Below are 115,343 nucleotides of genomic sequence, written 5' to 3' on the forward strand. Positions count from 1 at the left end.
ATGTTGAACAGCGCCTTTCCGCCAGTCCCCCAAACTCCGCTCTGATAATGAAAGACTGCGGATGCTTCCCGGAAGTGTCCCACAGCTTCGACGTCCTCCATCTCCCCGCCGGCGATCGCTTCGAAGTGAATCTCCACTCCGACGAATGCGGTCAGCAAGCCGGTTTCGATGTCCCGGGCAAAACTGACATCCGGCTTCCAGTCGCACCGGACCCAGGTCAGACCACGCGGAACCCCGCGCAGCACCGCCAGGTCAAAGAACTTCGCCTCCAGCGCCTCCCGACGCAGTTTGAACAGCCGCAGGGCCCGCTGGCTTTCAGTCGTTCTGCCCCCTCGAAAGATCAACCAGAGCAATATGGCTGTGGGGATCACAATCAATCCGGCGATGCAGAGCCACTGAAGCATGGAGAGTTCAATTCGTGCTGCTGTTGGCTTCAATCAGGCGATCGGACGCCTGTTTGGTATAGGGCTCAAACTCGGCGTTGTCTCTGTAGAGATTGACGATGGCCTGCCATTTTTCGCGAGCTGCGAGTTTCTTGCCATCAGCAAACAGCTCGTCCGCCTGCTTGAGCTGTTCCTCGATAAACGCGGTCCGGTCGGTTTCTCCATGCACCTGAGCCCGGATCTTTTCCGCCTGACGTCTGGCGAGATTCAGATACGGCCGGTTCGCAGGCTCTTCACGGGTGAGTACCTTGGGCATGGCGTCGTACTTTTCCAGAGCGGTAAAGCGGTCGCCAAACTTTTCGTACTGTAACGCAGCCAGATACAGCCGTTCCGGTTCGGACTGAGCATCCTTGCCGAGCTTGAGATTGGTTTCGATCCGGCTTTCGGTGCGAAACATTTCGATCTGATCGAGCCATTGCTGGCCCTGTTCCGCATGTTTTCCTTTGGGATAGCGGGCCAGCATCGTTTTGAGTCCCTGCTCTGCATTCACCCACGTGGCGGGTGTGGAGGCGGACATATACTTTTCAGCCCGGGCATACAGCGTCGCTTCACTGCGGCTCTGCATGACATAATAGGTCACCCCCAGCAGCATGACTCCCAGCACAGTCCCCAGGAACCAGCTCCGTTCGTAAATCGGAACGACGGCCCCTTCCTCCTGCTGCTTCTTCTTTTTCTTCTTGACCTGGGATGTCTTTTGATCGACTCCGGCTGTCATGACAGCACCGCCGGCAGCGGTCACCGCTTTCTGTTTTTCCTTTTGTTTCTCAGCCTTCTTGACGATTTCCTCCAGCCGCACCTGCACTGCCAGGGCATCGTACGGGCGATCGTCCGGCTCCTTGGCGAGAAGCTCATCAATCAGTTTCGTCAAACCGACAGGCACGGACTGATTGAACTCCCGCACAGACGGGGGAGTTTCATCCAGATGCTTGAAGAGCAACTCTGCCTGCGTTTCGGATTGAAATGGAACGCGACCAGTCAGAAGTTCGAAGAGCACGCATCCCAATGCGTACAGATCGGTGCGTCGGTTGACCGGATACTTGCCGCTGATCTGCTCGGGAGCCATGTAGTTCATGGTTCCCAGCGTCTTCCCCGCCTGGGTCAGTGCGGTCGCTTCGGTATCACGGGCGATGCCGAAGTCGGTCAACTTCAGCACCCCTTCTTTCGTCAGCAGAAGGTTGGCCGGTTTGAGATCCCGATGCACGATCCCGGCATTGTGGGCATGTTCCAGAGCCCGGGCGATCTGCAGTCCGTAGTCGACCGTCGTCTCCCAGGACAACCGGCCTTCCCGGCGAATGACCTGATCCAGAGCACCGCCGTCGATGATTTCCATCGCATAGAACCGCTGCGTGCGATTCGATCCCGCCCCGAAGTACCGAATGATATTGGGGTGCTGGAGCTTCTTGAGAATTTCCGTTTCGCGGATGAACCGCTGATTGACCGCTTCGTTCCCGCTCATGTCGGGAGCCAGAACTTTGACGGCACACTTGGTGCCATTCTTCTCATAGACCGCTGCGTAAACGATCCCCATTCCTCCCACGCCCAGTTCTTTTTCCAGAAGGAAGGGACCGATGCGGCGAAGCTTTTCGGAGTCGGAGCTCATGGATGAGGGTCAGCCGTTGAGGGGTTGCGGATGAGAAATCAGTTTCGCCGATTCAAGAAGCACTCGCAATCAAGATTTCCCTCAAGCTCAGCCTGAAGCTGAATCTCGCACTCGGAGAGTGCGAGGTACTGTCCTCCGCACTCTCCGGGTGCGGTTGATTGCTGTACGCCGCACTCGCCGAGTGCAGCAATTCGGCCCCGCTTCAGACTCATCAATCAAAATTCCCTTCAGCTGGATTGCCCTGAAACCTCGGCCCAGGCGGGAGTGGGGGCCTGGTAAGTCACTTCCTCGCCCGTCAACGGATGAACGATCTTCAGGCTGGCTGCGTGTAGACACATCGTTCCTCCCGTGGCATGAGTCTGCGTCTGGCCCATCTGCTGTTCAGGCAGATACAGCGGGTCCCCCACGACAGGAAATCCGAGATGCCACAGATGGACCCGAATCTGATTCGTTCGTCCCGTGATCGGCTGTGCCCGGACGAGCGTTGTTCCATCCTCGAACTGGTGGAGACGCTCGAAGACGGTGTGAGATGGGAGTCCGTTCTCGCAGATCGAGCGGCCGCCGCATTCGGTCGGCTCGGCGGAGATGGGGGCCTCACAGCGACAATTCTCCCAGGGAACAAGCCCCTGCACCCGGGCGAGATAGAACTTCTCGACGGTTCCTGCCTCAAACTGGGCGTGAACTTTTTGAGTCATCGTCCGGGTCTTACACAGAACCACCACTCCGGTGGTATTCGCATCCAGCCGATGCGGCGGGCGGAGTTTGAGCGGAGAATAGACTTCATTCAAGATCCACTGCAGCGTGTTGCGGTTGAAACGGCCGCTCGGGTGGCATGGCAACGGAGCCGGCTTGTTGACGACGACGAGTGCATCATCTTCATGCAGGATCTCAATCGCCCCATTTACATCCGGTTCAATGGAAGCCGGCGAGAGGTGGGCAAACTGTTCCCCCGGACGGACGATTCGATCTGCAGAAACAGGCTGACCGTGCTGATGGATCCTCCCTGACCGACAGACCTCTTCCCAGTACTCCGCCCCGAGATGAGGATGATTCTGTTTGACGAACTCCAGCAGGGTGAGACCCGCAAACCGCTCCCGGACATTCAGCGGACGTGGGTTGTCATAGGGTGTGCTCCCGGGTAAGGGTGTCACCGCCTTCTGAATCGCTGCGTGACGTTTTGCCAGCAGACGTTCGCGCTTCTGTTCTTCAGTCTGGAAGCAGTGCGGACAGGTGTGCGGCGGATCGTAGTGCGGCGACTGCTGATCTTCGACGCTCAAAGGCTGCAGGCAGGCGTAACATTGCTGCGTGGCGGTCGGCTTCAGTTCCGGGTCGAGAGCCACTCGCTTATCGAAGACAAAGCATTCCCCGTGATAGTGGTCACCCCCCACTTCCTCGAAGTACTTCAGAATTCCACCGTTGAGCTGAAAGATGTTGCGGAATCCCGCACGCTCCATCAGCGGTCCAGCCTTCTCGCAGCGGATCCCTCCGGTACAGAACATGACGACCGGACGTTCCCGCAAGTCTTCCGGGAGCTGCTCGATCGCTTCGGGGAAGTCACGGAAGTGATCGACGTTCACCGGCAAAGCGTCGTCGAACGTGCCGACGCGCACTTCAAAGTTGTTCCGAACATCCAAAAGCACCAGGTCGCGCCCCGATTCGATCCAGTCTTTCAGCTCCGGAGCCGAGATCTTCCGCGACGTCTTTCGGGCGGGATTAATGCCGTCAATTCCGAAGGCAATGATTTCCGGTTTGATCTTCACCAGCATCCGCTCGAACGGCTGATCGTCACTGAAACTCTCTTTCACTTCCAGATTCGAAAGAGCAGGATCACTCCGCAGGTGCTCCAGAAGCAAGTCCACCGCCGACCGTGATCCAGCAATGAACAGGTTGATCCCCTCGGGACTCAGCAGGATCGTCCCTTTCAAAGAGAGCTCTCTGCACAGCTTCCGCAGCGTGGTCTTGCGTTCCTGAAGATTGTCGAGGGGAACGAAGAGATAGGCAGCCACATTCACAAAGCTGCCGGGAGTTGATGCACTGGAGTCAGAAACAATCTTGGATGCTGCCGGGGCCATTTTTCTGAAAAAATTTCGGATTGAGGGTGAAAATTCAAAATCACACTATACTGAAGATTGTGTCGATCTGGCAGCTAGAACGCAGTTGAAATACAGGAGACCTCGCATGGGAAGTTTGCCGAATCCTCTGGAGCATCGTCAGCCGGACCACAACATCCTGGACCTGTTTCTGAAGCGATGGTCACCGCGTGCTCTCACCGGCGAAGCGATTCCTCAATCGACGCTGAATGAACTCTTCGAAGCCGCCCGCTGGGCACCGTCGACGTACAACGAGCAGGAATGGCGGTTTCTCTACGCGCATCGCGATACGGAGCACTGGCCCACATTTTTCGGCATTCTGATGGAAGCCAATCAGACATGGTGCAAAAACGCCGGCGTCCTGATTCTCGCTCTCTCCAAAAAGACATTTACCATGAACGGCAAGCCGAACCCCGTTCACTCCGTCGATACCGGGATGGCGGTGCAGAATCTTCTTTTGCAGGCAGCTTCCATGCACGATGTTGTCGCTCACGGCATGGCAGGGTTCGATCGCAGCAAGGCCCGCACAGCCCTCAAAATTCCGGAGGATTTCGAAATCGAGTGCATGATCGCTGTCGGGCGTCCCGGCGATCCCGAGGAACTCCCGCAAGCACTTCGCGAACGCGAAGTGGTCACCGGGCGAAAGAAGATTGAAGAATTTGCCCAGCCGGGCTCCTTCAACTTTTAAACGTTTCGCCAACTCATACGGGGATATCCAGCCTCTGCCTTCGGCACTCAGAACTCGACCTGATACTTTTCGGTCATCTCCCGTCGAACTCGGGCGGTGGCATCCTGCATGTCGTTCCAGGAGCTGTATCGAACAGCCTTGGCCTGTGCCTTTTCCTGAGTCGATATCTGGTTCACCTGCTGTGCATAGGAAGCAGACGTGTAGTTCCCGGTGTTGTAGTCGTAGTTGTTGTAGGAGAAATAGTCCCCGTACACGGCGGACTTGCGCACTCCGCTACGGATCCCCGAACTGCGCTCAGCGAGCGCCATGGTTCGCATGGTTTCCGCCACCATCGCGCCCCAGTCCAGCAACGCTGGATCCACCCCCAGCAACGGGAGCTGATCGATCTTCTTCGCATAGCGTTCCATCCAGACAGCATGATTGTCGCGGTTCTCTCCCAGCGTGGATTTCAGATCGTCGATCAAAGTCGCGACCGACTTGTAGTACTGCTGGGAGCTCTTGGCCGCCTGCTCGGCAGAAGAGGGCTGGTTTTCGTCTGAAGAACTCCCCTGACTGAATCGCGATGTGGGAACTTCCAGCAGGCTGAAGATCCGCCGCAGCGCGACGTCGTTCAAGTTCCCGCTCATGACAATCTGATGGTCTTCCAGATGAACGCTCCATTTCTCCAATCCCGGAAGATGGGCATCAAATCGATCCAGCGACTCCAGAATCAACGGTTTTGCGAAGTTCTTCAGTGGGGTGACATCGCCATGAAAATCGATCTCAAGACTTCCTTGAGCTTCTTTGTTCAAAGCGACCTTCAGCTTGATCCCCTTCAATCCCGAAATGATGGGAAGCAGGCGCGCGACCTGATCCTGGTGTTCCTTCAGGACCTCGGATTGCTGAAGCGTTAACTTCAGACGATGCGGCTGGATCGCATTCTCAAGATCCAGTGCCAGCACGATCGGGCGAGCTGCGGAAAGTTCCACCACTGCGTTATGCAGATACTCAGGAAAATCGGCAGCATGTTGAGTCTTCTGAGCTGCCGACCACTTCGCGACGAATTGACGGTCATCCGGGGCGGTCATTGCCAACAGCTTCGGACCGAGATCGAGGAAATACGCACCCGCGGGGGACCACGCGACAGAGACGTCGTCCACGGTGTCCAGCTGGCCTCCTTCTGCTTTGGCAATCGCTGAAAGCGGAAGATGCTCGGTCAACTCCAGAAGCGCCATCTCCCATGTCTGTTGCAGTTGATTGCGGATGTCCAGCTGCGCTGCGATCACCACCAGAGCGGTTTCGGGAGGCACCACCAGAGGACGCTACGTGTAAGCAGCCGCATGCACCTGCGCCCAACCCCGATCTCTCGCGATCTCCGATTCGTTGACGGCTTCCACATCGACAGCCATGACGGCGTTGGCCCCCGACGGGACGCGCTTGAGCAGCAGCTCGAATCGGTCATCCGCGAAAACCGGGACACCGAATCCGATACTGCACAGCGTGAATAACAAGTTGAAGGGCAAACACCACTTGGTGCACGACATCGTATTCCCCTTTGAACGCACGGTTTCAGACAGCGAACGAAAGCCAGATGCAGGCACTAGGGCAGGGAACAGGGAAAAGAAACCAACGACCCGTTTTGTCTGCCCAGAATGCGGCGAAATGAGAAAATCCAGAGGATTATCCACAATTCTGCCTGCAAATCCACTCCTGAAATTTCACCATTCAAGAGGTGCCGCAGAGAGCCAACAAAACAGTGCAAACCGCTCTGCAGATTTCGACCGGGTGAGATGTCACGCCAGAAAACAAAAAGAGCTTCCCATCAACGACGGGAAGCTCTTAGGGTGTCAATGTAATCGAACTGTTACGTTAGACTTCTTTGACGTCGATCCAGCTCATCATGCTGCGGAGTTCGCGGCCGACTTTTTCCAGCTGGTGCTCGCGTTCGCGACGGCGGGTTGCCTTGAAACTCGCCTGATTGACTTTGTTTTCCAGCAGCCAGTCGCGGGCGAATTTGCCGGACTGGATCTCGCTGAGGATTTCTTTCATCACCTTCTTGGTCTCTTCGGTGACGACGCGAGGACCGCGGGTGTAATCGCCGTACTCAGCGGTGTTCGACACGCTGTAACGCATGTAATTCAGACCGCCCTGGTAGAACAGGTCGACGATCAGCTTGAGTTCGTGCATACACTCGAAGTAGGCCATTTCGGGCTGATAACCCGCTTCGACCAGTGTTTCGAAACCGGCTTTGACCAGAGCGCTCACGCCCCCGCACAGCACAGCCTGTTCACCGAACAGGTCGGTTTCCGTTTCTTCAGCGATGGTCGTTTCGATCACGCCGCCACGGGTTCCGCCGATCCCCTTGGCATAGGCCAGGCACAGCTTCTTGGCAGTTTCCGAAGCACCCGGGTACATGGCGATCAGGCTGGGGACACCGCCCCCTTTGACGTATTCGCTGCGGACCAGGTGACCGGGACCTTTCGGAGCGACCAGACCGGCATCGACACCTTCAGGCGGAACGACCTGCCCGAAGTGAATGTTGAATCCGTGCGAGCAGAGCAGCACGTTACCGGGCTTCAGGTGAGGTTTGACGTCTGCCTTGTAGACGTCTCCCTGCACTTCGTCCGGGAGAAGAATGTTGACCAGATCGCCAGCTTCAGCAGCTTCGGCAGCGGAGACCGGCTTGAAGCCATGGCTGACAGCCAGATCGTAGTTGGGGCTTCCCTTGCGCTGGCCGATGATCACATTGCAGCCGCTGTCCCGCAGATTCTGAGCCTGGGCATGCCCCTGGCTGCCGTAGCCGAGAATCGCGATGGTCTTGTCCTTCAGCAGGGAGAGGTCGGCATCATCGTCGTAGTAAATTGTGACGGGCATCGGTTCGCTTTCGAAAGTACTGTAATGGGTTTTCTGACGTTGAATCTATTGCGTCACACACTTCAAGCGTGTGCAGGAGACGTTCTGACAAGAACGGTTTTTTGAGAACGGATGACTTACCGGGACTGCTCGGCCAGTTCCTCATGATGAGTCGGATCGCCAACTTCCACATCGGCGGACATCGTCACCTTGCGGGCCAGGGCAATCCGGCCGGTCCGGGCCATTTCCAGAATGCCGAACGGGCGGACAGCGTCAATGAACGCCTCAACTTTGCGTTCCTGTCCCGAGATTTCGATCATCACGTGTTCTGCGGAGACATCCACGATCCGGCCACGGAAAATGTCCGTCAGTTCCTTGATCTGGCTGCGCGTGGATGGGCTGACGGTTTTCACCTTGATCAGCATCAGATCACGCTCAACATGCTCTTCGTCGAGATAGTCGACCACTTTGACAATAGTGACGATCTTTTCGAGCTGCTTGCGGACCTGATCCAGTTCACGACCGCTCCCCGTGACAACGAATGTCATCCGGGAAAACTGCGGATTTTCCGTCGGCCCGACAGCCAGACTGTCAATGTTGTAGGCGCGGGAGGCCAACATACCGGAAACATGGGCCAGCACGCCTGGCTGGTTCATGACAAGTGCGGAAAGGATGTGTCTCATAGTTTTTTTCCGGAACACCGAGCTACGACGTCCCTATTCGGCAGGATCACTGACAGCGACAGGCTGTCAGTCATTGTAAGGAGTCCTGAAGACCCCACCTGCCAAGAGAAACAGTTTTGGAGGAAATACCGCCGCGTGACACTCTTCAGGCGTCCGATGTTCGCATCCAATTCAGGGCAAACCTGACGAATCAGGGAGTTTACTGGACCCCTGCAGCGCTCTCAACTGTGCAACAGGCAGAAACCGCCGACCCGCCAGTGGGGAAGTTCGATTAGGACGGTCCGGCAAATCCTGAGCGGGAATTTCGAGAAGCTGCGGTAACGCCACAATGCAGAGACGCCGACCAGATCAATCGCCTCAGATCAATTCGCCTACGACAGCGACTCCGTAATTCCGTGAGACTGCTGACATTTACCACAACCATGGGACGCCACTACCCATTTTCTATCGAATTTCGGCCTTTATATACCGGCCCAATTCGTCCTTTTTTCTCTTCTCCAGCGAATTGTTCGCATATAGTCTTATTTCGATCAATTGTCCTGCCGTCGTCGCGGCGTTCACGCCGAACTCGAATCATCGGAACTCAGCGCCAGTGTCTTCGAGGCCCTCAGGGCGAACGGCTCAACTTTTCCCCATTATTTTCAGAAGCAGAAATCATGACTCCACAGACTCATTTTGAACCCCGCAAAGTGAACCCTCAGGGCCCACCGAAGCGATCCGCATTTACGCTGATCGAACTGCTGGTCGTCATCGCCATCATTGCAGTGCTCATTGCCCTGCTGCTGCCGGCGGTTCAGCAGGCACGTGAGGCGGCCCGACGCAGCCAGTGCAAGAACAATCTCAAGCAGATTGGACTGGCCATGCACAACTACCACGACGTCTTTTCCACATTTCCCCCCGGCTCGGTCAACGATTGGTCACACTACACCACCCCCTGGGCTTCGATTCTGCCACAGGCTGATCAGGCTGCAGCGTTTAACAAAATGGTCTTCACCAGCGGATGGTCTTATCTCCCCGGGAATCCGGTGAATGCCGACATCCTCAACACTCTTCGTCCCCCTTACATGCAGTGCCCCAGCACGGTCCTCCGGCCGACAGAGACTGTTTACGTTGGCAGCACTCCCTATACCGTCACCACGACCAGCTACGCTCTCATCGGTGGTGCAGACACTGCAGCGACTGCTCAGGACGCCCTCACTTTCGGCAAAGTTTCAACCAGCGGAATTTTCTTCCGGAATTCCAAAATCGGCTTCCGGGATATCACCGACGGAGCTTCCAACACCATGATGATTGGAGAACAGTCGGACTACATGAAAGATGCAACCGGACAGAACGTGGACCCTCGCCCGCAGGGGCCAAGCGGAGCATTCATCGGCAGCCCCGGAGTCGAGAACTGGACCGGAGACTGCCGTTGCTACTCCAACACGGAGCCTGCGATACAACCTGTCATCCCGCGACGCTACGCTCCCCAACGCTGCTGGAGAAATGCATTGCAATACCCAGCTGCTCTCTCCGCACACGGGCGGTCTCCACATCCTGCTGTGTGACGGATCCGTCCGGTTCCTGAGCACAAACGCCAACCTCGATACCGCCAAGCAACTTGCTATGCGAGCCGACGGCCAGGTTCTCGGCGAATTCTAAAAGCACTTGCAGACCTCCCCTCTCCGGGGAGACCTGAAGTCGCCTGTTCGTTGAGTTTCACAACATTTTTGCTGCGTCTCTCCTGGCTTCATCATTGAGAGAGACGCAGCATCTTTCCATCAAGGTTGTCGCAAAATGTCCTCAATCACCCTATTTCTGAATCGACTGAAGGAGAAACAACTACAACGTCCCCTTTTGAGCACTTTCTGCCTCTTGCTGCTGACGGCATTCTGCGTGAGCGGCTGTGGCTCCGCCCATGTCGCCCCGAAAGGAAAGAAAGTCACCGGAGTGGTCACCTACAAGGGAAATCCTGTCCCAAAAGGAACGGTCACGTTCTACGACAAGGCCCAGGGGATGGGAGGAACTGCCGTCATCAATCCAGATGGAACCTTCGAGACTGTGCAACCGCTTGCCGATGGCAACTACGCAGTCACGCTGGTCCCGCCGCTGGTTGAAAAAGTCACGCCCGCAGGCACGACAGCCAAAGTCCCGGAAGAAATGGCCGAAATCCCTGCAAAATACAGAAGCCCCTCCACCAGCGGGTTCACCGCGAAGGTAACAGAGACCACAACTTCGTTCGATTTTGACATGAAGTAAGTGGATTAGAAGTCAATGAAAAGAGTCGAGGGATCTCCGCACTTGTGGAGGTCCCTTTTTCTTTTTCAACCGCCCTGCGGATTCATCTCATCACGACACGGCTGACTTCAATTCGACGCGCAGACCGGCAACGGTTTCTTCCCGGGCAGGTTCTGCATTGAAACATCCGGCCCCCCTGCTATAGTGTGTTCTAATGTTCACTAGACGCTGACTCAATGAGTCTGCGAAAAAGACCAGCCACGCACAGCTTCCGGGCAGATTTGATTTTGGGATGTGCCATGACAGACGTCACTTGCAGCCAAGCCGTCCGCCAAACGCACTCAAAGCCAGGTTTTGACGGATCGCCCCGGATCTGTCTGCGTTTGCCCTTAATTCTGAAACAGGAACATCCGTAATGGCCAAAGCCAAGCCTTCCAAAAAAGCAAATTCTTCAGAAGAACGATCCAGCGGCATTTTGCAAAATGCTCTAGGTCAGATCGAGAAGAGCTTCGGGGAAGGTGCGATCATGCGCCTGTCCGATCAGCCGGCCGGTGCTGTGGACGGAATTTCGACAGGAGCGCTCTCGCTGGACCTGGCACTTGGGGGCTCAGGCTTTCCTCGCGGCCGCATCATTGAACTTTTCGGCCCAGAATCGAGCGGTAAAACGACCCTCGCGCTGCACGCCGTCGCTGACGCCCAGCGGTCAGGCGGAATCGCCGCCTTCATCGACGCTGAACACGCTCTGGACCCAGCGTGGGCCAAGAAGCTGGGAGTCAACCTGGAAGACTTGCTGGTGAGCCAGCCGAGCTACGGTGAAGAAGGTCTGCAGATTGCAGAAATGCTGATCAAGTCCAACGCTGTGGACATCATCATTGTGGACTCGGTGGCAGCTCTGGTTCCGAAGGCGGAACTGGATGGGGAAATTGGTGACAAGCACGTCGGACTACAGGCCCGCATGATGAGCCAGGCGATGCGTAAGCTGACCGGGGTGATCGCCAAAGCCAAGACGACCGTCATCTTCATCAACCAGATCCGTGAGAAGATCGGGGTCATGTTCGGCAGCCCGGAAACGACTCCCGGTGGCCGCGCCCTGAAGTTCTACAGCTCGTGCCGCGTCGATGTTCGCAGAATCGCCACATTGAAAGATGGCGAAGAGACAATTGGCATTCGCATGAAGGCCAAAGTGGTGAAGAACAAGGTCGCACCTCCATTCCGCGTGGCTGAGTTCGACATGCTCGGGGCACGGGGGATCAGCCTGGAAGGGGACGTTCTCGACATGGCCGTCGCGACCCACATCGTCCAGAAGAGCGGCGCATGGTTCAACTACGGTGAGATGCGGCTGGGACAGGGGCGTGAGAAGGCCCGGCAGCACCTGGAAGAGAATCCGGAATTGCTGAAGGAAATCAAGGACAAACTGCTGGCAGCCAAAGACCTGATCAAAGGAGCTAGCGGAGGAGCGGACGACTAGTCAGAATAAGTACCGTGAGACATCTGTCGGCAGGGCGGCGCCAGCCCTGCCCGGCAGAGAAACGGTGATCGGTCAACTGCCATCTCACATTCGCCTTGAAAGTCATGCGTCATCCCTCAATGATCCAGGACGTCCGGCAAATGGTGACTGACAACATTGATCCACAAAAAGACTCGGGACACTGACATGACTCCGCGGGAAGTGCTGGCGCTCTGCCGTCAAAATGAAATCCAGGCGATTGACCTTCGGTTCATGGATTTTCCGGGGACGCAGAAACATTTCACGATCCCTTCGGCTGTTTTGACGGAAAAAAGCTTCGAAGAAGGACTGACGTTCGACGGCTCTTCGATTCGTGGCTGGCAGGCGATCAACGAGAGCGACATGCTCGTCGTTCCGCAGTCGGACACTGCCATGGTCGACCCCTTCATGAAGTCGACCCTCTCGATGACCTGCAATGTGCAGGACCCAATTACCCGTAAAGACTACGCCCGCGATCCACGGAACGTCGCCCGCAAGGCGGAAGCCTACATGCGTTCCACCGGCATTGCCGAAGTTGCCAACTTCGGTCTGGAGCCGGAGTTCTTCGTCTTCGATGACGTCCGGTTCGACCAGAACGAACACGAAGGCTACTACCACATCGACAGCATGGAAGGGGAATGGAATCGCGGATCGAGCCAGCAGGCCCCCAACCGCGGCGTCCGGATCCGTCGCCGCGAAGGCTATTTTTCCATGCCCCCGGGGGACACGCTGCAGGATCTTCGTACCGAAATCATGCTGACCTGTCAGGCGTGCGGCGTCGACATTGAAGGCCAGCATCACGAAGTCGCCACCGCCGGACAATGTGAAGTCGATCTCAAGTTCGCCTCTCTGCTCACCGCTGCCGATCGCCTGCTGCGGTTCAAGTACATCGCCCGCAACGTGGCAGCCCGGTATGGCAAAACAGCCACATTCATGGCAAAACCGCTCTGGAACGAGAACGGTTCCGGGCTGCACATGCATTTTTCGCTGTGGAAGCAGGGTCAGACGTTATTCGCAGGCTCCGGGTACGGTGGCCTGAGTGAACTGGCGATGCACGCTCTGGGGGGGATCCTCAAGCACACTCCCGCCCTCTCCGCGTTCTGCTGCCCTACGACCAACAGCTACAAGCGAACCGTGCCCGGCTTCGATGCCCCCGTCAACCTGACCTACAGTTTCAGAAACCGGTCGGCCGCTGTCCGCATTCCGGTCCACGCCTCCTCCGCCGATACGAAGCGGTTTGAATACCGCTTCCCGGACCCGACCTGCAATCCATATCTCGCCATGTCGGCGGTTCTCATGGCAGCGATCGACGGTATCCAGAATCGCATCGACCCCGGTCCTCCGCTGGACAAAGACATTTACGACCTGACCCCGGAAGAACTCGCGGACTACCCGAAAGTTCCCGAATCGCTGGGAGATGCCCTGCAGGCACTGCGGGACGACAACGAATTCCTGCTCCGCGGGGACGTCTTCACCGAAGACGTGATCGACACCTGGATCTGGTACAAGCAGACCCACGAAGTCAACGCCCTACGAGAACGCCCGCACCCCTGGGAATTCGCGATGTACTACGACTCGTGATGTGAGCGGCGCGTTCAATTCGAGACGCTGTTCGCAAAAGAGTCGCGACCACGCGATCGTGCATCTCCGAACCGATCTTCCCGCGGTTGTAGCACCGACTCGACCTCAGGAGTTGTGACTTCGTGAGGTTCAATCAGCTGGCGGATGCTTCCCGTACAACAGCCGCGGTGAAGCCGACGAGGTTGCCTTGTTCGCGGCGGACTTTCTTCAGGACATCCAGGCGGCCGGCGTCTGTGCAGAGTTCATCAAACGAGACGCTCACCTCTTCGCCCAGATTGTTCAGGTGGACTTCCGCCACCTTCACCGCTTCTTCCAGCTGCCCGCACCGGACCAGCAGGTCGACCAGAACGTAGGCGTAGATCGGTTTGTCCTGGGCATCGGGTTCCGCTTCCAGCTGACTGCGGAAGTACTTCAGCCCGGCATCACGCTGACGGTTCAAAAGCACATGAAAGAAATGGACGTGTGCAGGGTAAACATCGCCGAAGGGGGGATCGCCTGCATACTGCAGCGACTTGTCCAGCTTCGTCCCGTACTGAGCCAGTTGCAGTGCCATTTCCAGCTCTTCCGCAGGACTTTCGATCGAGCGGGCAAATCGGATAATCGAAGCCAGATGCGAGACGTCTGCGTGGTAGCTGCCGTTTTCAAACAGCCAGTCCCGGCCGGCAATCAGTTTTTCGAGTGACTGATTCGGCGGAAGCATCGGGATGCGTTGTTCAACGTGCCGCTGCACCGACTCACGCAGCTCGTTGTACAACTCGCGAACCATGATCTTCGCACACTCAACCCGCTGTGGCTGAGTCAACTCAGGGAGCGTTTGATCCAGTGCGGTAATGGTGCTGCAGAGTCCATGTCCGTTGATCATCCACCGGACCCCTTTGGCGGGGTTCACCCCTTGGTGCAGGGCAATCTGAACCATTCGGTCCAGCTGCTGGTAGTCGGAGATTTCGTCAGGAAGCTCGTTCAGGGCCTGCGCGACCTTTTCAGGCTCGCGGACCACTTTGAAGTACATCCAGGCGTTCAGAATGTCGCCATCGGCCAGAAAACCTTCCCCCGCTTCCCGGGCAGCCAGCAGGTAGGTCTCCTCAATACTCTTTCGATGGACTTCCGGCACATCCTGCAGGCTCGTGGGGCGACTCAGCGGCAGCCCGAGGGCATGCTTCTTCTGCAACATTCTGGCATCAAACAAGTTGTGCCATTCTTTCTGCTCACGAAGTGTGGCCACCAGTTGCTCGAGTGCCGCAGCTGCTCCTTGTTCGTTCCGGATTTTTTCAATCTGTTCGAAGGGATTCATGAGGAAAAATGGGCTGAAGGAGCGATGCCGGGGGATTTGGTGGCGGCTGGGTGTATCGAATTTGCCGATACTATCGTAGCGTCTGAGTCGCTCAAAGTATCTGCAGACGCGAGTTTGTCTCCTTGATCTCTTCTCTCTTTTTCGCAGCAAAGCGGCTGGTATCAGTCGTCCAGAATGTGATAAAGTGCGGGATTCCCCTTTCCGGAGCGATTTTGCGTAAAGATCGTAAAACGTTTCAGAACAGGGCAGGGGGATCGGTATTCTGCGACCGGCAGTTGGATTCGATTTCGGATCCAGGCTGCTGAACTTCGTGATGGAAGTGATGGAAACTGATCACTCAAACAAAAATGGTCCGGCGTCTTCAGAGTGCATCGTGTGATGCGCTTGCGCGGGAACATTCAACACTGACTTCTTGGATGGCGACTGTTCTGCGTTGGAATGGCTCGCGGCGAGATGTCGCCAATTCGGCAAAACAAGGTTTCTAATGGTCAATCGTAACCTGCTTCGGGAATTTCAAGTTGATGACGCTGAGCTCGACGCTGCAATGGGCGGGGAGATCGCGGACTGGATTTCGAGTGAAGACGACAAGATGGATCGCGTTTACGAACGCACCAGCAGTCCATTCGACTCCAATCAGCTTGTGCACGGTAAAGTTCTCAGCATTGAAGGTGATGAAGTCCTCGTCGACATCGGCTACAAGAGCGAGGGAATGGTCTCGCTGAATGAGTGGGCCGAAGACGAAGAGAAGCCCAAAGTCGGGGATACGATTGAAGTCCTGCTCGAAGAAATCGAAGACGATTTCGGGCTGGTGCTCCTCTCCAAGCGCAAGGCCGACCGCCAGAAGGACTGGGACTGGGTCGTGGGCCGCTACGGCGAAGGAGATACCATCAAGGGGATGGTCGTTCGCAAGATCAAGGGTGGTCTGCTGGTCAACATCGGCGAATCGGTCTCGACGTCCGGCCAGCGCGGCGTGAACGTGTTCCTGCCTGCCAGCCAGGTGGACGTGCGTCGTCCTGCCGACATCGGCGAATTCGTCGGCAATGCCATTGAGTGCATGATTCTGAAGATCGACGACACCCGCAAGAACATCGTCGTTTCACGCCGTCGCCTGATCGAAGAACAGCGCGCCGAAATGAAGCGCAAGCTGATGTCCGAGATCACCGAAAACCAGGTCCGCAAAGGGATCGTCAAGAACATCGCCGACTTCGGTGCGTTCGTCGACCTGGGGGGCATCGACGGTCTGCTCCACATTACCGACATGAGCTGGGGCCGTATCAATCATCCGTCCGAGATGGTCAAGATCGACGACGAAATCGAAGTCATGATCCTGAATGTGGATCGCGACAAAGAAAAGATCGCTCTGGGTCTCAAGCAGAAGTTCGCCAGCCCGTGGGACAACGTCGCCGAGAAGTATCCGGTCGGCTCCCGCGTCAAGGGCGAAGTGGTCAATGTCATGACCTATGGTGCCTTCGTCAAACTCGAAGACGGCATCGAAGGTCTGGTCCACATCAGCGAAATGTCCTGGACCCGCCGCCTGAATCACCCCAGCGAAATGGTGGCGATCGGCGACGAAGTCGAAGTGGTGGTGCTGGGCATCAACACCGACAAGCAGGAAATCTCGCTGGGCATGAAGCAGACTCAGCCCAACCCATGGGACAACGTCACCGACAAGTACCCCGTCGGCAAGCACGTCAAGGGAACCGTCCGCAACCTCACCAACTACGGTGCCTTCATCGAACTCGAAGAAGGTGTGGATGGTCTGCTGCACGTCAGCGACATGTCCTGGACTCGCAAAATTTCGCACGCCAGCGAAATGCTCAAGAAGGGTGATGAAATCGAATGCGTCGTCGTCTCTGTCGACGAAGAACGCAAGCGGATCGCCCTGGGACTCAAGCAGCTTGACGACGATCCGTGGGAAACCACAATCCCCGCCCGCTTCCAGCCAGGTTCCATTGTCAAAGGCAAGGTCACGAAGATCACCAACTTCGGCGTCTTCGTCGAACTCGACAAGGAACTGGAAGGACTGCTGCACGTTTCGGAACTGACCGGCGGCGACAACACCAAGACCGCTGAAGGAATCGTGAACGTCGGCGACGAGATCGACGTCAAGATTCTGCGAGTCGATACCGCTGATCGCAAGATCGGTCTGTCGATGAAGCTGGATGCGGAAATTCCGCAGGATCAGGACTCCGGCTCAGGCAGCTCCGGTGGCGAAAGCGCTCCGCGCGAACTCAAGGGGGGAACCGCTGGAGCTTCGGGTCCGCTGTTCTCACTGGGTGGGGATAACAACGAGTAATTCCGCAGAATTCCTTTCACGCCTCGCGTGAAAGGGCCTGTAGATGAAGATCTGAACGGGACCGCGTGAACAACGCGGTCCCGTTTCTTTTTGATGATGCACCGCCCGTGCTCGTTGATCCCGAATGAACGGCGGATCCCAACCGTTCATCAGACGGCGCCGGTATTCAGCTGGCCGTTGAAACGCGGCCGCCGGGGGCGAGTTCTGGTCGGAAGATCTGTTCGACGAGTCCATTGCGGGCGATGATTCCCAGCGTCTCGCCCCGTTGCTGGACCACGCCATAGCTGGCGTCGCTGACCTGCAGGCGATGCAGCACTTCCAGCTTGCTCGTCTGGTGGCCAAAGACAGGCATCGGATGGATGAGTGGGAGCGCCCTTTCTGTCGTCAGCAGCTCCGCGACGAAAGCGTATCCGTACCAGCTCGACTCATCCTGTCCGCGATAGACAGCCACCGCTGAAACCCCGAACTTCCTTGCGAAGTCGAGCATCTCATTGCGGGTCGAGCGATCGGACACTCCGAGCACTCGATTGGAGGGAATCATCGAGGACATGAGAGACTGCGGCGCGAGCTGCAACAGTCCATTGGCAAGCCGACTCTGCAGATCCGTCAGTACACCTTCGCGACGACCATGCTGCATCAGCTGCAGAAGGCGGTTTCGTCCCATCTGGATATCCGGAACGGGATCGGAGTGCCCCTGCAGACGCTCGAAGAGTCGAATCAGCTGCATGATCGGCCAGCTGACGGGCAGAAAGAGCAGATAGCAGATGTGGAACCAGCGGATTTCCCGCTTCAGAGACGAATACGGAATCTGGTAATAGACGCTCTTGGGAAGCAGTTCACCGAACTGAAAGATGAACGGAGCGAGTACCAGGGTGGCGGCCACTTCTAGCGCTTCGGTCGTCTGACCAAAGAGCAGCACCATGGAACTGCTGACCGCCCCCGAACAAAGGTAGTTGGCAACGTTGTTGCCGATCAGGCATGTGCCGACGAAGTAGGCGGGGCGACTGGTGAACCAGAGAAGTCGTGCTGCCTTTCGATCGCCAGCACGGCTGTCGATGTTCAGGCGGGGGAGGCTGAGCCGGTAGAAGCCGGTTTCGGATCCGCTGAAGAATGCGCTCATGCGGATTCCCCCCAGCAACATCACGATCGCCAAAACACCTTGCAGCCAGTCCGGCATGATGTGGAACAATCAGGCACGATGATGCGAAATCAACGTGCCTGATTGAATCGTTCTCCTTGATGAAGGTCAATCGGTCAGGCTTTGAAGGCCCGCTGGAGTTCTTCCAGCGACGTGTTTCCTTCGACGACCGCGCGCAGGCCATCGGACTGATACGATTGCATTTTCTCTGCCCGGGCCGCGGAGCGAATCGCTTTGGCGTCCCCTTGAGCCAGGACCACTTTCCGCACCCCTTCGGTCATCTCGATGACTTCCAGCAGGGACATTTTCCCGAAGTACCCCAGTCCGTTGCAGGTCTCGCAGAAAGCAGCGGTATCACTGTTTTCCTCGTCTTCCTTCGCCTGAGTCCCTTCGACTGCCGGACGATAAAGAACGCGAGTTTCAGGGGGGAGCCCGATCTTCTTCAGCAACGTCGGATTCGGCCGATAGGCCCGACGGCACTTCTTGCACAGCTGCCGGATGAACATCTGACTGACCACCAGCTTGAGCTGCTCGGCCACCAGCTGGGGCTTCTTCGTCATCTGCACCAGCCGAAAGATGGCGTCGGCGGAATCCCGTGCATGCATGTCGGAGATGATCGCAGCCTTACTGGAAAACTCCAGTGCGGCCAGGGCTTTCGCGGGATCGTCGATCGGTTCAATTGTCAGAACGTCGGCGTCTTCACGCAGAGCCCGCTGCATGGTCTTGGTGAGGTCGTCACCGGGAAGAGCTTCGAACATTTTCACATAGGAAAGTTCGCGTCCTCCGAACATGTCCAGGCAGTAGATCGAGTACTGATAGGCGTCGGTACACCGCATCAGACCGATCTTCAGAGTCGTGAGTCCGGAAAACGGGGGGCCTGCAGCCAGGACGAGACCCGATTTCTCGGCCCCCAGCGCCCGCACCTTCTCGATCAGCGAGTCCGAGAAGCCCAGCTCTTTAGGTTTCTCAATGAGTGCCTTGGGATCATAGGCCCGAAGAATCAGGCGTTCGGCTCCCCCTTCAACAGGCTGCGAATTGATCCGCAGCTCGTACACCTTTCCTTTGTACTCCGCTTTAATTGCCCCCGCCTGCGGCTTGCCTCGAACTTTAATATCGAGACCAGCCAGCAGCTTCAGCATCTGGCTGATGGCCAGGCCCTGCTGCGCTGGCAGCCGGGTGGGGGCCATCGGGGCACTGTCGACGTAGACGGTCGAAGCAACCACCTGCCCTTTGGGATCGAGCTTGATCATATCGGCCCGGGTGGCCAGCGCATCGCTGACCATCTGTTTGGTAGGAACCAGTCCCGCCTGAACGAGCCGAGGATTCGCGGAGAGATCGGGGTTATTCCCATTCATCGCCCCCTGGAAAAGGACGAGTTCTTCCTCTTCATCCTCTTCCTTCTCGACCTTGGGCTTTCCTTTTGACGCACCACGTCCGAATCCGAAGATCACAGTTGAATCCTGAAAAGATACCCGCAGAGATATAATTTGCCCGGAATCGGCATTTTGACAAAGCCGGTCGGAAAATGACAGTCATTGCAGGCGAAGAACAACGAGTTAGCCACACACTTCAGGTGTGTGACAAAACGCGTCGATCACGATTTGAACCGATGTCTGATCGGGAGCCGTTCAGCCGGCGGCTGCGGATTCCAGAGAGAGGCGATTGGTCAGCTTCACCTTGAGATTGCGCTCACCACGGGCGTTGTAAAAATGCACCACGTTCTGGTCGGCGGCCCAGATCGCTCCCAGACGAATGGAACGCAGCCCCTGCAGCGAGAATTCAATGCCGCAGAGTTTGTCTTTGACAAACAATGCTTTTCGCTGCGTGTGAAACTGCTCGGCCAGAAGGTTCTCGGACTCACACAACTCGGCATGTACGAAAGCGTGCAGCTCTTCGAGAGTTTCAACTGAGGATTCGCGTTCAATCATGGAGCGGATTCAAATCTCATCGTGAGGCGGTGTCGGCCCCACATGCAGGAGCGTTGCAGACAGAGAGTGTGACAATCACGGAGTATTCGGGATCGTCACAGCGGGATCTTTCATCGACGTGCTGTTGCCAAACAGACTGCCGAAAAGATCCAGGGCGTTCCCACCGGGTCCCATGATTTTCAGCATCCCGCCGGTGCCGCCATTCCCCTGAAGATGACCATCCCGCACGATCCTGGCGGAGGGGTTGGCCATGGGAGGAGCGGTTTCCGAATCCCAGACCCGGATAAACTCCGACCGGCAGCCGATGATCACTTCGTAGACACCGGTTTGAAGTCCGGAGACGCGGAAGTTCCCCTGGGCATCAGTGATTCCGGAAGCGACCTCTTTTCCGGCCTGACGGATGCTGGCCCGGACATCCTTGATTCCCGCCCCACTCGCGTTGACGTATTTTCCAAACAGAGTCGATTCAGACAGCATCACATCGCGTCCGAACGCTTCATCCGATTGCTTCTTCACACGGTCATTCGCACGACCTGTCAACTGTGGCAACAGGGCGCTGATCAGAACGACACTGACTGTCAATTGTCGGGATCTGGTCATGGAAGTGGTTCGCGAAAAGGTCTCAACGGTTTGGCCGCATCAAAAAATCGGCCTTCCGACAGACGTGACTGCTGCAAGTCACGAGGGTGCGGAATTCTCGACCTATTTGAACACGGCGACACCGTCATATTCGATTCAATCGGTAAATTCCGTCCCGGCCATAAGGGTGATTTTATCCACCTGCAAAAGTGCAGGTTGTTCGCAACTGGCAGAAACCGGGGCAAGAGTCCGATGCCACCGGCGAAAGTTGCCGATTGTCTCTTTGGACGGCCGCCGGACAGAGCAAGAAATTCGACGCGACAACACTATTAAAGAGTGCTGTGCAGAGCGAAGCGGGGTGAAGAGTCGGCAGCCTCACGAACAGGATGTTCCGAATATGCATGATGTGCATGAAGTGCAGGCTGGGAAAACTGGGTTTTTCGCACAACATGCACGCTGCCACATTGAAACATGTGGTAGCGTTGCAACATACGCAATCCCGTTCAATTTGCCACGGAACCTCCGCGCACATGAGCTCCCTCAGCCTTCCCACGATCATTCTGATTCTTGCCGTCTCCGCGTTCACCGCTGCAGCGGCGTTTATGGATTTTCGCACGAAGCGGATTCCCAATAAGCTCACCCTGCCGATGTTCTTCGCCGGCTGGGTCTACCAGCTGGGAATGTCGATCGCCTACGGATGGGAACATCTGGGGTCGGCGGCACTGGGCTTCCTCGTCGGCTTCGGACTGTTGTTCGTGCTCTGGTTCATCGGAGGAGGGGGCGGTGGAGACGTCAAGCTGATGGGCGCTCTCAGCGTCTGGCTCGGTTTTCAGATGACGCTGGCAGTCCTCTTCGTCAGCACCCTGTTTGTGCTGGCAGCGACAAGCTTTGTTGTCGTACGAACCATTATCAAACAAGGGCTCGGGCGCACCCGCGAAAAATATCTGGCGACAGGCAAGACCAAGGCTGGTCAACCGGTCGTTGTCGAAACCCGTGACGACAAGATGCGTCGGCGCGTAATGGCCTACGCCGGTCCGGTCGCAGTGGCGACCTGGATGGTGCTGTTCTGGAACGTGCCTCGTATTGAACGGGAACTGCACGCCGAATCGACCGCTCACACCCCGGCCGTGGAGAGTGTGCAATGAGATTCCGCGGCGAATTCCGGAGGAGCAGGCCATCCCGGCGTCGCGGGGTGATGAGCATGGAACTGGTGTTCACGCTCCCGATCCTGTTCGTCCTGCTGCTGGGGATCTTTGAGTTTTCATTTTTGATGTACGCGCGCAGCGACGTCGTTCAGGCGTCCCGGGCGGGAGCCCGACTGGCAGCCCTGAATGGAGTCTGGCCGGAAGACGTGCAGTCTGAGGTCGGCAGGGCGCTCGCAGGGAAATATCAGTCCACATACAAAGTCCAGTCGACGCTGGGAAAGTATCCGGGAGATGAAGTCATTGTCACCGTGCGTGTGCCGATGTCTGCAGCCGCCCCCAATCTGCTCTGGCCACTGGGGTACAACCTGGTCGGTCGGGATCTGATTGCGGAAACCCGGATGCTGAAGGAATAGAGAAGCAGGAGAGTGGGTGGTTGGCAGTTGGTAATGGGCAGGAAAATACGAAACATCAGGAGTCTCTTCCTACCCACTGCCAACGAGTCCCTACCAACTTCAAAAGCAGTTCATCAAGACGAAATCAAGTTGCCATCAGTCGGCTGGTAAGTCCTCTCCGCAGGAGCCTGCCGCCGAAACGAAGCCTGAGTACAGGCGTTAGAGGAGTTCAGCCGTGAGACGTTTGTCACCCGCGTTATTGACGATGGTCATGCTGGGAGTCGTCGGACTTCTGGTGGTGATGTATGTGGGTAAGAAGCTGCTGGCCCGCGAAGCGCCCCCCCTGGTCGACACGAACGTCAGCGTTCCCATGTCGCTGACCGACCTGGAACCGGGAACCCGCATCACCGAAGCGAATCTGGCCACAGGTCCCGCTGCACGTACCAAGCTGACCCGTGATGTGGTTCTCACCAGCCGCGCCCTGGTGGGCCGTGTCGTGAAGAACAAGATTCTGGCCACCGAGCCGATCAAGTCGTCCGACCTGTATCCGCCCGGAGTGAACGCTCCGCTGGTGCTGGAGCCGGGGATGGTCGCAGTGACGGTTCCATCCACCTCCCCGATCCCCGCGACGCGTGGGCAGTACGTCGACATTCATTTCATCCCTGACAGCGATCCCGATCTGGAAGATACCGGCGGCCGGATCATGACTCTCTTCAAAGGGGTGAAGATTCTGCAGATCGGTTCCAGTAGTGCCAACCGCCAGAACACCGACGTGACCCTGGAACTGACACGAGAGCAGGCCAACATCATCCTGCTGGCGAAAGACAAAGGGACCCTGAACTTTGTTTATGCCCCCGAAGGCAAAGGGACAGGGGGTGTGGCCGTCAGTGACGCGGATCGCGCCACTCTGTACGAGATCCTCGGATACACCCCCACTCCGCCTGTGCCGCCGACCCCGCCTTTCGTCACCGAACTGTTCGAGGGAACCGGTCGTACGATCCACAGCTTCCAGAACGGTCGAATGATCAGCCGGTCCTATAACCTGGACGACCAGAACCTTCCGCCCCCCAACAGCGGCGACGGAAATAGCGGATCGTCGAACCCGAACGGGGGAAGAAACAACGGCAGCGGAAATGAAGCTGGAGGGGGCAACCCCGAAGGCCCTTCCGCAGCAGGGCCACGAGTTAACAGATTCAACCGATAGGGCGATTGCCCCCTGGAAATCTCCAGTTCTGAAGAGGTTTTGAGGACGTCCTCACGTGCTTGTCCGCCGACCACATTTTGCCGTTCGCGCATCACGCAGGGGTTCACTCCTGCCGGGGATCGTGCTGGCAATCCTGATCTGCGGCGGCTGCATGGCCCTCGTCTTCAACGAATACTGGCTGACCAACGTTCAGGAAGAACTGAGAACATCCACACAGGCAGTCGCCCTCGCTGCTGCTCAGGGATTAGCGAGTGATGATCTGCTGAAGCCGGAAGTCGATCCCTATGCGATCTCCGATCGCGTGCGTGAGATTGCCGACGAACAGGCCAATCGAAATCAGGTCGGTGGCCCGCAGACAGGCCGCATGGAAGTTCATCTGGGCCGTGTCCTCTTCGATCCTGCGACCGGTCAGCAGGAAACCATCGAAACCGATGAGTACCCCAACTCGGTGGTGGTCATCGGACATCGCGATCGATCGAGGAATAATCCGGTCGCAATGCTGGCTCCGTTGCTCTCGGGCCGCTCCGTGGCCGATGTCACGGTCACTGCAGAAGCGAGCATCACGAATCTGATTGCCGGACTGCGAGCCTTCGGGCCGGTCGACGTCCCTGCCTGGCCCATTGCCATTCTCGAATCCAGTTCCGACTCCAAGGTGCAGACCTGGAATAAGGAGATTGAACTGCGTCAGGGATCTGACCTCTTCAGCTGGAACGCCGAAACTCAAACCGTCGAAGAAGCTCCCGACGGGCTCCCCGAGATTCTGTTGCTTCCCAAAGGACAGCAGGGAACCAACAACGCATACCTCGTCGACATTGGAAACGGCTTGCAGGATGCCGAGATCGATCGACAGATCCACGATGGCTGGTCGGCGGAAGATCTGAGCGGATTCGGTGAGTATTTCTCCCTTCAGCAGGACCCGCTGGACCTCGAGGCCACCGACAAATTCTCGGGAGGACCGATGGAGGCTCTTGAGTCCCAGATCGGTCAGCTGCGGATCCTGCTGCTGTATTCCACCGTCAGTGGCGGGAAGGACGGAAAAACTCAGGTGAAAGTCACGCGGCTGGTTGCCGGCCGTTTAATGCATCTTTCAGAAAACCGCGAAGGCCCGCAGCTGACGTTTCAGCCGGGCGTGATTGTTACCCGGACGGCAGTGCTGGACGAAGAAGCACTCTACCAGGGGGACGCTCAAGGTAACCCGTACATTTATAAGCTTTCGATTACGCAGTGAATCGGCGAGCGGGAGACGTGAGTCTCCCGATGCCAATGAATCAGATCGCGAAATCGGGAGACTGACGACTCCCGCTCGCCAACAACAACAGGACACGTCGGAATGGTTGCTGTCGCAGAAAACTACACCGAGAGCTCCGCAGAGTTTCAGCGGATCAAAACACAGCTGCATCGCCAGATGGTCGATTCGATCGACATGTCCAAGGCGGGCGAACTGGGAGAAGTCGAGTTCCGGCGCCAGCTGGAGTCTCTGGCAACCCATCTGTGCAACCGCGCTGAAAACCAGTTGCCGGAGCGAGAACGTCCGCGGATGATCCGCGAGTTGATGGATGAGATTTACGGCTTCGGTCCGATTCAGCCGTTGATGGATGATCCGGCCGTGAGCGACGTGCTTGTCAACGGCCACGACGCAGTCTTCGTCGAACGAAACGGTCTCCTCGAAAAGACCGACGTCCGATTCGCCGACGATTACCATCTGTTGCGTTTCATACAGCGACTGGTCGGTCAGGCTGGCCGTCGAATCGACGAAGTTTCACCGATGGTCGACGCCAAGCTGGCCGACGGTTCGCGTCTGCATGCAGTGATCCCCCCTCTGGCACTGCGTGGCCCCACCCTTTCCATTCGTCGATTCAAGACACAGATCGTGCGGATCGAAGACATGGTCCAGACCGGGACGCTGGCCCCGGAGATGGCAGACTTCCTGATTCAGATTGTCCGTTCCCGCATGAACGTGCTCCTCTCCGGCGGTACCGGTGCAGGAAAGACGACCATGCTCAACAACCTGAGCCGGTTCATCCCCGCGACTGAACGTGTGGTGACCATCGAAGAAACCGCGGAACTTCAACTTCAGCAGGCGGACGTCGTCGGCCTCGAAACCCGTCTTCCCAACGTCGAAGGAAAAGGACTGATCACGCCGCGTGATCTGCTGCGAAACAGTCTGCGAATGCGGCCTGACCGCATCATCGTGGGCGAAGCGCGCGGCGGCGAAGTGCTGGATATGCTCCAGGCCATGAACACCGGCCACGACGGCTCCATGAGCACCGTTCACGCCAACGATACAAAAGATGCACTGCACCGACTCGAACTGATGATCGCACTCTCCGGAGCGGAACTCCCTACGCAGGTGACCCGGCAGTACATCGCCTCCGCGATTCAGATCTTCGTCCACATCGCCCGACTCGCCAGCGGAGAACGAAAGCTGATGCGAATTTCCGAACTAACGGGCGTCGTCGATGGCGAGTTTCGTCTTGAAGACATTTACGTCTATCGAATGGCCGGTATCGATGCTCACGGCAAGGCGATCGGCTCGTTCTATGCCACCGGATATGAACCGGAGTGTCTGCGAAAAATGGCTTCACGCGGATTCGAATTGAATTCGAAACTGTTTACCGCACGTGAACTGAAGACCGGAATGGAATACCGCACGAATATCTAGACCAGTTTGGTCTATCATGTGCAGGCGATCCAGGATTTTCACCGCATGAAAGTCCATATGATCGCCTGCGGAACGTAATAGATTATTGGCAAAACAGCTCTAGAGCAGATCTGACGAAACTGTGGCTTTCCGACGGCGATCAACACAGCTTTCGATCGATCAATCCTCCCGAATCGCCGTCACACACCCCAGAGACAGGGGCTCAGTGACGCGTTTTTGAATGACATCATGGCGAACACAATCTTAAAACCAGGTCGAGACTTCTCAGGGATCCTTCGCCAGACGGAGACCTTCGCAGTCCCGAACGATCCGTCGCTGGGGAATCAGCTGAACAGCTGGTTCGACCGGCTGATGCTGCAATCGGGGATGATCACCTCTCCGACGATGGTGCTGGCGTTGTGTCTGTGCTCGGGCCTGACGCTCGGCGGACTCATGTTCGTCTGGCAGGAAAACCTGATCACGACCGCCATGGCGGCGTTTCTGGGATTTCTCATTCCGATCGTCGTCTCGATGGTGGTGCGGGCCAGAAGACAATCGATGATGGTGCATCAGCTCCCCCCCATGATCGACGAGCTCTCCCGCGCAGCCAAAACCGGCCGCAGTCTTGAAAACTGTCTCCTGCAGGTCGCGACCGACACTCCCAATCCACTCGGAGCCGAACTGCGGAACTGCACCCGCAAGCTGTCGCTGGGACTCGACATCGATGAAGCCCTGGCGGAGTTGCCGGACCGCACGGGTCTGGTTGCCACCAGCGTGCTGGCGACGGCCCTTTCGGTTCATCGGCAGACGGGGGGTGACCTCGTGCGTGTGCTCGATCGACTCTCCCAAACACTTCGCGACCGCATCCAGTTTCAGGGTCGTCTCAAGGCGGCCACTGCTGCCAGCCGTGCGACTGCCTTTTTGATGATCATTCTGCCCCCAGCCATTCTCGCGTTCTTCGTGTTCCGCGATCCGAATTACCTGACCACGCTGTTCGCCTCATCCTGGGGATCGCGATGCACGATCCTGGCGTTCATCCTGGAATTCATCGGAGCCGTCTGGGTCATCCGCGTGCTGCAGAAGAGCAATCAGAGTTAATGAAAAACAGAAGCGAGTGACGAGACTCTCCCGCTGTTGAAGAAGCCATTGCCATGAACTTTTCCCAGATCATCGAACAGCTCAAGGTTCAATACGACAAGTTGAATCTTCCGCCCCTGACGTCGTCGCAGTTCAACCAGCTGACGATCGGGATCGGCACGGTCGTGCTGCTGTACGTAATGTTCAAGCTGTGGCAATGGAGACGACGACGGGCCCAGGCGGCAGCGAACGCACCCAAGATGCGTCCCCGCCAACGTCCGCAGACACCAGCCACGCCAGCCCCACCCGTCACGGTCGTCCAGAGCACTGCAGCATCCACTTCCGGTCCGGCTCCGTCAGAATCCGTCTCTCCTACGGAAAAGACAACCATTTTCGAAGGGGACGAATCGACAGCGCGACGCGGATATGCAGCGAGCAACTACTGGCCGGTCGAACCCAAGTCCGTCGTCAAGAAGAACCTGTTCGAAGATGTGGGAGAAGAATACCCCTGGGCGGACGGCAGCGACTACGCTTTCGGCGCAGCCACCCCCGTTCTCTCCGAACTGCTCCCGACGACCGAAGAGGGTCGCCGGGCACTCACCAAGTCTCTTCGGAATGCCGGGTACTACACTCCGCATGCCTGGCAGAATCTATCAGCGGTCCGCTACCTGGGGATTGTCCTTCCGATCATTCTCTTCGGGGCACTGCTGATCGTAGTGCCGGAATCGCTCGAAGCTTACATGATCGCCGGAATGGTGGTCGGTCCCGCCATCGGCTGGGCCTTGCCGACATTGTACATTCGAGGAAAGGCTGCCAACCGGCTGCGGGAAATCGAAAACGCCATGCCGGACATGCTGGACCTGCTGAACATGTGTGTCTCCCAGGGGATGACCGTCCCGGCCTCGCTGCGACGAGTCGGACAGGACATTGCCCCCGTGTATCCCGCACTCGCGAAAGAACTGAATATCGTCGCCGATCAGGCACGCGTCGGGCATCTCACCGAAGCTCTGAGCAACTTCAGCGAGCGGGTCGACACCCCGGACGTGCACTCGTTCTCGTCTTTGATGATTCAGACCGAGCAGATGGGAACAAGCGTCTCAGAAGCCCTGAACGACTACAGCGACAGCATGCGGGAAGCTCAGAAGCAACGGGCGGACGAAAAGGCGAATGCAGCGACATTCAAGCTGCTTTTCCCCACAGTGCTGTGCCTGATGCCTGCGGTGTTCCTGTTCCTGATGGGCCCCGCCCTGATCGAACTCAACCGGTTCTTCGCCGGCGGCGGTCTGGAAGGCCTGGACCGAGGAGCCAGCCAGGCGATCGAACGCCAGCGGTAAGAGCACGAGGATTTCAACCAGACACTTCACCACTCAGAGACTGAAAATCTGAGTCGGGTTGCCATAGAGGCTTTCTACGGACACTATTCATAGTGCCCCGTGCTACAAGAAAGCTTTGAACTATGTCTGCCGAAAAGTCTGATGCCCTGGTCATTCGCCAGGCGGATTTCAGTGAATCCAGCCGGGTGGTGACCCTCTTTACCCGGGATTTCGGCAAAATCTCGTGTCTGGCCAAGGGGGCCAAGCGGTTGCGAAGCGCGTTTGAGGTCTCGCTCGACCTGCTCTCCCAGTGCCGCATTGTCTTTCTACCGAAGTCCTCCGGCAGCTTGGACTTGCTAACGGAATCCCAGCTCATCAAACGGTTTCAGCCGCAGGCGGGCAGTCTCTCACACCTCTATGCCGGGTATTACATCGCAGAACTTCTGAATGCACTGACTGAGGAAGGGGATCCGCATCCGGAACTCTACGCTTTTTCTGTCGAAACTCTGGCCCGGCTGGAACAGATCGATTCCATTTTCGACCCCGTTTGCCGCTTCGAGCTTTCCCTGCTTCGCGAAATTGGGCAGATCCCCGATTTTGAAACCTGCACAATCTGCCAATCGGAGATTTCTTCTGACGACTCTTCGCGATTTTGGGTCACTCAGAGCGGATTGATCTGTTCAAGCTGCGGCACTTCGGAGTATCAAACCGCCGAATTCCAACCGGGAGTGTTGTCCCTTCTCCGTCAACTCGCGGCAGAAGGGGGCTCACCGGTGCAGGTCAATGAACTGAACCCCCGTCACAAGAAAGAGATCCGTAAACTGCTGACGGCCGCGATTTCCCATGTTCTGGGGAAGCGGCCCAAGACGTTACCCCTGTTGAATTTTTAACCCTCCCCCTCCGCGTTTTTCCGGAAATTCGATCCGGGAAATCGTTCGCGACCGCGTCCCGTTCGGGTCCGCGGCACATAGAGCGAGTTGATGCCTCGAACATCACCATTCAGAAATCGACGCGTGGCCCGTTGCACACTGGCCTTACTGCTCTCCTCCGGGATGGCTGTCGGTTCAGGGTGCGGCAGCATGTCTTCGCTCACGCGCAAAGAGCAGGTGAAAGAGGAGCTCGACAACAATCCCAAATATTCAATTGCCGGCGTTCAGGGTCCGACCGAACGCAATCTGAGTAAGACCAACTGGGAACGCAAACGGGCGGAACTGCTGAAACACGGCGATGAAGCCACCACCCGGGCACTGCAGAATTACGATGACGCCCGGGCCCTGTACGATCAGGGCAAATACGCTGAAGCAGAAAAAGGATTCAAGTCCGTCGTGAAAGAGCGGCGCGATCTGCACGAAGGATTCATGGCGAAGTTCCGCCGCATGTGGGGCGTCAGTCCCCAAAAAGGGACCGACCTGTACTCCACATACGGGGATGCGATCGAAGAAGATTCCCTGTACATGGTGGCGGAATGTCAGTACGCCCAGCGGAAATATCCCGACGCGGAAAAGAGTTACCAGGAGCTTCTGGTCAAGTATCCTTCGACCCGGTATCTCGATCCGGTGACCCGGCAGCTCTTCCGCATTGCCCGCTACTGGCTCGACTTCCCCGAAGATGTCGGCGCGACGGGAGATGCCGAAATCAAGATGGCCAACCATGAAGCCCAGGACCTGGGGAACATGGAGCAGCCGATCAAAAAGGCATCCGCAACCACACGCGTCCCCGTCCTGCCGAATCTGACGGATGAGACCCGGCCGCTGTTCGATACCTACGGTCGCGGCAAACAGGCATTGCGATCGATCTGGCTGCACGATGCGACCGGTCCTCTCGCGGATGACGCATTGATGCTCGCAGCGAACCATGCACTGCGCACTGAAGACTTCGTCGAAGCAGCCCGGCTTTATGCCCTCCTCCGGGAGCAGTATCCCGACAGCCGGCATCTGAAAGACGCATATCTCCTCGGATCACACGTGACTCTGGCCAGCTACATGGGCCCGGCCTACGACGGCAAGAGTCTGGAAACATCACGCGAATTGAAGCAGGAAATGCTCGCCCTGTTTCCCGATCTCACACCGGAACAGCGCGAACAGCTGACTGACGAAGTGAACCGCCTGCAGGAGGCCGAAGTGGCCCGGCTGTGGGATCTGGTCGAGTTCTACAACGTCAAACGCATGAATCCGGCAGTCAAACTGCACTGCTACCTGATCATCAACCGGCATCCTGATTCGAAATATGCTGAGATGGCCCGAAAGGAACTCCAGCGAATCGAACAAAAGGAACTCGCCTGGGAATCGTCCATCTGGAACTTGAACAAGAAGCCGCGGCAGGCGCCGCCAGAGAAGCAGGCTGCAGCTCCTCAGGCCACCCCCGGCAAAGTCACTCTGCCACCTGCAGGAACAACTCCGGCCCAGACGCCGCCACCAGAAAAACGTGAACCCGAGAAGATGCCGGAGCCTCCGGCAAAACCCAGTCTGTTACAGCGAATGAATCCGCTCCGACGAGCAGAGCAACCACCGAAGCTGGAACCAATTGAAGAGGACAAGGAAGAAGTCGATCCCAACAAGTCAGACTCCCAGTCCGATGACACCCCCCTCCGTGCTTCCTTCGAGGGCAAATGACGTCGAACGACCGATGATGAACCTCACGGACAATCGAATCCTGCGTCGTGTACGAGTCCCCCTCGTGCTGTGGATGAGCGTCTGCCTGAGTGGCTGCGGCTACATCGTCGGGAGTCCTTATGGACCAGAAGTGCGGACGATCGATGTCCCCACGTTCACCAACGATGCCTATCAGGCTTCTTACACCAACGACGGTTTTCGCCGCGGTTTCGAATTGCAGCTGACCGAAGCCGTCCAGATGCAGATTCAGAACCGCACGCCGTTTCGACTGGTGAAAGGGGCCGCTGCGGATACGCGACTGACCGGGCGAGTCGTCAATGTCGGCAAGACTGTTGCGAACCAGAACAAGTACGACGACCCGCGCGAGCTGGAGCTGAGCCTCGGAGTCGAAGTCACGTGGGAAGACCTGCGGAGCGGTGCGATTCTCGCTCAGCAGACCGTTCCCGTCGACGCGCAGGTGGCACAGGCAGTCGTCAACACCAGCTTCGCACCTGAGCCGGGACAGTCACTGGCAACAGCAACTCAGAGTGGCGTGAACCAGATGGCCCGGCAGATCGTCAGCCTGATGGAGTCGCCCTGGTAAAACGAGTGCGGGGCGGGAATATCTCGCCCGTACTCCAGCTTGACGCTTCTCAGTAGAGTCATGGCGCTGACGGTTTTGTCTGTGCCTTTCTCATTCAGTTCGCCTTCAGTTCCGCTTCGATCAGCTGAATTTGGTCACGCACCTTGGCAGCCAGTTCATACTGCTCTTCATCGACAGCGGACTTCAGTTCATTCTTGAGACGAATCAGTTCGTGCTGACGCCTGCTGTTTTCCGACACCTTCGGCGGAAACTTGCCGACATGCTGGGTCTCGCCGTGAATACTCTCCAGCAGCGGGAGCAGTTCACTGTGGAAAACTTCGTAATCGCGGGGACAGCCGAGACGTCCCTGGCTGCGGAACTGCTTGAAGGTGATGCCGCAGTGCGGGCAGGACCGGACCCCGACCTCGGGAAGATCTTCATCCGTCTCGGTATCGATCTCTTTGGATGAAGAGTAGGCGGTCCCGTATTCGTCCGGGATGCCCCCGACTTCGACCGTGTTGAGATATTCCTGCGCACAGGTCTCACAAAGATGCAGGGAGATGGATTTACCCCCCTTGAGCTCTGTGATGTGCAATGTGGCCTGCTTTGTACAACGCAAACACTTTTTCACAACGGCCACCCTGATACGTTCTACGATTTCGCGGAGCGACACCCCGCCAATCCAGAGAGTTCTTCACTGACAGCTGATTTACCAGTTCAATTCTAGGCACGGGGATATCAGTGTCAATTGCCGGGGGGAATCACGCGGAGGACCGCCTGATTTGGCGGGCGTCGAGAGTCCGAGTCCGAGCCAAACCGAAGCGGAGATGATTGGGGATTGGGGATTGGGGATTGAGGGCGGAACCTATTCAGCCTCCCCAGCCCAGCCCAGCCCTCAACAATGAACTCTCAACTCTCAACTCTCAACATATTTGACAAAACGCTGGTCGCCCGTGACAACTGATCGAAACTGACGATCCCGTTTCCGTACCCCTTCCGTTCGCAGCCGGATTTCTCAAATTTCTCCTCCTGTACACTCCCGCTTCGCCTCTGATCCGATTCCGAAAGTCGCTGTCGTCGGGGGCGGGCTCGCGGGGATTGCAGCTGCGACCGCACTGGCACAGGCGGGGCTCAAAGTGACCTTGCTGGAGACAAGACAGGCGCTCGGGGGCCGGGCGACTTCTTACACCGACGCCGAATCGGGTGCGGTCATCGATAACTGCCAGCACGTCAGCATGGGCTGCTGTACGAACCTGCGGCACCTGTGTACCTCACTTCAGATCGACACGTCCTTCGAAACTCAGGACGAACTCTATTTCATCTCCCCCAGCGGGATTCAGACGACTTTCCGGGCAGATCCTCTGCCTGCTCCGTTTCATCTCACCCGGGCTTTCTGGAGGATGCCGGAACTCACTTTCTCCGACAAATGGCGATTCGCTCACGCCGTACGCAAGCTGGCGTCCAGCTCCCCGGATTCTCTGGCGGGTCAGAATTTTCACGCCTGGTTGAAACGAAACGGGCAGTCGGACGAGCTGATTCGCAATGTCTGGGAAGTCGTGCTCGTCAGTGCCCTGAGTGAATCTCTCGACAGAATTGATGCCGTCTACGCACGCAAGGTCATGGTGGACGGCTTTCTCACCAACAGCAGCGGTTGGAAGGTCGAAATCCCCCGCATCAGTCTGGATGAACTCTACTCCGATCGAACTCTCAGTGCGCTGCAGCTGCTGGGAGTGGAGGTTCACTGCCAGGCTCGTGTCGCTTCGATCGTCTCAAGCTCCCGCATGGTCCAGTCGCTGCTTCTGCAGGACGGGCGGGAAATCATTGCGGATCAGTTCGTGCTTGCAGTTCCCCAGCATCAGCTGGGAGTACTTCTCTCCACGCAGCCGGCACTGCATCCTCTCAGCCAGCAGATTGAACAGATTCAGACCGCTCCCATCACAAGCATTCATCTCTGGTTCGATCGACCCGTCATGACATTGCCGCACGCAGTTCTGGTGGGCCGCCTGGGACAATGGGTCTTCGCTCGAGGCACTGGCCAGACCCCTCGCGGCACCGGATACCTGTATCAGGTCGTGATCAGCGCCAGTCGGCATCTGCATGAGATGACACAGCAGCAGGTCGTGGATCATGTGGTTGAAGAGCTGCAATCGATCTGGCCCGACGCTGCCGCAGCCACACTCCTGCATCATCGCATGATTACCGAGCGGAGAGCGGTCTTTTCGGTTGCTCCGGGGATCGACCATCTTCGCCCGACTCAGCAGACTGCGATTGGCAACCTGCAGCTGGCGGGCGACTGGACGCAGACCGGCTGGCCCGCGACCATGGAAGGAGCGGTCCGCAGCGGTTACCTCGCATCTGCGAACATCCTGCACAGCTACGGCATTTCCGCCCCGGCCGTGCAGCCCGATCTCCCGCGCGGCTGGCTTGCAAGCTGGCTGTGGGGGAGGAAGTGAGGAAAAGGGGACAAGGGAATCAAAGAGAATTCGTTTAACAGCCCACTTGAAGTGGGCAGCTAAACGGGATTTCACAACGTTGTATCAAGACTGAACACATGCAGCATCTGGAAGCCAATCGTCGTGCGTGGGATGAACTTGCGCGGGCTCAGAGTCAATTCGCCAATGTCGCCACGGATGAAGAGTGCGCTCAGCCGCTTTTGACTCTCGACCGCCGCGGCTGGCTGCCCGGTTCCGTCAAAGGAATGGAAGTACTCTGTCTGGCAGCAGGGGGTGGCTGGCAGTCGATTCTGTACGCGATGGCGGGAGCACGCGTCACCGTTGTGGATCTCAGCGAAGAGATGCTGAAGCGGGATGAACACGAGGCACAGCGAAGAAATCTCGATATCAAGATCGTCCGCGCCCCCATGGAAGACCTTTCCATCTTCGCTGCCGATTCCTTTGATATTGTGCATCAACCGGTCAGCACCTGCTACGTCCCTCGCATCCGCGAAGTCTATCAGGGGATCGCCCATGTCCTGCGGGATCAGGGACTCTACATCAGCCAGCACAAGCAGCCGGGAAGTCTGCAGGTGATCGAACGGGACAGGCAGGACCGGTACGTCATTGGGATCCCGTATTACTACGGCGATCCTCTCCCTGCGGTCCCTGATACCGCCTACCGTGAACCGGGAGCGGTCGAGTACCTGCATCGCTGGGAACAGCTGGTGGGTGAGCTGTGTCGTTCCGGATTTGTGATAGAGGACGTCGTGGAGCCCCGGCGGGGAGACCCTGCTGCCCGGCCCGGCCATTACAAGCATCGCGGCATGTTCGTCGCGCCGTATGTGCGGATCAAGGCCCGCCGAATCCGTCAGAAACCGGTGAGCGACCGCTCGCCGATCTGGGTTCCCGAATCTTCAGGGTGAACCTTGTAAAAGCGAGGTTTGTCCCGCTCCTGGGATTCCACGAGATTTTCGCCGCTGTCCCGGTTCCAATGTAGAAAGCAGGGCTATAATACCCCGTGCGGGACGACAGACGGAATCATAGGAGATGTTGGGAGATGGGCGCGGCCACCAATCTGTCTGAATATCCCGGGTCTGACCTTTCGTTCGCTCAGGATGCGTCTGTGATCCAACATCTTCACACTGGGGGAGTTCGACAAGCCCGGACATCCGGGCTACGGGCCAATTTGCTTCGACAATGCAATCGTCTTTCCTTAATGGGATTGATGCTGGTTGCAGTTCTGGGACTCTCCCGCACAGTCTTCGCAGTGAACCCTCCCGGACCGGCAGTCGCCCCGATTGCCCGCATTGTGCCGGTCACCAGCCCGATCGGTGATGAAACACTGGGGCTCGTTCGCCGCACTATGCTGGAGATGCAGGACACAGCGGCACGGGAAGACCGAAAGGGAATCGTCTTTCTCGAAATCAGTCCCGGGAGCAGTCCGTTTCATTCCTGCTATGCATTGGCAGACTTTCTGACGGAGTCACCGTTTTCCAATGTCACGACCGTGGCGTGGGTCCCGGAATCGGTCTCGGGTTACAACGTGCTGGTGGCACTGGCCTGCCAGGAAATCGTCATGGCTCCCGGGGCGTCGCTGGGGGATCTGGGAAATGGAGAAGCCGTCTCGCCCGACCAGCAGACGATCATCCGCAATATCGTCGATCGACGTCGCAACACCCGAGTCTCACTCCCGTTGGTCAATGCGATGATGGACCCTTCCGTCTCGCTCGTGCAGCTGACGATTGAAACTTCTCCCGGAGAGAAGGAGTCCCGTCTGGCAACATCGACGGAAGCCCGCCAGCTTCAGGATCAGGGAGTGGTCATTCTGGACTCCAAGACGATCAGCGAGGCCGGAACGGCAGGCGTTCTCACCGGCACTCAGGCCCGCGCTCGCGATGTGCTCGCAGTACGAACCGCAGAAAGCCGACGCGACCTGATCGAAGGGTACGGACTGGGGATCGACTCCCTGAAAGAACTTTCACCCGCTGAACCGGTCAGTAAAGTCGTCTACATCGAATTGCATGATGTCATTGATGAAGTCTTTGAGTCCTTCGCTCAGCGGCAGATCGATCGTGCAGTGAAGTCAGGGGCCCAGGTCATCGTTTTTGAAATCGATTCTCCCGGAGGTCTGCTCTCCGTCTGTGCTGACCTGTCCCAGACGATCGCTCACCTCAGCGAAAAGAACGTCAAAACGGTCGCATACATCCCCCGTGAGGCGATCAGCGGCGGGGCGATTCTGGCTGTTGCCTGCGATGAAATTTACATGAAGCCGGACGCAAAGATCGGCAATGCCATCCCCATCAACCTGATGGGACCGATGATTGTGCGGGCTGAAGAGAAGGTTTTGAGCATCGAACTGGAACTGCTCCGCAGCCTCGCTGAGCAGAAACATCGTCCCCCTGCTGTCATCGAAGGCTTCGCCGACAAGGATCTCGAAGTCTTTCAGGTGACACAGAAATCGACCGGCCGCAAGTGGTACATGTCCGCCGAGGAGATGGCACAGAACGAGAACGAATGGATTCCGGGGCCTCGGGTTCCGGAGTCGCGGCCGGGAATCGCCATCATGGTGAACGGAGTCCGCGCCCATGACCTGATGATCTCCGAACGCCCCGTTCAGGACATCGAGGAACTCAAGCAGCGAATCGGCGTTCCGTCCGATATGAAGTTCCGCACGATCGGCAGAACATGGATCGATACGCTGGTGTTCAACCTGAACACCCCCGCGATGGCCGGTTTTCTGTTCTTCATCGCCATCGTCTGCATCTACATCGAGATGGCCACGATGACCGGATTTTTCGGGATTGTGTCCGCCCTGGCGTTTGCCATCTTCTTCTGGAGCAAGGTCATGGGGGGCACTGCCGACAGCCTGGAACTGGCATTGTTTGCTGTCGGGGTTGGCTGTCTGGCACTGGAATTATTCGTGATTCCCGGATTCGGAATCTTCGGCATCTCAGGGATCCTGCTGGTGATCGGTTCGCTGATCATGGCCAGCCAGACCTTTACCGGGTTCAGCCTGGAATACGACATGGCACGGGCCGGGAAAACGTTTGCCACATTCGCAGCGTCACTCATCGTCGTCGTGATTGTCTCGGCAATCCTCAGCCAGAATCTGCACCGCATCCCCTTACTGAAGGATCTCGTCCTCACCGCCCCAGGGACTCACGAATTCTCACCCGGCGAACCGCGACTCAAGCCCGAACTGGCGCCCGACCAGATGGCATTGATGGGGGCCACCGGTGAGGCGGTGACCATTCTGCGTCCTGCAGGGAAAGCGAAGTTTGACGGTCGTCTGCTCGACGTCGTCAGCGACGGTCCGTTCGTCCCCGAGGGAGCCACCGTCACTGTGGTGCAGGTCAGCAAGAACCGGATCGTCGTTCGCCAGGCCTGAATTGCTTCAAGGCGAACGATGGCGGCCGATCGGAAGTGACTTGTAAATCCGCAGCAACCCGAGCAGCAGGACCAGCAAGCCCACCGATAATCCGGCCGCCAACAGCATCGAGATCGGGTCCCCGAAGAAGCGTCGGACCGCAAACATCGAGACCCGGTCCCGAACAGCATGGGACGACAGGACGAATTCCGCCATCCAGATCCATCGCCAGAAGAACAGGACCAGCACACTCGCCAGCGCGAGAAATGGACCATAGGGAAGTGCAGCGCGATTTCCGCGCAGACGCTCGAGCCCGCCAATCCCCAAAGCCAGAACAGGGGCCAGCAGGGTGATCACCACCGTGGGCTGCCAGCCTAGATAAGCTCCCACCATTGCCATCAGCAGGATATCTCCGGAGCCAAGTGCGTTCATTCCGAGAATCCATGAGCCGATCCAGCGAATCAGCCACGTCAGGCCAATCCCGCAACACATCCCTGCCAGACTCCATGCCAGTCCGTGCAGATGAGGATGTGCCGAAAGCCACGCTGGAATGAACGGGCCCCGCAGCTGGGGAATCTCCGCATTCCAGTCGACCCAGACATGCGCGAGTTGAAACTGCCCGGAAATCACCGCCCCCAGCACCGCAATCACCACACCCACCTTGCAGCACCAGTCGAGAATGAAGTAGCTGCGCAGGTCCGTCGCAGTAATGATTGTCAGCAGGGCGATGAACGTCAGATGATAAAGGACTCGGGCTTCCTTCCATCCCGGTGCAGGGATGACCTCGGGCGTACTCTGAGAATTCCAGGCCATCGCCATCCAGACAAAGCAGGCTCCCAGCATCGCCCCGACAATACCGAAGGCCATCGGCCATCGCCCGGGGGGTAGCTGAAGATCCTTCATGGCCTGCCGGGTCCCCACCCCGCTGCAGACCCCGGTCAGCAGACCGAGAATGCACGCCAGCCATGGAAGCGGAATATGGAAGAAGTCTGAAATCACGGGGCACTTAGAAAAACTGAGTCAATGTTCTGTACGGATTTGATGATTCACCACGGAGGCACAGAGGCACGGAGGCGAGTAGGTAACCGCGAATCACACGAATTCAGCGAATAAAATCTTAAAGCGTACTCGCTCTAACGCCATTACATATTCATTCGCTCAATTCGTTCGATTCGCGGTTAAAAAAACCTTCTCCGTGCCTCCGTGTCTCCGTGGTACCAACCCTCCCCGACCAGCCGCCCCCTTAATCGAGATCCAGATCCTCATAGATCGCTGAATTGAGTTCCTTGAAGCGGTGATTGTGTACCTGCTCGCCCGGGAGGCCGTTTGCGACTGCGGTCACCACCAGCTTGTATTTTGGATCCGCGAAACCAATGGAGGACTGTGCCCCTCCGTGCCCGAACGAGTTTTCTGAAGCGTGTCGACCGAAACCATACGGCACGGTTTCAGCTCCGTAACGATTCGAGTTAATGATGATCCCCAGGCCGAAGTCGACGACGTGCTGAAACGTCGCGTCGAACTCCCCTTGCCGGCGACGTTGAAGCATGAGCCGGACGATCTCCGGGTCGAGCAACGACGTCCCGTCGGCAGTCGTTCCCTGCCGCAGCAACATCTCATAAAAGCGGGCCAACTCACGGATCGGACCACGCATGCTCCCGCCGGGGCTGGGAGTCAGACAATATTCATCGGTGTTGCCCGGAGTGGGAGTCAGAACATCATTCTGCGATGAATACGTCGTTCCCAGCCGAGGTCGAAACTCGTCCAGACGATCTGTCGGAATCGCCATCCAGCTATTGAACATCCCCAGGGGTTCAAGAACGTCCTGCCGGATAATCTGGTCGACCGTCCGTTGCTGTGCGTCGACTCTCTGCAGCATCTCCCCCAGGATGAACCAGCTGCGGGCGGGATCATAGCCGCATTCCAGGCCATCCCCCCGGTCCCGACGTGTTCCGGTCTGGCAGATCTTGTCCACAATCTCACCCCATGTTCTTTTCGGCCAACCGGTAGCAATCGGCTTGAGTCCCGCCGTGTGGGTCAGGAGATTCTCCAGAGTGATCGCTTCTTTGCCTGCGGCCGCGAACTCAGGGATGACGTCGCAAACCGGGCTTTCAAGTTTCAGCTGGCCGTGCTGGACTCGCTGGAGAATGGCAGCAGCGGTCAAAGGCTTTCCGGCACTCAGCCAGGGAAGCAGGAAGTCAGGTGTCAGCGGTACTTCAGAGACATTTTCGCCCACCGCGAAATCGGCAACTGGTTCGAAATCCCGGGAGATGAAGACCTGCATCCCCCGGTGAAGCTGATGCGAGATCCCGTGCTGAATGACCTGATAAGTCCGGGGGAAACGTTCCTGTGGAAGTGAATTCATCTGCGGAAGGGGATTGCGGGTGAGGGCATTGAGCACGGTCTGCGTGCGAGATTCCAATTTGATCTGATGGCTGGCCGGGCGTCAGACTCCAGTGACATCATCTTTCTTGAACGCTACCTGAAAGATGGTCGTCACTCCATTTCCTTTTTCGGAATACCCCTTGCGAATCTGGACCCGCCAGACGAGGTCTTCCGGGAGAGCATCGAATCCTTCTTCGGCAGAGATCAGGTAGGTTTCGTACGATTCACCAGGCTGCAGCACCTTCCCGAGCTCCTGACCGGCCAGATCCCAGTCGCTGTCGACCGGCAACCGGTAAAGCTGAACTGTGGGAGCATTGCGGTCGGTCGTGCCTTCGGGCGAGATGAAATAGTTGGTAAATTCCACTGGTTGCCCCGCCTTGCTGACCCAGCGGAGGACGAGATTGCGGTCCAGCGGAGCAATCACCTGATCCTTGGAAAGATTTGTCAAACGGAGCTTGAGTTTCCAGACGGGCGATGTGGGAGGATGAGTTCTGGTCGAATCCCCGGAGTAGTGAACGAAGTCGACCGGCTCCCGCGTAATTGACAGGGGTTCTACGAGAATATTGCCGAACCGTTGCTGTTCATGAAAATGAAGCGTGTGACCAGCGGGGAGTCGTGCATTCGCCGGCACGTAGGTCAGCTCGCCCTCTTTCTGGGTCGCAATGTCAGGCAGACTTTCCAGTTGATGCGGATGACCATGCTCGTAGATCTGCCGCATCAGCAAGGCGAGAAAGGCGATTGTGATCGCACTGGCGTAGCTGGCGAGAATCACAAATGATCGACTTGGACTGGCAGGCACGACAGAGGTCGCAACGGGATTTTGATCGTAAGTTTGCCCCACGGATAAAGCATCTGCCCCGGTCCCCGATGGGGAGGTCCTTGCAGAAGCGTCAGGGCCTATCGGGAATTTCGGCCATGATTGTCTGGCCTTGTCGATATCCTCCGCGCGGAGAACTTCAGTGTGCCCTTCATTCTCTTCTTCAGTCGCAAAGGATGAACTCAGTTCCTCAAGAACAGCTGACTCCACCACCGGAAAATCGGGAGGGGTATGGTACTCGGCCCGAGCTGGAGAGCTTCCAAAGTTGGGCGTGGTGGGACTTGGGACGTCTGCCGACAAGCTTTGAGCAGGAGTGGTTTCGGAAGCAGCCTGCGTGAGCTCGACTCCCGCTTCCACCGACTTCCCGTTGTCCGAACCCTCGTTCACCGCGCCTTCTTCCGGCCGATTCTCTGCCGGGCCAAAGCTGGAATCCCCCTGCGAGAGGAGAAACTTTCGGTTGGGCATGATGACCGTTGTTCCATCGGAGTCATTCAGAATCGGTGCAGGAACCGAGTTGATTTCCCCCTGAACGGCCGCAACGTCGACGGTTTCTGTCCCCTCTTCCTTCGGGGACAGCCCTAATACGTCCACTGACAGGACATCATCATGAATGGATTCAGAAGCGTTGAGATCCTTTCCTGCTGTCGACGCTTCGCCATCCAGAGCAGGGAAGGGGGGATCTTTCTTCTCCAACTGGGACGAGCTCGCCTGTGGATTCTTTTTGAGCCAATCAAAGTTGGGAGAGGAATCAGGTCGGTTCATTGCCTGCTCACATTCTTTACGGCTGCGTCGAGGCCCGGCGCGTTTCATCCAACGCAACACGAGGGAAACTCAGGGGATCCCTCAGCAACGCATTGTATGGAGGAGACGTCACGCCACCCGTCAGTTGGGCACCGCAGGCAGGTCACCTGCTCTCGCGCAGTGTCCGAGGATCTCATCGATCAATTCGACACTCCTCTCAGTGCCCGCTGCATTCCAGGAAACGGGTCCAAAGAGGGGAACGTTCGACAATTGTCTCAAAAGTCGCATATTACTGTCAGATGTTCCATCATCCCCGGAGTCTGCCTGATTGACAACTGCTCCAGCGGTCGGCAGTCCGGAAAATTTGACAGCCTGCAGCGTCAGCAACGTCTGACTGATCATCCCCAGACGATTGGCTGCAACCGTCAGAACCGGAAACCGCAGATCCCTGGCCAGGTCAGCAATGGTCTCGGAGTCGGTGAGGGGGCACATCCATCCTCCCACTCCTTCCACAAGCAGGACATCAACTGCCCCTTTCCAGCGGTCGACGCCCGACCTCAGCAGCTGCGAATCGACCGATTTTCCTTCCAGTCGAGCGGCAGCCGGAGGGGCCAGCGGAGCGAGAAACGCCTGCGGGCAGATCCAGTCCAGAGGGAACCGGCCGTCAATCGCCTGCGAGAGTCGATCCAGATCCGGCCAGCTTTGGCCCTCTTCGTCGGCCCCCGAACAAGCAGGCTTGTAGACTCCCACAGAAAGTCCCCGCTGCGCCAGTCGCCGGGCGAGCAGGCAGGTCAGATAGGTTTTGCCGACTCCGGTGTCGGTTCCGGTGATGAAGAGTCCGTGCATGCGGCTTATGTGATCAGTCTGAATTCTGTGGGGCGGCGGATGGCATCGAGCGGGCCGGAGAGTTACATTCTGCAATTGTTGCAACTTCAAGGGTCTGCAACTCTTCAGTGTGTTAACACGTGCGGAATTTCTCAGCAATAGTCGGGTGAACCCAATGCCGATCCACTGGCAACCGCTCATCGATTTGATTGACGCTCACGAGCGGTTCGTCATTTCCAGTCACGTCCGCCCGGATGCGGACGCGATCGGCTCGGAACTGGGACTCGCTGCCCACCTGCAACAGCTCGGCAAGCAGGTCCGCATCATCAATCCTTCACCGACCCCTGCACATCTGAAGTTTCTGGATCCCCAGGGACTCATTCAGAAAATCGGCGGCCCTGTCAGTGTCGAATCCGCGTGCGATACCGACGTGCATATCGTGGTGGACACCAGTGCCTGGCAGCAGCTGCCTGAGATCTCGGATGTCCTGCGAAAGACGAGCGCCAAAAAGGTTGTCATCGATCATCACTTGAGTTCCGATGACTTAGGAGCTGAGCTGTTCAAAGACGTTTCGGCAGCGGCCGCAGGGGTGCTGATCACGGAATTCATCGAAGCCAGTGGGGGACGCTTCGAAATCGATCAGGCGACGGCACTGTTCGCTGCAATTGCGACCGATACCGGCTGGTACCGATTCTCGAATGTCGATTCGCGCACACTTCAGGCGGCGGCACGGCTGGTTGACCACGGTGTCCAGCCACATCTATTATACCGGGAGTTGTATGAGCGGTCCTCATTGGCCCGCTTGAAGTTGCATTCAGTTGTCTTAGGTCGGGTCGCCTTGAGTTGCGGTTCCCGAGTGGCGCATACGATCGTCACCCGGCAGGACTTCATCGACACCGGGGCACTCCCCACGGACACCGAAGAACTCGTGAATGAATGCCTGACCATCGAAGGGACGGAAGCAGCATTCATTCTCGTGGAGCAGCCTGATGGAAGAGTAAAAGGGAGCCTGCGAAGTCGGTCTCGCGTCAGCGTGGCAGCAGTTGCTGAGCAGTTCGGCGGAGGAGGCCATCGACAGGCGGCCGGGGTCATGCTTCCCGGTCCGATCCTGTCGGCGCAGCAGACACTGATTGAAGCTTTCGAAACACAGCTGCAAGATTTTCCCGCCACGAATTGATGCCAGTTTGACCGGCTTGCCCTGCAAGTCCCCGCCTGAGACCCCTTGATTCCAATCGAAATCGCGAACGCTGTCAGAAAGATCGGCGTCGCCAGACGTCATTATTTTTAGCCCAGAGGTGCTGAGATGTCCGGAGAGCAACCTTCACATCCGTCCCCAGAGCACAAAGACCCTCTCGTCAGGCGGCGTTTCATTGTCGAAGCGGCCGCGTTCGTCATTGGAACAATCACTGCCATCGTCCCGGGCGCAGCTGCAATTGCGTTCATCTTCACACCGCTGCTGAAGAAGAAATCCACAGCCGCTGCCGGCGACGATGGATATCGCCTTGTCGGAACGACCGGGGGACTCAAAGCGGGCGGCGATCCGCAGTTCTTTCAGGTGTTCGGCGTGAAGAAGGATGCCTGGACAACGTACCCATCCACCTCGCTGGGCGCGGTGTATGTGCGGAAAGAAGAGGACGGTCAGCTGACCTGCCTGAATGCCCGCTGTCCCCATCTGGGGTGCACGGTGACGTTCCGTCCTGACAAGGATGACTTCCTGTGCCCCTGCCACGCCAGTTCGTTCTCCATCAACGGCGATCGAAGCAATCAGATTCCTCCACGGAATCTGGACCATCTGGATGTCGAGATCCGCAACGAAGATGAAGTCTGGGTGAAGTTCCAGAACTTCCGCGCCGGACGGGAAGCTCAGATCCCCGTTTAGTGGCGAATCAGTGCTGAATGATCAGGTGAAACAGACTTTCCTGTCTGCCTGAAACTTTCAGACTGAAGAAATTTCGAGCCGGCAGAAATGCCTGGTCCACTTCTCAGAATAGCGAATTTCTTACCGCTCCTTTGTTCGGACATCCATGATGCAGAAGTTGCTCAATTGGCTGGATCATCGCACCGGTTACCGGGACCTCCTGAAAGAGGCTTTGTTCGAGCCGATTCCCGGGGGAGCCCGCTGGCGGTATGTCTGGGGAAGCACGCTCGTCTTCACCTTCATGCTGCAGATGATCACCGGCATCTGCCTATGGATGTCGTACAGCCCCAGCTCGACGACCGCCTGGGAAAGCGTCTTCTACATTCAGCATTACATGCTGATGGGCTGGATCATCCGCGGGATCCATCACTTCGCCGCACAGGCGATGATCATCCTGCTCATCCTCCACATGATGCAGGTCGTCATAGACGGCGCATATCGTGCGCCGCGCGAGGTGAACTTCTGGCTCGGTCTGATTCTGATGCAGATCGTCCTGTTCCTGGGTCTGACGGGGTATCTGCTCCCCTGGGATCAGAAGGGCTATTACGCGACGCAGGTCGCCACCGAGATCATGGGGTCCGCCCCGGTTGTCGGACCGTCCATTCAGGAATTGATTCAGGGTGGGAATCAATACGGTAATCAGACCCTCACCCGCTTCTTCGCACTACATGCCGGAATTTTGCCGGCACTGCTGATCGCGTTTCTGGGACTGCACATCTACGTCTTCCGTCGCCACGGGATTCACGCCATCAAGCATCCGACCCGCGAGGACGGAATGTTCTGGCCGGATCAGATTCTCAAAGATGCGGTCGCCTGTCTCGCGGTCCTGGCAGCGATCCTCACTGCGACCTGGTACTGGCGCGGCGCCGAATTGACTGCCCCCGCCAACCCGGCCGAAGCGTACAATGCCGCCCGACCCGAATGGTACTACCTGTTCCTTTTCAAGTTCCTGAGCTTCCCCTGGGTCAGCCAGATGGGGGAAACAACACATCTAGGTGAAGCCTTTGGAGCGATCGTCGTTCCGGGCATCGCCATGACGGTCATCATCCTGATGCCGTTGATCGCCTATTTCCGCTGGGGACACCGCTTCAACGTCGCTTACATGTGGACGCTGCTGGGAATCGCCGGTGTGCTCACCAGCGTGGCGTACTACGACGACTGGTATTCAAAGTCGCAGTCGGGAATCGACTTCCGGGCTGCCGTCAAATCTGCTCATGAAGATGGGGAGCGGGTGGTCGAACTGGCTCTGTCGCCGACCGGAATTCCCCCGCAGGGAGCCGCAACACTCCTCGCCTATGACCCACTCACCCAGGGGCCGCGTCTCTTTGAAACCTACTGCATCACCTGCCATCAGCCATCTGAAGGCTGGAAGTTCAAGGAAGTTCCCGTGGCCCCCGCACTCGCCGATCCGCATCATCGTCTGAAGGTCGGCTTCGGCTCCCGCGAATGGATCCGCTCGGTACTCACAGACTTCTCGACCGTCTTTGCTCCACTGGCAAACATGACGGGCGATCTGGCGGAACCCGCCAAAGCGATCATCGAGGGCTCCATGGCCGACTGGTCGTCATCGCATGGCCCCACTCTGAAAGACCCCGCCAACGCGGAAGATTTCGAAGCACTGGTCGAGTTCCTGTACGCTCAGAGTGAGCGCCGCGATGCACTCTCCCCGAACGATCCGAAGGTTCAGCGAGGCAAGCAGATCTTCGCTGACGGCAAGCTCGCTTCGGGGACCATCGACGCCTGTACCAACTGCCACAGCATGCGGGCACTCACCGTCTTCGACGGAAAGAACGTTCCCGAAGAGACTGCACTGTCCGAAGATCTCTTCCCCGTTCTGACAGGCTACGGCAGCACCGCCTGGCTCAGCGCCTTTATCAGCGATCCTCAGGCGCATTACGCCGGGTCCAGCGGCAACAACGCCATGCCCGCATTCCGGGATCAGTTGCAGCCACACGACCTCGAAATGCTCAGCCGCTGGCTGTCGGGCAAGTACTACCTTCCCTCGGACCCCGTGAAGGAATAACGTTCCGCATTCGACGGTCGTCAGATTCCGAATTTACGGCAGCCCGGCTCCGGGAGATGTGATTGAAAAACTCCGAACTGCGAGAAGTGCACATCGCCCGGACCGTTGCTGAGGCAACGTTGATTGCACAAGCTCTGCAGGCGGAGGGGATCCGTGCCCAGGTCGTCAACGCGACGCTGCAGAATGCCGTCGGCGAACTCCCTTATCTGGCAGTCGCTCCACGCGTCTGGGTCATGGCAGCCGATTCCGAACGTGCCTCCTCGCTGATTCGGCAGCATTTTCAGGAACAGAACGCCGGCGGCGAAGTCCATCAGGAATGGACTTGCCCCCGTTGTGACGAAGAGAACGGTTCCGCGTTCAATTTCTGCTGGAAATGCGAATTCCCACGACCAGGGAACGACTGAGATGTCTCTGTCCTCGCACCTCCATCATCACGCGACCATCGGCCGATCAATGCTCAAGTGGATCGCACTGGCGGTGCCTGTGGGGATCATCACGGGGTCGGCCTGCGCTCTCTTTCTCTGGCTGCTCGATGTCGTCACGGTGTTGAGATTTCAGAACCCGTGGCTGTTGTATCTCCTGCCGATTGCCGGAGCAGCCATCGGATGGATGTATCACCGCTGGGGACGTTCCGTTGAAGCGGGCAACAACCTGATCATCGATGAGATCCATGAGCCCGGCGGCGGAGTCCCGTGGCGCATGGCTCCTCTGGTCCTGATCGGCACGATCATCACCCATCTGTTCGGGGGCTCGGCAGGGCGGGAAGGGACTGCTGTGCAAATGGGAGGGAGCTTCGCCAGCGGATTGACTCGCCTCATTCCCGGGCTGAGCGAGCAGGATGTCCGATGTCTGCTGATGGCGGGGATCGCTGCCGGCTTTGGGGGGGTCTTCGGCACTCCGGTCGCCGGGATGATCTTCGCGATGGAAGTCCTCGTCGTCGGCCGGATGCATTCCATCGCCAGTCTCCCGTGCCTGGTGGCCAGCATCGTCAGCGACCAGACATGCACTGCCTGGGGAATTCAACACACCCCGTACTTCATCGCCAGTGTTCTGCCGAAAGGGTCGTCACTTCATCTGGCACCGCTGGTCCCCTGGACCGTGTTCTGTACCGTTTTGGCAGGTCTAGCGTTCGGACTGCTCAGCCTGATATTCGCCGAACTGACTCATGGTCTGGGGCGACTGTTCAAATCGTGGATCCGCTGGCCGATTCTCAGACCGGTCATCGGCGGCACGATCGTCATCGCACTGGTTCAGCTGCTCGGGACCCGGGACTATCTCGGGCTGGGGGTCACCTCCCCCGATGAACACGCTGTGACGATCGTCAGTGCATTTCAGCCGGGCGGAGCACACTCCTTCAGCTGGTTCTGGAAGATTCTCTTCACCGCGATCACTCTGGGAAGCGGCTTCAAAGGGGGCGAAGTGACGCCGCTCTTCTTCATCGGAGCGACGGCCGGAAACATCCTGGCAGTCCACCTTGGAGTCCCGGTTGACCTGTTCGCTGCCCTGGGTTTTGTCGCGGTTTTTGCAGGTGCGACGAATACTCCAATCGCCTGCACCGTGATGGCAGTCGAGCTGTTCGGGAGCGAGCATCTGCTCTATTTCATGATCGCCTGCCTGACGGCCTATCTCGCCAGCGGGCAATCCGGGATCTACTCCTCCCAGAGAGTTGAAACCCTGAATTCCGGCCATGTCCAACCCGGCGGACTCCAGAAACTGCACGAGGTCCGGAAGAAGAGTGAAGGGTAAAATTTACTCCCCTCTGGCTGGATCTGCATTAAGATATCCCCATGACACATCCTCCACAGAGTCGCACATCCCATCAGGTCGTCGTCATTGGCGGGGGCTTCGGTGGCCTCAACACGGTCCGCGGCCTCAAGCATGCACCGGTTCAGGTGAAGTTGATCGACAAACGCAACTTCCACCTCTTTCAGCCGCTGCTGTATCAGGTGGCAGGCGGAGCCCTCTCGCCAGCGAACATCGCCTCCCCGCTACGGCATGTCTTCTCCCGGCAGAAGAACTGTCAGGTGCTGCTGGGGGAGGTTCATCGCATCGACCCTGAAGCGAGAATCGTTTTCACAGATGATGCTCAGGTCCGTTATGACACACTGGTCGTCGCTGCGGGCTCGACGCACAGCTACTTCGGACGCAATGACTGGGAACCGCTGGCACCGGGACTCAAGACCGTCGAAGACGCCACCCAGATCCGGACCCGCATCCTGACAGCGTTCGAAGAAGCAGAGAACGAACCAGATCCAGAGGTACGCCGGCGCCTGCTGACATTTGTCATCGTCGGCGGTGGAGCAACAGGTGTCGAGCTGGCTGGGGCGCTCGCCGACATCTCGAGGCTCAGCCTGAAAGATGATTTTCGCCAAATCAACCCGGCGGATTCGCAGATCATTCTGGTGGAAGGGGCAGATCGAATTCTTACTCCCTTTCCCCCCGAGCTGTCGAACCATGCGAAAGAGTTTCTGGAACGCCGCGGCGTGCAGGTCCGGGCCCACGCAAAGGTGATCGATATCCAGCCTGACCATGTCCTCGTCAAAGTGGGAGACAAAGACGAAATCATCACAACGAAAACGGTGCTCTGGGCAGCCGGAGTACAGGCTGCCCCGCTGGGACGACAGATCGCAGAGGCCACCGGGGCCAAACTGGATCGATCAGGGCGGGTTCAAGTGGAGCCTGATCTGAGCCTGCCCGGTCATCCGGAGATTTTCGTCATTGGAGATCTGGCGACTTATCATCATCAGGGAGAACGCCCGCTGCCGGGGGTTGCTCCGGTGGCCATTCAACAGGGTCAGTATGTTGCCCGGCTGATTGCTGCCCGCCTGCGTGGCGGCCCACTCCCGGTTTTCCGGTATCACGATAAAGGGAATCTCGCCACGATCGGGAAGTGGTCCGCGGTGGCCGATTTCGGCTGGTTCAAGCTGTCCGGCTTCTTTGCGTGGGTCCTCTGGCTGCTGGTCCACCTGATGTATATCACCGGATTTCGAAACCGCCTGCTCGTGCTGATCCAGTGGGCGTGGAACTTCCTCACGAATGACCGATCCGCCCGCTTGATCACCGGCGAATCGACTACTGCGCCCCAGGAAAATCAATCGCCAAACAGTTCGTACGACCGTTCGACTTCCTGAAAAGCTCAATGAATGATCTGCCAAAGCACGAAGCGTGAGCGAGTGCATTTTTCAAATGAGAATCGACTCCATGCCCTTGCTCACGCTGCGGGCTTTGATCCAGTTTTATCAGCTTCAAGCTTTCGCGGTCGCGAAGACTTTTGAAACGGTTGCCTGTAACTGCTCGAGGATTCTCGGCATCCATTCCAGATGCTCTGGTTTCATCGTGCAGGCCCTCAGGCAGGTCACGGTGTCGCTGTCCCAGTGAGCGACAGCGTTCAGATGTTCGAGGAACGTGCGTGGCAGCGTCAGCAGGGCAAGATGAACGTTGCTTGCCTGAGCGGCATCGAAGAATTCTCTGGCCAATAAGCTCGACTGCGAACTCGTCTCGGCCTTCACCACCCAGACCACTAGATCGAGTTCTGGACTGACGACAGGAACGAAGACTGGCTGTGAAGCGATCCACTCATGCAGCAACAAGGCCGCATCGCGGCAGCGATGCAGATCCCGGGCGAATTCCCCGGTCGCCGTCAGCGGGAACAATTCCATCGTCGCCCAGAGCGCGGCCGCTGCGGCTCCAGCCCGAGAACATTCCAGCGAAATTTCCCCCAGATGCAGGTCGTCCGAGGTGAAGTACGTGTACGGCGACTCGTGATGGTAGATCGCAGCGACGCTCCGGTCGCGAAAGAGGACACAGCCGCATCCGTAGGGTTGCAGCCCGTGCTTATGAGGGTCGATCACAATGGAATCGGCCTGCGACATGGCTTCGAACGCGCGGGCCGTAGACTCGCTCAGATTCGATGCGAGTCGAAAGTAGCCGCCGTAAGCAGCATCGACGTGGAGTCGAAACGCATATCGGTTTCGCAGTTCCAGAAGTTCATCCAGCGGATCAACCGCTCCCAGTCCCGTCGTCCCCAGCGTGGCGACCACAGTTCCAATGTCACCACACTTGAGAAGTTCTTCCAGATGCTGCAAGTCCATGCGCCCGGCCGCATCGACCCGCACAGCGTGAAATGGAACCTGCAGCACGCGGGAAAGGCGTTCATGTGTGTAGTGGGCCTGCGATGAAGCGACGACACCCTGTCCCCCCGTGAGTTCACGCGCGACCCACAGGGCTTCGAAATTCGCAACCGTGCCGCCGCTGCACAGATGGCCCAGGTGTGAGGTCCATCCGCACATCGCCGCCATCCGCGAGATGACTTCCAGTTCCATCGCGGATGTCGCGCGGCCGCCGTCATGTGCGTGGTTATTCGGATTGATCGTCATGGCCAGCGTGTACGCCAGACAGGCGACCGGATGCGGCGGACGAAGCATCTGTCCGAGATAGAACGGATGCGGATACGGGAAGTTGTCCTGCAGCCGCATCGCAGTCCGTTCGAGTACGGACGTCATTTCAGGACTGACCGGCTGTTCGCTGACAGGAGGAAGATGCTTGAACCCCGAAGCGAGCAGATCCCGGCACTGCTGCAGCAGTTCGAGGTGATCAGGAGTCAGCAACATCAGAAGGACTCAATGATCGAAATGAAGAAGAATATTGAAACCTGCATTCGGCGTTGCAGCTCGACATCAATTGAGCATCCGGACTTCAGTCGAGCTGCATCTGCTTGCGAAGTTCTTCGAGTTCCGAATCGACTCGGCTGCGGTGAACTTCACAGACCTTGACTTTCGAGACAACTTCCGAAGTTTGTGTCGAACCGTTTTCGGCTTCTCCCGACCGGAGTTCTTCGAGACGTCGGAGTGCGTCAGCGAGGCGTGCCTGCAGGGCGCTGAGCATGGTCCCGAGATGATCACGAGTGGCCATGGCGGCCTGCAGCTGCTGCTCGAGTCCGGCAATCAGGTCTTCGACTTCGTGTTTGCGTTCCAGTGCCAGCCTCGCCTGGGACTCGTCGTTTCTGCGCAATGCCGTCTGGGCTCTGTTGATCCAGTCCCGCACGGCGAGACGTTGTTCGCCAATTTCCGATTCCAGCCGGGTCACATTCGCAATGGCAGTCCCGACACATCGCTGGGCTCCGGCGACTCCTTCCTGCATTTCGTGAATGATCCCCTCGAGAAACTTCACGCAATTTTGATTTCGCGCCAGCAGCGAACTCAGATTGCAGGTCACGATATCGGTCAATCGGCTGAAATAAGCCATGTTCAATTCAACTCCTGAACACTCCAGCGGCTCGCGGGAGACATTCCTGTTTTCAGACTTCAGTGAAACCGGAGGCGGTTTGCTCGTGTGTCTGGACACCCAAATTGAAAAACAGTTGTAAACATTCCATTTGACTGACGATTTTGACCCGATTCAGGGAGAACGCGAATTCCTGGACGGCGGATCAATTTGAACCCGAATTTATTCGCTCATGACTGGAATCATACACACTTCGGGGTTCCATACCGCGCGACCGGAGCTTTTCCGCCAGTTTTTCCTTCGCCAGCCGGAGACGACTCTTGGCAGTCGCGGGTGAGACTTCTGTGATTTCCGCCACTTCCTGCAGACTCAAGTCCGAGTAATAATGAAGAGTAAAGGTCTGTCGTTGATCCTCGGGAATCTCCGCCAGGATATCGTCAATCATTTGAGTGAACTCGGATTGTTCCATCTTCTGCTCCGGGGGAACAACTTCACCCGCCATCCGATTCATGGCGTCCTGTTCCTCCGCTGAGTTCTGGCTGATGGTGCGGACCAGCGCGTCGTTCGAGCGACGGCGCACATCATCGATCAGAAGATTGCGGCCAATCCGAAACATCCAGCCACGAAAGCGTCCCAGCGGAAGGTAATCCCAGGCCTGATTATAAACTTTCAGGAGCGTCTCCTGGGCCAGATCCTCGGAGAGCTGCAGATCGCGGGTGTTCCGCATGAAGAAACCAATCAGCATCGCCTGATATCGATCGACGATCTGGCTGAAGACCTGATCTTCACCCGCCTGCAGCCGGATCATGAGTTCGTCGTCACTCATCAGGATGCACGTGATCTGAGGAAAGAGGAATCAAGATTCACACGAGTGGATTGCGGTCACCTGAAATATATGCGATCACAGTCATTTCCCGCGAGTAAACAGGGCGAAGTTGCAGACAATTGAAGATCTTGACAGTCTTTGTTGTCAGATGAGATGAAATTCACCACGGAGAACACTGAGGCACGGAGAGAAAGAACGGCATCGCTATTTCAGTGTCGTTCGCAAACCGCCTTGAATCAGCTGCAGATGGAGTCATTCTTCGGTTGATCCTGACAATTTTCCTATCCTCTGACGTGTCAGGAATGGCGACAGGTTGACGCAGCAGCGTGGCGTCTCTCCGTGTCACCGTGCCTCCGTGGTAAATTTTATTGTTCACCCGATTTGAAACGACGACCCGTTTTCGTCCATTGAAGAATTCCAGCCAGCATGTCTGAAGAAGTCATTCCCCTGCAACTGAAGTATGGACGCAGTGGAAGTTTCCAGGTGGAACTTCTTGAGCGACAGATCCTCTTCCATCATCACGCCCCGTCGAGCCTTCCCGATCCTCAACAGGCGATCGAACAGGCACTTGAACATCCTCTCGATTTTCCGGAACTGGAGCGGGCGTTTGTCCCCGGCGATCGCCCTGTCGTCGTCATCGATGTCGACACTCCTGCTGCCGACCTGATCTGTCTGGCGCTGTGGAAAAAGATGGATCAGGCGGGGGTCAATCCTTCGGACCTGACATTCCTCCAACCTGCAGTCTGGAAGCCGGTGGACGGGATCGATCCCCGCAGGGCACTTCCGGAAGCAGTTCGGGAACAAGTGACGTTGACCCGGCATGACCCGACCGTCTCGGGAAGCTGTGCCTATCTGGCAACCACCGCTGGAAACGAACGAATTTACCTGTCCCGCCTTGTCACCGATGCGGATGTGGTCGTCACCATCGGTCCGGCCGGGTTTGATCCCGTCCTGGGGGTCCGGGGAACATCCAGCAGCCTGTATCCCGGGCTGTCCGAACTGGAGGCCATTCAGAAGATTCAAGGGCAGGGACATGAAGAACTCCGCCCGGAAGATGCGCGTCCGCTGCGACAGGCGGTCGACGAGATTGGATGGCTAACCGGCCTGCAGCTGTCCATTGCCGTACTTCCCTCGGGGGGAACGGACCCACATGCCGTCATTGCTGGCCAGAGCGACAGCGTGTTGCGGAGCGTTCGCAAGTCATTGAAAAGGATCTGGGACGTTCGTTCCGAGGAACGCGCCGAGCTGGTGCTGGTCACCGTTCCACAGGACGGCGCCGGACACAGCTGGGATCAGGTGGCAGCAGCCGCCAACGTCGGACGGCGTCTCGTGGAGAGGAACGGTCGAATCGTGATCCTCTCCCAGCTGAACACCCCACCCGGGCCGGGTCTGGAGATATTGAAATCGGTCCGGGAACCGCGCGACGCCATTCAGCAGATCCGACAGTCACAGACGCCCGATCTGCTTGCTGCCACACGAATTGCAGCAGCGACCGACTGGGCGAATGTCTCCTTGCTGAGTCAGCTGGACCCCAACGTCGTCTCCGATTTATTCATGCTTCCCCTGGAGAACGAAAACGAAGTCCGGAGGTTGCTGGAATCGGAAGATCTGACCGCCATCATTGAAGGCGCTCAGCATGTCTATCTTCAAAGCGGGATTTAAGTTCCAATGGTGGCCCCCCGTCGTGGGGAACCTGGACTGAATTAACACGTTGACCCTGATGTCGCCGTTTCAATTTTCGGATTGGCTATGAATTCCGTGGAGAGCGCAACTCCTTCGATTTACCGTGATCGTTCCTTCTGGGGGATGACGCTCACCCAGTTTCTGGCTGTCTTCAACGACAACTTCTACAAGCAGACCGTCATGCTCTCCTGCGTGATGATGGAGAAGGAAACGCCGGGTACGTGGAAGAATCAGGCTCTGGCGACGATTGTTTTCTCGCTGCCGTTTATCCTCTTTTCAGGTTACTGCGGCTTTCTTGCCGACCGTTTCAGCAAGCGAACCATCATTGTCGTCTCCAAGCTCGCCGAAATCGGCATCATGCTGCTGGCGATGGTGGCGTTCCATACGAATCACTGGGGACTGATGTTCTTCGTGCTGTTCCTGCTCGGAATCCACAGCACGCTGTACGCCCCGGCCAAGTACGGTCTGTTGCCGGAACTGTTCACGGAGAACCAGCTTCCCAAAGTGAACGGGTTATTCCAGCTGAGCATGTTTGTGGCGATCATCCTGGGGATCGCGGCAGCGGGCATCGCGGCCGAGCGGGTCCACGAACCATGGATCGTCACGCTGATCTGCATGTGCATTGCCGGCGTCGGCTTCCTGACTTCGCTGATGATTCATCCCACTCCGGCAGCCAAACCCCGGATGAAATTCAACCCGTCCGACCTCATCCTGAATGTCGATACCCGCAAGGTGATTTTCTCGGACCGGCGGTTGCTTGCGGCGCTGCTGGCGACCTCCGCCTTCTGGGCGACCGGGGGAATGGTTTACCCACAGGCGATTAACGACGTGGGAATGAGCCAGTTGAATCTGGATAAGGAAATCACCAGTTACATGGCAGCGGGAACCGGAATGGGGATCGCCGTTGGTTGCGTGGTCGGAATGCTCTTCTCGCACGGCATGTTCAATGCCACGCTGGTCCGGTTCGGAAGTTTTGGAATGTTTCTCGGGCTGGTCGCGCTGGCATTGCCGGGGCCTTTGAACGGCACGCTGCTGGGGGTCTGGGGCACCTCATCCACGCTCGTCTGGCTGGGGATCTGCGCCGGGATCTACAACGTTCCACTCCAGGTTTTGATTCAGGCCCGGGCCCCCGAAGAGCATAAAGGCCGCGTGATCGGAGCAATGAGTCTGGCAAACTGGGTCGGAATCTATTTCTCGGGTGTGCTCCTGCTGGTCCTCAAGCCGATGATTATCAAGTTCAATCTTCCGTTGAATTTGCTGTTTGCAGCAGGAGCGGTCTTCTTCCTGCCGATTATTTTGTTTTACCGCCCTAAATCTGAAGCACTGAAGTCCTACATTCCTCACCACGAATCGGAGAGTGCGGCAGTGGGGGCCGTTGAAGGCCACTAGACGAGTCCTTTTCAGAAAGTCCCGCGTTTTCACACGCGAAATCAGTTCAATCATCAAAACCGCAAGTCTCCTCGCAGTCGACCAGAACATGAACTGGAGACCTCATGCGATGGGGCGGAAAAATGCCAATGACAGGTCTTTTTCCGGAATTTCCCAATGTTCCGAAGAAGGTTCCGAATCACTCATCTTGACAGCCCACAGATGAGCGGGAGAATTTATGCTGAGTCTCCGGCTCAATTGAACATCCGTTCTTAATCAGTCGCTCCATGATCGCACAGCTTATCCCTGTTGACGGAAGTCAGCCGATCTCCATCACCCGCGACGTGACACTCGTGGGCCGGAAGAAGGGCTTGTGCGATATTCTGCTCGGAAATACCAGCGTCTCAAAACTGCATTGTGCCATTGCCCGCACTGATGGACTTTTGTTCATCCGTGATCTGGGAAGCACAAACGGCACAAAAGTGAACGGCCAGCGGGTCACTCGCGGAGCCCTGCTGCCGGGAGATGAACTCAGCTTTGCCGGAGCAAAATTCCGGGTCCATCTCGGCCCCAGTCAGGTACTCGTCTCCCCCACGCCAAGTTCCGCCCGAACCGAAGAGCTGCTGCGTTTCCCGGATCTGGAAGACGAAGGGCACAACAGTGGCTTCGAGTTCGTCGAGCAAGGGGACGGCCTCCGCTGAGGCCCTGTCTCACGAAAGTGTGTCGTTCTAGACCAGTTTGGTCTATCATGTGCAGGCGATTCAGGATTTTCACCGCATGAAAGTCCATATGATCGCCTGCGGAACGTAATAGATTATTGGCAAAACCGCTCTAGCGGCGAGAAACACAGCTTTCGAACCCATTCTCACTGAACTGCCGCCGCATTCCTTCGACCGCTGTCGGTGCCGGTAAACCTGCGTTTTCAGCCCGTTCATTGCCCCTGCACGAATTCCAGTTAGGATAGAACGGTTCATCTCAGGGCACACCGGTCTCGGTTTCTGCACTTCCAACAGAGCGGCCATGTTCATTCATCATCGTCTCCGAGGTCCTGGATCTCGCCGGAGAATTGTCCTCGTCCCAGCTGGACTGATTCTGCTGATGACGCTCGGCTGCAGCGGCCGACTCCCGCTGAAAATTGACTCCGTGATCGAAGCTCCACCCCTTCTGGTGAGTGAGATTCTCTCAGCGGACGATCGCATGGAACTGGGCCGCTGCCCCATCAAGATCATCAACCCCGGTTCCAAAGCCCGCGATGTGAAGTTGATCAGGACAGGCTGTGCCTGTTACGGCGTCACCCTGGACGGCAAACGCATGGAGAACGGGACGACGTTTTCCGTCCCGGGCCGTGAGACTCGCGAAGTCTTTCTCCAGTTTCAACCCGCAGACAGCCAGACCGAAAAAAGCTACACCGCCGATCTGGGAGTGCTGCTACCGGACGGCAAATCACAGCAGGTCCACGTCAAATGCCGATTGCAGGTCTACTCCGATCTTCGCCTCACTCCCAGCGTCATCACCGTGGACGTCAATCCTCATCAGTCGCTTTCGCAGGAACAGATCCTGAAAGTGGAGCATGTCTTTCGCGGAAAAGATGACAAGTCGCCTGAGCCGGAGTTCTCACAACTTCCGGAGTCGATGAAGATCCTGCGCGTCTTGAAAGATGGCCCCGCAGTCCTGCTTGCCGAAGACCTGTGGCGACAGACCTGGATCGCCACCGCGCAGATCGACCTCCCTGCGGATCCCCCGGTTCCGCCCGAGCCCTTCAAATTCCAGGTGACCTGCCCTGAGGGGAAAGAGTCTTCCCTCGCACAATCGCAAGGTGGACTGATGATCCATGCCCGCCGCGCGGTCGCATTCCCGAATCGGGTGAACTTCGGGAAAATGGGGATCGGCGGAACCCGATCACGTCGGATTCTTCTGACCAGCATGGAAGACAGCATGTTCCGGCTCCGCTGTGACCCCGCGCTGCTTCCTCCCTACGTTGACGTGCAGGTCAATGAATACCCCGAGCAGCGGCATCTGGTGGAACTGACCGTGACCCCTCAGGCACCTGGCCAATTTTCGGACGTCATCAAGTTTCAGACTGACATGTACGACATTGTGGAAATCGCTGTGCAGATCGAAGGGACGGTTGACCCCACGCCCGAGCCTCCCTCAGCCAATATCACACCAGTGAAAAAGCAGAATCCGGGTTACCCGACCCGTCCGGGAGGGCCCCCCCTCAGCAAGCCTGCGAGACCCTAGACCAGTTTGGTCTATCATGTGCAGGCGATTCAGGATTTTCACCGCATGAGAGTCCATATGATCGCCTGCGGAACGTAATAGATGATTTGCAAAACCGCTCTAGCAGCGAATCTCCCGCAAGTGTGGCGTTCCGGCGGCGATCAACACAGCTTTCGAACGACAAATCTCCCTGAATCGCCGCCACATTCCCCTGAGACAGGGGCTAAGTTCATCTTTGGCGATCAGACAGTTTGTCTCGCGTGCTGCCGCAAGTTTCCCGTCGGTCTGTCGCGCCCCTGAAAGTCTCGATCGAACCGAAAGTTTGCAGGCCGGGAAATGGCCCGCAGAATCCGCATGAGCGGTGCTGTCTTCCATTCTCCCGGCATTCGAGTCTCACGTCCTGACCACGCCGGTCCACGCGCAATCCACCTGCATTTCTGCAGTTGCTACGGCGGAACAGCGTGTCGAGGCCAGGTGGAAAGAACCACGCCAGCCATCAGTAAACGTACAAGCGAACTTCAACGGATGAGGGGATGTCCTGCAGATTCGACAATTGAGTGTCGCTTCGTCAAACAGCTGGCTTGATTTGTATTCGCGCCCCCGTTAGAAATTCCTTTTCCCCCTTCTGGCCAGGTAGCTCAGTTGGTAGAGCACAGGATTGAAAATCCTGGTGGCAGACAAAGTTGAGATGCACGCTTTTTCCGCACAACCCATACGAATGGAACTCTGAGTCCGACGCTCAGGATGGAGTCTGCATGGCTTCTGAGAACGGCGAGTACGAGGATTTTGAAGACCCTGGCGATGACAACCTCATCGAGTTCCCGGGTCACTTTGCCCCCGGAATTCCTCAGATCCGTAGCTTGGATGCAGTGCGTGAGATGATCTCGCAGATGGTTCAGTTCTCCGCAAACTCTCCCCACGGCTATTTCGACCTCGGCGCGATCGAAAGCATGATCGATGGGACGACCGAGTTCGAGTACATGCAGCGCCGGTTTCGAATAACCGTGGATCTCATCGATGAAGATTCCGGTGATGTCATCCGTCCAGTTCGCGAGCGAACGATTGATCTCCTCCAGGAACTTCAGGAACAGGTGACCGAACTACAGGAGACCGTTCTGCAGATTTCGAACGCTGTCACGCCAAAGGATCACACCTGACAAAAAATCACTCTCCGAAGATTTCAGGAGATCAAATGAAAACGACACACCGTCTTGAAGAGAAGTCTGCGGAAGAACTCGCGGGGCTCCTTTGCGATCTCCGCACCGGCGCAGATTTGTCAGCTCGCGAGTTGAAGATGGTTCAACTCGTCGAAGCCTTGGCACTTCGACTCCGATTGATTGAGCGTGAACTTAATGGGCAGGCGGGGAAATGGACTCAATGAATTCCCCAGTCATGAAAGCCTCTGCGGTTCTTGCCATTTGCTCACGCAGGCGTTGGCACGCAGTGAATCGTCGTTCGACTTCGGCATGCGCTTCCACGGAGATTTGCCGCACCGTCGCGAGATCGGTGATCTCACCCGAGGCAACCAACTTCAATTGTTCAATCAGCGGATCAGACGTCTCGTTCATCCCTGCGTTCCTTCGCAAAAAAGAGTTTGGCCCGCGTTCTCGACCGTTCACGCGGACAGGATATCCCAGGAGGCCAAGTAGGTGATACTCCAAACCTGTTTTCAGCAGAATCTGCAATCTGCAATGGATGATCTCCATTGGAATCAGAGTGATCTTGCTCGTGAAATGGGTGTTGACCCTCAGTATGTTCGCAAATACTTGAAGGGAATTACCTGCCCGGGTTTGGACGTTGTCGAACGGTTTTCAAAAGCTTTGGGGCTACAACATCCCTGCGAGCTTCTTAATCCCATCGACGACGACCGAGAGTCCACGAGTCGAATATGCGCAGTTTGCGAGAATCCAGTAGCAGAGCTGTTTCTCTGTCAGTCATGCGACGCCTTGGCTCGAAAGGATCTCGAAACCCTTGAGCGAAACGACCTCTTGGACCTCTTCGTGCTTGACCAATGGAGCAAGTGCAGCCCTCTCTCTCGCATTCTTCTTTTGTCAATTCGATCAACGGTTGGTGCCGGCGGATTCTTTCCCGAACGTCCTGCGCTGATCAAGTCAATGCTCTTGCCAGAAGACGCCTGCGACGTCGTTCATCTGCTCGATGAACTTGAAGACCGTGGATTGATTCGCCGTTGGACAGCTGACGAGTACTTCGAGTTTATCCATGAGCGAAAACCAAACTCGGAAGGCGAAAGAGATGAGTCCATCTGCCTTTTACCAGGGCTCGATGAGTACATGCCTTGCGAGAGATTTTTCCGGGTTATCAGAGAGCCGGCCAACGAACGGACCCCCGCTGTCTCGACTCCAATGAAAAGCGGCGTATACTAGGAGGCCATGGAAGTGATACACATTTATTTTTGTCGCAACTTGGTTTCGTGCATTAAAGCACGTGGTTTGAATCAATCATCTTTTGCCAGAAAGATCGATCGCCAGCCACAGCTCGTGAATGATTACATTCATGGCAGAATCTCTCCGGGGTTCGATGTGTTGGAACTTTTTGCCAAAGGGCTCGACGTCCCAGCATCCTGGCTCATTGACGAAATCCCGATCGAGGAGCGGCTAGAAGCTCACGTTTGATTCTCAGGGTGTGCGGGCCAATGAGTGAACGCCTTACGTTTCATTGTCGCTGCGGGCAAAAACTGCACGCTCTGGAAAAGTCTCGTGGCCGGAATTTCTCCTGCCCTTCATGCGGCACTTCGGTGGTGGTGCCTTCACGGATTAACCCCCTCCGTGGAAAATCCAAGACTCTCATCATTTTTCCAGCTTTGCTGTGCGCAGTCGCCACTTTGGGTTTTCTTTTAACCCATAAACCCAAGACTCCACTCCCTGCTGTAATCGCCGTATCCGAACCTCACCCGCTCCAGAAAACAGCGGAGGAGTCGTTCGAGCAAGATGCAGTTCGCGAGATCAACAGAATCGTACTTGAAAATTTGATCGCTCCTAAAACTGCTGAATTCTCATCCGACATCGAAGTTAAATACTTGCGTGATTCAGCCCCGCCAGATCTTGGTGCTTGGTTTTCGTACTTCGTTGATGCGCAAAATCAGTACGGGGTGCCTCTACGAAAAGAAGTTAAGGCGCAGGTGAACTTACTCGGAGACATTATAGATATCGCACATCTTTCTCTTGGCGGTGAAACCATAGCCGCAAACGAGAGCACGAAAAATGCGTTCTCAGAACTCGAAGCGACGTTTGCGCAACATCGTGAAGAGCCGTGGAAAACCGCCTACGAACCACATGTTCCACCTGACATCGTTGTGCGGAAGGACGCAGGCGGCGGAGCAATTCCGAATCGCTGGGGGCAGAGAGTGTTCGCGGAGCATGACGGCATCTTTATGGTGGATGATCCAGTTTCCGGACTCCTATTTCTGCATGAAGATGGGACCACTGTGAAGCATGGAGTGTGGGTTAAGGGTGACCAGACGACAGATATTGCGTACGGGCGAAAGGACGGAACAGAGACGTTTGGAAAAAAGCGGATCACAAAGTATTGGCGAGGACGAAGGGACGGGATTGAGATCATCTACGGCAATGATGATCAAACATTCTGGACAGAACAAAAGTATGAAAAGGGAAAAGCAGTTGGTGAGCCGGTTTGGAAATCTAAGTAACTGGCTTGACAGTAACTGTAATCACAGTAAACTCGCCGACGTTCAGCAGTGAACGGCCGGCGTTTTCTTTTTGGTGACTCACACGCCGGCCTCCTTTCTCTTGGAGGTGCACATGCGACGGTTTGTGATGCCCCTGGCTGCAGCGACCTTGTTCGCCAGCCCTCTCAAAGCCGAAGACGTCATCGATCTGCGTCCGACAGCAGCTCGCAGCGAACAGCGATTGTTACTTTCCGCAGTTTCTCCGGTGCGGATCCTCTCGACATCGAAGCTGCTGGCCGATGGGCGAGACCTGTATGAACTGCGGTTTCCATCCATGGCAGCGCAGACTGCCTTCGTTGATGGCTGGTGTGGACTCTTCGCGCCGGAACATCGTGAGATGGCACAGCAGAATCTCGCTCCTGCTCGCGAATGGCAGGAAGGTTTTCTGCTCGTTGACGGTCGCACGTTTCGCCAGCTTGGGCCGCGTCTGATCGCGAGCCTGCTCGTTCAAGGGTTCACGGTTGAGATCGAAGCCAATTTGATTCCGAAGCTCGACGGCAAGGCGGGCGCTTGGAGATTGATCCTGCAGGCGGCGCATGTGGCAGATTCGATCTGACCCGGAAGATGCGTAGGTGTTTCCCCGGCTCTTGAAACCTGCCGGGAAACACGCATAGACAAATTGACACAAGTGCGGGAGTGGCGGGCATGATATTGCGAAACAGACAGGTGTCGAACGTCGGCTGCAGGGCGGCTGACTTGGAATGCGGTATGGGGCCGCGAATGAAGACATCAGTGCTGCGAGTGCGGAGGACGCCGATGGATCGACGCGCTGTGCAGCGTTGCCGATCAGTATTGCCTTTCCATGTCCGCGATCTCACTCGACTGCAAGCTTGTTCTGGACCCGACTCAACTCTCAGCGATTCAACTGCCTCTGCTGCAACTGAGGGGGAGGCCCATGGCTCAGCTGCCATTTCCGTCCGATCAGGGCGGTCCCGCACTCAAGCTCTGGATGCCAGAGGGACCCCAGGAGGAGGATCCGGAATCCCCCCGGGGGCGAACCGCCGACACCAGGACTATGCATCCTGGTGTCGCCCCCGCGAACCTCTTCCAGCAGCTTGCCGACCAGCACAGAACGGGGCCTCAAAAGGTTTCTCGGCAGGACCTTGCACGAATTCGCGAGCAATTGACGCTGCCCGAATTTTACGCGGAGTTCATGGCTCCCTATCGGGCGACCGAAAAACAGTCCGGAGCAGTGAAGGGGGGTACGCTCAGCAAGGAGCGTCAGGCGCTCAATCGCTGGGTGGCTTGGGAGACCTCAGCCAAGCCGACTGGCTGGCCCACCAGCTGGAAGGGAATGCCCATCGGGTACATCCAGGGGGGCTGGCTCGATCAGTTCTTTGCAGCGATGTCCGCGAAGTACGCTCCCGACTCGATCAAGAGTACCCGCAACCACCTGCTGAAGATCTTCAACTTCGCGGTGGAGATTGGGGCTCTCGAGTCTGCACCACAGTCCAAGCCGCTCGATCTCGAAGATTTCGACGATATCGAAGAGGACCTCGCTACCGTCTGGAGCGAGGAAGAATTGAATCGTCTGTATCAGGCTGCTCACAGCCATCCGGACATTCAGGCGGCTTTGGTCCTGTGCTGCAACTGCGGACCACGCGCTGTCGATCTCTTTCAGACTCGCTGGGACAAAAACATCCGATCCTCCGAGGATCCGCCACGACTGAGGTTCAGAGCGATCAAGACGGGAAAGAAGCACGGCATCCCTCTGCATCCGGTTGTCGTTGCTCACCTCGATCGCCTAAAGGGGGAGCATCTGTTCGATCCGAGCGGACTGCTGTTCCCCCGGCTCTCGACGCCCATCGATCGCAACAAGGATCCCGAGAAGAGCCATGCAGCCCGCCGTCGAAACACACTCATCAAGAGTTTGATGAAGCAGGCAGGCGTCCCTGCTCACGAGAAGCCTTGGCAGGTCTGCCGGGCCACGTGCTGCACTCGGCTCAACAATGTACGTCTCGCAGGAATGCAGGGGGGCGTTGGCAGCTGGATCATCGGTCAGGGGAGCGATCGCTCCGGGACGAAACTCGCTGCGGATTTTTACGACAACCCAACGGAGGCTGTCATTCAGACGGTCATGGCAGCGCCGCAACCACAAGCTTTCCTGTCAGTTCTCCACTGAGCCGGCCCGCAGGTGCGGGAACTGACAGTTCTTTGTCCCCCCTGGGGAGGGAAGGCCCCAGGGGGTTTCTCACACCGAGTGCAACGCGCGGGGTCTGGCCCGTCTCTGCGCGTGCAACTGAGGGCGCGGCTGCTGTCATCGGCCCGCACGTGCAGCCGCGCCCCTCATCTTATTTTCGTGTGCGTTCCCCCTGTGGGGCGGGGAAGTGTTGACCGGCTGCCGTTCCGCTGAGTGAGGGTGTTCCTCGCTCTGACTTTCAGGGGGGTGTCGGCGAATGCGAACGGCAGCCGGTTTGTTTTCTGAGGGGTAAAGGCATCATGACTCAGGCAACCAAGATTATGGCAAACCAGATGCTCTCTGATGCCGTCGCCTGGGCGAATGATCCGGACCAGAAGCCTTGCACGATCGCTTTCACGCGTCCGCAGCTGTTTGCGCTGCTGACAGCCCTGCATGTCTCCGGTGTTTCGGAGCGACTGCCCACGCAATTCAAGGTGACGCTGCAATCCGTTCAGAAATCACTTCAGACGTTTGTCCCCGAGGACGTCGCCCTGGTAGCAGCGGCCTCCGCTGTTGGTGATGCGTTGTAGTTCGTGCAATTCGGTTTTGAATCAGGATCAACAAAGGAGGTGTGATGTGTCGAAGGACTTGAAACTGGCCAATCTGGCTGACTACGACGGCGGATCTGTTCAGGTGATGTTTGATCAGGCACTTCGCCGAATCCTGAACGATCTGGACGATCGGCCCGCGCTGAAAAAGGCTCGCAAACTCACGCTCGAAATGACGTTCGAGCCACGTTGCAGTGACCGCGACCTGGACACGATCGTCGCCAAAGTTCGGATCAAAGACAACATTCCGAACAAAGAGGCTCGGGAGTGTGTGCTGGTCCCGGCAATGCAACGCGGGTTCATCCAGTTCGATCCCAGCTCTGCGATCACCCGCACTGCTCCAGGGCAAAACGAGTTTGATTTCGCTGGGGAGGAAGAGGCGGAGTAATTCCCGCAGTCGGATTCGGTTTTGTTGGTCTCCACTTTCAAAGTTTGTTTTAAATGGAGTTACTCATGATTTCAGATGCTATCGACAAGCTGGCGATGCTGACTCGCAATGCGGATCACCCAAAGGTGATTCCGGAGCTGAGCGACAATGATCGTGTCGCCCTCTACGTTCCAGGAAAAAAGGACATCGATTTTCAAACCAAATCACCGACACCGCGATTGCATCAGGTTGGAACCTTGTCCAGCCTGGTGGAAGCGGCCAAGTTGTTCGGAGTGACTGAACGATATTCAATCTGGGTTTCCATGTCGCAGATCGTCGTGGTGCTCGATCACGACAATGCAAGCCGACGTGATTCCCGGGTCACGATGAAGCTGGAACCTCATGTCGCGTTCTCGAAGCTCGAGAAATCCGGATGGAAGTGTCAGCAGGAGATTGTGGACTTTCTTCGTCACGATCTCTGTGATTGCACAATCGATCCCCCGCAAACGCTGGATGCGCTGAAGAGTTTGAAGTTTGCTTCCCAGGCGGAAACAACGGGAAAGATCTCCGCAACGACGGCTGGCATGGGAAAAAGCGTTGCCGCTCAAGTGACCGGAGAGACAGCGTTACCAGAAACTGTCTCGTTTGAATTTCATCCTTTCCCCGCATTCAGTGAGGAAGTGGATGTCAACGTCATCGTGATGTGTACGCTCTTTTCGAATCCGATGGAGGAAGTTCTCAAGATCGAGCCGCATCCGGGACAACTCGATGAAGCGAAGCAAATGGCACAACTCGCAATCGTCGCAACCCTGAAGCAGAGCTTCGAAGAAACACCGATCTTTGTCGGCGTCCCTTAACGCTGACTTGGCTGCCTTCTCGCAGTGGGCGGGGCCAGCGTCCTACCGAGGACTCTGGAGAGCGGGTTCGAATCCCGTGGTGGCCATTGTTTCCGATATGGATCGGAAACCTATCAATTCTTCCGGCATGCTGTCGGCCAGGAGCAGGAGTACACGGAATGTTAACGCTATCACGCAAGCGGGGTGAGCGCATCATGATCGGGGATTCGATCGTGATCCGAATCCAGGAGGTTCGTGGAGATAAGGTGCGAATCGGCATTGAAGCTCCAAAGAACATCGCAATTTATCGCGAGGAGATTTACTCCGCGCTGAAGGATTTACAAAGCAAGGAAGACGCCGAGGCGACATCCTCAGCAGCATAACTTCGTCAGGGATGATGAATGCGATCTGCACGACGCACACGCAGAAAGCGGGAATCGCTTCCCGGCCAAACGCCTATTGATTGGGATCGCGGTGCACAACTGCGAGCCCTCAACAGTTACCCATTGCCCAACCGTCTGGTGGGATTGGGGCAGCCCGTCGCGAGACGAACTTTGATGTCCATACTTCGAGTCATTGACGATCATCAGCGAGAGCAGGAGACCGCCTGGCCCTCTCTCGACACGATTGCGGATTGCGCACGCGTCTGCGTGAAAACTGTCCGCCGTGCGATCGACTGCCTCGAGAACCAGCTTCGGATCATTACCGTCTGGAATGACACCGATGGAAAAGGACATCCCAGGCTGCAGCTGTCGATCAACTGGCAGGTGATCTTCGGTGACCGCCCGGCACCAGATCAGCAACGCCGGAAACGACGCGGAGGAGGCAGACGCACAATCCCAGTGGACAGTGGGTCCATCCCAGTGGACAGTGGGTCCATCCCAGTGGACAGTGGGTCCATCCCACTATATATGAAACGCCCATTGAATCGCACAGAGGAACCGCTCCCCCTACATCCCCCAAATTGGAGTGAGGTGGAGGAGGAGCTTGTGAAGCTGGGAGTTGATCGTTTTGACCTTGCGGTGGACGTCGCTCGAAAGCATGTAACTCCCGACCATGCGATGCGAATTTGCCGGTTTTTTAGCGAACATTCTGCGGCACAGAATTGGACTCCCTTTCAGCTCTACAAGCGATTGCGAAAGGCGCGTAGCAGCTTCGCTCCAGAGGAATGTTGGCCTCTTGTCGCACCTTCCGCGGATGATGGCGAGTCCCCAACAGACTTCGAAACTCAGGTTGGCGATACGCTGAATCGGATGACCCCAGGTGATCTGCAGCGGATGGCGAAGAGAGCTGGAAACGTCACTTTGTTCAATCAGATTCGCCACGCTGGCGAGCGTCCACAGGCAACCTCTTTGCGCCCGAAACTTCTGAAGCTGGTGGCAGATGAAACAGGTGGATTTTGAGAACGCTGATCGTTGTTCAGTGACACGGAAACTCAAGCTCTCGCGCCGCCAAGCGAGAGCGATGGTCAGAAGGCACCTGAATGCCGGAGACCCAGGATTGTCGGTGTATCGATGCCGAGTGTGCAATTGTTGCCACATAGGTCGCAAGTCACCCATTCAATTGAAGAAGGATCGTCAGCATGTCCGTCTCGACAAAGACTCGTAAGGCCCGTTCCGCTGAGGCAGCAACAGCAATCCCCAACAGTACTCAGCTGCGGATTGAATCCCGCCTGAAAGTTTCTGGCAAACTGGATTCCGTTCAGTTCGCCCCCGATCGATGGGGATTCGGAGTGGTGCTTTACGATGCGAAATTGTCCAGGAGCCTGGATGTCGAGTGCGACCCGCAGGAGGTCCGCCCCACCGAGACGGAAGCGATCAAAGCAGCCGGACAACAGGTCTCGCGTTGGCTTGAGAAACTCGCAGAAGGATCCCCGGCTGATGAAAAACGTCTCGCGGAAGTTGCCGGTCAAATCGCCGATCAGTTCGAATCGTTCGTTGGAAAGGTCCCCGAGACTCAGGAGGAGGCCGCGTCCAAAGAAGCAACAGTCAATGCGCTTTCTCCGCACAGGATCTTCCCGCTCGTCAACGGCAAACTCGCATGGTGCTGCGCCGGCTGCGGTGAAACCAATGGGATCGCCCGGACCGACTGCGGCAAATGCAGCACACCTGTTCTGCTGCCAGATCCGTTGCCAGAGGCTCCCGCGAAAAAGAGCAAAGGGAAATCAAGGCCGGCAGCCGCAGAGAGCACTCAGGCTCGACACGTCGAAACTCGCGATGTGCCGCTGTCGAAGCTGCTCCCGCATCCACTCAACCCTCGCAGTGGAGAGGTCGACATTGCCGACCTGGTGCAGTCGCTCAAGAGTCAGGGGCAGCTGGTCGAGGCCATCGGCCGCGAGCATCCGACGCAGCCTGGCAGGATCGAATTGCTCGCGGGCCATCGTCGCCGGGCGGCTGCGGAACAAGCCGGATGGGAGTCGCTCCGGGTCCGGATCATCGAAGCCACGGAGCAGCAGGCGATCGAGATCCTCGGCCGCGATAACGAGGACCGGAAGAACTTCACGGCACTGGAGCGGGCACGATGGTATCAGTCCATGCTCGACACGCTCGGATGCTCACAGCGGGACCTGGCAAAGCGACTGGGGGAGGGGCACAGCCAGGGAAGCATCGCGAATCATCTCGTGCTGATCAAGCTGCCGGACGAGCTGCAGGAGCTCGTGACCACGCACGTGATCAGTGCGACGCATGCCCGCTGTCTGGCGACGTGGCTCGACCGGCCTGCTGTCATCGCTCAAGTTCAGAAGGACCTGCAGGCGGATGTGAAGAACCGAGAAGGGAATGGATGGGAACCGATCAGTGTTCCGAAGTTCGAAGCCCTGGTCAACGAGTCCGTGAGACGGGTCAGTCGGCCAACGGCACAGGGGCAGTATCATGACAATTGCCCGTTTCGGGTGACTGATAAAAACCGGGACGCTCTGGACATTCTGGAAGTTCCCCGCAGCTGGGGCGGGACCGAGAAACGAGCCTTTAATCTGACGCTCTACAGTCAGCTCTCGAAAGAGGCGAAAGCCAAAGCGAAGCAGAAACAGAAAGCGGCCTCTCCATCCGCTCCAGCGGAGAACGAGAAGCCGGCAGCCGCGACGTACGATGAACATGCGGTTGCTCAGGCGAAAGAAAAATGGCTTTGCCTGCAGTTGGCTGAGGCCGTCGCGAAGCTGCCGAAGAAAGACCGGCTCACGCCGCTGAAGCTGTTTGTTACCCTGAGCGGCACAGAGGCGATGTACGACGTCATCAGCAATCGAACGCTGATGTCAACGGTCCTCGGCATCGAGCTGGAGGAGAGCCCCAACCGCTTTTTGAAGACGGATCAGCTCTGGCAGTACCTCGAGAAACATGAAGCTGCTGATCTGGATCGGGTGATCCGTAACATCCTGACGCAGCTCTTCGGAAAACATCCGGATTCGGGCTGCACGGATCTCTTTGACGATGTCTCCACACTGCTCCAGCTCTGCTCGATGTTGGGGATCGATTACGCCACCGACTGGCGACCTGATGCGGAGGTGCTGGAGATCTACCCGCTCTCACTCCTCAAGGATCTGCCGGCGTCTAAGCGGATCGAGTGCGACGATATCGCGAACTTCAAAGAGCTGTCAGCGAGCAAGGAGATGTTGATTCCCGCGCTGCTCGCAGAGTGGATGCCTGGGGAGTTCCCGCCGGGACTCGAACCAGTTTAGTTAAGAGTGAACTGAAACACCGGATTATCGCGCTGGGAGTGAACATGATGGAAACGCAACTTCAGAATCCTGAAGTGGATTCTCTGCTGGCTCAGGCGGTGAATGATCGCCTGGCAGAGTTGAGAATGGATCTGGCGAACAAGCGATATTGGATCCGCAACGGACGGCGGGTTCACTGGGGTCCATGGCCGGGAGCGGAGCGAGAACGCCGCCAGGTGCTCGCGGAACGTCGCACTGAAGTGCAGTTGGCTGAGCGAGAATTGAAGGAATTCATAGCTCGCTATCGGCCGCTCATGGGGCCGGATTGGATCGGCAATGATCATGGTCGTCTGTGCTGGAATTTCTTTCGCGGAGGACTCCCGATCGGGCGTCATTTCTGTCAACTGGAGGAAGGCCACGAAGGCCATCACTGTGATGAAGAAGGTGGATGGATCGAAGGAAGTCGGTTCTAAAACAAAGCGTTAACGCGCTGGGGGAGTGCAGCATGTCGAGGGAGTCCTACGAGTCGATTGCAATGAACAGCAGAGCTGAGTGCCATCATGACGAAACGCCTGTACCGCTGAACGCTGATCAAACGGTAGTCGTTGAGGCGGGATACAGAGGGGCCGTGCAGGCTGTTGCGTTTGTGGCTGAGATGGCCAAGAAGGGAAGTTTAACGGTTTCAATCCGAGCGAACGGGTTGGGGGTGGCATTCGCAGCACTGGATCGTGTTGCGGCAGCGGTCGGATTTGAGTCGGATCGCGAAGCCGATCATAAGTCGACCCAGAAAGTTCTCCGGGCAGCGAATGAACGCATTCGCGAACTGGAGAAGCAACTGGCGGGCTCAGTAACAGGCGAGGCTCTCGCCCAGGCAGTGAAAAAGGCCGTCGATTCCATCTACCCAACTTGGAAAAAGGCCGGATTTAATTACGCCTCTGACATCAGTGCGGGGCCGAGGTATCTCTCCGCAAAGCTGCATTGTGACGCCTTGCACGGGATTTATTCTTATAGCGACACCCCCGACTCTGATGAAAAGTCCGCCGACGAACTCAGGGCTAACTTGGAGGGCGCTGGCATTGTTTTCAGCGGAGAGGGACGAAGATCCGAAGATCGGCATGCTCTCGACACGGATGCCAACAAAGCGGCGATCATCGCTGTGATTCGCGGCATTTGGCCGGAAGCCCGCATCACAAACTGGACTTCGCACTATTCCAAATTCGGGAGCGATGAGGACTTCACGATTCGGTACGTCGAAGTGCTGATACCGATTGAATCGCTGGTTTCCTGAATCGACCTGAACCGAGAACCCAAAGTTATAGCACCAGGAGAATTTTTCAGATGCGATCTAAAGATGGATGGAAAACTCGCAGCGGATTCAGCCGAAAAAATCGTGGCTTGAAGTCGGAAGCACAGCTGCAGCAAATCGTCGACCGTTTCAATCGCGACTATCCGGTCGGTACGAAACTCCAGCTGCGAAAGGACACCGGCTGGATCGAAACAACGGTACGAGACCCTGCTGAGGTGATGAGCGGACACTCAGCAGTTGCTTGGTTCGAAGGTGTCTCCGGTGCTTATTCGATTGAGGATGACCGGATTCGACCGGCCGAAATGGACTGCAGGGATTATCCGCAATGAAAGCCCTCACGATTTCCCAGCCATTCGCTTCCCTGATCGCGGACGGGACCAAGTTCGTCGAGAACCGGAAGTGGGAGTGCCTGTATCGCGGTAAGCTGGCCATCCATGCAGGCAAAGGCACGCAGTACCTCACTGCGAAGGAGCTTCAGGAGCATCCCCACAGCTGCATTCTCGCAGTCTGCACGCTGTGGGACTGCTTGCACGTCGACCAGATCCGGAAGTTGTATGAGAAGGGAGAGGGAACCAGGCGGATCACCCCGGCCACGATGGCCAAGATTGCAGAACACGAACACACCGAGGGGCCGTTTTGCTGGATCTTGCGAGACGTGCAGAAGCTGGAAACTCCGATCCCCTGCTCCGGAGCCCAGGGCCTCTGGGATGCGAGCAGGTACTTTTCGAACCGTTAATACCAAACTTATCGAGCCAGGGAGAATTCAGTGAACACAACAGAGATGGTAGAGCGGTTTCAATGCCCTGGCTGCGTCTGCGGAATCGATCGTAACTGTGGGCGATTCAATTATTCGGAAGAGGAACAGCGATGCACGGGGCATGTGCTGGGAACTATGGTCGGTCTCGGCAATACGATTGCCCTAGGGCTTCCGAGAGGCTTCTGCAAACCGGGTGCAGACTTCTCTGTGACACCAGCGCGAGCTCGTAACACAATCGATGTTCGACTTTGGTTAAGCGGGAAACGGCCCGACTGGAACCGTTTGAATATTCCAGTCTGGGCAATGGAGAAGGACGGTTTTCTTTTCGTCAGGACTTTCGCTCCCCGCGTGAATCTATCGTGGGTCGACGTCATCGAAGGGGGCAGCTTGGAGCTGGTTCCCGGGGCGACCAATGTCTCAGAATTTATTGATCAGATCGACTGAACCGATAACCAAAGATTCTCGCGCTGAGGAGATGATTTTGAACACGAACGCTGTGATGTTTCCGAGGGTTTTCAATCTTAATTCAGAGTCGGCAGTTTGGGTTGCGGCAAACTCCCTGGAGCAAGCAATCCTGTGCTATCTGGGGCATATTGGATACTCCCGCGAGGAGGCGATTGCGGAGGAACTGATCGCCGAACCGGAAGAGGTCCCTTTCGAGAAGTGGAAAGATTTCACCTATTTCAAGGACGACGGAACTACGCACTCTTTCGAGAACCAGATGTGGGACCTGTTGATGATTGAGGAACTGGAAGTCCCCTTCATTCTCGCCTGTGAAGATTTCTGAATCGAGAAACCCTGATTTTCGCACAGGTGGGTGCCAGCGTTGGAGCTGGGGGATCGCTGCAAGTCGGACGCGATACTGCAACGGCGGAAAATGTCGGACCGACGTACTCGGAATGGCAAGGAGGTTCGAACCCTCCCGCTCACGTTTTTTTGACCGAGAACCCTGATTTATCGAGAGGATTTTGTGATGACACACGGAAAATGGACTGCTTCAACTGACGAAGAGAACTGGGATGGCGAAGGGGAGTGGGACTCAGAAGCGGACGCGATCGCTGGCGGCCCGGAAAGTCTCGAACTCAGTCCGGGCGACACCTACTATGTGGGGCAAACAAGAGCTCCGACAATCAGTGTGCCTGACGCTGATGACATCCTGGAACACATCACCTGTCAGGATGATTTCAGTCTCGACTGCGCAGAAGGGGCGTTCTCCTGCTCGAAAGAAGTTGCTGCAGAGCTGACGGACGCGATCCAAAAGACGTTCGATGACTGGATGGCTCGTCACAAATTAGAGCCGACGTTCTACCTGATCGACAACTATTCCAAGCACGTCGCACCCGGAATTCCAGAATCGGTATCAGTCGAAGACTGAGCGCGATAACAGTGACTTTTAGGATGAGGGCATCATGACATTCAGCGTGTTCTTGTGGGTGTTTCTGGCCGGTTGGGTCATTCGCGGATTTGTCGATCGTCGCATCGAATCGGCCGCGCATGTCGAATCGCTCGAACGACTCCGCCAGCTGACGGAAGATCTCGAATCGGGCCGGCTGGGCGGTTATCGGATCACCACGCTGAAACGTGAGGCGGACGGCAGCACGACCCGTAAGGTCTTCGATCCGCAGCTCGGCGAGCTGGACACGGAGGACTGGGGCAAAGACTGGACTCCGGAAAACGATCCGGATTTTGACTGATGGACGGATCCGCTTCTGGCCAGACGCTGTGGTCAGACGCCACGGCGGCTGAAATGCAGGAAGAGACAAAGTTCGGAATCAATTGCGAAGATTTCGAAGTGATCAATAACGATGGAGAGCAGCTTGACTGGCTGTCGGAAATCGCCGATCCGACCGAGTGAGCGCGAGAACCGGGAATTACCGAGCGATGGTAGGAAATGGACCTCCGATTTATCCCCGATGCCCGTTTTGCAAAAGAGAAATGCGGGGGTCGATTTGCAGACCTTGCGGCTACGAGAAACCTTTGAGTCCTCCGCCTCCCCCAAAGAAGCGATGATCATGCCTGAACGTATTCAGCTCTCTCGAAAGGCAGGATTCCGGCTGCCGGAAAACACCGTTGTAGTATCGCGGCCGTCGAAGTGGGGGAACCCGTTTCGGATCGGGATCCACGGGGACCGCGGCGAGTGCGTGGAGCTTTATGAGCGTTGTGTTTCGGAGTTTCCCCTGCCGGCGGCCAGGATGGCGGAATGGAGATTCGCCGGCGGGGATTGCACATTGCTGGTCGCGATCGCGGCCCGCTGTCCTCGCGAGCTGCAGGAGCTGCGAGGGAAGAATCTGGCGTGCTGGTGTAAACCCGGTTCGCCTTGTCATGCAGATGTTTTGTTGAGGATCGCTAACCGTGCTTTCAGAGGAGGAAACATGCACCCAGCAGTCGAAAAGATTTTGAAACACTTCGAGTTCAAGCATCTTCCAGAAAGTTTGCAGAACATTTCCCGACCTTTCGGCGAGCTCGCCCAGGAAGTGGCGTCCAGAGCTCCCGACAACCCAGAGACGAATGAAGCTCTGCGGAAGCTGCTCGAAGCGAAAGATTGTGCAGTGAGAGCAGCACTGTGATCTAACCCGTGCCATCCGGTGACAGGCGCCGGTCCTAGCGGCGGGGGAGTTCCGCCGCATTTTGATTGATAAAGGCCAGTACTCGATCAGGTGACACGATGGCTGAACATAGCAAGATCGAATGGACGGATGCGACTTGGAATCCTTGGCAGGGGTGCACCAAGGTCAGTCTCGCCTGTCAGAACTGCTACATGTTTCGGGACATGAAGCGGTACGGCAAAGATGGCTCCATCGTTCGCCGGTCTGCCGATCAAACGTTTGACCTGCCCCTGAAGAGGTCACGCGAGGGCGGGTACAAGATCCCAGCAGGATCGAAGGTCTTCACCTGCAGCTGGTCTGACTGGTTTCACGAACAGTCCGATGCGTGGCGTCCGGAGGCCTGGGAGATCATTCGCCAGCGGCCTGATCTGACCTTTCAGATCGTGACAAAACGCACGGAGCGCATCGCCGAATGCCTGCCTCCGGACTGGGGCAATGGTTGGCCCAATGTCTGGCTGATTGCCACCGTCGAGAATCAGCTCTGGGCGGAGATCCGCATCCCGCAGCTGATTGAGATCCCCGCATCTGTGCGAGGCTTGAGCATTGAGCCGATGCTGGGATCCATCAACCTGCAACCATGGCTGTCCAAAATTCATTGGGTGATCACCGGTGGAGAAACCGGACCGGGTTCCCGTCCGTGGCATGAGGACTGGAGGCTGCAAATCCACGAACAATGTCAAGCGGCGGGCGTGGCCTACTTTCACAAACAGCATGGTGAATGGGTGCCAATGAATCACTACAGCCCATTCGTCCACGGCAAGAACATCGATCGATTTGAACATCGATTTCTGTATCCGAATGGATCTTCGGACACCAAGGATCAGAATAATCGATTGATGCTTCCGACCAGTTGCATTCGTGTCGGTCAGAAATCAGGGCGCGAAATCGATGGGCGCGAATGGTCGAACTTCCCCGAAGTTCAACCAACGTCACTATAAACCGGAGTTGTTTCTCAGGCCTCCATTGCGACCTTGAGAGCTTCTCGCAACGCGCTCTCCGGACAGCCCCACCCCTGGTTCGATGAGAGCAATCTCCGCTCGCCTCCCTCGGATCGCCAAACCCATTCATAGGATCCATTTTCGGGGTTTCCGATCACCGCTACCCATCCCCCGAAGCCAACATGCAATGCATGGATAACTTCGGCTTTATCGATTCAAAGAAGTTGATCACGTGCGTGATCAGGAGGCAGGGCGGAGGCTGGCGTAGCTCGGCTCTTTACCTTCGCGGATGCGGGCCAGGTCGGCGGTGGCCAGATGTTCGAAGACCTGCTGCTGGGTCAGCCCACGGCGTTCAATATCGCGCACCAGATCGCGTTTGTCGGTGGCCGGCATCGTAAATTGCAAAGGTCGTTTAATCATTTCATGCCATCCCTGAAAGGTCTTGACATTCGCGCCATCATGAGCGCGTCATGCTCGCAGGTTCAGCCGCGAAAGTTTCTGCCAGGGAAGGTAAGGAGCTTTTGAGAGTACGGTTTCGAACTCACCCATGCAGGAAGCGTAAGTGAGTTCTTCAATCAAAATTTATGATCCGGATTCTACCCCGGACCCCCAGCCGCCTGTCCAGCCAGCTTTGCCTGTCGCGGGAAGTTATCGCGCTCGATTCGATCGCTGGATTTTGAGGATCACGCACCGGATCTGGTGGCCGCAGATCAGACGGGTGATTGAGGCAGCGTATATCTCCGGTCTGATCAGCGTGAGTCAGGCCCAGCAGCTTGCGGATCGCTTCGATCCCTCCCTCAATCATCAGCTGTATTGATCCTCTCGCCGGCGGTCTCCGGTCCCTTCCTGGGGACGTCACCAACCGCCGGGGGCCGCCGGCAGACAATCATCGCGAGTCCAACCATGCCGACGAACTTTACCGACATCATCAATCACGCCGTGTTGATCACAACCCCCTTCGAGTCTCTGCTCAAGGAGGACGTCGCCGTGCCCGAGAAATTTAACCTCGTGCGTGGGCAGCTCGAACGGCGACGCAGGGCCGGCGAAGTGATCGACTATCAGGAGCCCGCGCCCCTGCCGACAGTGCGGGCGATCGTATTCCTGGATCACTGCCAGCCCCGGCAGCTGCAGCTGGCGATCGTGCTGGAGCTGGGAGTTCTCGCGCGTCTGCGGATCTCGAGAGAGCAGATGGCGGACATGCACGAGGGAGCCCCCTGGACGGCGGCGAAAGGTCCTGCACCCAAAGACTCGATTTTGCTGGATGCCTGGGTGTTTGGGTACGATTCTGCGGGGGCAATTGCCTGGATTGATGGGCACCGTCAGAAAATGTCTTGGGGATTTATCGCGCGGTGCGCCGATACGGCTTATGCACCCATCCCCGAGTTTGAGTCGGAAAAGATGCGTCGTACATTCGATTGCGACCATTTAGCGGCCTCCCTGGCCGCGCGATAACTCCGCTCAAAGCTCTCCGACAATCCCTTCTCACCTTCCCGCCGGAGTCTCCCTCACATGGACGAAGCGCCTGCTCCCGTCGCGCCAGCCAAGTCGTGGCTGCAATCCAAAACCGTCTGGTTCAACTTTATCGCGGGCCTGGTTGTGCTGGTGCTGGCACAGGTGACCAAGGATGCGGAGTCCGGCAATCTGCCGGATGAACTCGCTCCTTATGCGGTGATCATCGTCACGATCGGAAATCTCATTCTGCGAGGCATGAGCGGGCAACCGCTCGACTTTTCGACCTTCGCCGGCTCGGGCAAAGCAACAGCTCTTCTCCTCGCGTGTTGTTCGCTGATCTCCACCCCCCTCTTTGCGGCTGGACCTGTCGCAAAAATCAGCGGCCCGAGCACGGCGATTTATGGGGATCGGGTCCTGCTCGATGCGTATCAGTCCGAAGGGGATCAATACCGATGGGAGATCACGCGGCGCGATACGCTGCCCCCGCTGTTTACGATCTCGACCGACAATCGTCAGGTCGAGATTCATTTTGTTCCCGGGGTCTATGATGCTCAGCTGATTGTCGCGTCGAAGGACGGGATCGATGTCGATCATTACACCGTCAGCGTGAGTGCGGTCTATCCGCCGGGCCCGGCGCCTTATCCCCCCGGTCCCGGGCCGAGTCCCACCCCAACGCCTCCTGGTCCTCAACCGCTCCCAGGACCGCAACCAACGCCGGAACCGCAGCCCCAGCCGACTCCCGAACCGGTCATTCCGGATGGGAAATATGGACTCGCCAAAGACGTCTTCGAGCGGGCGAAGCTCGTGAAGTGTGATCAGCTCAGCAGCGATTGCAGCAAACTTGTCGCGGCTCTCGAGACTACGGCGGCGCAGATCAATGCCGGCACGCTCAAGGGGACCGTGACAATCCTCAATGCCTATGGCAAAGCCAACGGGGCGGCGATCGCGGGCCATGAGGCCGAGTGGTCGGACTTCGGCAAGTGGCTGCAGGGCAAGCTCAGCTCGATGTACATGGCAGGCAAGTTCAAGAGCGATGCGGATTACGCCGTTCTGATGCTCGAAATTGCCAGCGGCCTGAAGCCCCTGGCGAAGTAGTTCTCGCGCTGCTCGATCCTTCCGCTCTGCTCACCTCCAACGCTGATCACCCGCCATGTTTCCAGCACTTCTCCGCAAGTTTCTGCTCCCTCTCATCCTCTCGCTGCTGAGTGGCGGGTTCTTCCTCGGCAGCTCGATTGAAGTCCCCGATCCGGATGCCGTGACGCCGGTTGAAGACCGGTTCGGATGGTGTCCTCCAAGCCTCGCTGATCAGGAGATGATCAGCAACTCGGTCCCACCGTTTGCGATTCAGGATGCGCCCAGCTGGGGGAGCGCTGAAGGGGCCGTGGTCCATCTCTGGGACTATGCCAGAGCGATCAACGGCGGAAAGCATCTGCCAACCTACTATCAGGAGACAGGCGACTGCGTCTCCATGGGGTACAGCAACGCCGTCAACTATCTGCAGGCGGTCCAGATCGCCGTGCATGGTGCCTCTCATCAATTCCGCTCGGTGTTTCAGCCTTACAACTATGGAGTCTCGCGCACCGCAAAAGAGTGCGGAGCGGGGAAGCTCGGTCGGTCGGCCGGCAGCAACGGGAGCTGGGCCGTGCGAGCCGGTCAGCTCTATGGCAATCTTCCCGCGGATCTCGAGGGAGTCCCGAAGTACTCCGGCAGTCTCGCGGACAGTTGGGGATACAAGGGACCGCCCGAAGAGTTCTTCGCAAAAGCCGAGGCATTCAAGCTCACGAGCTTTGCCAAAGTGACGACGTATGAGCAGGTGCGGGATGCGATCGCCAACGGATATCCCGTCACAGTGGCGAGCAACCAGGGTTTCGCCATGAAGCAGAAGCTCATCGATGGCAAGATGGTCGCCACTCCTTCAGGCAGCTGGGCTCATCAGATGTGTTTCATCGGCGTGGATGATGTCTCCGGACACGTCTACTGCCTTAACAGCTGGGGCGAGAACGCTCACAGCAAGCCCGCCGGCGATGAACCGCCGGGAGGGTTCTGGGTCGACAAACGGACCGTCAACAGGATGGTGGGACAGGGGGACAGCTTTGCTTTGTCGATGTTCGACGGCTTTCCGTATCGCCCGCTCAACTTCGATACGTTTCTGGCGTTGCCACCGGGGCAGGCCGATGTGATCGATCTGCCCGAGATCGTGCCTCAGGTTCCGGCCTGCCGGAAGTATCTGCACATGCGGCGGGGCGATTGCCAGTGTGCCGGCCAGATCTCCGGATTTCTCTCGCTCTTCAGCGGCACGATTGCCGCATTTTCACACTCGCGATCCCGGCGCCGTAGTTCCCGCGACATCGTCGCCTGAGACCGTGCGCAGGGATCCCCACCCTCACCCAGGAGTTAACATGACTACTGCACGAAAGAGCCGCCAGGAACTGTTGATCGATCTGTGCTGGATGGCGATGCTCTCGCTGGTCCTGCTCTTGTTTATCAGCACCGTTCAGGCTCAGGAGCCGACATTTGAAACGTTCGCTCCTGCCGTCTCTCCGAAGATGCAGATCCTCCTGACGGCGGCTGCGACTCCGGAAATCGTTGCCGAGGATCAGCCGACGTTTCAAACGTTCCTGCCGGCAGAGGTCGACCAAGTTTCGTTTCAGACCTTCGCTCCTCCCGGGCCGGCCTCGAAAGCGGAATACCTGGCTGGCGGCAAAGCCTCGCGAGTCCTGCTCTTTACTGGAGCAGGCTCTCCGGATTGTGAGTCTGCAAAGCTGTCCGCGGTCCCCTGGCTCAACAAAAGCCAGTGGCAGGTGGATGTGATCGACATCGAGGCTCAGAAAGAGATCGCGGAGCATTTCGCCATCAAGAGCGTACCGACGTTTGTCGTTGTCCTGGGACACGAGGAGCGGAGCCGAACAACCGGTTTCGAGACAGCCCGTGAAGCCCAGGCGAAGCATCGATTGAGCGAAGCGATTCGGGCCGCCCAGCGTAGCACCAGCACCGCAGCACTGCGGTGACAATGATCCTGCTCATCGTGATCAGTCTGGTCTGGTGGATGATGATCCGCGGAAACAGCACTGTGACCGATGGGCTCGCCGTGTCGCTGCTGGCGGTGATCTGTTCACTCCTCATCGCCGGCAGCGACCAGCGCGAGAACTAGACCAAGGTCCACTCATGTTTCGCAAAGCCCTCCTCTCACTCCTCACTGTCCTGGCCCTCCTCGGAGGCCTCGGGACATTTCAGCTCTCAGTGGATCTGCACCGCATTCATCGCGGCCCTGTCTCCACGTTGACCCAGTCGCCTGAACAGGACCGTCAGGCGCAGGTGGATCAGTTCGTGCGGGACTACGTCGCCAAAGCCAACGCCGCGCAGGGACCAGCCCGCGAACGGATGCGAAACCGGGCAGAGATCCGCCGGGCAGTGAGAGCGGAATTCCCATGGATGTGGCTGTGGCAGGTCCTCCGAGTTGTTCTGTTGATCCTCATGATGCTTTAGACAGGGACGAATAATGAGAACGCTGATCAAACAGCTCAGTCCGACTGTAGGTGCAGTTCGGGTACGAAGCGGGTTTTTGTTATTCCCGAAAACGATCAATAACGAACGGCGATGGCTGGAGTTCACTTCCTGGGAAGAGGAGTTCACCGGCAGCATGCTGTTCCGGGACGACTATTGGCGTGCGAAACGTTGGTGCGACGAGAGCGTTGAACAATAGACAGCACCCGTGCAATACATCGCCCCAGCGCGAGAACACGGACTTATAGGATCGCTTCAGAAGGAAAAACAAATGACTGAACATCACGCACCATCCAGGCAGTGGTCTCCAAATCTCGAGATCAGCACTGATGACGGTAAGACGTGGACCGCCAACGAATCAATGACGCTTGAATTGCGAAAGCAGTCAATTTGGCCTGACGTTCTCTTGAGTGTCCTCGCTGGTGTGGTTGCCGGCGTCTGTGCTGCGGGGACGTTCTTCGCCCTGCTCTGTTACCACAACCCGTTCAAGCTGTTTTGATGCTTGATCCTCTTGCCGATATCGAACCTCTCAACCTTGATCAGATCTGCCCTTCGTCTGTGACTCGAAAGCCCGCGATCATGTCTGCTCCTGAATCTCCCGAAGTGTTTGGTCTCGAACCAGTCGTCGAGTCGATCGAGCATCTCCCCATTTACATGCGGGCGATCACCAAGATCCGGGCCGCTGCTCTGGCTCTCATCGCCAAGCGAGACGAGGACGTCCTGAAACTCGATGAGGCACTGGCCGAGAAGCAGCTGATCGACGTGGATGGCGAGATGATCTCACGTTTGGAGTACGCCAACCGGCTGGAGAAAGCGGTCTGTGATTTCGCCCGTGATCATCACGATGATCTCTTCACTGACAAGCGGAAAACATGGAAGAGCGATGCGGGCAGTCTGACCACGAAGTCGCAGCCTGAGAAGGTGGCATTCGTGGACCCGAACACCACGGAAGATGAGATCATTGATCGCATCATTGAAGCGTCTGACATCCTCCCTGAGTTCGATCGCATCCGTGCTGAGTTTGCAGAGGCGTTCCCCTACATCCGGATCTGCCTGGAGCTGGACAAAGCCGGCATCCTGAAAGCGTTCCAGGCAAAGCAGCTGCAGGTGGAAGACCTTGAAAAGAACGGCCTGAAGATCGACAGAAACCCTGACAAATACACCCTGAAGTTGGGTTAGGAGGCCTATCCGAAGTTCGACGAAACCCGCCGAACTTCAACGAACTTGGAGGGGGGAGGCCCCCCCCCACGGGTCCTCCCGAGGCCCGGGCGGGGCGCGCGGTCTTTTCATCGCGGAATTTTTTGTCGGTAAGAAAAATCGAAATCATTTCCTTCCTTCCGTTTACGCGGTTTTTTGCATGATCGCGAGCCGCAAAGACGCCGCCAAACTTTTGGGGATCACGGATCGCCAGCTGGGCAACTGGGTCCACGAGGAATGGTTTCCGCCCAACGGGAAAACCAAAGCGGGCTGGGACATCGAGCTGATCCGGCAGTGCCAGGAAGCGGCCGGCAAAAAGGGATCGGAACTCTCTGACGAGGCGAAGCGAATTTCCCTTGAAGAGAAGAAGGAGAAGCTCGGACGGATCAAGATTCAGCGAGCTCGCGAACAGCTCCGACTGGATCGCGAACGTGGCAAAGTCATCCCCCGCCCAGGTGTCGAACTCTTCGCTTCGACGATCTTGACCGAGCTGGCGGACTGGTGCGATCAGCTGCCGGACCTGATCGCGAACACGGTCCCCGCCAAACTCCGAAAGCAGCTGAAGAACCGCATCCGGGATGAACTCGACAAAAGACGCACCAACATGCGCGAGCAGCTCGAGCGGGAAGCGAAGCATCTCGATGAACAGCAGGAGGAAGCATGATCTCCTGTCTGTTTTCTTCGAAGGTCTATGACTGCGTTCTGCCCCGTCCGCAGATCGCCACGAAAGACTGGGTCTGTCAGTGGCTCAAGATGCCCTCCGATTCCAAAATGAAAGGCTCTTATCGCCTTGATCTCTTTCCGCATTTCATTGAACCCTTCGACGCGTTCGATGATCCGGAAATCGATCGCATCACGATCCAGACTGCGGCACAGATCGGAAAGACCGCTTTCAGCCAGGCAGCCCTTGCGAAAACCGCTGCCTGCAATCCTCATCCGATGGCGTTTGCGGATGCCAACGAACGATCGACGAAACGGGTCATCCGTCGAACATGGCGATTGTTCGAGCGGTGCGAAACTCTCGCTCCCATCTGCCCCCCGCCGCGGATGCGATCTCAAGATCATATGAATCTGACGACGTGCGAGATTCACGGAGCCTGGGCGGGATCTCCCAGTTCAGCAGCGGACTACGGAGCTTTCATAGTCGTGCTGAACGAATGCGACAAGATGAAACAGAAGTCCACGGATTCGGAAGCGGATTTTCGTTGGCTGATGGGTGAACGCACCAAGGGATATGTGGGGGCGAAGGTCCTGATCATCTCCACGCCGGCACTGAAAGGGACCAGCTACGTCGAACAGCAGCGACTCGCCGGAGACAACCGCCGCCGGATGGTTCCGTGTCCGTTCTGCAATCACTTCCAGGAACTGTTCATGGGAGACGGCAAGAAACCCGGGGGCGTCCGATTTCAAAAGCTGAATGGCAAACTCGATCCCGACAAAGCCCGGGAAACCGCATACATCCAGTGCGAAAAGTGTGAAAAGAAGATCGAGGAGCAGCATCGATACCAGATGCTCAACGCCGGGAAATGGGTGAAGGAAGGGCAGGAGATCGACAGCAAAGGTCGCATCACCGGCGCTCCGACGCGGGCCGGTCGGCATGCTTCGTTTGGTCCATTGTCTACCCTGCATTCCCTGTTGCCGGGCGTGACGATCGGCGTTTATGCGGAAGAGTTCGTGAAGGCGATTACCGCTGCAGAAGGCAAGAAAGAGGCGATCCGGAACTTTATCAACAGCTGGGAAGGGAAAACCTTTGATCCCCGGCCTGTGACCGTGCAGCCCAGTGATATCGCTCTGCGGATGGGAGTCGATGAACCGCTGCGAGTCTGTCCTGCCTGGTCGCGGTTCCTCACGTTCGGGAGTGACGTCGGTCGGGTGGGTGATGAACTGATTTTCTACTGGTGGGTGTCCGCCTGGGGAAACGGTGGACGCGGCCAGTTGGTGGATCTCGGATTTGCTCTCAGCAAGACGCAGTTGCTCGAAGTTCGCCGAAGTGCGGCGTACCCACACGCCGACAACGGCCCCCCGCTGCAGCTGTCGGCAACCGGAATCGATTCCGGATCGTACACCAACGAAGTCTATGAACTGACGGCCCAACTGCCGGGCTGCTGGCCGATCAAAGGATCTTCGAAGGATGCTGATCGGCCGTTCGTCGACGTCGATTTTCCGGAAATGTATCGGGCCGGTTTTCAGCGGTCCGGATTGACTGCCCTGGAAGTGAAAGCGAAACAGCGGGCTGCTCAGTATGACCTGCTCATTGCGAACACTCAGCGGAGCCAGGAATGGGTGGAAGAACGTCTGACAGGACTGGTCAAACGGGAAGATCCGAACTGGTACTCCATTCCCCGGGAAGCGATTGAGGGACAGGTCATTCCCGGCGTGGACCTTGCCCGGCATTTGCTGGGAGATGTCCAGGATGAACACGGCCGCTGGAAAAAACGTTACGAGGGGCAGGATCTCCGCGATGCGTTTCGATACTCGATGATCATGGCCTGGTTTCACACGGCCAACGGGACCAACTGGAATCGACTCGCTCCCCGAGCTCACACGATCGTGAAGCCGGTCGTGTCACGCGATGAGCCCAAAGGGTTCATTCGCAAAATGTCCGGCAGCCGGCTGGGGGGGCGGTGATGGAGCAGCGTTTTTCGCCTGGGGATGACTGCCCTGACTGCGGAGGATTAATCGGCGTCCTGAACACGCGGATTGAGGGCGCGACTCGCGTCCGCTGGATTGGCTGCCACGATTGCGGGTTTCGTCCCGATCGAAACCGCATCGAAATTCCGCTCAGTCATTCGCCGCCGCAGCGTGCTCGCATGACCCGTCTCAATCTGCCGCGCGATAACTCCCCAAAACTTTTTTGAAACTGAGTGCTATCAATAGCACTGACTTTTGCAGATAGCGGGGTCCGGGAACCGATGCCCCTCACATGCCCAAGCAATCGGCCAGTTTTGAATACACCGACAGCGAACTTCTCGCCATCTTGAGGGAAGCTTATGTAGCCGTTCTCACCAAGGGTCAGACCTATTCATTTCAATCCGGTGGAGCGACACAGTCGTATACCCGCGCGGATGCTGACACGCTCCTGAAGCACATCAACACTCTGGAACAGCGGATCTCCGCAGCCAGTTCCGGATTTCACTCTCTTCCCGTCAGGCTTGGCCGTGCGTGATCGCACCACACTTCTGAGACGAGCATTCCACGGCATCGCCGATGCCTGGGAAGCGGTCTCGCCACGCTACGCCAAACAACGCCAGGAGGCCCGGCATCAGCTCATTATGCAGGAGCGGGCTCAGCGGATGGTCGAAAGTTATTTCGACGGTGCTGATGTCGCCAGCCGGTTGCGAGCGGATCGCTGGCTCTCATCCCGGCTCTCGCCGGATTCCGCTCTGGAGTCCGACCTCGAGGAGCTGCGTGAGCGGTCGAACCAGCTGTATCGTGACTTCGGATTTATTACCGGGGCCGTGGAACATCGCGTGGACAACGTTGTCGGGACGGGGCTGAACCCGAAAGCGTGGCTCAAGTCGCGAGAGGGGGTGATCACAGAGGATCAAGCCAACCGATGGAGTGAGGAACTCGACGACGTTTACGAGCGTTGGGCCCCGAATGCCGGCGGAACCCGCGTGAGCTTTGGTTCATTGCAGCGTCTCGCTCTGCGAACGTGGCGGCTCTCCGGGGACGGGTTCCCCGCGATCTCCGACATGGGCCGAGCGGATTCGCCCATTCCGCTGCAGATTGACATCGTCGCTCCGCACCGGATCGAAACTCCTCCGCATAAGCTCGGCGACAAGAAATGTCGGCTCGGAATCCAGCGGGATGCGCAGGACCAGATTGTCGGGTACTGGGTTCGGGAAACCCATCCCCATGACACCATCGACAATTCCGATACGCATCGGTTTTACCCGCTCGATCGGATGACGCATCTCTTCGAGCAACTGTTCCCGCATCAGTCTCGGGGATTGCCCTGGTGTTTCTCGATCATGAGCGACTGCCGGGATTTCGCTGATTACAAGGAAGCGGTGATCATCGCCGCTCAGGTCGCCGCCTGCCAGACGATGAACATCCACACGAACAATCCCGATCTGCTCGCCCGAGCGATGGCGGATGGTTTCGGCCTGACACCGGGACGAGTGAACGTCGTCGGACTGCAGGAACAGATCACGGCGTTCAATCCGACCCAACCGCAGACCACTTACGACATGTTCACGCAGAGCAATCTGCTGGGCATGGCGGCCGGTTTGAATTATCCCTCGAGCTGGCTGATGCGTGATCGTCGCCGAGCCACGTATTCCGCTGGAAAACTCGATGAAATCGACGGAGCAATTCCGCTGCGGTCTGACTTCGAGATCGTCAAAAACAACATGATTCGACCGATCTGGTCGCGGCTCGTTCTCGAGTCGATCATCGTCGGCGAGAGCTCGATTCCGATCGATCTCTATCTGCGGGTTCCGCATCTGTTCAATCGCTTCAAACTGGTAGCGACGGGCCGACAGTGGAGCGATCCGCTCAAGGAAGTGACTGCGGCCATCCTTGCGAAAGAACACAACATTGGCAGCCTGACGGCGATCCTGCAGCGTCTCGGTCTCGACGTCGACGATGTCTTTGAAACCCGCCACTACGAGAAGCAGCGGGAAGAGGAACTCGAAATCGTGCCGCCGATCTACGCCGGCAACCTTCCACCTGACAATTCCGATGAGACGGAAGATCCAGAGGATCCCGCAGCTGATGACAAACAGGATGCGGAAATGCTGGCGGAATTCGTACGTCTGCTGAAGAGTCGCAAGCACAAACGAAAGGCCGTGGCAGCATGAAGCTGGATTTTGAATACACCCTGAATTCCCTGTCCGAATCTCTGATCGGTGAAGGGGATCCCCGACTGGTGAAAAATGTCGTTCTTCTCGGCGCGGAGTCATCGAACGGCTACCGCTTCGCCGAAGAAGCGATGCAGGCAGCGATTCCGCTGTATCAAAAAAAGCCGGTGTTCCTGAGCCATGATCTGGAAGCTCCCCACCATCGCAGTCCCCGGGATCTCGCTGGGTATGTCGAGAACCCCCGTTATGAAGCCGGAAAGATTCGCGGCGATATCCGCACGCTCGATTCAGAGGCCGGCAGAACATTTCTGGAAACCGCCCGCTCCGGAGTGAGTGGATTTGGAATGTCGCACGTTGCGGCGAACCGCCGATCGAAAGACGGCAAAACGATCGAAGCAATCAATCGCGTGGTGAGTGTGGATCTCGTGATGAGTCCCGCCACGACGAAATCTTTCTTTGAACAGGCGGGAGACCCGCCCGAACCGAAAGACCCTCCCGCCATGAATCTCGACGAACTCAAGACGAAACATCCGGACCTGGTCAAAGCGATTGCCCAGGAAGCGGCCACTCGGGTGCGATCCGAGCTGAACTCGGAAGCTGCCAAGGTCGCCCAGGAAGCTGCGCAGAAAAAGGCCGTCGATGAGGCGGTCATGGTCGAGCGCAATCGCCAGACCGAGATCCGCAAACTCTGCGCCGCTGCCGGCTGTGCCGAGAAGGCAGACACGCTCTGTGCTGAATCCAAGAGCGTCCTGGAAGTGAAGGACTTCCTCTTCCAGGAGATGTGCAAAAAGAACCCGGCCCCGTCCGCCGATCCCGCCGGTGATCAGCACGGCGAGGGGACCGATCCCGACAAGCGGTTCAAAAAGGAGTACGCCGAATCCCGCGCGGTGTACATCAACAGCGGGATCACCGAAGCGGAATACATCCGCACCCGCCGACTGGATGAAGGGCTCGACATCCTGAAGCCGGAACAGAAGAAGGCCGACTGAGCCGCCTGAACACGCGCGTGTTCAACTCCCAGCATTTTCGTCATTCGACATCCGCCCGTTCGGGCATTTCACACAGGAGACTCCCATGGCGGCAACCGCCAATGCGACGATCAAGTCTCGTGCCGCGGAGCGGGCTGATTACCCGATCGCCGCCACGACTCACATTTACCAGTCCCAGCTGACGTTCCTCGACAGCTCCGGCAACCTCTCTGGTTCGGTCAACTCCGGACTCAACCAGTTTGCCGGCGTCGCTGTCGAAGAGGTCGATAACTCCGGAGGCCAGGCCGGTGACGAGCGGGCCGCGGTGTACCAGTCCGGAGCGTTTCTGCTGACCGGTTCCGGCTTTGCCGCTGGGGACGTCGGCAAGAGCGTGTTTGCCACGGATTCGAACACGATCAGTCTGGCAGCTGCCGGACGCCCCCGCGTCGGGACGATCGTGGAATACGTGTCCGCCACGCTGGTCTGGGTCAAGCTCGAAGTTCATCAGGGCAAGCTGGTCCCCTGGTATCCGACAGCGGCCGCTGAAGCCAAAAGCGGGGCGGGTGCCATCAATGTCACCAGCTATTACACCGCTCTGACGAGCACTGGAGCCCAGGCCACCACGCTGGCAAACGGAACCCGCGCCGGACAGATGAAGCGGATCCAGATGGTCGTCGATGCCGGTGATTCCACCCTGACTCCGGTCAGTCTCTCTGGGGCGACCACGATCGTTTTTGCTGACGTCGGCGACTTCGTCGAGCTGATGTGGGATGGAGCTGCCTGGCTCATCCTGCAGGCCGGAAATGATGCTGATGGTGCGACCGCTCCGGTCGCAGCCTGATCCCTCCTGATTGATCGACTCCGCTCCTCGCCAGGGGAGCGGAGGTTTCTCCTCTCAAACCTCCCTTCCGAATCACACCTCTCCTGACAAAGGGTTTCCCCATGTCTCTCGACACCGCCAGTAAAGTCGCGCGGCTGCGAGGCCTGACCGCCAAGTTCGATACTTCGGTCCAGACCGCCACTCCGCTCTATCCCCGGATGTGCAATGTCATCAAGTCCACGGGCTCCGACGAACAGTACGGAATGCTCGGCTCCCTCCCAGGCATGCAGGAGTGGCTCAGCGAACGGCAGTTTGCACAGGTCAAAGCCGCCGAGTTCACGATCAAGAACAAGGAATGGGAAAACTCGATCCGCATCGAGAAGAACCACATTGATGATGATCGGATCGGTCTCTATGACCCCGTGTTCGAGCAGCTGGCTGCCGAAGCCGCCTATCATGCAGATGAATTGACGGTGCAACTCATCGAAAATGGGACCGACAAGGAATGTTTCGATGGTCAGTACTTCTTCGACACCGATCACGTCTGGGGTGATTCAGGATCGAACAACAACGATCTGACTTCCGACATCACGACGGTTGCTTCGCCGACAGAAGATGAATTCCGCTCTGCCTACCACAAGATGCGGGCCGCGATGCTCGGTTTCAAGCGGGACAACGGCAAGCCCTATCATCGACCGACTGTCGGAGCGATGACCGATCTGGAGCTGTACGTTCCGCCCGGCTATGAAGAGATTGCCGTCAAGGCTCTCCAGAAAACCCTCGTCAACCAAGGCGAAACCAACATTGTGCTGGATCGCCCCCGGATCGTTACCTGCACGTACTTCACGAAGACCGACCGGATCTATCTGTTCCGAACCGGGCAACCCCTGAAGCCGTTCGTGTTCCAGGCTCGCCGCCCTCTGCAACGGCAGATGAAGGGGATGGACGATCGCGAATTCAAGGATGTGAAGTTCATGTGCGATGCCCGCTACAACGTTGGCTATCTCGCATGGTGGAACGCCGTCACGCTGCAGTTCACCTAAATCTGAGCTGCTGATGGAAGTGGATCCCAGCGGCCCTCTGTGAGGGGGCCGCTGTTTTCTGAAACGTCTCTCCTCTCTCCCGTCTGCGGGTTTCAAACATGTACATCATCAAAGTCAAAGGAAACTGGCAGAGCCCTGTTTTCCGCCGGACCGTGCAGACTCCGGACGGACCGAAGCTCTGTGAGTTCACGAAGGATGAACCGCTCGAAGTGAGTGAGGACATCTTCCAGCAGCTCCAGACGGACATCGGCCGGGCTCTGGTGCTGGTGCGGGCCGATCACGGAGGGGCCCTTCGCGAGGTGCGTGAAGATGCGCCTTCCGAAACTCCTTCCATCGAGCCAAAGGCTCCAAAGAAGCCAAAGGCTCCGAAAGCCAAAGAGTGAGCGTCCCGGTCTTCGCCGCTGAAGACTTCCCGACGATGCTCGAGACTTTCGGCGAGTCCATCACGCATCGACCGCGGGCCAACGCCGCACAGGATGCCGAGCTGCAGGCCATCGTCATCCTGCGCGGCCCGCAGGTTGCAAACGGGCTGCGAGGTCCCCAGGAGGCGTACGGCAACGGACGCACGACAAGTCATCTCGGCGAGATCTACATCGAGCCGGGACCATCGCTCCACGAATCCGATCTGTGGATTTATGGCGGCGATGTCTATGCCGTCGATTCGATTGGTAAGAACGTCGGCGGCCGGATTGTGATCACGCTCAAACAGTCCAGCATCCAAACCCGCAAGAACGGATACGGAGCAGTGATGTAATGGCGGAACCACTGGTCACCGAAGGTGAACTCTCGATCTGTCCTGAATACGGACTCTCGAAGGTGATCGCTTACCTCCAAGAGACGATCGCCGATTGTCTCACGTGGCAGGGACTCGTGACGTCCGGCGAACTCGCCTGGGCCGAGCTGCTCGAGCTGATCGGTGGCGAGAATCCCGAGCTCGATCGGGCGGAGGCGGTCGATGCCATTCGCATCTATTGCGAGCGGGATGAAGGGGCTGAACTCCAGCTCCCCAGTTGCATCATCTCGCACGATCCCCGCTGGCTCGATGATCATCTGGGGACAGCCACGTTCGTGGCCCAGGGGAGCCTTTCGGTTTCATTCGCGTTTCCGATTCCGGCCCTGTACGTCGATACCAACAAACTCTGGTACATCGACGGCTGCAACAAGCTCGGCAAAATCATCCGTGAGATCAAAGCTCAGGAGCTGAAGGCGAACCGGATCACTCCGAATCAGCTGAGTGTCGGGCGGATCGGTCGCCTCGATCCTCAGGAGATGAACGGGCAGCACGCGTTCCTCGGCGAGCTCGTCCTCAATGTTTACGGAGAGATGAATGTCTGATGCTGGACATCTCAATCACCATCGAACGTGCCGAAGTGGGAGCCCGCTCCCATGCCACCGCCATGCGCGCGGCACTTCTGGCGATCGCGGTTCAGCATGTGCGTGTCACACTCGGGAAGCACTTCAAAAAGGAAGCCCCCGAAACCGCTCCGGGAGGAGCGTACAAGTTTCAGACGCGAAATCAGCACTATCTCAAACGCAAAGAGAAAGCCCGCCACAAACATGCCTGGGCCTCCGAAGCCGACAATCCTCTGGTGTTCACCGGCGCCCTGAAACGGTTCGTGAAAAACAACGCCGAGATCACCGCCACGCAGTATCAGTCACGCATCCGACTGCACGCTCCGCACATCCTCAAGCCCCAGCAATGGAAAGAACTCTCCTCAGTATCCGACAAGGAAATTGAGGAGTACACCGCCCTCGCCGTCGAGGTCTATCAGAAAACCCTGAAAGAACTCGGAGCCCGCAAATCACGTCGCAAAGTCTCCTGACTCCCCTCCTCCCTCTCGCCTCCGGATCACATCATGAGTGTCAGCCTCTCCGATAGCGCCTTTGGCGCCGCGACCATCGCGCAATGTCAGGCCGCCGAGTTCTCCTCGAACAATCAGATCGAAGCACTGCGAGCGTCGGCCGCCGTGTTTCCTTCCGAGTTCGTGTTGATGGGAGCCGAACCACGTTTCCGGTACACCTCCTACGATCTCGCCACGGCACTCACGGCGCTGGATGAGGCGGGCGGGCTCTACGTCGGAAGCGGAACGATCTCACTCCCCTGGCGGGTCCGTTCCCCGGGATCCGCGTTTGTCTCTGGTGCCAACAACATCAAGCTGACGGCAACCAAGGGGCTGCTGGTCCCGGTTTCGATCACCGCTCAACAGGGACAGGTCGCTTCGATCGATCTGGAAGCGGCTCTCCTCTCTGATGGATTCACGAACCCGGTCGGTCACTCCGGTTCGCTCAGTCTCAGCGACCCGAGTTACGTCGGGACGTTTCGCCTGGGGCCCTCCTCCCTGGGTGGCTCGGATGTCACAGGCATCGTCGGGATTCAGGTCGGCTTCGGCATCAACATGGTGCTTGAGTACGCCGATGGCGGAACCTTCCCGACCAACGTCTACGTGGAGACTGTTAATCCGTTCGTGGATGTGACGTTCCGTGGCCACGCGTTTCTCGCCGCCTATGGGCCGATGTTTTCGTCCCTGGCCGGCGCGGTCTTTTCGCTCGTCGCCAATGCCGATGGCGGGACGATTCAGTCCCTGAGTTCGTCCGAACATATCACCCTGACACTCTCGTCTCCGATGGTCGACATGCAGGGGATCTCCGGACAGGGAACGAGCATCGCGGAGCCCCGCATGCGTCTGCTCGGAAAGAGCCTGACCGCCGGGGTGGGAGTCGCCCTGACGGAATAGTTCCCGCGTCCTGACCCCTCTCCCCTCTTCCCTGTCCCCTGCGCGACGCCATGGCAGACGACAACGTCATCATCTACAAGGTGGAAAATTCTCAGCTCTTGCAGAAGAGCAAAGAGAACGTTGCTGCCATGCAGTCGCTGGATGAGCAGCTCAAGGAGGGGCTGAAGACTGCAAAGGAAGTCGCCAAGGAGAAGAAGGCGATCCTCGCGGAGGAAACGAAGATCCAGAAGGAGCTGGATCGGCGGGAGAAGGAAGCTCGAAAGCAGCGGGAACGGGAAGCGAAGGAAGCACTCGCGGCGGAAAAGCAGCGTCAGAAGGAACTCAGCGAAACCCGCAAAGCGGCCAACGCCGAAGAAGTCGCCCTCGGGAAGAAGGCCCAGGCCGAATACGCCCGTCTCGTCGCCGCGCAGGAGAAGCTGCTCGCTCCCGCGCAGGCGTATCTGGCGAAGCTGAAGGAGTGGAAAGCGGCGCTCGAAGCGAACAAGCTGACTCAGCAGCAGTTCGACCAGTTGCGGGATTCCGAGCTGCAGAAGGTCAACGCTATTGCCCAGGCCGAGAAGAAAGCGGCCGCGGAACTGGCAGCGGCCGAGGCCCAGAAAAAGAAGGTCATTCAGGAGCGGCTGAAGTTCGAACAGCACGCCGCTGCCGAGCGGGCTGCGATCGCGAAGCGTGACAAGGAAGCGGCTGACGCGCAGAAACAGAAGAACATCGACTCCCTCAAGGTCATCCACAAAATCCGTGAGATGGATACCGCTGCAGCGGAGGCACGCAAGAAAGCAGCGAAAGAATCGGAAGCGGCAAAAATCCGCGAGAACAAACTGAAGCAGGATGCAATTCGTCTTTCTCGAGATTTGGAATCCGCGGAAGAGAAAAGGGACCGTCAGCTCCAGAGGGCGAAGAACCACTTAGATTCCAATCGCATCGGTGCTGAAAAGTATGCCGCTGCTGTCAAGAAGATCAACCACGAGTACGAAGCGGCCCAGCAAGAGGTGTCCGGCTTCGCTCAGTCAGCAGCTTCCGCGATGATGGGAGTTGCCCAGGGCGCAGTCGGAGCGATTGCCGGCACAGTGAGCTTGACGGCAGCTGTGGCCGCACTCCGGGCCGAATACGAGAAAGTCATTGAGGCGCAGGAGAAGGTCCGCCAGACCGCTGTCGGGTTCCAGAACTCGATGGAATCTCTGCGAATGAACTTCGAACCGGATGAGACTGTCGGATGGCAAAACCTTGATGAGGAGGTGTTGAAACTCGCGAAGTCGCAGAATGTCTCCGTCAACACAGCGGCTCAGGTGCTTGGTTCTGCGTTCTCTGCGAAAGGCAACCGGACAAATTCTTGGGCGTTTCAAGCGGCCGGTGACTCTCTGTCAATCGTGAAAAATCCCACAGCAGCGGCTGCACTTGCTTCAGCATCTGGTGACATCGCGAAGTTCGGAGAGAGCCAGGATCCACAGGCCATTCAGGGGTTCGTGAAGCAGGCCCAGCTCGCGTCCCGAATCGAAACCGTGGAAGGGATGGGTAACGCCATTCCCGCCATTTCCGCTGGCAAAGAGTTGGGGATGACGGCCGAGAGGTCGTCTGAACTTTGGATTGCCCTCGGGAATTTGATGAACGACCAAGAAGGCCGCATCAGTTCGTCCGCGTTTGTAAATCTCAGTGCGAACCTCGGTGACAAGTTCAAGCTGACGAGTGATCAGGAAAAGGACAAAGATCTCGCAAATCAGTTCAAAGCGTTCCATGCTCTTCCGATGGATGAGAGTCGCATCGAATTTCTCCGCGGCAATGCAAAGCTGAGAGAAGCCTGGATTTTGAACAACCCCGGCGAAGCCAAGGCCGGCCCTGCCATTAGATCGATGCTGAACAACGATCGGAAATGGCAGGAAGAAATCCAGAAGGTGGAATCTGTCGTTCCGTCACTGGCTGCGGAAAACGACCCAGCAAATCGAAAGTTCTTTCAGGAAAGCGCCCGGCAAGTTCAGGCGGTACATACGCCAGCAGGCGCTATTGCTCAGGCAGAACGTCAGTCCGACACAAATGTTGAGCAGCACAAATTGCGGTCTACAGACATCGAAGGTCGTTTGGCGGCGATGCGGAAAATCACTGCTGACACTTTGAGTGAAATGGACTTGAAAGGTCCTGATGCTTTGTGGCAAACGCTTGAGAAAACAAGTCGAGGCCTGGGTGAGATGTTCGGGAAAGACAATCCCGAAGATGTCATCTTCCAGGCGTTCAACAATCTCGATGGACTGATTCAGGACAAAGATCTCCCGCTGTTCAATCAACAGAAAGAACTGATGAAAGCCGAGCGGGATGCCATCGCTCAGGCTCGCCGGGAAAATCAGAATCGCGTCGCTCCCGTCACGGTTGACCCGCTCGACACCCGCAGTCGATTTGGAAAGCCACTGACTGAATTGAATGAACGAGGCGCGTATCAAGGAACTGTTACCGAAGTCGGGGCAGCTGTGAACACCCTGGCGACCGAGGTGAAGGGGCTGCGAGCTGACCTGAAGCAGCAGAACGAAAAATCGATCCAAAACAATCAGCGGAATACTGACCGTCTGATTGATACGACCCGACAAAACAAACCTCCTGTACCCGCGAAATCTTCTCCCATGGAGAAGTGGAACAGGAGCAACTGATGTCGATTTTTCACGACGGATACACGTTCGCCGGCAGTTCCGGTGCGTTTGAAGAAGGCCCGGCGGAAATGCCGATGCAGAGGATCACCGCCCCGGGTGCATACGGAGCCTCACTGCTGATCGGGCCCATTCAGGACCGTCCGTTGCGAATTCGGTACTGGATCGACGGCCTGGGCTCGGCCGCGGCGGTCTACGCACTGACTCGCACCTACGAGCGTCTGAAGGGACGGCTGAACGGCACTGTCACCAAAGATGGTCCGGCGGCCGCTCAGTACGACAATTGCACATTCCTCGGCTTCGTTGCCGATGGACCTCCGTTTTATTCCGCCGGCGGGACTCAGGGCTGGGTCCAGCGCGGCTACCTCCACTGGCAACAACGACAGGTGTGATCATGCCGAACCCCACTCCCACTAAATTCCCCGGTCTGACTCCGGCAAGAAAACCCCAGCTGAATGAGCAGCAGCTTGATCAGCTGCGATCGCAGATCCAGAGCAGCCATGCCTCCTCGCATGCCGAGGCTTACAAGGAGCTGGGTGAATCCCCCTGGGTCGATCGCCAGACCTTCGCCCGCGCGTGGTACGCGATCAAGAGTCACGAGATGCCGGCTCCTGCTCCCGTCGCTCCCACACCCGCAGCCGAGCTCGAAGTGGACCAGCCGGCCCATCCACAGGTTCCGTCCGAAGTCCCCTCTCCGGGAAAGAAAGACAAACCCGCGAAGAAGCCCGCCTGATCACGCACGTGATCACGGCTCTTCCGTCCCTGGCTCCTCCCCCCTCATGATCTATCTCGGAAACATCACGATCACCTCCCTCGCCTGGTCAGAGTCCGGCGGGTTCGTGGTGCGTTTCGAGAGTGATCATGGGCGGCTGCATCAGCTCTATATCGGACGGCGGTTGTACGGCGAGACTCGCGGAACGGAAGCCCGGGAGATCGTGGCACAGTATGACACCGGAGGCAGTCAGTACCCGGAGCATGTCTGCGTCGTTGCTGTCGATGATGCCGATGTGGGGCTGGAGCACGGAAGCAAACTTCCCCCCCGTCCGTACAACCGGGTCCGCGTCCGCTTCCCGGCTCAGGTCCCGACCGGCGATGCGATCATCGACGACGTCCGCACCTGGGAACTGTTCACGGGTCAAGCACCGGAAGGGGCTGTCAATTACGACACCGCTCGAGATGTCGCTGTCGTCGATGGTCTGCATCCGTACGAACTCGAGTCACAGCCCCTCGGACCCAGCGGGGAGTGGAACGTCGGTGTTCTCGGACGTGACACGACGGAGCTCGACGGGAACGTCGGCACACCTGTTGAGCAGTCGGCACACCTGTTGAGTTATCCCCCCGATTTTGATGATGACTTTTCCGTCGCTGTCTCCGCTGGAATCGCGACGATCAACTGCATGATCCCACAGGATTAACACGATGGCGAAGAAAACGACCTACCTTGTCGGCACAAAAACCGCCCTGCTCGGCAGCGAGCTGGACTCGCTGGCGGACGGAGCCTCTGTGACGAGTGGAGCCTACAGCAACTCAGCGGGGAACGTCGGCTGTCACGTCGAGATCCTCGCAGCGTTTGGGATCGCCGGGGTGAATCAGCAGCAGTCGATGTACACCAACGGGACCGGTGGAGAGATCCACGTGGAGATCGAAGGGTACGAAGGCACGGTGACGTGGGCCTACAACGCCAACGCTGAGACGGTACAAACCCAACTCGAAACGCTGGTCGGTGCGGGCAACGTGACTGTCACCGGAGCCGGAACATTTGCCTCGCCGTGGATCATCACGTTCCAGGGATCGCTCGCCTTTCAGGAAGTGCCGCTGATCCAAGTCGAGACTGAAGATCTCACCGCTCCGGATGAATCGGACATCACGATCGACACGATCACTGATGGCGTTCCGGAGGTGACACAGTTTTATGATGTCGGAATCGGGTCCGGCGAAAATCTCAGCAGTCACGAAACCGACAGCGGGGATACCTGGACTGTTGTTTCGGGGTCGCCTGTTGTCGGAGGGACCGGCATCACGGCAAGCGGCTCTGATCTGTTCGTCGCGACGGTCGCTCGAACTTACGAGTCCCATCCGGTCCACGGGGCGATGGAATACAGTTTCAAGTCGGGTAGCAGCCTCGATGATTATGTGGAGTTCCGTCTGAGGTATCAGGATGCGAATAACTACATCTTCTGCCGGCTCGCTCCCGGGGGCAACGCCACTCAGGGAACGCTGAAGATCTTCAAACGGATTTCCGGCACAACGACAGAGCTGGCGACTCTGAATATCGGGACGATTGCGGATGATCTCGACCTGACTGACAGACTGCTCTTCGAGCTCGTCGGAAACGATCTGACGTTCGTCGTGAACACGGAGACGCGAGGCTGTCATTCAGTGCAGGCAACCATCACTGAACTGTCATCAGTCAAGACAGTCGGGATCGCCATGAATGTCCCGGAGAACAAGATGCTCCATGGGCTCACGCGCATCTCGTTCGGACAGCTGGAGCATCAGCGAGTCGTCACGACGGCCGCCGCTGGAGATTTCACGCTGACGTATCCGGATCTGGGAGAGACGGCGGCGATCGCCTTCGATGCGACCGCAGACACCTTCCGCTCACGTCTGGAGACCGTCACGTATGACGGCGGTGAAGGACCGGGCATCGGCCTGATCGTCGCCAAGGCCGTCGATGGAGACGAAACAACCTGGGACTACTGGTTCACTGGTGACCTGGCGAGCATCGCTCATCCGCAGCTCACGATTGATGACAGCGGTCTCCTGCTGGCAGTAGCGGGGGCCGGATCGGCAACTGTTGGCATCGTGTCTGGCGGAGGCGAGGACTACAGCACGTGGATGGAGCTTTCCGCTTATCGATCAACGCGAGGGGACTATCTGGCGGGAAAATCAGGCAAGTTCCCAACGACAGGATCGATGACGATCAGCGGGAGCAGTTCGCATGATGGCAGTCATGTAATGATCATGCATGAGAGCAACTCGAACGCGAACGGCGTGTTTTTTTACAACACGACAATCGGCACGGGCATGAGCTTCTATTTTTACGACGATTCCGGTTTTGCGTCGTACCAGATCTTGTTTGGTGAGCCTGGTCAGGACAACTGCGTGTCGACAACGCTCGGCAGTGAATCTGCAATGTGGGACTTCCTGCGGTACGGGGGCGTGCTCAGTCTGACGAACGGTCGGACGATCTCATGGTCACCTCACGGCGGTAATATGCTTGCCGTGCAGACTTTGAACATCGATGAAGATGTCGACGGGGGAACTTACACACTCGGGAATCCGGAGGGAGGAACGAGCGATCCGATCGCGTGGAACGCAAATTCGGACGCTCTCGAGGCCGCGTTAAATGCGGCAGGCGTCTTCGGTGAAGACGCGGTCACGGTCTCCGGTGCATGGCCTTCGTTTGTGATCAACTTTACTGGAGAAGAGTACTCGGGACTCACCATTGAAGACATCATCGTCGATGACAGCGGGCTGACGATCGGGGAAGACGTCCCCGGTGAAGGTGACGTCTCGACGGTGCTGAACGCCGACTCGGGAACACCCGCAATCAGCGAAGTGCAGCAGGTCTCACACACCGGATCCGGCGGCAGTCTCACCTTGACGCTTCCAGGCTACGGCACGACTGCCAGCATCGACTGGGACGCGAATGCTGCAGCGGCGCAGTCGGCGATGGAAGCTGTCGTCGGAGCTGGCAACGTCGTCTGCACTGGCAACTGGAGCGTCGAAACTCCGATGGAGTTCACATTCCAGGGCGACCTCGACGGCATCAATCTCCCGGAGATGACCTACACATCGTCATTGTCAGGATCGACAGAGGGGTCTGCCTCGATTGTCATCTCCCGTGAACCGGTCAATCCGACTGGCGTCCCGGCCTCGGATGCAACGGTGGATGGATGGTTCCTGAAGACAGTGGATGGGACCAACTTCGAAACGTCTCCCCCCGAGCGTGAGCCGGATTTCGTGTTCGACGTCGCGGCAACAAATGACGAACAGCGGATTGTCCGGACCGTGCGACTCCCGCCCGGGCCGGTGAAGCTGTACGTGAAAAACAACACTGGCGAAGCCGCACGCAGCTCCGGCAATGAACTCAACCTCCAGCCTTACACGTATCAAACCATTACGGTGTCATGAGCGACTGTTTCGAAGATCTGATCGATACCGATGAAGGTCTGTACTTCCATCTCCTCATGATGGCGGACGACCCCGGCATCGTCGCCACAATCTCACGCATCCTGCAGGAATCCTCCATGTCGACCTTGTTCAAAAATGTTGCCTCCCAGAAGTGGAGAGTCTTTGCGATCAACACGGAGACTGGAACTCCAGTGACGGGTGATGCTGCGAACATCTCAGCGACGATCCGCAAGGGGAACGGGTCGCCCGTCGCTACCAACGACGTACATCCCAACGAACTGGCGGCAGGATACTACGATTTCGATCTGACCCAGGCGGAGACAAACGCCAATCGCCTCGACCTGATCCCCGTCTCGTCGACGCCGAACGTGTTCGTCATACCGCTGCCGGCATCGCAGCTGACGACCCCGGCGGGCCTGCCTGATCTGGAGATCAACGATGGCGCAGTCGCCGCGGCGATCGCTGAGGCAACCCAGCTCGTTCCCTGGTGTACCTGCAAGCTCTCCAGCACTCTGGGAGAGTCGGTCTTCCTCGATGTCTGGGCCCACAACGGACGCTTCGGCTGGATCGACATTTCGGATCTCGATGAGGAAGCCACAGCATTCATCACGATCCGTGAGAATGGTTCCGGAGAGGATGTTGTTTTGCTCACGCGGAACTTCACAGCCGAGGAGCTTGTGTCTGGCAAGTTCAAAGCGACGATCGACGATCCGGGCTTCGAAGCGAACAAGCTCTACGAAGTCCTGATCACAATCACTGCTGACGGCGTGACGTATTCGAATCAGATTCCTCTCGATGTTGGTCCGTGATGCACCTTCGCAACTTCTGTTTCCCTGCACTGAATCCCGCTCGTCCGTTCGCCGAACAGGGTGTCAGTGTTTATGTCGGCTCTTCGCTGCCGTTGCAGTATCGCAACAGGTACTGCAACGCTGATCGATTCTTCCCCTTCGTTCGGCCCCGGAACATCAGCGTCACAACCCGCGTTGACTCCGCTGCTGGCATTGCCGGGGAGACTCCGGAGCTCTCCGTGGATCTCTCAGCCTTCGCACCGGGAACGGTCTATGTCGATGTGCGACACTATCGAGACGGCATCGAAAACGAAGCGCCCCATCCTCAGCGGGTGGATCTCGCCGAAGATGGGAGCGTGATCCATGCGATCCTCGGTCTGGCACAGCTGGCCAGCGTCGAACGTCGGTCCGGAGGCGTGCTCCGGATCACCATCTTCTGGCTCGCTGCCGAAGAAGGTCTGCATCCGGAGCAGTTCGAATTGATCCGTACCGCCGGGCCCAGCTCGCCGGAGACAGTCACCCGCCTGGCGACGGCCACCGGTCCGATCGTGTTTGATACTCCGGCACTGCTGGACTCAGACACGTATGACTTCCAGGTGGATGCGGTGATCCCGGCAGTTCTGAACGATGACGATGAAGTGATCGTCGCTGAAGTTCGCCGAACGGTGCTCATCCTTGAAGACCTGCAGGCCGATGCGAGCGGTCCGGCGGCAGTCACCGGAATGACGCTGGAGGTGGTGTGATGGCGACAGCTCCGAAGAAGAAAAAAAAGAGCGACGGCATCCGACAGCAACAGCAGCTGCTCGTCTACATCGCTCCGGGACATAGCGAGAAGCCGACAGAGGACGACCTGCAGCCGTTCGTCTATTGCCGGGAAATCTTTCTCGGTGCTGGAGGCCGGCTCCCTTACGCGGTCCTCGAAGTGGATCAGGACGCTCTCGGAATCCGGGCTCAAAACGAATTCGTCAGTCGGCGCATGAACCGCCAGGTCGAGGTCTGGACCCGCAAGAAATCCGTTGACAAAGAGGAGCCGGAGAGCCTGCGGGACCGACCCCTGTTCTGGGGCGAGATCACCAGCTCCGAAATCACGATGGGTTCGGATGGCGAAACGCGCATCCTGAGAGCGACCATCGAGCCCTATCACTTCGGCAAGATTGCGGAGGGTCAGCGATGCTGGAATCCGGTCGGCCTCTACGACATTGGCAAGACTGTCACTGTCCCGATGCCGCTCGAATTCAATCCGCTCATCGACAAAAAGATCTGTCCCAATCGCATTCCGCCGGATGACACCAGCACGCCGCTGGAGGATCTCTCGGACGTGCGGAACCTCGAAAAGTATTCGATCTGGGTCGATCCGGAATCGGTGCGGGCCGACATATGCAAGGAGGAATATTTTGGCGAGCCGCAAAGCTGGGAACTCCATCACATCATCGAGACTCTCAGTCAGTGGCTGAACGATAAAGAGGATCCAGATATTGCCAACCCGGACGCGCTCGCAGTGCTGCCTCGGGACGAGCAGGTCCCACCTGTCAAAAATCTGACCTTGCGTCTGGGCGGTAGACTCTCGGATTACCTCACCGAGATCTTGCCTCAGTTTGGATACTCCTGGTACGTGCGCTTCGATCGCAAGGTGACGGACGGCATGCCGTCGTGTCAGCCGAAGATCGTGATCTACCAGCGAGGTGCAGGCTCAAAAAAGAAACTCAGGATCCCGGCATGGGGCGAAGACTTCACGTTCGAGACCGCTGATACGGAGACGCTCTCATTTGGGTTCCATGTGTCCGAGATCACAAATCGGATCATTGCGTATGGCGGGTTCCAAGAAGCAGAGTTAACAATTCCGCTTTATCGGGCGTGGACAGTCGATGAAGATTCTCAGATCGAAACGTCAACTCCGAACAGTCACATCGGGCGAAAATGGATTGCCGGGGAATCCGGTGAGCTGAAGGGCCTGCGTCCGGAAAGTCCGGAAAGCCCCCCAAATCTCTTCAATGGATTCACGTCACCGACTGGTGCCAACACATTGCCGAAGCGCCGCGAGCTCCACGATTGTCTGACGTTGCGAACCGACGACAAGAGCGAGGGACACCGACGTCCCCCCTACCTTGAAATCTCGACAGACAACGGGGTCAGATGGCGCGAAGCCAAGGATCTGGATGACGACCCGGAGAGCTCATCGGAGTTCGGTGGCTGGACGGTGCTTCCGGATCAGATCGGCATCTGGATCACGTCCAAAAAAATTCCAGAGGCATTGCAGGAAGTCGATCCGGCGAAGCTGCAATTACGAATCACCGGGACGGTCCACGCCGACCAGAGGATGCGTTACGAAGCGACCGCGGAAAGTTCTCCGAACGTCCGGGATTGCGTCCGTTTGATCGATTTCAGCAACCAGTATCTGTATCGCCATCGAGACGCCTTTTCTGACCTTCGAAGCTCCCTCACAGGCCCCGCCGATTTAGTCAACGACTCCGACCTGATGAAAGAGGCGGTCGACCGCATCATCAAGCAGGATCGGGGAGCACAGGTCACGGCTCAGGCGAGTTGCCCGCAGCTGCTGGATACCTATCAGATCTCAGACCTGCTCACCGGAGTCAAAGGCCGCGAGATCTCCTTCAACCGTCTCAATCAGGTGCAGGACGAACCCCAGCTCGCGGAGGACACCCTTTATCTGCAGATCGTCGGGATCCAGTACAACAACGCCGGAGAGCAACGCACCACCCTGCATGTCGAAAGGTACGACTCGTGAGCTGGAGCACCGACAATCCGCGTGGAGACCGCAACGCACGCAGGATCACCCAACCGGATCCCGGCGGGAGCGGCGGTGGTGCTGGCATCAAAGTTGTGAAGATTATCGGCGGTGAAGGAAAACAGAAGTCCGTGGAATGTCGGGTCATGAAGGTCACCGTTCCTCGTGAGGACGATGAGCCACTGACAGAGGGCCTCGATGTCGTCCTCGAAGAGACGGACAAAACCCTGATCTGTATCAATCCACGCGGAAACTTTCTCGATCTGAATGTTCTTTATTTCGCGTTTCAGGTCGACGGCTTCTGGTGCGTTGATAATCAGGCAGTGTTCCAGGAGTGGATGGGAGAAGATGACGATGACGACGAGGACGACGAGGAGGAGGACGACGAATAATGTTCTGCATTGAACCGCCCCCCTCGCTCTACACCTACGACGGCGAATCCATCCTTGCAGAGTCGTCTCCGTGGAAGATCCCGTACATCACTGATCACAGCCCCACAGATGGGGGCTGGGGCGATGCCAGGGAGCGTCGAACATTCTACGGACGAACCGTCGCTGAGTGTGCCCGATGGATCCGGACGGCCTACGAACGCAACGGGTTTACCTCTGCCATCCATGGGGAGCTGGAGGACTGGAAACTCCCGAACATGCAGCCGGCCGACATCGACGATGACACGGATTTCGACGGCCGCACGTACCATAATCGCGAGTGGTGGAAACACTGGTGGACGCAGCAACAGACCCTGATCACGGCTCAGGCGAACCATAAATTCAAGGTCGTCGGCGGGGTCACAATCGGGGAGCATGTCGACGAGCGCGGCGATGCCGTCACACAGATGCTGAACAACGTGTGGGACAATCCGGTCGGACATCCGATGGCACAGGCCGGGAAAATGTCCCGCTTCGGGATGCCCCGTCATTTCTTTCCGTGGACCCTTCGGGACAGCCTTGGAAGTTCCGCGCATACCTGGAATCGGGCGAGCGATCCGAACCGGCTCTATCGCCAAAGTTGGGACGTCGCGATCCCGCTGGGAGTCCGGCGTATTCACGGCACCTATGTTCGCACCAACACGCTGCGCGAGCAGTGCGGATGGTGGGCGGAGGACGGTCCCATCATCCGCTTTAAAAAGGTGAGAGGGGTCCCAACATTCACAGCGGGCGTTACCGGATGGTCGATCCCTTCCCACCCGTCATATCCTAACCTCAATTACGAGGGGCCGTTCATTCCGGGATCGGGCGCTTGGATCTCAAACGCCATAGCCGCAACATCAGTCGGAGATTGGCCAGCATCATGGGTCAGATCCGGAAACCTGCTGCGGAACTTCGCCGCTCCACTAGGAGGGGAGCTTACTCTCCCGCTTGAACCACTTCTGGATTTTTCCGCGAACTTGTCCGGGTGGATGAATCCGGAGTTTGGGGGCGGCGCCGCATTCATCCTGCGGTTTTATGACACGGATTTTCCGGCAAGCGGATACGACGTCGCTCCGACAACGCTTGACGATCGCAAGCATTGGTACCCTCTCGGACCCGTCTGGTACGACCCTTACAACATCGATCCGCCGAACGAGAGTATGTTCAAAATCAAACTTGGCGTCGACGCTCCACTCATGGGCTGATTTCATGATCGTTTCAGACCTCATCGAAAAGTTCTGTCGGCACTGCGAACGCCGGGGCTGCAAACCGGCGACGCTGCGTCAGTACCGCTCGCGCTTCCGCCCCATGATCGCTGCTCTCGGCCCGAGGCCGTGGGCCGAGCTTTCCCGCGAGGACCTGCTCGACTGGATCCACGCCAACACGCATTGGCCCGATGGTCGCGAGAAGGCGAAGGCAACGATCCGGAGCTACCTCATCTGCGTGCAGCTGCTCCAGAATTATGGCAGAGAGTTTCATGAGGGACCGGAGATCCTGAAGCCCAGGGATCTCGAGAAGCCGACCGGAGCAAGACGCGAACGGATCCCGACTCCGGCGGACGTGCGTCAGATCCTGAAGGCCGCCGACCCCGCCTGGTCTGTGATCTATCGCGCTCTGCGGCTGACGGGAGCCCGCCCCAGTGAACTCACCGGGGCCACGATCGAACAGATCGAGTTTCCTTCCGGATCAACGCTCGCGGAATCTCTCACCGCCGGCAAATGCACTCTGGTGCTGGAGCAGCACAAAACCTCCCGAAAGACCGGCAAGCCCCGACGAATCCCGCTCGGCAAACAGGTGGCCCCGCTGTTCATCGAATCCATTGGCACTCGCGACAGCGGCCCGATCTTTCACGATGCCGCCGGCAGATCCTGGACAGTTCCTCGCATCTCCAAAAAATTCCGCCAGCTCCGGGACAAGCTGGGACTGCCGGCAGACCTCGTCCTGTATTCCACCCGCCACGAATTCGGATCCGCGGTGACCAAGAAATTCGGGATCTTCCAGGCGAAGGAACTGCTCGGTCATTCGGACATCGCGACGACTCAGCGTTACTCTCATCTCTCCGAAGATGAGCTGCGAGGCTATCAGGAGGGAGCGATGGAAGACGTCGAACCCTCATCTGGTGAGACTGCGGCCTGATCGAATATGATCGCTCCATGAAACGCGACATGGAGCTGATCAAACAGATTCTTCTGTTCACCGAATCTCTGCCCGAAGGGAAGGGGCTCGGACGGCAAGCGCCGCCGATTCCTGGATATGACGAGCAGGCGATCCAGGAGCATGTCTACCTGCTGGAAGATTCCGGGTTCATTTATCCGCGCAGTCGCGACGCATTGCTGCCGACTGGCTTCGACGGCCTCCTGAACCGGGATCGCATGTCCGGCAAGCTGACGTGGCAGGGCCATGATTTTTTGGCCGAAGCCAAGGTTCCGTCTCTCTGGGCGAGTGCGATGCAGCGGGTCTCTCAACTGGGCGGGAGCGTGAGCATGGATGTCTTCAAATCCCTGCTCACCCAGGCCGCGAAGAATCAGCTCGGTCTCTGATCACGCGCGTGATCAGCTTCCCTCCAGGCGACAATTCCCACAGAATCGACTCGTCTGCTGTGCCCGGACCTATTCCTGACACTCCTGGTGTCGAAACGGTTGACAGTCGCGGATGATCACGCCAAGATGTGTGCCGCAAGACGGAACCGCGACTCTCTTTAGGTCGCGTTCTCCTTTGTTTTGGCCAGGTAGCTCAGTTGGTAGAGCACAGGATTGAAAATCCTGGTGTCGCCGGTTCGATCCCGGCCCTGGCCACTTTTATAGCGATTCCCCGTGTATCACCGGAGGATTGGAGTTCGTCTCCAGCTGCGTGGCCTGGCAGGGTCAGAAGCAAGCATTTCGCTGAACAACGCAGACTCTCCTCGAGTCAATCTTCTAGAAAAGTTCTACCGACCGCTGCGATTCACACCGAAGCATTCCGCATTGCACGCGACGACGAAGCAGAAAAAGCTTCAAATTGCTTATTAAGACCATTGCCAAGGTTCAATCCTGACCTTGTGATTCTGTGCCTGCAGCCGAATGTAAGCCATGAGCGATGCAGACTCGATCCGGGAACCGTGGGATGATTCAATCGACCTCAACCTCCCTGAGGCTGCGAACGAGCTGGCGGAGCCCGAGGCAGTCAGCAGCAGGAACGCGACGGGGTTTCTGAAAACCGGTGCGGCACATCTTGGGAATGCCAGCCGCTATGCGTTCGGCACCGCGAGGTCTGGGCTGGCTGCGGCGATTGTTACCGGAATTCGAATGGTTTCGGCAGAACGTGATCGCGATGAAATCATTCGCTGGTTCGTCGAGGCGAGAAGTATTCTCTCCCAGGGACGTCCAAAAACAGAGACTGCGAAGTCTCTTTATCAGTCGATCGACACACTGCGATTCGCAAAGCTTCTGACAAACACGGTTCGAACCAGCATTGCCAACTATCGTGGAGCGAATCTCCCGTTGTCGCTCAAAGTGGCCATGCCCATCACGGCCGTGGGAGCTGCCTTTTTCGGAACACAGTACGCGGGACTGGTCGCGATGGGCGGGGGGATCGGGCTGCCTGTGCTTTTGCTCCTGTTCCTTGGCACTGCCGGTGCAACGTCGGTCATTGAGGGATTCATCAAAGACCGGAGCATCCGTGATCCGCTCACGAAACTCCTCCTGGCATTTGTTGCAATGGAGACCTCCCGACAAGCGAAGAAGGAACTTCTGGATGCGATGCGGGCGGATGCAATGGTACCCGAACGCGTCCAGACACCGGATGATCCTTCGGCTCAGCTCGCATTTTTAATGCAGATGGATCCCATTGCCTTTGAGCGGCACGTCATGAGCTTTTTCGAAAAATGCGGATTTCCCACTGGACTCACAGCCAGGTCAAACGACTTCGGAGTGGATGGTTATGTCTTCCATCCGGACGGAATTGTGATTGTCCAGTGCAAGCGGTACGGCGAGGACAATCCTGTCGGTCGTCCTGCAATTCAGCAGTTTAAAGGGGTCATCGAGGAACAGCGGGCTTTTCGCGGCTACTTTGTCACGACGAGCAGATTCACGAACGAAGCAACAGAAAGCGCGGCAAAATCCGACCGAATCTGTCTGGTCAACGGGAGCGAACTCCTTCGGTGGCACAAGGACGGAATGTCGCTGAAATAGTGGCAAACCGAATGTCCTCGTAATCCAGTGTCGACCTCCGTTTTCACTTTTTCTCTTCGCCTCCCGCTGGGGGACGCTTGGCCAATGTCTCGCTTGGGCCTGCTACTTCACCGCAATCCAGCGATCCAGCTTTTTGTCGTTGCCCAAACTCTGCAGCACCAGTTCCTGATCGTCTGCCCGGATGACCCGGTAGCTCAGCGAATTTCCGAAGTCCTTTGACAGACGGTCGACGTTCGCTTTCGGAGTTCCGCTGACAATGGTGTGTGAGAGAATATTGTCCTTGAGCTCCCAGGAGAGTTCGAGATTCATTTCCTTCCCATAAATCAGTGCTGAGAGATAGTCCAGCTGCACGTTCATGGTGGCGGTCCCGCCGGGCTGAATGACAATTTCCCGGCGGATCGAGCCATTTCGCAACCAGCGCCCCAGAATCTGCTCATCGCGAAATTGATCTGGCGGAGCAGGGTCTTCCGTAGTGCTGGCGGTTTCGACGGTGCTGGTGATCGTCGAAGGATCCTGCACGAGTGCCGCGTCCGAAGCTGCGGGGGTCCGTCCCACAGACAGGACTCCCACGATGATCATAAAGACGACCAGGCACGCCCCGGTCAGCAACGTCCGCTCACGACGGCGGGCGAGAAGTTCTTCCACACTCGACACTTGAGATTCCTGTCTGCGGGTGAATTTCTGACTCACAACTCAGTTCCACGAAATATCGAATCGAATTCAAACAGCTGGCCGACGACGACGGACTGACGTTTTACAAACAGTGGCGGACACGCCAGAATCGGGAGACCTGACTGCTCTGGATATACAATCCGCAAAATTTGGGTGCGAATTTCCCAAAGCCTACGACATTCCCAGCTTAGAGAGAAAGGCCAATCTTCCAGGTTCGAGATTGAACAAGTTCGTCACACGAAATTCTTCGGGGCAGGCAACTGTCCTGCAAGCCCCCTCCACCAATCTCCCTCCGTAACGAGTTTGAACTGAACTACACCAACGTTTCAGGTGTCATCCAGCCGGCAGAACTGCTGGAATCGCTTGCATGACCCCTGAACAGAATTCGAGCAACGCATGACCAGATTATTGCTGCTGACAGTTCTCTCCGCCTGTATTTTCGGCCAATTGAAGAGCGCACAGGCACAGGAGACCCTCAAACTCCATCCTGGGGATAAAGTCGTCGTCCTGGGCAACACGTTTGCCGAACGGATGCAATCGTTCAACAACTGGGAAACACTGCTGCACAGCCGCTTCCCCAAAGAAAAGCTGACTGTCCGTAACCTCGGGTACGCTGCCGATACCATTACGGTTCGCCTGCGGTCGGAGAATTTTCAGGATCATGGTCATACGCTCGTCGATCACCAGCCCAACGTGATCATCGCCTGCTTTGGTTTTAACGAGTCGTTTGCCGGCCCCGCTGGCCTCCCCGCGTTCGAGCGTGATCTGGCCCAGTTCCTGGCCGATCTCAAAGAGCTGAAGTACCCCACTCAGTACTATCCCAATGGTCGAACTGAGCCCGTGGTGCAGGACAAAACCGGAGAGATCAAGCAGGTCCCGACGGTCGTGCTAGTCTCGCCGATTGCCAACGAAGACCTGCCCGAACGCAATATTCTCGCAGCCACCCGAAACAACAAGAACATCGAACTCTACACCGCTGCCATGAAGAAGGTGGCGGATGCCGCTCACGTGCAGTTCGTTGACCTGTACACAGGCAGCAAGAAGTTGCTGGACAACCCGGACACCAACCTCACCTTCAACGGATGTCACCTCACCGATGAAGGGGATGCAGCGGTCGCGGAACTCCTTGACCAGGGACTCTTCGGGACTGCCACGACTCCTTCGGGCGATCTGGCTGCCAGCATCAAGAAAGAACTTCACGAGAAGAACAAGCAGTTCTTCTACGACTATCGCGCTGTCAACGGATTCTACATCTATGGGGGCCGCAAGAATCCATTCGGCGTGGTGAACTTCCCCGCCGAGTTTGCCAAGCTCCGAAAGATGGTGGAAGTTCGTGATGAGCGTGTCTGGAAAGCCGCTGCCGGGGAAACTCTGCCGGAAGCGATTGACGATTCCAAGACCGGCGAATTCACACCGATCGAAACGAACTTCAAGGAAGAAGTGAAGATCATCCCGCCGGAAGAGTCTGCGAAGATGTTCACGCTCGCTGACGGCTTCCAGGTGAATCTGTTCGCTTCGGAAGTGGAGTTTCCAGATCTGGAGAATCCCGTCTCCTTCACCTTCGACGCGAAGGGTCGGCTGTGGGTGACGACGAACAATTCGTACCCTCAATACCTTCCCGGGACTCCCGTGAACGACAAGGTCCTGATCCTCACGGATACGGACGGCGATGGCAAAGCTGATGAACAGAAAATCTTCGCGGACAACCTGTACCTGCCAATCGGCATCGAACTGGGCGATCACGGCGCCTACGTCTCTCAGCAGCCGAACCTCGTTCATCTCAAAGATGCGGACGGGGACGACCGGGCCGAGAGCATGGAAACCGTGCTGCAGGGCTTCGACTCCGCAGACTCGCACCACTCCATCAGCGCCTTTGAAATGGGTCCGGGTGGAGAACTCTACTTCCAGGAAGGGACCTTCCATCACACGCAGGTCGAATCTCCTTACGGACCAAAACGGGTCGCCAACGCAGCGGTCTTCCGTTACGACCCCAAGCCGGAAAAGTTCGACGTCTACGTCTCCTATCCCTTTGCAAACCCGTGGGGACACACGTTCGATCGCTGGGGGCAGAACTTTGTGGCTGATGCTTCGGGAGGAGCCAACTACTTCGCAGCGGCCTTCTCCGGAGACCTCGACCATCCCCGCAAGCACCCCGGCCTGAAGGAATTCTTCACCAAACAGTGGCGACCGACCTGCGGGTGCGAGATTGTCAGCAGCCGACATTTCCCCAAAGAAATGCAGGGCGATTACCTGCTGAATAACTGCATCGGATTTCAGGGAGTGCTGCAGTACCGGATGCGGGAAGAAGGATCCGGCTATGCGGCCGATCCCGTCACGCCGCTGCTCCGCTCGTCCGATTACAACTTCCGCCCGGTGGATATTCAGTTTGGCCCCGATGGAGCACTTTACATCCTCGACTGGTACAACCCGCTCGTGGGACACATGCAGCACTCCATTCGGGACCCGAATCGCAGCAAGACTCACGGACGCATCTGGCGCATCACACACACCCAGAACCCGCTGGTCACCCCTGCTGTGATCGCTGGTGAACCCGTTGCCAAGCTTCTGGACCTGTTGAAGGTTTACGAAGACCGCACTCGCTACCGCGTGCGTCAGGAACTTCGTGATCGCGACACCGCAGAAGTTCTGGCCGCAGTTGACACCTGGATTGCAGGTCTGGACAAGTCCGACGACGAGTACGAGCACAATCTGCTCGAAGCCTTCTGGGTCAAGCAGCATCACGACGTTCTCGATGAGAAGCTGCTCAAGCAACTGCTGAGTGCGAAAGACGGTCGGGCACGCGCTGCTGCGGTCCGGGCCCTGTGCTATGCGAAAGATCGAATCGAGAATCCACTGGCGCTGCTGCAGGTTGCCGTCAACGATGAACATCCTCGCGTCCGGCTGGAAGCAGTCCGCGCGCTCAGCTTCTTCGACAATCAGGAAGCACTGGATATGACAGTCGAATCGCTGCTCTACGATCAGGACGACTATCTGGAGTATACGCTGAAGGAAACTCAGGAGACCCTGCAGCGAAGAATCGACGCCGCCAGCAAAGCGGCTGCTGAAGATGCCAAATAAATGTCACCCGGCGAGCGGGAGACGTCAGTCTCCCGATGATGATCAAATCGGGGGGCTTACGCCGCCCCGCTCTCCGTGACACTCCAATTGGTGATCTGCAGCGTCATGCAGTCAACGCGGGGAAATGCTCCTCTTCAAGTCGCAGCTCAACGAGTTCAGTCAATGACAAATGACGATTGACAAATGACCAATGACAAATGGGTCCTGTTGTGACCGTCCTTGCAGTCACTCGTCGCGAGGCGTACCCTGCAGTTCAAAATTCCCGTCGTTTTTTCCAAGAGATCCATGTCAGACATCCCCAAGCTTTACGATCCTCAGGCAGCTCAGGCGAAGTGGTTTCCCTACTGGGAAGAGCGCGGCTATTTCAACGCGGATCCAAATCCAAACAAGCCTTCGCACACCATCATGATTCCGCTCCCCAACGTCACGGGAGCGCTGCACATGGGGCATGCCCTGAACAGCACCTGCCAGGATCTCATTAATCGCTGGCGGCGGATGCAGGGGTATGAAGCATTGTGGATGCCCGGGACCGACCATGCCGGCATCGCGACACAGGCCGTGGTGGAACGGCGGATGCTCGAGGAAGAAGGGCTGACGCGGCACGATGTCGGTCGTGAAGCACTGGTCAACCGCATCTGGCGGTGGAAAGACACGTTCGAAAAACGGATTATCGGCCAGCTCAAGTCGATGGGAGACAGCTGTGACTGGCGCCGAACCCGCTTTACCCTCGATCCGATCTGCGCGCGTGCCGTTCGCCGCACCTTCTTCAAGATGTTCAAGGACGGACTGATCTTCCGCGGCAAGCGGCTGGTGAACTGGGACGCTCATCTGCAGACAGCTGTCGCCGATGATGAAGTCTTTGAAGAAGAGACCGCCGGGCACTTCTGGACGTTCAATTATCCCATCGTGGACGACAACGGACAGCCGACCGGCCAGTCGATCCGCTTCAGCACGACCCGGCCGGAAACGATGTTGGGGGATACCGCTGTCTGCGTTCATCCGACCGATGAGCGCTACACGGCTCTGGTCGGGAAGAAGGTGCGTATTCCCGTCAACGGCCGCCTGATTCCGATCATTGCGGACGCCCTGCTGGCGAATAAGGAACTCGGAACCGGGGCGGTGAAAGTGACCCCGGCCCACGATCCGAACGACTACGCCTGTTACCTGCGCAATCCCGAGATCGGCATCATCAACATCCTGAACCCGGACGGCACGCTCAATGAAAATGCCGGGGAGTGGGAAGGGATCGACCGGCTGGTCGCTCGTCCGCTCTTGGTGGAGCGAATGTCGGAACTGGGGCATTTCGAAGCGGTCGAAGACCGGGTCATTCCGCTCAAGCACAGCGACCGTTCCAAGACTCCCGTCGAACCATTCCTCAGCGACCAGTGGTTCGTGAAGATGGACACGCTCGCACAGAACGCGATCGACGCTGTCGAGGATGGCCGGGTCCGTTTCTTCCCGCAGCGATACGCCAAAACCTACATCGACTGGCTGGCCGAGAAGCGAGACTGGTGCATCTCCCGCCAACTCTGGTGGGGCCACCGGATCCCGGTCTGGACTGCAGATTTTGGAAACGCAGAGGACGCAGAGGACGCAAAGAAGAGGATCGAATCTGCACCTTGGTTCAATCCAGATATCGTTTTCGTTCGTATCGAATCGTTGGGGAATTCGGCATCTGCTGGTATCCAAGGTACATCAGCAGTCGTCGCTTTACCACGCGCAAGATTACTTGTCAGCATTGATGACGGACATGCAGAAATTGAAGCCGCGGTCCAGTCGCCGAAGTTTTTTTCATTGACACAAGAGGAGGACGTCCTCGACACCTGGTTCTCCTCCGCGCTCTGGCCGCATGCCACGCTCGGCTGGCCGGACAAGGAACACAATCCGCCGCTCGATGAGAAGGAAGTCGCGAAGCAGTCAGCGGTCAGCGGTCAGCGGTCAGAAAATGCTGACAGCTCAACGCCTCACAACGAAGTCCTCGACTACTTCTACCCTGGTAGCGTCCTGATCACCTCGCGCGACATCATCACGCTGTGGGTCGCGCGGATGGTGCTGACCGGGCTGTACAACATGGGGGAAGTGCCGTTCAAGCATGTGCACGTTCACCCCAAGATCCTCGACGGCTTCGGGCAGACGATGTCGAAGTCCAAGGGGAACGGTGTGGACCCGGTCGACCTGATCGACAAGTACGGGACCGATGCGGTCCGGTTCACCATTGCGTCGTTCGCAGGGGAAACACAGGACGTCAAGCTCCCCATCAGCTACGAGTGTCCCAAGTGCGAAACCCTGATTCCGCAGACGCTCAAACATCAGTCCGCGAAACCTGGCATCGGCGATGCCGGGAAACCGACGATTCACTGTCCGAAGTGCAAGGCGAACTACCAGTACACCAGCCCCAACTACGACCCCGATCCGGATGCTCCCGTCGCCCGGATGGTGAGTGAACGCTTCGAATACGGCCGAAACTTCTGCAACAAGTTCTGGAACGCGGCCCGCTTCGCGATGATGAACCTGCAGGACTACACGCCGGGTGAAGTGACCGCCGATCAGCTGCAGCTGGAAGACCGCTGGATCCTGTCGCGCCTTTCGACCACTGCCAACGCGATGAACGAGTATCTGGGTCGATACCAGTTCGACGCTGCCACACGCGCCGTCCGGGATTTCACCTGGAACGAGTTCTGCGACTGGTACCTGGAAATGGTGAAGTCGCGACTGCGCCGTGATGAGTCGAGAGAAGAGAGTCCAGAGTCCAGAGCAAAACGAGAAACCGCACAACGAGTCTTGCTGTGCGTGCTCGATTCGCTCGTGCGTCTGCTGCAGCCGTTCGCACCGTTTATCTGCGAAGAACTCTGGCAGCGCCTCAACGAAATCGCCCCAGTGCGTGCACTGCCGACGTTCGACCCGGCGAGCGGGAGACGTCAGTCTCCCGATGTTGCGGTCCAAACTTCAGATTCATCGGCGGGCTCACACCGGCCGCTCGCCGTGCTCACGCCACAACCTGTTTCAGAAGCGGCGATTGTCGCCCAGTGGCCTCAGATCCCGGTCAGCTGGCAGGATGCTGGCCTGGAGAAACGGTTCGAGCGTCTGCAGGAAACGATCGCGGCAGTGCGAAACGTCCGCTCGATCTACAACATTCCCCCGGGAACCCCGGTCAAGCTCCTCATGCGTGCTTCTCCGGAAGTGGCGGGAGATATGCAATCGGTCTCCTCGCAGTTCGACAATCTCGCCAAGGCGGTCCTCGAGGCGGCTGGAGCGGAAGTGGAACGCCCGAGCGGATCCGCGAGCTTTTCGCTGGGAGATGCTGACGGGTTCATCCCGCTGGAAGGTCTCATCGACACGGGGGCCGAGCTGGAACGGCAGATGAAGGAAGCGGAGAAAATCCGCAAGCATATCGCCGGACATTCAGCGAAACTGGAGAACGAAAGCTTTGTCAGCAAAGCTCCGCCGCATGTGGTGGAACAGATCCGCGTCACGCTCGAAGGACTGAAAAACCAGCTCAAGAGTGTGGAAGAGATTATTGCCGACCTGGGGTGATTGAAGCAGTCCAGAGCGAAGAGTCGAGAGTCCAGAGCCGGAAAGTCTATGTGATATTGCTCTGGACTCTGGTCCCTCGACTCTGGACTTCGTCCTATTGTTAAAACGCATTCGTTCACTCAATCGCGCCCTCGCCGTCTGGTCGATTTCGCTTGTGCGGGATAAACTGGGAGCATGAGCGGCTGGTTTTCCAAAGCGGCAAACGTCTTCAAACCGGATGTCCCGGAAGCGTCGCTGCCGTTTGTGCATTTCTGCTTCTGCGGTGAAGAACTTCGTGGCCTGCGAAAACCGCATCACCAGCAGCTTGTCTGCAAGGTGTGCCAGGCACGATTGTTCATCCTGCCGCGAGACGTTTACCCGGCGCCGCTGCCAGCTGCCGAACGTCCGGAGGCACGGCCCGCTCCCATCCCCGTCACCGTCCTGCCTGATGAGGAGCAGGCGGAGGTCGTCGAGGCCAACGTCACGGCCGAACCCCCAAAGCTCCCTGCCGGACCGAAGAAGCGAAAAAAACAAACCGCGTCCGAGCCTCAACTCCCGACCTTGGCCCAGCTGCGACAGCGGATCCGCGATGCGGAGAAACCCAAAGCTCCCCCCAAGGTGGCTGCTGCAGAACCCCAGCGGACCCCCTACCTTGATGGGGTCGGAAACAAAGTGGGTGAGCTGGGTCGGGAAGCCCGCAAGGAATTCATCCGGTTCTGGACCCCGTTCCGCATCCTGACCGCGGCAGTCCTGATCGTCATGCTGTTCACCGGTGCCTGGATGGTGCGGCAGAGCCTGCTGGCCAGCGCCGCCAGGATCGCCCAGCGGGAAGGGGACCTGGGAATGGAAGCGGTCAGAAAAGAAGAATGGACCGTCGCCCGCGAACACCTGCAGCGTGCGGCCGTCGCTCTCGAGCGGCTGGGCAGAAGCGATCCCGAATCGCAGACCATTCGTCAATATGCCCGCGAAACCGAGGCTCTGTTCCGCCTGTCTCCTGTGACGCTGGAGGAGCTGCTCAGCACCGCTCAAACCGAACTGGCAGGCCGCGAAGAGAAAGAGAAATCGATCAACAAACTTGCCAGTGCCTACTACGGAGACTGGATGCTGCTGGAAGGAACCGTTGAGGACGTTGCCCCCCAAGAAGGCAGACGCCGGGAGTTCGTCATTCGACTGCCGGCGGATGCTGCAGGGAAGACTGCCACGTTGCGGGTCAATTTTCCGGTACTCAATCAACTGATCCCGAAAGGGGAGGCAAAGCCGCTCATCATCGCAGGCGCTCTGACCGACTGTGCACAGAACGAAAAAGGGGACTGGGTGATCACTCTGGATTCGGAGACGGGATTCCTCTGGGGTCATCTGGACACGTACAAGGCCATCGGATTCGGTTTCAATCCGGTTCGTACGCAGGCAGCTGTGGAAGCCGAACTCCGGGAGCAGACGGAAGCAATGGGGGTGACCGAATGATCCGGTTCATCGATCGCCGACTCGCGGTTATCGGATGGCTGTCGTTGCTGCTGGTCTGCGCGCCTGCCCGTATCGCGAGCGCGGAGGTCCGCTCGATTCAGGACTTCATGGTTTTCAAAGACAAATGGGGGGACTTCGTCCTGACCGAGTATGTCTGGCAACTGGAAGGCCGATATGGACTCATCAGCGACGGCAATCTGACCTTCACGAACTGTCCCCTCCCTTTCCGGATCACGCCGGAGCAGGCGAACGCCCGTGGCAACTCGGGAGTTGTCGAAGTCACGGGCAAAATCATTCAGGGTGAGAAGGGGCTCGTTTTTCAAGTAGAGAAGCTCGTTCCCCGGCCGCGCGACACAGAGCGAGTCAAAACGCTCCGGTTCGGAATCGACAGCGAAAAAGCATCCCAGTGGCACTCGGTCGCTGAGTGGGCTCGCGGGCGAGGCACCTTCTACAACGATAAAGAACTTCTGAATGCGGCCCATGACCTCGACCGCAACGGCATCCTCACCGAACTGCGACAGCTTCAGCCGACGGATGAAGCGGGATTCGCTGCGTTGATGGTCAAGGCACGCGACAAGAAAATGGATGCCGAGCTCCTGCAACAGATGATGCACGATTCGCTGCAGGCCCGATATCTGAATGTCCGGGCTAAAAAGTTCTCGGACGCTCAGTTCCGCGATCTGCAGTTGCA

At 57.5% G+C, this 115,343-nt stretch carries 111 protein-coding genes, 1 tRNA gene and 2 pseudogenes (2 of these 114 cut by a window edge); 91 read left to right on the forward strand and 23 right to left on the reverse strand.

The annotated features are described in order from the left end of the window. From SH661x_RS18955 to SH661x_RS18965, 3 genes are all read right to left on the reverse strand, one after another. On the reverse strand, window positions 1-404 hold the 5' portion of the coding sequence (locus SH661x_RS18955; protein WP_437224807.1) for a hypothetical protein. It extends 61 nt beyond the left edge of the window; only the first 404 of its 465 coding nucleotides appear in the window; the start codon lies at window positions 402-404; the stop codon falls past the left edge of the window. A 7-nt stretch (window positions 405-411) separates the two neighbouring features. Beyond that, window positions 412-2,043 (reverse strand): serine/threonine protein kinase, encoded by a 1,632-nt coding sequence (locus SH661x_RS18960; protein ID WP_437224809.1) that lies wholly within the window; start codon window positions 2,041-2,043, stop codon window positions 412-414. 227 nt (window positions 2,044-2,270) lie between these two features. Further along, the gene (locus tag SH661x_RS18965) at window positions 2,271-4,115 is read right to left on the reverse strand and encodes a sulfurtransferase (protein WP_437224812.1); all 1,845 of its coding nucleotides are present in this window, start codon (window positions 4,113-4,115) and stop codon (window positions 2,271-2,273) included. A gap of 106 nt (window positions 4,116-4,221) precedes the next feature. Here SH661x_RS18965 and SH661x_RS18970 point away from each other — a divergent pair, with 106 nt between their 5' ends. Continuing rightward, the gene (locus tag SH661x_RS18970) at window positions 4,222-4,821 is read left to right on the forward strand and encodes a nitroreductase family protein (protein ID WP_437224815.1); all 600 of its coding nucleotides are present in this window, start codon (window positions 4,222-4,224) and stop codon (window positions 4,819-4,821) included. A gap of 47 nt (window positions 4,822-4,868) precedes the next feature. Here the strand turns inward: SH661x_RS18970 and SH661x_RS18975 are convergent, their stop codons facing one another. From SH661x_RS18975 to ilvN, 4 genes are all read right to left on the reverse strand, one after another. Further along, window positions 4,869-6,110, reverse strand: coding sequence for a hypothetical protein (locus SH661x_RS18975; RefSeq protein WP_437224817.1), 1,242 nt, complete (start codon window positions 6,108-6,110; stop codon window positions 4,869-4,871). A 12-nt stretch (window positions 6,111-6,122) separates the two neighbouring features. Further along, entirely contained in the window at window positions 6,123-6,344 is a 222-nt protein-coding gene (locus SH661x_RS18980; protein WP_437224820.1) for a hypothetical protein, read from the reverse strand. 325 nt (window positions 6,345-6,669) lie between these two features. Beyond that, window positions 6,670-7,674, reverse strand: a complete 1,005-nt coding sequence (ilvC, locus tag SH661x_RS18985) for a ketol-acid reductoisomerase (RefSeq protein WP_437224822.1) — start codon at window positions 7,672-7,674, stop codon at window positions 6,670-6,672. A gap of 116 nt (window positions 7,675-7,790) precedes the next feature. Next, on the reverse strand, window positions 7,791-8,336 hold the full coding sequence (ilvN, locus tag SH661x_RS18990; RefSeq protein ID WP_437224824.1) for an acetolactate synthase small subunit: 546 nt from the start codon (window positions 8,334-8,336) through the stop codon (window positions 7,791-7,793). Window positions 8,337-8,758: 422 nt separating this feature from the next. Here ilvN and SH661x_RS18995 point away from each other — a divergent pair. The 3 genes and pseudogenes from SH661x_RS18995 to SH661x_RS19005 form a co-directional block, all read left to right on the forward strand. Then, window positions 8,759-9,643, forward strand: a pseudogene (locus SH661x_RS18995) (DUF1559 family PulG-like putative transporter); the annotation flags it as partial. Between the two features lie 10 nt (window positions 9,644-9,653). Then, window positions 9,654-9,977 carry an H-X9-DG-CTERM domain-containing protein gene (locus SH661x_RS19000; protein WP_437224827.1) on the forward strand — a complete coding sequence of 108 codons (324 nt, stop codon included), beginning with the start codon at window positions 9,654-9,656 and terminating at the stop codon, window positions 9,975-9,977. Between the two features lie 234 nt (window positions 9,978-10,211). Next, complete coding sequence (locus tag SH661x_RS19005; RefSeq protein WP_437224829.1) at window positions 10,212-10,574, forward strand: carboxypeptidase regulatory-like domain-containing protein; 363 nt, start codon at window positions 10,212-10,214, stop codon at window positions 10,572-10,574. Between the two features lie 288 nt (window positions 10,575-10,862). On the opposite strand, the gene SH661x_RS19010 is transcribed toward SH661x_RS19005, so the two are convergent. Next, window positions 10,863-11,027: a hypothetical protein gene (locus tag SH661x_RS19010; protein WP_437231246.1), complete on the reverse strand. Its 165-nt coding sequence runs from the start codon at window positions 11,025-11,027 to the stop codon at window positions 10,863-10,865. Here SH661x_RS19010 and recA point away from each other — a divergent pair. Continuing rightward, entirely contained in the window at window positions 10,969-12,021 is a 1,053-nt protein-coding gene (gene recA, locus SH661x_RS19015; protein ID WP_437224831.1) for a recombinase RecA, read from the forward strand. The genes SH661x_RS19010 and recA overlap by 59 nt on opposite strands. Before the next feature lie 186 nt (window positions 12,022-12,207). After that, window positions 12,208-13,620: a type I glutamate--ammonia ligase gene (glnA, locus tag SH661x_RS19020; RefSeq protein WP_437224834.1), complete on the forward strand. Its 1,413-nt coding sequence runs from the start codon at window positions 12,208-12,210 to the stop codon at window positions 13,618-13,620. A 133-nt stretch (window positions 13,621-13,753) separates the two neighbouring features. On the opposite strand, the gene SH661x_RS19025 is transcribed toward glnA, so the two are convergent. Then, window positions 13,754-14,911 (reverse strand): hypothetical protein, encoded by a 1,158-nt coding sequence (locus SH661x_RS19025; protein WP_437224837.1) that lies wholly within the window; start codon window positions 14,909-14,911, stop codon window positions 13,754-13,756. Between the two features lie 484 nt (window positions 14,912-15,395). Here SH661x_RS19025 and SH661x_RS19030 point away from each other — a divergent pair, with 484 nt between their 5' ends. After that, the gene (locus SH661x_RS19030) at window positions 15,396-17,207 is read left to right on the forward strand and encodes a 30S ribosomal protein S1 (protein ID WP_437224839.1); all 1,812 of its coding nucleotides are present in this window, start codon (window positions 15,396-15,398) and stop codon (window positions 17,205-17,207) included. Window positions 17,208-17,373: 166 nt separating this feature from the next. On the opposite strand, the gene SH661x_RS19035 is transcribed toward SH661x_RS19030, so the two are convergent. The 4 genes from SH661x_RS19035 to SH661x_RS19050 all read right to left on the reverse strand — a co-directional run bounded on the left by SH661x_RS19035 (window position 17,374) and on the right by SH661x_RS19050 (window position 20,873). Then, complete coding sequence (locus tag SH661x_RS19035; RefSeq protein ID WP_437224842.1) at window positions 17,374-18,384, reverse strand: CNNM domain-containing protein; 1,011 nt, start codon at window positions 18,382-18,384, stop codon at window positions 17,374-17,376. Between the two features lie 77 nt (window positions 18,385-18,461). Continuing rightward, window positions 18,462-19,796 (reverse strand): ATPase, T2SS/T4P/T4SS family, encoded by a 1,335-nt coding sequence (locus tag SH661x_RS19040; RefSeq protein WP_437224845.1) that lies wholly within the window; start codon window positions 19,794-19,796, stop codon window positions 18,462-18,464. 177 nt (window positions 19,797-19,973) lie between these two features. Next, window positions 19,974-20,273: a hypothetical protein gene (locus SH661x_RS19045; RefSeq protein ID WP_437224847.1), complete on the reverse strand. Its 300-nt coding sequence runs from the start codon at window positions 20,271-20,273 to the stop codon at window positions 19,974-19,976. A 75-nt stretch (window positions 20,274-20,348) separates the two neighbouring features. After that, entirely contained in the window at window positions 20,349-20,873 is a 525-nt protein-coding gene (locus SH661x_RS19050) for a carboxypeptidase-like regulatory domain-containing protein (RefSeq protein ID WP_437224850.1), read from the reverse strand. Window positions 20,874-21,382: 509 nt separating this feature from the next. Here SH661x_RS19050 and SH661x_RS19055 point away from each other — a divergent pair. The 10 genes from SH661x_RS19055 (at window position 21,383) to lptE (ending at window position 31,819) form a co-directional block, all read left to right on the forward strand. After that, a complete protein-coding gene (locus SH661x_RS19055; protein WP_437224852.1) occupies window positions 21,383-21,997 on the forward strand; it encodes a prepilin peptidase in 615 nt (204 codons plus the stop codon). 56 nt (window positions 21,998-22,053) lie between these two features. Next, a complete protein-coding gene (locus tag SH661x_RS19060) occupies window positions 22,054-22,410 on the forward strand; it encodes a TadE family protein (protein ID WP_437224855.1) in 357 nt (118 codons plus the stop codon). A gap of 214 nt (window positions 22,411-22,624) precedes the next feature. After that, a complete protein-coding gene (gene cpaB, locus SH661x_RS19065; protein WP_437224858.1) occupies window positions 22,625-23,593 on the forward strand; it encodes a Flp pilus assembly protein CpaB in 969 nt (322 codons plus the stop codon). A 55-nt stretch (window positions 23,594-23,648) separates the two neighbouring features. Continuing rightward, window positions 23,649-24,821, forward strand: a complete 1,173-nt coding sequence (locus SH661x_RS19070) for a hypothetical protein (RefSeq protein WP_437224860.1) — start codon at window positions 23,649-23,651, stop codon at window positions 24,819-24,821. A gap of 102 nt (window positions 24,822-24,923) precedes the next feature. Further along, complete coding sequence (locus tag SH661x_RS19075) at window positions 24,924-26,255, forward strand: CpaF family protein (RefSeq protein ID WP_437224863.1); 1,332 nt, start codon at window positions 24,924-24,926, stop codon at window positions 26,253-26,255. A gap of 228 nt (window positions 26,256-26,483) precedes the next feature. Further along, entirely contained in the window at window positions 26,484-27,332 is an 849-nt protein-coding gene (locus SH661x_RS19080; protein ID WP_437224866.1) for a type II secretion system F family protein, read from the forward strand. A gap of 53 nt (window positions 27,333-27,385) precedes the next feature. After that, entirely contained in the window at window positions 27,386-28,645 is a 1,260-nt protein-coding gene (locus tag SH661x_RS19085) for a type II secretion system F family protein (protein ID WP_437224868.1), read from the forward strand. A gap of 122 nt (window positions 28,646-28,767) precedes the next feature. Beyond that, the gene (gene recO / locus SH661x_RS19090; RefSeq protein ID WP_437224871.1) at window positions 28,768-29,514 is read left to right on the forward strand and encodes a DNA repair protein RecO; all 747 of its coding nucleotides are present in this window, start codon (window positions 28,768-28,770) and stop codon (window positions 29,512-29,514) included. A gap of 123 nt (window positions 29,515-29,637) precedes the next feature. Beyond that, on the forward strand, window positions 29,638-31,236 hold the full coding sequence (locus tag SH661x_RS19095; RefSeq protein WP_437224873.1) for a tetratricopeptide repeat protein: 1,599 nt from the start codon (window positions 29,638-29,640) through the stop codon (window positions 31,234-31,236). A gap of 13 nt (window positions 31,237-31,249) precedes the next feature. Continuing rightward, on the forward strand, window positions 31,250-31,819 hold the full coding sequence (gene lptE / locus SH661x_RS19100) for an LPS assembly lipoprotein LptE (RefSeq protein WP_437224875.1): 570 nt from the start codon (window positions 31,250-31,252) through the stop codon (window positions 31,817-31,819). A gap of 94 nt (window positions 31,820-31,913) precedes the next feature. Here the strand turns inward: lptE and SH661x_RS19105 are convergent, their stop codons facing one another. After that, window positions 31,914-32,393 (reverse strand): UvrB/UvrC motif-containing protein, encoded by a 480-nt coding sequence (locus tag SH661x_RS19105; RefSeq protein WP_437224877.1) that lies wholly within the window; start codon window positions 32,391-32,393, stop codon window positions 31,914-31,916. A gap of 463 nt (window positions 32,394-32,856) precedes the next feature. Between SH661x_RS19105 and hpnE the strand changes: the two genes are divergently transcribed. From hpnE to SH661x_RS19120, 3 genes are all read left to right on the forward strand, one after another. After that, window positions 32,857-34,251, forward strand: a complete 1,395-nt coding sequence (hpnE, locus tag SH661x_RS19110; protein WP_437231222.1) for a hydroxysqualene dehydroxylase HpnE — start codon at window positions 32,857-32,859, stop codon at window positions 34,249-34,251. A 98-nt stretch (window positions 34,252-34,349) separates the two neighbouring features. Then, window positions 34,350-35,156 (forward strand): class I SAM-dependent methyltransferase, encoded by an 807-nt coding sequence (locus tag SH661x_RS19115; RefSeq protein ID WP_437224879.1) that lies wholly within the window; start codon window positions 34,350-34,352, stop codon window positions 35,154-35,156. Window positions 35,157-35,458: 302 nt separating this feature from the next. Then, window positions 35,459-37,621 carry an NfeD family protein gene (locus SH661x_RS19120; protein ID WP_437224881.1) on the forward strand — a complete coding sequence of 721 codons (2,163 nt, stop codon included), beginning with the start codon at window positions 35,459-35,461 and terminating at the stop codon, window positions 37,619-37,621. Window positions 37,622-37,627: 6 nt separating this feature from the next. On the opposite strand, the gene SH661x_RS19125 is transcribed toward SH661x_RS19120, so the two are convergent. From SH661x_RS19125 to bioD, 4 genes are all read right to left on the reverse strand, one after another. After that, window positions 37,628-38,599 (reverse strand): prepilin peptidase, encoded by a 972-nt coding sequence (locus SH661x_RS19125; protein ID WP_437224883.1) that lies wholly within the window; start codon window positions 38,597-38,599, stop codon window positions 37,628-37,630. A 244-nt stretch (window positions 38,600-38,843) separates the two neighbouring features. Further along, window positions 38,844-40,019: a serine hydrolase domain-containing protein gene (locus SH661x_RS19130; RefSeq protein ID WP_437224885.1), complete on the reverse strand. Its 1,176-nt coding sequence runs from the start codon at window positions 40,017-40,019 to the stop codon at window positions 38,844-38,846. 24 nt (window positions 40,020-40,043) lie between these two features. Next, entirely contained in the window at window positions 40,044-41,561 is a 1,518-nt protein-coding gene (locus SH661x_RS19135; RefSeq protein WP_437224887.1) for a hypothetical protein, read from the reverse strand. Window positions 41,562-41,681: 120 nt separating this feature from the next. Continuing rightward, a complete protein-coding gene (gene bioD, locus SH661x_RS19140) occupies window positions 41,682-42,386 on the reverse strand; it encodes a dethiobiotin synthase (RefSeq protein WP_437224889.1) in 705 nt (234 codons plus the stop codon). A gap of 154 nt (window positions 42,387-42,540) precedes the next feature. On the opposite strand from bioD, the gene SH661x_RS19145 reads away from it, so the two are divergent. The 6 genes from SH661x_RS19145 (at window position 42,541) to SH661x_RS19170 (ending at window position 49,437) form a co-directional block, all read left to right on the forward strand. Further along, window positions 42,541-43,542: a DHH family phosphoesterase gene (locus tag SH661x_RS19145; protein WP_437224891.1), complete on the forward strand. Its 1,002-nt coding sequence runs from the start codon at window positions 42,541-42,543 to the stop codon at window positions 43,540-43,542. Between the two features lie 126 nt (window positions 43,543-43,668). Further along, the gene (locus SH661x_RS19150; RefSeq protein WP_437224893.1) at window positions 43,669-44,244 is read left to right on the forward strand and encodes a ubiquinol-cytochrome c reductase iron-sulfur subunit; all 576 of its coding nucleotides are present in this window, start codon (window positions 43,669-43,671) and stop codon (window positions 44,242-44,244) included. 145 nt (window positions 44,245-44,389) lie between these two features. Then, complete coding sequence (locus SH661x_RS19155; protein WP_437224896.1) at window positions 44,390-46,306, forward strand: cytochrome b N-terminal domain-containing protein; 1,917 nt, start codon at window positions 44,390-44,392, stop codon at window positions 46,304-46,306. A 62-nt stretch (window positions 46,307-46,368) separates the two neighbouring features. Next, window positions 46,369-46,710 carry a putative signal transducing protein gene (locus SH661x_RS19160; RefSeq protein WP_437224899.1) on the forward strand — a complete coding sequence of 114 codons (342 nt, stop codon included), beginning with the start codon at window positions 46,369-46,371 and terminating at the stop codon, window positions 46,708-46,710. 1 nt (window position 46,711) lies between these two features. Next, on the forward strand, window positions 46,712-48,052 hold the full coding sequence (locus SH661x_RS19165) for a voltage-gated chloride channel family protein (protein WP_437224902.1): 1,341 nt from the start codon (window positions 46,712-46,714) through the stop codon (window positions 48,050-48,052). Window positions 48,053-48,093: 41 nt separating this feature from the next. Next, window positions 48,094-49,437, forward strand: coding sequence for an NAD(P)/FAD-dependent oxidoreductase (locus SH661x_RS19170; RefSeq protein WP_437224904.1), 1,344 nt, complete (start codon window positions 48,094-48,096; stop codon window positions 49,435-49,437). A 114-nt stretch (window positions 49,438-49,551) separates the two neighbouring features. Here SH661x_RS19170 and SH661x_RS19175 read toward each other — a convergent pair whose 3' ends face one another. The 3 genes from SH661x_RS19175 to SH661x_RS19185 form a co-directional block, all read right to left on the reverse strand. After that, window positions 49,552-50,916 carry a pyridoxal phosphate-dependent decarboxylase family protein gene (locus SH661x_RS19175; RefSeq protein ID WP_437224907.1) on the reverse strand — a complete coding sequence of 455 codons (1,365 nt, stop codon included), beginning with the start codon at window positions 50,914-50,916 and terminating at the stop codon, window positions 49,552-49,554. A gap of 85 nt (window positions 50,917-51,001) precedes the next feature. Next, a complete protein-coding gene (locus SH661x_RS19180; protein WP_437224909.1) occupies window positions 51,002-51,550 on the reverse strand; it encodes a PspA/IM30 family protein in 549 nt (182 codons plus the stop codon). A gap of 184 nt (window positions 51,551-51,734) precedes the next feature. After that, a complete protein-coding gene (locus SH661x_RS19185; protein WP_437224912.1) occupies window positions 51,735-52,355 on the reverse strand; it encodes an RNA polymerase sigma factor in 621 nt (206 codons plus the stop codon). Between the two features lie 426 nt (window positions 52,356-52,781). Here SH661x_RS19185 and SH661x_RS19190 point away from each other — a divergent pair, with 426 nt between their 5' ends. From SH661x_RS19190 to SH661x_RS19315, 26 genes and pseudogenes are all read left to right on the forward strand, one after another. After that, complete coding sequence (locus SH661x_RS19190; RefSeq protein ID WP_437224914.1) at window positions 52,782-54,017, forward strand: lactate racemase domain-containing protein; 1,236 nt, start codon at window positions 52,782-52,784, stop codon at window positions 54,015-54,017. Between the two features lie 87 nt (window positions 54,018-54,104). Further along, window positions 54,105-55,427: an MFS transporter gene (locus SH661x_RS19195; RefSeq protein WP_437224917.1), complete on the forward strand. Its 1,323-nt coding sequence runs from the start codon at window positions 54,105-54,107 to the stop codon at window positions 55,425-55,427. 266 nt (window positions 55,428-55,693) lie between these two features. Continuing rightward, a complete protein-coding gene (locus SH661x_RS19200) occupies window positions 55,694-56,107 on the forward strand; it encodes an FHA domain-containing protein (protein ID WP_437224920.1) in 414 nt (137 codons plus the stop codon). A 397-nt stretch (window positions 56,108-56,504) separates the two neighbouring features. Then, window positions 56,505-57,647 carry a hypothetical protein gene (locus SH661x_RS19205; protein WP_437224922.1) on the forward strand — a complete coding sequence of 381 codons (1,143 nt, stop codon included), beginning with the start codon at window positions 56,505-56,507 and terminating at the stop codon, window positions 57,645-57,647. A 734-nt stretch (window positions 57,648-58,381) separates the two neighbouring features. Then, window positions 58,382-58,783: a hypothetical protein gene (locus SH661x_RS19210; RefSeq protein WP_437224925.1), complete on the forward strand. Its 402-nt coding sequence runs from the start codon at window positions 58,382-58,384 to the stop codon at window positions 58,781-58,783. Between the two features lie 35 nt (window positions 58,784-58,818). Next, window positions 58,819-59,007: a hypothetical protein gene (locus SH661x_RS19215; RefSeq protein ID WP_437224927.1), complete on the forward strand. Its 189-nt coding sequence runs from the start codon at window positions 58,819-58,821 to the stop codon at window positions 59,005-59,007. Window positions 59,008-59,275: 268 nt separating this feature from the next. Continuing rightward, window positions 59,276-60,010: a helix-turn-helix domain-containing protein gene (locus tag SH661x_RS19220; RefSeq protein WP_437224929.1), complete on the forward strand. Its 735-nt coding sequence runs from the start codon at window positions 59,276-59,278 to the stop codon at window positions 60,008-60,010. A 6-nt stretch (window positions 60,011-60,016) separates the two neighbouring features. Continuing rightward, the gene (locus tag SH661x_RS19225) at window positions 60,017-60,259 is read left to right on the forward strand and encodes a helix-turn-helix domain-containing protein (RefSeq protein WP_437224931.1); all 243 of its coding nucleotides are present in this window, start codon (window positions 60,017-60,019) and stop codon (window positions 60,257-60,259) included. A 20-nt stretch (window positions 60,260-60,279) separates the two neighbouring features. Next, a complete protein-coding gene (locus SH661x_RS19230) occupies window positions 60,280-61,293 on the forward strand; it encodes a hypothetical protein (RefSeq protein WP_437224933.1) in 1,014 nt (337 codons plus the stop codon). Window positions 61,294-61,405: 112 nt separating this feature from the next. After that, window positions 61,406-61,888 carry a hypothetical protein gene (locus SH661x_RS19235; RefSeq protein ID WP_437224934.1) on the forward strand — a complete coding sequence of 161 codons (483 nt, stop codon included), beginning with the start codon at window positions 61,406-61,408 and terminating at the stop codon, window positions 61,886-61,888. A 339-nt stretch (window positions 61,889-62,227) separates the two neighbouring features. Continuing rightward, the gene (locus SH661x_RS19240) at window positions 62,228-63,454 is read left to right on the forward strand and encodes a tyrosine-type recombinase/integrase (protein ID WP_437224936.1); all 1,227 of its coding nucleotides are present in this window, start codon (window positions 62,228-62,230) and stop codon (window positions 63,452-63,454) included. Window positions 63,455-63,771: 317 nt separating this feature from the next. Next, on the forward strand, window positions 63,772-64,041 hold the full coding sequence (locus tag SH661x_RS19245) for a hypothetical protein (RefSeq protein WP_437224938.1): 270 nt from the start codon (window positions 63,772-63,774) through the stop codon (window positions 64,039-64,041). Between the two features lie 46 nt (window positions 64,042-64,087). Beyond that, the gene (locus SH661x_RS19250) at window positions 64,088-64,447 is read left to right on the forward strand and encodes a hypothetical protein (protein WP_437224941.1); all 360 of its coding nucleotides are present in this window, start codon (window positions 64,088-64,090) and stop codon (window positions 64,445-64,447) included. A gap of 65 nt (window positions 64,448-64,512) precedes the next feature. Beyond that, the gene (locus tag SH661x_RS19255) at window positions 64,513-65,283 is read left to right on the forward strand and encodes a hypothetical protein (RefSeq protein WP_437224943.1); all 771 of its coding nucleotides are present in this window, start codon (window positions 64,513-64,515) and stop codon (window positions 65,281-65,283) included. Window positions 65,284-65,441: 158 nt separating this feature from the next. Next, entirely contained in the window at window positions 65,442-65,645 is a 204-nt protein-coding gene (csrA, locus tag SH661x_RS19260) for a carbon storage regulator CsrA (RefSeq protein WP_437224945.1), read from the forward strand. Between the two features lie 1,199 nt (window positions 65,646-66,844). Continuing rightward, window positions 66,845-68,935, forward strand: coding sequence for a ParB/RepB/Spo0J family partition protein (locus SH661x_RS19265; protein ID WP_437224948.1), 2,091 nt, complete (start codon window positions 66,845-66,847; stop codon window positions 68,933-68,935). A gap of 44 nt (window positions 68,936-68,979) precedes the next feature. Next, complete coding sequence (locus SH661x_RS19270; RefSeq protein ID WP_437224950.1) at window positions 68,980-69,387, forward strand: hypothetical protein; 408 nt, start codon at window positions 68,980-68,982, stop codon at window positions 69,385-69,387. Window positions 69,388-69,449: 62 nt separating this feature from the next. Further along, window positions 69,450-70,202, forward strand: coding sequence for a hypothetical protein (locus SH661x_RS19275; RefSeq protein WP_437224953.1), 753 nt, complete (start codon window positions 69,450-69,452; stop codon window positions 70,200-70,202). A 50-nt stretch (window positions 70,203-70,252) separates the two neighbouring features. Beyond that, a complete protein-coding gene (locus SH661x_RS19280; RefSeq protein WP_437224955.1) occupies window positions 70,253-70,549 on the forward strand; it encodes a hypothetical protein in 297 nt (98 codons plus the stop codon). Beyond that, window positions 70,546-70,956: an ASCH domain-containing protein gene (locus tag SH661x_RS19285; RefSeq protein ID WP_437224958.1), complete on the forward strand. Its 411-nt coding sequence runs from the start codon at window positions 70,546-70,548 to the stop codon at window positions 70,954-70,956. Before SH661x_RS19280 ends, SH661x_RS19285 begins: the two co-directional genes overlap by 4 nt. Before the next feature lie 520 nt (window positions 70,957-71,476). Further along, window positions 71,477-71,764 carry a hypothetical protein gene (locus tag SH661x_RS19290; RefSeq protein ID WP_437224960.1) on the forward strand — a complete coding sequence of 96 codons (288 nt, stop codon included), beginning with the start codon at window positions 71,477-71,479 and terminating at the stop codon, window positions 71,762-71,764. A gap of 186 nt (window positions 71,765-71,950) precedes the next feature. Further along, window positions 71,951-72,352, forward strand: coding sequence for a hypothetical protein (locus SH661x_RS19295; RefSeq protein WP_437224962.1), 402 nt, complete (start codon window positions 71,951-71,953; stop codon window positions 72,350-72,352). Between the two features lie 34 nt (window positions 72,353-72,386). Beyond that, complete coding sequence (locus tag SH661x_RS19300; protein ID WP_437224965.1) at window positions 72,387-72,671, forward strand: hypothetical protein; 285 nt, start codon at window positions 72,387-72,389, stop codon at window positions 72,669-72,671. After that, on the forward strand, window positions 72,671-72,832 hold the full coding sequence (locus SH661x_RS19305) for a hypothetical protein (RefSeq protein ID WP_437224967.1): 162 nt from the start codon (window positions 72,671-72,673) through the stop codon (window positions 72,830-72,832). The genes SH661x_RS19300 and SH661x_RS19305 overlap by 1 nt, the downstream gene beginning before the upstream one ends. A gap of 157 nt (window positions 72,833-72,989) precedes the next feature. Continuing rightward, window positions 72,990-73,328, forward strand: a pseudogene (locus tag SH661x_RS19310) (DUF4326 domain-containing protein); the annotation flags it as partial. Between the two features lie 314 nt (window positions 73,329-73,642). Continuing rightward, window positions 73,643-74,521, forward strand: coding sequence for a DUF5131 family protein (locus SH661x_RS19315; protein WP_437224970.1), 879 nt, complete (start codon window positions 73,643-73,645; stop codon window positions 74,519-74,521). Window positions 74,522-74,761: 240 nt separating this feature from the next. Here SH661x_RS19315 and SH661x_RS19320 read toward each other — a convergent pair whose 3' ends face one another. Further along, the gene (locus SH661x_RS19320) at window positions 74,762-74,941 is read right to left on the reverse strand and encodes a hypothetical protein (protein WP_437224971.1); all 180 of its coding nucleotides are present in this window, start codon (window positions 74,939-74,941) and stop codon (window positions 74,762-74,764) included. 142 nt (window positions 74,942-75,083) lie between these two features. Between SH661x_RS19320 and SH661x_RS19325 the strand changes: the two genes are divergently transcribed. The 35 genes from SH661x_RS19325 (at window position 75,084) to SH661x_RS19495 (ending at window position 105,925) form a co-directional block, all read left to right on the forward strand. After that, window positions 75,084-75,338, forward strand: a complete 255-nt coding sequence (locus tag SH661x_RS19325; protein ID WP_437224973.1) for a hypothetical protein — start codon at window positions 75,084-75,086, stop codon at window positions 75,336-75,338. An 86-nt stretch (window positions 75,339-75,424) separates the two neighbouring features. Further along, on the forward strand, window positions 75,425-75,973 hold the full coding sequence (locus tag SH661x_RS19330; RefSeq protein ID WP_437224976.1) for a hypothetical protein: 549 nt from the start codon (window positions 75,425-75,427) through the stop codon (window positions 75,971-75,973). A gap of 57 nt (window positions 75,974-76,030) precedes the next feature. Then, the gene (locus SH661x_RS19335; RefSeq protein ID WP_437224978.1) at window positions 76,031-77,068 is read left to right on the forward strand and encodes a hypothetical protein; all 1,038 of its coding nucleotides are present in this window, start codon (window positions 76,031-76,033) and stop codon (window positions 77,066-77,068) included. Window positions 77,069-77,123: 55 nt separating this feature from the next. Then, window positions 77,124-78,332, forward strand: a complete 1,209-nt coding sequence (locus SH661x_RS19340) for a hypothetical protein (protein ID WP_437224980.1) — start codon at window positions 77,124-77,126, stop codon at window positions 78,330-78,332. A 40-nt stretch (window positions 78,333-78,372) separates the two neighbouring features. Then, window positions 78,373-78,981, forward strand: coding sequence for a thioredoxin family protein (locus SH661x_RS19345; protein ID WP_437224983.1), 609 nt, complete (start codon window positions 78,373-78,375; stop codon window positions 78,979-78,981). A gap of 2 nt (window positions 78,982-78,983) precedes the next feature. Further along, window positions 78,984-79,124, forward strand: a complete 141-nt coding sequence (locus SH661x_RS19350) for a hypothetical protein (RefSeq protein ID WP_437224986.1) — start codon at window positions 78,984-78,986, stop codon at window positions 79,122-79,124. 14 nt (window positions 79,125-79,138) lie between these two features. Continuing rightward, window positions 79,139-79,459, forward strand: a complete 321-nt coding sequence (locus SH661x_RS19355) for a hypothetical protein (protein ID WP_437224989.1) — start codon at window positions 79,139-79,141, stop codon at window positions 79,457-79,459. 289 nt (window positions 79,460-79,748) lie between these two features. Next, the gene (locus SH661x_RS19360) at window positions 79,749-79,976 is read left to right on the forward strand and encodes a hypothetical protein (RefSeq protein WP_437224991.1); all 228 of its coding nucleotides are present in this window, start codon (window positions 79,749-79,751) and stop codon (window positions 79,974-79,976) included. Between the two features lie 80 nt (window positions 79,977-80,056). Continuing rightward, a complete protein-coding gene (locus SH661x_RS19365) occupies window positions 80,057-80,656 on the forward strand; it encodes a hypothetical protein (protein ID WP_437224994.1) in 600 nt (199 codons plus the stop codon). Between the two features lie 178 nt (window positions 80,657-80,834). Next, window positions 80,835-81,338: a hypothetical protein gene (locus tag SH661x_RS19370; RefSeq protein WP_437224997.1), complete on the forward strand. Its 504-nt coding sequence runs from the start codon at window positions 80,835-80,837 to the stop codon at window positions 81,336-81,338. Next, window positions 81,335-83,302 carry a terminase gpA endonuclease subunit gene (locus SH661x_RS19375; protein WP_437224999.1) on the forward strand — a complete coding sequence of 656 codons (1,968 nt, stop codon included), beginning with the start codon at window positions 81,335-81,337 and terminating at the stop codon, window positions 83,300-83,302. The genes SH661x_RS19370 and SH661x_RS19375 overlap by 4 nt, the downstream gene beginning before the upstream one ends. Before the next feature lie 295 nt (window positions 83,303-83,597). After that, window positions 83,598-83,840 carry a hypothetical protein gene (locus SH661x_RS19380; protein ID WP_437225001.1) on the forward strand — a complete coding sequence of 81 codons (243 nt, stop codon included), beginning with the start codon at window positions 83,598-83,600 and terminating at the stop codon, window positions 83,838-83,840. Then, entirely contained in the window at window positions 83,833-85,479 is a 1,647-nt protein-coding gene (locus SH661x_RS19385; protein ID WP_437225003.1) for a phage portal protein, read from the forward strand. Before SH661x_RS19380 ends, SH661x_RS19385 begins: the two co-directional genes overlap by 8 nt. Next, window positions 85,476-86,468 (forward strand): hypothetical protein, encoded by a 993-nt coding sequence (locus tag SH661x_RS19390; RefSeq protein WP_437225006.1) that lies wholly within the window; start codon window positions 85,476-85,478, stop codon window positions 86,466-86,468. Before SH661x_RS19385 ends, SH661x_RS19390 begins: the two co-directional genes overlap by 4 nt. A gap of 85 nt (window positions 86,469-86,553) precedes the next feature. Continuing rightward, entirely contained in the window at window positions 86,554-87,288 is a 735-nt protein-coding gene (locus tag SH661x_RS19395; protein WP_437225009.1) for a hypothetical protein, read from the forward strand. Window positions 87,289-87,389: 101 nt separating this feature from the next. Further along, window positions 87,390-88,310, forward strand: a complete 921-nt coding sequence (locus tag SH661x_RS19400) for a Mu-like prophage major head subunit gpT family protein (protein WP_437225010.1) — start codon at window positions 87,390-87,392, stop codon at window positions 88,308-88,310. Between the two features lie 98 nt (window positions 88,311-88,408). Further along, window positions 88,409-88,693: a hypothetical protein gene (locus SH661x_RS19405; RefSeq protein ID WP_437225013.1), complete on the forward strand. Its 285-nt coding sequence runs from the start codon at window positions 88,409-88,411 to the stop codon at window positions 88,691-88,693. Beyond that, a complete protein-coding gene (locus tag SH661x_RS19410; RefSeq protein WP_437225015.1) occupies window positions 88,690-89,064 on the forward strand; it encodes a hypothetical protein in 375 nt (124 codons plus the stop codon). Before SH661x_RS19405 ends, SH661x_RS19410 begins: the two co-directional genes overlap by 4 nt. After that, window positions 89,064-89,645, forward strand: a complete 582-nt coding sequence (locus SH661x_RS19415) for a hypothetical protein (RefSeq protein ID WP_437225017.1) — start codon at window positions 89,064-89,066, stop codon at window positions 89,643-89,645. The genes SH661x_RS19410 and SH661x_RS19415 overlap by 1 nt, the downstream gene beginning before the upstream one ends. Further along, complete coding sequence (locus SH661x_RS19420; protein ID WP_437225020.1) at window positions 89,645-90,133, forward strand: hypothetical protein; 489 nt, start codon at window positions 89,645-89,647, stop codon at window positions 90,131-90,133. Before SH661x_RS19415 ends, SH661x_RS19420 begins: the two co-directional genes overlap by 1 nt. A 33-nt stretch (window positions 90,134-90,166) precedes the next feature. Then, window positions 90,167-91,045, forward strand: coding sequence for a hypothetical protein (locus tag SH661x_RS19425; protein WP_437225023.1), 879 nt, complete (start codon window positions 90,167-90,169; stop codon window positions 91,043-91,045). Window positions 91,046-91,095: 50 nt separating this feature from the next. Continuing rightward, on the forward strand, window positions 91,096-93,678 hold the full coding sequence (locus tag SH661x_RS19430) for a hypothetical protein (protein WP_437225026.1): 2,583 nt from the start codon (window positions 91,096-91,098) through the stop codon (window positions 93,676-93,678). Next, the gene (locus SH661x_RS19435) at window positions 93,678-94,067 is read left to right on the forward strand and encodes a hypothetical protein (protein WP_437225028.1); all 390 of its coding nucleotides are present in this window, start codon (window positions 93,678-93,680) and stop codon (window positions 94,065-94,067) included. The genes SH661x_RS19430 and SH661x_RS19435 overlap by 1 nt, the downstream gene beginning before the upstream one ends. A 2-nt stretch (window positions 94,068-94,069) precedes the next feature. Next, window positions 94,070-94,408 carry a hypothetical protein gene (locus tag SH661x_RS19440; RefSeq protein ID WP_437225030.1) on the forward strand — a complete coding sequence of 113 codons (339 nt, stop codon included), beginning with the start codon at window positions 94,070-94,072 and terminating at the stop codon, window positions 94,406-94,408. A gap of 46 nt (window positions 94,409-94,454) precedes the next feature. Then, window positions 94,455-95,090 (forward strand): hypothetical protein, encoded by a 636-nt coding sequence (locus SH661x_RS19445; protein ID WP_437225033.1) that lies wholly within the window; start codon window positions 94,455-94,457, stop codon window positions 95,088-95,090. Window positions 95,091-95,094: 4 nt separating this feature from the next. Beyond that, window positions 95,095-97,812 (forward strand): hypothetical protein, encoded by a 2,718-nt coding sequence (locus SH661x_RS19450; protein ID WP_437225035.1) that lies wholly within the window; start codon window positions 95,095-95,097, stop codon window positions 97,810-97,812. Next, window positions 97,809-98,621 carry a hypothetical protein gene (locus SH661x_RS19455; protein WP_437225038.1) on the forward strand — a complete coding sequence of 271 codons (813 nt, stop codon included), beginning with the start codon at window positions 97,809-97,811 and terminating at the stop codon, window positions 98,619-98,621. Before SH661x_RS19450 ends, SH661x_RS19455 begins: the two co-directional genes overlap by 4 nt. After that, window positions 98,618-99,343, forward strand: coding sequence for a hypothetical protein (locus SH661x_RS19460; RefSeq protein WP_437225041.1), 726 nt, complete (start codon window positions 98,618-98,620; stop codon window positions 99,341-99,343). Before SH661x_RS19455 ends, SH661x_RS19460 begins: the two co-directional genes overlap by 4 nt. Then, window positions 99,343-101,346 carry a hypothetical protein gene (locus tag SH661x_RS19465; protein WP_437225043.1) on the forward strand — a complete coding sequence of 668 codons (2,004 nt, stop codon included), beginning with the start codon at window positions 99,343-99,345 and terminating at the stop codon, window positions 101,344-101,346. Before SH661x_RS19460 ends, SH661x_RS19465 begins: the two co-directional genes overlap by 1 nt. Next, on the forward strand, window positions 101,343-101,738 hold the full coding sequence (locus SH661x_RS19470; RefSeq protein ID WP_437225045.1) for a hypothetical protein: 396 nt from the start codon (window positions 101,343-101,345) through the stop codon (window positions 101,736-101,738). Before SH661x_RS19465 ends, SH661x_RS19470 begins: the two co-directional genes overlap by 4 nt. Further along, window positions 101,738-102,961 (forward strand): hypothetical protein, encoded by a 1,224-nt coding sequence (locus SH661x_RS19475; RefSeq protein WP_437225048.1) that lies wholly within the window; start codon window positions 101,738-101,740, stop codon window positions 102,959-102,961. Before SH661x_RS19470 ends, SH661x_RS19475 begins: the two co-directional genes overlap by 1 nt. 4 nt (window positions 102,962-102,965) lie before the next feature. Next, on the forward strand, window positions 102,966-103,892 hold the full coding sequence (locus tag SH661x_RS19480) for a tyrosine-type recombinase/integrase (protein ID WP_437225050.1): 927 nt from the start codon (window positions 102,966-102,968) through the stop codon (window positions 103,890-103,892). 17 nt (window positions 103,893-103,909) lie between these two features. Beyond that, window positions 103,910-104,296, forward strand: a complete 387-nt coding sequence (locus SH661x_RS19485; RefSeq protein WP_437225053.1) for a DUF2513 domain-containing protein — start codon at window positions 103,910-103,912, stop codon at window positions 104,294-104,296. 182 nt (window positions 104,297-104,478) lie between these two features. Next, window positions 104,479-104,551, forward strand: a tRNA-Phe gene (locus SH661x_RS19490). A 273-nt stretch (window positions 104,552-104,824) separates the two neighbouring features. Beyond that, complete coding sequence (locus SH661x_RS19495; protein ID WP_437225056.1) at window positions 104,825-105,925, forward strand: restriction endonuclease; 1,101 nt, start codon at window positions 104,825-104,827, stop codon at window positions 105,923-105,925. 102 nt (window positions 105,926-106,027) lie between these two features. On the opposite strand, the gene SH661x_RS19500 is transcribed toward SH661x_RS19495, so the two are convergent. Continuing rightward, window positions 106,028-106,615: a hypothetical protein gene (locus tag SH661x_RS19500; protein WP_437225058.1), complete on the reverse strand. Its 588-nt coding sequence runs from the start codon at window positions 106,613-106,615 to the stop codon at window positions 106,028-106,030. Window positions 106,616-106,993: 378 nt separating this feature from the next. Between SH661x_RS19500 and SH661x_RS19505 the strand changes: the two genes are divergently transcribed. The 4 genes from SH661x_RS19505 to SH661x_RS19520 form a co-directional block, all read left to right on the forward strand. Beyond that, entirely contained in the window at window positions 106,994-109,675 is a 2,682-nt protein-coding gene (locus tag SH661x_RS19505; protein WP_437225061.1) for a PVC-type heme-binding CxxCH protein, read from the forward strand. Window positions 109,676-109,960: 285 nt separating this feature from the next. Next, complete coding sequence (locus tag SH661x_RS19510; RefSeq protein WP_437225063.1) at window positions 109,961-113,209, forward strand: valine--tRNA ligase; 3,249 nt, start codon at window positions 109,961-109,963, stop codon at window positions 113,207-113,209. Between the two features lie 174 nt (window positions 113,210-113,383). Beyond that, the gene (locus SH661x_RS19515) at window positions 113,384-114,652 is read left to right on the forward strand and encodes a hypothetical protein (RefSeq protein ID WP_437225066.1); all 1,269 of its coding nucleotides are present in this window, start codon (window positions 113,384-113,386) and stop codon (window positions 114,650-114,652) included. Then, window positions 114,649-115,343, forward strand: the 5' end (the start) of a protein-coding gene (locus tag SH661x_RS19520; protein ID WP_437225069.1) for a hypothetical protein. Its footprint extends 853 nt past the window's final position; only the first 695 of its 1,548 coding nucleotides appear in the window; its start codon is at window positions 114,649-114,651; its stop codon lies beyond the right edge, outside the window. The genes SH661x_RS19515 and SH661x_RS19520 overlap by 4 nt, the downstream gene beginning before the upstream one ends.

It is taken from the genome of Planctomicrobium stercoris (assembly GCF_051465655.1).
Lineage (GTDB): Bacteria > Planctomycetota > Planctomycetia > Planctomycetales > Planctomycetaceae > Planctomicrobium.

Bases quoted from the DNA above. Each gene is read 5' to 3' on its own strand.
- SH661x_RS19480 (WP_437225050.1), top strand. From the start codon at position 102,966: ATGATCGTTTCAGACCTCATCGAAAAGTTCTGTCGGCACTGCGAACGC.
- SH661x_RS19180 (WP_437224909.1), bottom strand. From the start codon at position 51,550: ATGGCTTATTTCAGCCGATTGACCGATATCGTGACCTGCAATCTGAGT.
- SH661x_RS19280 (WP_437224955.1), top strand. From the start codon at position 70,253: ATGCGATCTAAAGATGGATGGAAAACTCGCAGCGGATTCAGCCGAAAA.
- SH661x_RS19145 (WP_437224891.1), top strand. From the start codon at position 42,541: ATGCCGATCCACTGGCAACCGCTCATCGATTTGATTGACGCTCACGAG.
- SH661x_RS19215 (WP_437224927.1), top strand. From the start codon at position 58,819: ATGAAAACGACACACCGTCTTGAAGAGAAGTCTGCGGAAGAACTCGCG.
- SH661x_RS19055 (WP_437224852.1), top strand. From the start codon at position 21,383: ATGAGCTCCCTCAGCCTTCCCACGATCATTCTGATTCTTGCCGTCTCC.
- SH661x_RS18970 (WP_437224815.1), top strand. From the start codon at position 4,222: ATGGGAAGTTTGCCGAATCCTCTGGAGCATCGTCAGCCGGACCACAAC.
- SH661x_RS18960 (WP_437224809.1), bottom strand. From the start codon at position 2,043: ATGAGCTCCGACTCCGAAAAGCTTCGCCGCATCGGTCCCTTCCTTCTG.
- SH661x_RS19515 (WP_437225066.1), top strand. From the start codon at position 113,384: ATGAGCGGCTGGTTTTCCAAAGCGGCAAACGTCTTCAAACCGGATGTC.
- recA (WP_437224831.1), top strand. From the start codon at position 10,969: ATGGCCAAAGCCAAGCCTTCCAAAAAAGCAAATTCTTCAGAAGAACGA.
- SH661x_RS19030 (WP_437224839.1), top strand. From the start codon at position 15,396: ATGGTCAATCGTAACCTGCTTCGGGAATTTCAAGTTGATGACGCTGAG.
- SH661x_RS19080 (WP_437224866.1), top strand. From the start codon at position 26,484: ATGGCGAACACAATCTTAAAACCAGGTCGAGACTTCTCAGGGATCCTT.
- SH661x_RS19185 (WP_437224912.1), bottom strand. From the start codon at position 52,355: ATGAGTGACGACGAACTCATGATCCGGCTGCAGGCGGGTGAAGATCAG.
- SH661x_RS19195 (WP_437224917.1), top strand. From the start codon at position 54,105: ATGAATTCCGTGGAGAGCGCAACTCCTTCGATTTACCGTGATCGTTCC.
- SH661x_RS19170 (WP_437224904.1), top strand. From the start codon at position 48,094: ATGACACATCCTCCACAGAGTCGCACATCCCATCAGGTCGTCGTCATT.
- SH661x_RS19240 (WP_437224936.1), top strand. From the start codon at position 62,228: ATGGCTCAGCTGCCATTTCCGTCCGATCAGGGCGGTCCCGCACTCAAG.
- glnA (WP_437224834.1), top strand. From the start codon at position 12,208: ATGACTCCGCGGGAAGTGCTGGCGCTCTGCCGTCAAAATGAAATCCAG.
- SH661x_RS19165 (WP_437224902.1), top strand. From the start codon at position 46,712: ATGTCTCTGTCCTCGCACCTCCATCATCACGCGACCATCGGCCGATCA.
- ilvN (WP_437224824.1), bottom strand. From the start codon at position 8,336: ATGAGACACATCCTTTCCGCACTTGTCATGAACCAGCCAGGCGTGCTG.
- SH661x_RS19365 (WP_437224994.1), top strand. From the start codon at position 80,057: ATGTCTGCTCCTGAATCTCCCGAAGTGTTTGGTCTCGAACCAGTCGTC.
- SH661x_RS19425 (WP_437225023.1), top strand. From the start codon at position 90,167: ATGAGTGTCAGCCTCTCCGATAGCGCCTTTGGCGCCGCGACCATCGCG.
- SH661x_RS19415 (WP_437225017.1), top strand. From the start codon at position 89,064: ATGGCGGAACCACTGGTCACCGAAGGTGAACTCTCGATCTGTCCTGAA.
- SH661x_RS19230 (WP_437224933.1), top strand. From the start codon at position 60,280: ATGAGTGAACGCCTTACGTTTCATTGTCGCTGCGGGCAAAAACTGCAC.
- SH661x_RS19405 (WP_437225013.1), top strand. From the start codon at position 88,409: ATGTACATCATCAAAGTCAAAGGAAACTGGCAGAGCCCTGTTTTCCGC.
- SH661x_RS19205 (WP_437224922.1), top strand. From the start codon at position 56,505: ATGACGCTCGGCTGCAGCGGCCGACTCCCGCTGAAAATTGACTCCGTG.
- SH661x_RS19050 (WP_437224850.1), bottom strand. From the start codon at position 20,873: ATGACCAGATCCCGACAATTGACAGTCAGTGTCGTTCTGATCAGCGCC.
- SH661x_RS19290 (WP_437224960.1), top strand. From the start codon at position 71,477: ATGTTTCCGAGGGTTTTCAATCTTAATTCAGAGTCGGCAGTTTGGGTT.
- SH661x_RS19465 (WP_437225043.1), top strand. From the start codon at position 99,343: ATGGCGACAGCTCCGAAGAAGAAAAAAAAGAGCGACGGCATCCGACAG.
- bioD (WP_437224889.1), bottom strand. From the start codon at position 42,386: ATGCACGGACTCTTCATCACCGGAACCGACACCGGAGTCGGCAAAACC.
- SH661x_RS19085 (WP_437224868.1), top strand. From the start codon at position 27,386: ATGAACTTTTCCCAGATCATCGAACAGCTCAAGGTTCAATACGACAAG.
- SH661x_RS19115 (WP_437224879.1), top strand. From the start codon at position 34,350: ATGCAGCATCTGGAAGCCAATCGTCGTGCGTGGGATGAACTTGCGCGG.
- SH661x_RS19245 (WP_437224938.1), top strand. From the start codon at position 63,772: ATGACTCAGGCAACCAAGATTATGGCAAACCAGATGCTCTCTGATGCC.
- SH661x_RS19355 (WP_437224989.1), top strand. From the start codon at position 79,139: ATGTTTCGCAAAGCCCTCCTCTCACTCCTCACTGTCCTGGCCCTCCTC.
- SH661x_RS19510 (WP_437225063.1), top strand. From the start codon at position 109,961: ATGTCAGACATCCCCAAGCTTTACGATCCTCAGGCAGCTCAGGCGAAG.
- SH661x_RS19075 (WP_437224863.1), top strand. From the start codon at position 24,924: ATGGTTGCTGTCGCAGAAAACTACACCGAGAGCTCCGCAGAGTTTCAG.
- recO (WP_437224871.1), top strand. From the start codon at position 28,768: ATGTCTGCCGAAAAGTCTGATGCCCTGGTCATTCGCCAGGCGGATTTC.
- SH661x_RS19035 (WP_437224842.1), bottom strand. From the start codon at position 18,384: ATGCCGGACTGGCTGCAAGGTGTTTTGGCGATCGTGATGTTGCTGGGG.
- SH661x_RS19445 (WP_437225033.1), top strand. From the start codon at position 94,455: ATGATCTATCTCGGAAACATCACGATCACCTCCCTCGCCTGGTCAGAG.
- SH661x_RS19120 (WP_437224881.1), top strand. From the start codon at position 35,459: ATGCTGGTTGCAGTTCTGGGACTCTCCCGCACAGTCTTCGCAGTGAAC.
- SH661x_RS19175 (WP_437224907.1), bottom strand. From the start codon at position 50,916: ATGTTGCTGACTCCTGATCACCTCGAACTGCTGCAGCAGTGCCGGGAT.
- SH661x_RS19420 (WP_437225020.1), top strand. From the start codon at position 89,645: ATGCTGGACATCTCAATCACCATCGAACGTGCCGAAGTGGGAGCCCGC.
- SH661x_RS19010 (WP_437231246.1), bottom strand. From the start codon at position 11,027: ATGCCGCTGGATCGTTCTTCTGAAGAATTTGCTTTTTTGGAAGGCTTG.
- SH661x_RS19475 (WP_437225048.1), top strand. From the start codon at position 101,738: ATGTTCTGCATTGAACCGCCCCCCTCGCTCTACACCTACGACGGCGAA.
- SH661x_RS19190 (WP_437224914.1), top strand. From the start codon at position 52,782: ATGTCTGAAGAAGTCATTCCCCTGCAACTGAAGTATGGACGCAGTGGA.
- SH661x_RS19000 (WP_437224827.1), top strand. From the start codon at position 9,654: ATGCAACCGGACAGAACGTGGACCCTCGCCCGCAGGGGCCAAGCGGAG.
- SH661x_RS19345 (WP_437224983.1), top strand. From the start codon at position 78,373: ATGACTACTGCACGAAAGAGCCGCCAGGAACTGTTGATCGATCTGTGC.
- ilvC (WP_437224822.1), bottom strand. From the start codon at position 7,674: ATGCCCGTCACAATTTACTACGACGATGATGCCGACCTCTCCCTGCTG.
- SH661x_RS19370 (WP_437224997.1), top strand. From the start codon at position 80,835: ATGATCGCGAGCCGCAAAGACGCCGCCAAACTTTTGGGGATCACGGAT.
- SH661x_RS19025 (WP_437224837.1), bottom strand. From the start codon at position 14,911: ATGAATCCCTTCGAACAGATTGAAAAAATCCGGAACGAACAAGGAGCA.
- SH661x_RS19200 (WP_437224920.1), top strand. From the start codon at position 55,694: ATGATCGCACAGCTTATCCCTGTTGACGGAAGTCAGCCGATCTCCATC.
- SH661x_RS19375 (WP_437224999.1), top strand. From the start codon at position 81,335: ATGATCTCCTGTCTGTTTTCTTCGAAGGTCTATGACTGCGTTCTGCCC.
- SH661x_RS19135 (WP_437224887.1), bottom strand. From the start codon at position 41,561: ATGAACCGACCTGATTCCTCTCCCAACTTTGATTGGCTCAAAAAGAAT.
- SH661x_RS19485 (WP_437225053.1), top strand. From the start codon at position 103,910: ATGAAACGCGACATGGAGCTGATCAAACAGATTCTTCTGTTCACCGAA.
- SH661x_RS19265 (WP_437224948.1), top strand. From the start codon at position 66,845: ATGTCCGTCTCGACAAAGACTCGTAAGGCCCGTTCCGCTGAGGCAGCA.
- SH661x_RS19335 (WP_437224978.1), top strand. From the start codon at position 76,031: ATGGACGAAGCGCCTGCTCCCGTCGCGCCAGCCAAGTCGTGGCTGCAA.
- SH661x_RS19340 (WP_437224980.1), top strand. From the start codon at position 77,124: ATGTTTCCAGCACTTCTCCGCAAGTTTCTGCTCCCTCTCATCCTCTCG.
- SH661x_RS19455 (WP_437225038.1), top strand. From the start codon at position 97,809: ATGAGCGACTGTTTCGAAGATCTGATCGATACCGATGAAGGTCTGTAC.
- SH661x_RS19505 (WP_437225061.1), top strand. From the start codon at position 106,994: ATGACCAGATTATTGCTGCTGACAGTTCTCTCCGCCTGTATTTTCGGC.
- SH661x_RS19060 (WP_437224855.1), top strand. From the start codon at position 22,054: ATGGAACTGGTGTTCACGCTCCCGATCCTGTTCGTCCTGCTGCTGGGG.
- SH661x_RS19235 (WP_437224934.1), top strand. From the start codon at position 61,406: ATGCGACGGTTTGTGATGCCCCTGGCTGCAGCGACCTTGTTCGCCAGC.
- SH661x_RS19255 (WP_437224943.1), top strand. From the start codon at position 64,513: ATGATTTCAGATGCTATCGACAAGCTGGCGATGCTGACTCGCAATGCG.
- SH661x_RS19225 (WP_437224931.1), top strand. From the start codon at position 60,017: ATGGAAGTGATACACATTTATTTTTGTCGCAACTTGGTTTCGTGCATT.
- SH661x_RS18980 (WP_437224820.1), bottom strand. From the start codon at position 6,344: ATGTCGTGCACCAAGTGGTGTTTGCCCTTCAACTTGTTATTCACGCTG.
- lptE (WP_437224875.1), top strand. From the start codon at position 31,250: ATGATGAACCTCACGGACAATCGAATCCTGCGTCGTGTACGAGTCCCC.
- SH661x_RS19155 (WP_437224896.1), top strand. From the start codon at position 44,390: ATGATGCAGAAGTTGCTCAATTGGCTGGATCATCGCACCGGTTACCGG.
- SH661x_RS19305 (WP_437224967.1), top strand. From the start codon at position 72,671: ATGGACGGATCCGCTTCTGGCCAGACGCTGTGGTCAGACGCCACGGCG.
- SH661x_RS19330 (WP_437224976.1), top strand. From the start codon at position 75,425: ATGCCGACGAACTTTACCGACATCATCAATCACGCCGTGTTGATCACA.
- SH661x_RS19350 (WP_437224986.1), top strand. From the start codon at position 78,984: ATGATCCTGCTCATCGTGATCAGTCTGGTCTGGTGGATGATGATCCGC.
- SH661x_RS19320 (WP_437224971.1), bottom strand. From the start codon at position 74,941: ATGATTAAACGACCTTTGCAATTTACGATGCCGGCCACCGACAAACGC.
- SH661x_RS19495 (WP_437225056.1), top strand. From the start codon at position 104,825: ATGAGCGATGCAGACTCGATCCGGGAACCGTGGGATGATTCAATCGAC.
- SH661x_RS19450 (WP_437225035.1), top strand. From the start codon at position 95,095: ATGGCGAAGAAAACGACCTACCTTGTCGGCACAAAAACCGCCCTGCTC.
- SH661x_RS19270 (WP_437224950.1), top strand. From the start codon at position 68,980: ATGATGGAAACGCAACTTCAGAATCCTGAAGTGGATTCTCTGCTGGCT.
- SH661x_RS19395 (WP_437225009.1), top strand. From the start codon at position 86,554: ATGGCGGCAACCGCCAATGCGACGATCAAGTCTCGTGCCGCGGAGCGG.
- SH661x_RS19210 (WP_437224925.1), top strand. From the start codon at position 58,382: ATGGCTTCTGAGAACGGCGAGTACGAGGATTTTGAAGACCCTGGCGAT.
- SH661x_RS19390 (WP_437225006.1), top strand. From the start codon at position 85,476: ATGAAGCTGGATTTTGAATACACCCTGAATTCCCTGTCCGAATCTCTG.
- SH661x_RS19285 (WP_437224958.1), top strand. From the start codon at position 70,546: ATGAAAGCCCTCACGATTTCCCAGCCATTCGCTTCCCTGATCGCGGAC.
- SH661x_RS19435 (WP_437225028.1), top strand. From the start codon at position 93,678: ATGTCGATTTTTCACGACGGATACACGTTCGCCGGCAGTTCCGGTGCG.
- SH661x_RS19430 (WP_437225026.1), top strand. From the start codon at position 91,096: ATGGCAGACGACAACGTCATCATCTACAAGGTGGAAAATTCTCAGCTC.
- SH661x_RS19295 (WP_437224962.1), top strand. From the start codon at position 71,951: ATGACACACGGAAAATGGACTGCTTCAACTGACGAAGAGAACTGGGAT.
- SH661x_RS19360 (WP_437224991.1), top strand. From the start codon at position 79,749: ATGACTGAACATCACGCACCATCCAGGCAGTGGTCTCCAAATCTCGAG.
- SH661x_RS18965 (WP_437224812.1), bottom strand. From the start codon at position 4,115: ATGGCCCCGGCAGCATCCAAGATTGTTTCTGACTCCAGTGCATCAACT.
- SH661x_RS19275 (WP_437224953.1), top strand. From the start codon at position 69,450: ATGAACAGCAGAGCTGAGTGCCATCATGACGAAACGCCTGTACCGCTG.
- SH661x_RS19380 (WP_437225001.1), top strand. From the start codon at position 83,598: ATGCCCAAGCAATCGGCCAGTTTTGAATACACCGACAGCGAACTTCTC.
- SH661x_RS19300 (WP_437224965.1), top strand. From the start codon at position 72,387: ATGACATTCAGCGTGTTCTTGTGGGTGTTTCTGGCCGGTTGGGTCATT.
- csrA (WP_437224945.1), top strand. From the start codon at position 65,442: ATGTTAACGCTATCACGCAAGCGGGGTGAGCGCATCATGATCGGGGAT.
- SH661x_RS19315 (WP_437224970.1), top strand. From the start codon at position 73,643: ATGGCTGAACATAGCAAGATCGAATGGACGGATGCGACTTGGAATCCT.
- SH661x_RS19400 (WP_437225010.1), top strand. From the start codon at position 87,390: ATGTCTCTCGACACCGCCAGTAAAGTCGCGCGGCTGCGAGGCCTGACC.
- SH661x_RS19440 (WP_437225030.1), top strand. From the start codon at position 94,070: ATGCCGAACCCCACTCCCACTAAATTCCCCGGTCTGACTCCGGCAAGA.
- SH661x_RS19045 (WP_437224847.1), bottom strand. From the start codon at position 20,273: ATGATTGAACGCGAATCCTCAGTTGAAACTCTCGAAGAGCTGCACGCT.
- SH661x_RS19150 (WP_437224893.1), top strand. From the start codon at position 43,669: ATGTCCGGAGAGCAACCTTCACATCCGTCCCCAGAGCACAAAGACCCT.